This window comes from Streptomyces sp. NPDC057445, from assembly GCF_042802855.1.
Lineage (GTDB): Bacteria > Actinomycetota > Actinomycetes > Streptomycetales > Streptomycetaceae > Streptomyces.
This window is the reverse complement of sequence record NZ_JBHVDH010000021.1, coordinates 1-111,631: the sequence shown is the minus strand read 5'-3', so window position 1 is coordinate 111,631 and position 111,631 is coordinate 1. Positions and strand designations below refer to the sequence as shown.

Genomic DNA, 111,631 nt, shown 5'->3' with positions numbered 1-111,631 from the left:
AGGCGGTCAGTTCGGTCTGGGCTGTCGATGTGGCGACAGGGTTGTGGCGGATGTACCACTCGGTGGCGAGCAGCTGCTCCTGGTGAGGTGCCGAGAGACCGGCGATCAGACCCGGTACGGCTCCCCGGTCCACTTCGGTTCGGTGAGCCAGTACCGCGGCGACCTTCTGCTCCAGCCAGGGGCGCACGTCGACAGTCGCCGTGATCCGCTCGTCCGGGACGCTGCGCAGCGCCTTGCCCGTCGGGGCCAGGAATCCACCCAGCGCCCGCGCAGCCGAGTCCGGGTGCGTGGCCAGATAGAGCGCGCCGGGCTGCCAGGGATCTCCGGCGCCCGGGTAGAGCCGGTCGAGCCCGGCGGCCTGGACCGCGAGCATGGTCACCCGGTGGGTGTGCACATGGTCCTGATGGCCGGTCAGGCCGCCGTAGGCGTCGTGGGTGACCACGATCTCGGGGCGGAGCTCGCGGATGTGCTCGACCAACCGTCGCACCGCCTCGTCGAGCGGAGCATCGCAGAACCGCTCGCTGCCCGGGGCGGACTGCGGTGCACGGGCGTCGGCGTATCCGAGCATCCGGGGCTTGTCGACGCCGAGGATCCGGAGCGCCTCCGCCAGCTCCGCAGCGCGCGGGGTGTCCTCGGCCCAGGTTGCCGTGACGACCGCGGTGCGAGCGCCCGCGGCCGCGTGACGGGCAAGCACTCCGCCCGCACACAGAGACTCGTCGTCCGGGTGCGCGAAGACTCCGAGCAGACTCGGCACGGGCATCGTGGATCACCCTCCAGGTGCGGGGAAGTCGGCCATGGTCCCACGCGACGGTCAGAACACCACCGACGGGCGTCGGCCGAGGCGGCGGAAGCCGCTCAGCGGGCCATGGTGCGCTCGACCGCCCCGGCGATGCCGAGCGGGCTGCTCCGAGGATTCGACCAGGAGAGCTCGAGGGCCCGCTCGCCGTGAGGCGTCGGCGACCGTGCGGTCCGCTGCGCGAGTACGGGCGCACGTCCGTCACGACGACGGGATCGTGGTGATGCCCAAGTCCCGCCGCATGGCGATCTGCATCACCATGATCACATCCCAACTCTTGATCAGGCCCGTGTGGAGTTCCTGCCATTGGTCCGGGCTTTGCGCGGTGTCCTCCCGGAAGCTGTCGATCTGCTTCTTGGCGTCCGCCAGAGCCACACGCACGGACTGACTCGGTTTCAGGACGGAGTCGGGGACGAGCATTTGGGCCTGGGCATAGGTGTCCAGGAACTCGTTCCGAGCGGCTTCCGTGGCGCCGTTCGCGTCCGGAGTGGTTCCGAGGCGCAGGGCGTGCAGATCCTCCATCATCCGTATGCGCCACCGGCGGGCGCTGGCGTTGAGGGCGACATAGGTGTCACGCCTGCGCTCGAGCTCCTGCTGGGCGTCCTCGTCACGTCGTCTGGCCGTCTCCGCGCGCTGCTGGAGCTCGAACTCCTGTAACCGGCCTCGCGCGCCGACCCAGGCTGTTGTGATCGGTGCCAGCAGTGTTCCCATCACGCCCACCGCGGCGACCAGTATCGTGACCATTCCCGTGCTCATGGTTCCCCCCAGGAAGCCTCACCCGGCGGCTGCCGGAAGCCGTTGTCGCGCGTCGGCGGCGCCGCTCCATACCACGCCTGCCTCCATAGTGGAGCCGTCGACCGGGTGACGACCAGCCCGCGACCGCCTTGGCGCTGCCTGAGGACGGCAGGGCCCCTCGACGCGGTCCCCGCTGTCCGGCCGGCGCTCAGGGGCGGGAGGCCGGACTCGCCGCCGTGGATGTGCTGCCGCGGTCGCGCTGCCCAGCGGTCATGCCAGGCGGACATTCATGATAAGAAATTGAGGCGGCAACTACTTGCATCCGGCAACTCTTGCCGCTCTATCAGCCCACTGCTTTTGCGTCTTCATGTGTCACAGGCCGAGAGAGATGGCCAGGCGTGTGAGTTCCGCCGTGCTGTTGATGTTGAGCTTGGCCCGGATGCGGCGGAGATAGGCGTCGACCGTGTGCTTGGAAAGCCCCATGTGGCGAGCCGTTTGCAGGTAGGTGCAACCGGCGGCGATATGTCGCAGGGTCTCCCGCTCGCGGGGAGCCAGTGCAGGGGTGGGGGCTTCGGTGTACGGCGTGGCGAGTGTGAGGCTCATGGGAATTTCCTCCGACGGATCGGCTCGGTCATCACTGCTCACACCCTCGGAAGCAGGGGACATATGCCTGAAAGCTGCCATTTGTCCGCTTTTGAAAAGTCTGTCCGGGCGACTTCATGACGGCGTCCGCCGGCTGTCACAGACGTGTCACAGGCCACATCCTCAGGCGCGTCGCAGTGCCGCGGTGCGATCGCGCGGAAGAGCCGTGCGGCAAGGAACCAGGTGACGCGCTTCGGCGCGGGACTTTGACTGAGTGCACCGCTTGGTCACTGAGTGTGATGGGCGGCCGGATCCCTGCACCGTGGCGGCGGGTGGAGGGGACGGAGGGCTGTGCCCGCACGTCAACCGCATCAAGACGCTCAAGCGCCGCAAGCAAGTACTCGTGCGTTGATCACCGGACGGGTGCGGTGAACTCGATGGCGACGGCATCGATGGCTGTGCAGGTGTGCTGTGCCGCCGTCCGACCAGGTCTACCGTTCGGGGGCCGCAGCGCCGACCGATGCGGGTAACGAGGTGATCATGAGGATCAAGGCGGTGCGAGGAAAGGGCAACATGCGCCCTGGGGGCGAGGCCACGGGCGTCCCGGACAACTTCGTCATCTTCACCAGCTGCCCGAAGTAGGAGAGGGAAGCAAGCATGGCGCAGCCACACCGGCACCTCGGTGTCGACATAGGGCTCAGCGGGCTGATCAAATGGATCCGCTACCCCTTGGTCAACAGCGAGGCCGCGGGACTGAAGGTCGTCGGGAGCGTCGCGGACCGGTTCGAAGGGGTGTTCGCCCACCAGCTTCTGCGGGACTGTCTCGTGCTCCTGGACTCACCTCTGTCCAGCCGGGACGTCGAGATCCTGTGGCTGGCGGGGACGTTCCGGGAATTCGACCTGGAACGCCTCGGGATCGACGGCCGGTTGTGGCTGCGCCGGATCGCTGACATCTGCACCGGCAGGATCCGGCGTGACGACCCCTCCTTCTCGCCCGTCACTGCCACACCTGTGGTGGACGAGGCGACGAAGGAGGCGGTCCGAGCCGAAGTGAGATCGGTCGGACCTGCCCTCGAGCAGGCGACGGCGCACCACTCCTACCACCCGCTCGCCGGTGTCGTCCCGGCCCTGGAACAGGCGGTGGACATCGACACGGATCTCGCCTTCCGGCTGTTGCTCAGGGCGGTGAAAGCGTACTCCGTACCGATCAGCGAGGTCCGTTACGAGCGCTATCTGGCGCTCGGGGACGAGCTCGGCCTCGGTGAGGACGTCGTCGACGACACGGATTTCAACGTCTGGACGGACTTGGTGGACTGATGGCGCGCTGATAGAGCAGCGACGTCTGATTCAGGACGGACAAACACGGGCGCCCCTCGCGAAGAGGGGCGCCCGTCGTCATAGCCCGGCGAAGGTGCCGCCCGCGTGGACGAGGTCGTCATGGTGCCCCTGTTCGCCGATGTGCCCGTGCTCCATGACCACGATGTGATCGGCGACTTAGGCGTTCTCGAGCCGGTGCGTGACCACGATCGTGGTGCGCTCCCTCGAGATCGTCCTGCACGGCCAGGGCTTGGCAGGTCCTGTGGATCGATGAGCTGACGCACAGCCACCACAAGCCGCCTGGCGGCGAATCCCCTGCGGGCAGCGTGCGAGGGCGGACGGAACCGCGTCCCGTTCTTGGTCCACCCTTCATCGCATAGATGCCTCACCCCTCTTGGTATTCCGCCGAAACACCTGAAAGCTGTGGCGGGCATGTCAACGGTCGTGTACCCCACACGCGGTCTCCAGGAGGACTTGGTGCAGCAGAGCGCAAGAATCCGCAGAACTTCGCTCATCCTCGCCGGCGCGTTCGCGCTGGTGCTCGCCGTTCCGAACACTGCCCTCGCCGCGCCGCTGGCCGCCCTGCCGGCCAACGCGGACGCGCTGGATCAGACGTTCCAGCCGGCCTACGACTACGACACCGACGGCTGTTACTCGACGCCGGCCATCGGTCCCGACGGCATCATCAACCCCGGTCTGAAGCCCACCGGGGCCCTCAACGGCAACTGCCGGGACGCGTCGGACCTCGTCAACACCAACGGGTACTCGCGCGCCAAGTGCAACAACGGCTGGTGCGCCATCATCTACGGGCTCTACTTCGAGAAGGACCAGGCCATTCCCGGCATCAGTCTCGGCGGGCACCGCCACGACTGGGAGCACGTCGTGGTCTGGGTGCAGAACAACCAGGCGAAGTACGTTGCCACCTCGGCCCACGGAGATTTCAACATCTACCCGCGTGACCAGATCCGCTGGGACGGCACACACCCGAAGGTCGTGTACCACAAGGACGGTGTGAGCACCCACTGCTTCCGACCCGCCAACTCCAACGACGAACCGCCGGAGAACCACCAGCACACCTGGCAGTTCCCCAAGCTCGTTGGCTGGAACGGCTACCCGGCGGGCCTGCGCGACAAGCTCAGCCAGGCCGACTTCGGCAGCGCCCACTTCGGGCTCAAGGACGGCAGCTTCACGAGCCACCTCGCCGAGGCCAAGCCGGCCGGCATCCCGTTCGACCCCAATGCGTGACCGGTAGCCGTGCTCAGTCGTTCCTCGGCGTGACGAGGGCAGCGGCCCTCGCGCCGCCGCGGGGATGACCATGAACCGGCCTGGCGACGACCGTCAGACCGAGCTTGCCCGTTCCGGTCACCGGTACCGCCCCGTACTCCGCTGCCTGGAGTGCGGGGTGCCGCTGACCGACGCGGAGCGACGGCGCCGGGGCCGTCTTGTCTCCGCGTCGGCGCCCAGCCGGTTGAGACGTCGAGCAGGACGCCATGCCGGGCATCGGCTGAGGCAGACGCGGCGCGTACGGGGTGGTCGACGCTCCAAGTCTGCTTCTCGGGCCATTGGTTCGGCCTACGGCTTGTCCCGCAGACCTGGATGGCCTGTAGATCTGTGGCCCGAAGACTCGTGGGAGGGCCGGATGACGGTGAGGTTCGTGTACCAGGCAGGTCGGCTCCGTCTTCGAGCCGGACGCGTGGACCTCGCCGTCCCTCGGGACGTTCTTGTGGCGGAGATAGGACAGTTCGTGACTGCCTTCCGCAAGGGCGTGGTGGGGATCGGCGTCGACCCCGGCTTGATACCGATCCCTGAGGCATGGCCCCGGCAGTGCTCCGTTCGGCGGATGATCTCGCCGGCTGTTCGGGGCGTCCGACGGGTCATCGGCCACACGGTACGCAACCGGACCTTGACCGGCCTCTGAGAAGGGCCGGCCGGTAACCGGGACGGGACAGGACGTGTCAGTCGGTGAAGGAACCGTGCCGTCCGGCCCCGGACGCGAAGCGCGCAGCACCCGAGAGGGTCTCGCCGGCCGACAGCGGCACCATGCCGTGCCGGAGCTCGGCGGCCAGCGCCTCGGGCTCGGCCAGCCCGTGCTGCTCCCGTACGGAGAGCCGGTCGTGGCGCAGGCACAGCTGCGGGAACGCGGCGATCTCCCGGGCGAGTTCCTCCGCCGCGTGCCGGGCTTGCCCCGGCGGTACGAGCCGGTTGGCGAGCCCGATCGCGTACGCTTCGGCGGCTGGGACCGGCCGGCCGGTCAGGATCAGGTCCATGGCGCGGCTCTCGCCGATCAGCCGCGGCAGCCGGACCGTGCCGCCATCGATCAGCGGTACCCCCCACCGGCGGCAGAACACCCCGAGGACCGCGTCCTCCTCGACCACGCGCAAATCGCACCACAGGGCCAGTTCCAGCCCGCCGGCCACGGCGTGGCCGGCGACTGCCGCGATGACCGGCTTGGTCAGGCGCAATCGGGTCGGCCCCATCGGGCCGTCGCCGTCGGGCTCCACGCGGTTGCCGCGTTCGGAGCCGACGGCCTTGAGGTCGGCGCCCGCGCAGAATGTCCCGCCCTCGCCCCACAGCACCGCGACCGAGGACTCGTCGTCCGCTTCGAACGCCCTGAAGGCGTCGGCCAGTTGCCGGGCAGTCGGCCCGTCCACGGCGTTGCGGGCGGCGAGCCGGGACAACACCACGGTGGTCACGGGCCCGGCACGCTCGACGCGGACGGCGGGGGCAGGGACGGTGTCCTGCTCCGCCACTGTTGCCGGGGCAGCCGAGGTGGCCGGGGTATCTGGGGTATCGGTCATGGCGGCATTCTCACGTGGCCGCAGTCCGACGACCAGACCGACGATCACGACGGCGATCCCCAGCCACACCGACAGCCCCGGCGTGTTCTCGCGGGCAGGCGCCCCCGGGGGCCGCCGCGGCGAGCAATGCGATCACCTCTGTGGTCGGCCTGTGAATCGGATGTCAGCGTTCTGACCAGGGGAGAAGCGGGCGGACTGTTCAGGAACAGGATGTGCCCGGCGTATCGACGGCTGATCGCCTCCGACCGTGACCGGATGAAGCGACGGCGGCGCGGTGTGCGCTGTTGATCGCCGCCTCGCCGCGTCGCCGCGTCGTTGGTGGCCATCGTGTCCGCCTGGCCTGGCCGCCCGGTGGTGGCCGCCCGGTGGTGGCCGATCCGGTCGGACCGAGGGTGCCTCTGTCCGGACGCATCACGCCGTACGTCCATCGGCGGCTTCGACGGCTTCGGCGGCTTCGGCGGACACCCCGCGGGGCCGAGCCCCGACCCGAAACCCCGGTCCGTGCAAGGGAAGGGCCTGCCACTCGCTGCCGGCGCGCTAACGGCTGCGCGTGACGCCTGTTGCCACCGCCGTAGGCAGCGCGTGCAGACTGCCGTGCGAGGCCGCGGCGTAGACGGTGCGGCCGCCGGGCGCGTGGGCGATGGCGAGGATCTGGCCGCCGAGGTCGAAGCTCTGCAGCGAGGCTCCGTCCGCGGCGTCCAGTAGATGGAGCCGGCCGTGCCAACCGCCCGCGTACACCGTGGTCCCGTCGGCGCACAGTGAGAAGAACTCCTCGCCCTCGGCGTATTGGGCACGCCAGATCTCCTCGCCGGTCTTGGCGCTGTGGCAGTGGACGGTTCCGGCCGTGTCGCCGACGATCACGGTGTCGAGGACGCGCACGGGCGGCGCGACGACCGCGGCCCCGAGCCGTGCCTCCCACAGCGTGGAGCCGTCGGCCGCGGCCAGGCACCGCAGGCCGCCGTCGCCGTCGGCCACCACGAGTCCGTCGTCCAGCGGCAGCGGAGCCGCGAGGACGGTGACGGGCAGCCGCACCGGCCCGTCCCAGCAGACACTCCCGTCCTCGTCGTCGACGGCGAGGAGTTCGCGGCCCTGCCCGGCAGAGAGATAGACCTGCCGGGCACCCGCCGCGACCGGTGCGGCCGGATCGTCGAGGTCGTCCGTGAGGGGCTCGGTGCGCCACCAGACGCGGCGGGTGACGGCGTCGAAATGATGGATCCGGCCCGTCCCGTCGCCGAGGAACACGCTCTGCCCACGCAGCAGCACCCGGGCGCCGGTGAGGCTGCCCGCGGGGACGGACCACCAGGGCGTACGGGCACGGGTGTCCCAGGACTCCAGCCGGCCTGCGGCGTCGCAGACGAGCAGCAGGCTTCCCTCCGCGCACAGTTGCACCGGGGCTTCGAAGTCCCGGTGGTGGGCCTCCTCCCGGCCCGTGTCCGCGTCCAGCCAGCGGACTCCGCCGCTGCCGTCGGCGGTGACGACCGTGCCCTGTCCGGTGGAGACGACGCGATGTGGCCATTCGCCGACATCGGCGCTCCAGCTGCGCCGCCCGGGACGGAACGGCACGGTCAGATCTGCGGCGTTGCCGGCACCGACGAGGAAGTCCCTCAACTCCGACCGGTAGTCGGCGAGCGTACGGGCGACGCCGTCCGGCAGTCGCAGGGTGCCCGGCTCGCCGAAGCTGTGGGCGACCTCCTCCAGCGTGGGCCGGTCGGCCGGGTCCTCCGCCAGACAGGCGCGGATCAGCCGGCCGGTACGGTCGTCCGGCAGGCCCGACAGATCCGGGGCGACGCCGGCCACGCGCCGCATCAGCATGGCGCGGGAGTCGGCGGCGCCGGTGTAGGGCGGGTGCCCGGTCAGCCCGTACAGGACGATGGCGCCGATGCCGAAGACGTCGGTCGCGCTGACCGTTCTCGACAGGCCCATGAGCTGCTCGGGCGGGCAGAAGTGCGGGTGCCCGATGACGGTGTCCAGAGTGACGGTGACCCGCTGGCCGCGGATGCGCGTCAGACCGAAGTCGATCACCCAGGGGCCGTCCTGGGTCAGCAGGACGTTTCCGGGGTGCAGATCGCGGTGCAGCAGGCCTTTGCTGTGGGCGGTGTTCAGGGTGTCGACGAGCTCGGCGGCCACGGCGTGCACCGTGTCGGGGGGAAGCGCCCCGCCGTGCGCCTCCAGGATCCGGGAGAGCGACAGACCGGGGATGAAGCGGGTCGCCAGGACCGGCTGCCGGCCGCCTCCGAAGTCGAAGACGAGGAGTTCCGGGATGCGAGCGCCCTTGCAGCGGTCGAGCGCCTTGCTCTCCTGGTGGAAGCGCTGCAAGTGCTGGGCGTCCTCGCTGAATTCGGACTTGAGGAGTTTCACGGCCCCGAGGGTGTCGAGGCCGCGTTCCTCCCCCACCGGTCTGCCGAGGTAGACCGTGCCGAACCCGCCCGTGCCCAGCCTGCCCAGCAGCCGGAACCCCGCGGCCTCTGACGGGTCGACGGCCGGGTCCAACGGCATCACCATGTCGGTTCCTCTCTTCGGGCGGGCTGTGGCGGGCTGTGGCGGGCTGTGGCGGGTGGTGCGCAGGGCGCTGCGGTCGTCACTGCATGACGACCGAGCGGCTCTCGGTCTCGTGCGAGAAGCCGATCCCGCACAGCACCGTGGACTTGCCGAGTTCGCACGTGCCGCTGTCGCGCAGCCGGTCCCCGCCCGCCCGGGGCGCCTCGCGGTCGCAGCGGAGGGCGAGCACGAGTCGGCCCGCCTCCAGCCGTCCGCGTACGGTGATCTGGGCCCGTACGCTTCCCGCGTCCGTCTCCTGGGTGACCTCCCTGCCGCGCAGTGGAATGGTCTGGCGGCTGCCGGAGCGCAGGTCGGTCACGATCAGCACCCCGGTCAGCCGGGGGTTACGGCGCTTGTAGGAGCGCCACGCGGCCGCCGAGCCGAGCAGGGCCACGAGAAAGACCAGCGGGTAGAGCCAGCCGGGGGCCCGGCCGGGGACCGTGCCCACCAGGTCGACGTCGGTGACGGTGGGCCCGCCGGTGGCGAACGTCGGGTATCCGAGGGAGCCGCGGACGGCCGGGGTCCAGGGCGAGGAGACATCGGCCCGGATCTCCACCCCGGTACGGAAGTCCCGGGCGCCGGGAATCAGGCTGAACTCGGGGTCCTGGTCCCAGGCCAGCTTCAGTTCGACCGTGCGGCTCTGGCCGGGCATCAGTTTCACCGGCCCGTTCGGCCCGGTGATGCGCACCTTCGGACCGCCGGGCTTGGAGGCGGCCTTCAGATTCACGCTGAGCGGTACGTTCTTGGTGCGGGAGGCCAGGGTGACCCGCAGGGTGCTGGAGCGTGTGCCGGTCCGGGCACCCGCGGCCAGGGTGACCTTGCCGGGGCCCGGCGTGCGTACTCCCTCGCCGGCGACGGAGACGGTCACTCCCTTTCCCTGGTCGGTGCGGAGCAGGCTGGCGGCCTTCTCCGCCCGCACCTGCTCCTTGGCGTCGCCGAGCTGCGAGCCCAGTGCGGTGGGATCGACGGGCAGGATGCGCGGGACACCGAACGCCCCGCCGAGGACCTCGGCGACCCGGGTGCCCTCGGCGAGCGGTACTCCGTAACCGACGATCTTCCGGTTGGTGCCCATCGCGGTGTAGCGATCCTTGAGCCGCTTCCACGCGGGTGTTTCCTGGCTCGCGTAGGGGCTGCCCGGTGCGTTGACGGCGCCGTCGGTGAGCAGAAGCACCGCCCCGACCGGAGCCGTGCTGCCGTTGAGCTGGTCGGCCGCGGCCTCCAGGGCGGCGCCGTGGTCGCTCGCCGACTCGCCTGCGGTGGGCGGGAGTTCGTTGCTGAAAAGACCCCCGGTCCGGTTCGCGGGAGACATGCGGTGGACGATGCTGGTGGCCCGCCCGAAGGTGACGACGGACACCTGATCGGCGGGGGTGAGTGTCTTCAGGAAGTCGGCCAGACGCTTCTTGACGGTGGTGTAGAGCGGGACGCCGTCGGGGCCGCGGTCCTGCATCGAACTGGATGTGTCGACGAGCACGACGTAGGCCGCCGGGACGTCGTCGACCTTCAGCGACCGGTAGATGCCGTCGCGTGGGAGTGGCGTGTCGGCGGCCGCGGCGGGCGCCGCGCCGGAGGCGGCCAGTGCCGTGGCGAGGGTGAGCAGCAGGGCGCGGCGCGCCGGTGCCGGGACGGTGTGCATGAGGGGTCCCCCTGTGTGGTGCGTGGACGGGCCTCGGCCCCGGGCGTGACGCCGGGGCGGGAAGGCCGGTCGGGGCGATTGCCGGGAGCGGGTCCGGGACGGGTGCCGGGACCAGGCCCGGGGCGGTACGGAAGGCGGGTCTGGGGCGGGTAGGGGAGCGGATCCGGAAACGGAGACCGGGACCATGTCCGAGGGGTGCGTGGAGCGTGTCCGGAACGAAGGCCGGGCAGGGACGGAGTCGGGCGCGGGAAGTTCGACCAGGGCGAAGGGCGAAGGGCGAAGGGCGGCGGGCGAAGGGCGAAGGGCGGGCGCCGGGGCGGGTTCAGCGGCGGCCTTCGGAGGTCGCGGCGTCGAGTTTGCGGAGCCGGGCGATCTCGTCGTCCGCCCGCGACTGTCTGTGCCGTAGTTCCTGGATCTGGCGGCCCAGGTCGCCCCGCTGCCTGTCGAGCGCTTTCAGGGAGTGGTCGCAGTAGAGCCGCCAGATCCTGCGGTCCGGACCTCCTCGGGCGAACGCCATCTCCAGCTGCTCGCTTTCCTCCGCGGCTCGCCCTTCCCCTGCGTAGGACCGCCAGGTCGCGTGGTAGGCCTGGAGGATCGAGAAGACCCGGGCACCTCCGTTCGTCGTGTCCGCCCAGGGCTGCAGCGCCCGGCAGAGCTCGTCGTTGCCCGCTCCGGCCTGGCGGGCCGCGTACAGCTGGGCGGCCAGCTCTCGGCAGTCATCCGGGCTGCCGCCGACCCGCCGGGTGGTGCGGTGGACGCCGCGGAGCACGAGGGCAGGCGCCAGCTGCGGCAGCTGGTTCGCGATCCGGTTCAGCCACTGTTCGTCCCGCTCCGTCTCTTTCCAGAGCGGCTCCGCGGCCAGAAGCTGCAAGGCCTCCGTGACGAACAGGACGTGCGGGCCGCGCCGTTCCAGCAGACGCGTCGTCAGCTCCCGGCCGGCCTCGTCGGGCCCTTCGCCGTTCTCCGGGTTGACCGTGAGGACTCCCTCCAGCAGCTGCTGGACGACCAGGGCCGCGTGGTTCCGCACGGGTGTGCTCTCGAGCTCCGAGTGCAGGGTCGAGAGGTAGCCGTCGAGGCGTGTCGAGAGCCCCGCGGAGCCCCGCTGGACGGGCGCCGCGGTCAGGCCGAACAGGGCCAGGGGCGGCAGGTCCGTCAGCGCGCAGAGCACGTCCCAGCGGGCCGCGGTCTCCGGCCGCAGACCGGTCGGCAGGTGCTCCAGCACGTGGTTGAGCAGAACGTTGGGTGGCTCTTCGAACGGATCGGACGAGGTCGTCCGGTACGAGCAGGCGACGAGCCCGTGGAAGAAGCCGTTGAGGAGAACGGAGTCGGCGTACCCGCAGGCGGCCGCGGCACCGAGCAGCCGGACGGCCGCTTCGGGGTGGGCGTCGACCCATTTCTTCAGGGGTCCGGCAGTGCCGCTTCCGGAGTCCAGCAGTGCGTACAGCACCGGCAGTTCCGCGCTGCCGGGGACCTTGGGCCCAGAGCCGTCGCCGAGCCACTCCAGCCAGGCCATGACGTCCGCGGCCGGGTCGGGGCGCTTGCACAGGACCCTGACGAGCCGGCCGGCCAGTCCGGGGGTGCGCAGCAGAAGGGACTGGGTGAAGGCCATGGTGCCGACGGCGAACGGTTCGACGGTGGGCAGCAGTTGTTCGACGACCGGGTCCGGGGAGCCCGATCCGGACCCCCGTACCTCGTCGATCACGAGCGCCAGTACCTGGTCCAGGGGCTCCAGGTCCTCCTCGGAGCCGGAGGTGGCGTCGCGCACGCTCTGGAACCTGGCCCGGGCGCTGTCCGGCCGGCCGTGCAGCAGATCGTCCACGATCTGGGCGCGGAAGGCCTCGGAGACCTCGGGGTGCTTCAGGTGAAGTGCGAGTGAGGCCATGTCGGTGGAAGGTCCTGCCAGTTTCCGTTCGGAGAGAAGGGTGACGGACCGGGGGTCGGCCGCCGGGTGGCGCAGGGCCGCGTCGATCCGTTCGGCTCCCACCTCGCGCCCTTCGCGGACCTCCTGTGCGACGGCGAGCGCGGGGTCGAGACCGGCGAGCACCCGCAGGGCGTCCGTGTGGGCGCTCCCGCTGGTGATGTCCAACGGTTCGCGGGCACCCTCCAGATGCCTCACCACGGCTTCTCCGCCGTGCGCCGACCAGGCCGCAATGAGCAGATCGTGGTACGAGCGGGCCTCGGGGGACAGTCCACCGAGGCCCGGAAGTCCCCCGCCCCAGGCCAGGACGGCCAGACCCGGTTCCTCGTCGGCGACCCCCCAGTACAGCCGCATGCGTACCTCGGAGCCCGAGGAGGTCCCGGTGGCTGCGGACAAGGTGCTGCGCATGCCGAGGGGCAGCATGGCGGCGACGCAGTCGAGGACCGTCAGCAGTTGGAGCGGGTCGTAGTGCCGGGCCCCGGTGACGACCACGGTGCCGTCCAGCAGGTACGCCGCCGCGGCCGCGAGCCAGCGGCTGGCCTCGGTCATCGAGGAGGTGATGACGCTGCCCAGCTGGGTGAGAAGCCCGCCTTCCGCCACGGACAGTTCGGCCGGTGCGGTGCCGGCCGTCGCCAGCTGCGGTACGGCGTCGAGCGCGGCCCTGGCCAGTGCGCACCACCCGAGAGCGTGCGCGCCGACATGGGCGGCGGGTACGGCGAAGTGGTTGATCCGGCAGATCGGGCGGTTGGTCCGGTCGACGGCTTCCGTGCCTTCGAGGACGAAGACGCCCACCGTGTCGGTGCCGTCCGCAGCGGTACACGGCCCGATGGTGATCCAGGGCAGCTGGTCCCGTCGCGCCGGGGTGCCGGGCGACCAGTGGTGGATGGCGGTGTTGAAGTCGGCGCTCAGGTCGGGTGGGTACGCGGCCAGTACCTTGTAGCCGCTGTTGGTGTGCGGCTCTTTGCCCCACAGGGCCCAGTCGGCCGTCAGCCCCGGTGCCATGGCGGGTCTCCTTTCGTGCGGTGGTCGGATGCCGGATCAGGACTGCTGCGGGCCGACGCCCCGCAGGAAGAGGAAGGGCTCGAGAATGTTGACGGGCTGGGGCGACGCGACGAAGCGGACGTCGTCCTCGACGGGGTTCACCAGAGACGGGTTCTCGAAATCGAAGCCGCGCTCGGGGTCGACCCAGAAGCCCACGGCGGAACACACGAAGTACCCGACGCGTTCGGGGGCGAAGAACAGCTCGATCTGCTGCTTGATCTCGCGCAGGCTGCCGTGCGGAAAGGCCTGGCAGAGCCCGTCGAACAGGCGCTTGGCGTCCATCACTTCCGGCTGTCCGGTGCGCGGGTTCAGCCGGACGTTGCCCTGTTCGCAGGCGAAGCGGAACACCCGGTCGTCGTCGAACTTCGCCAGACAGACGGCGATGCTGTGCGGCAACTGGTTGCCCTGGCGCTCGCCGCGCATGTTGACCTCGGTGGCCACCCCGGCGAGGACATCGGTGAAGAAGTCCGCGTTCTGCCGGGCGTCGTCGCCGACCGGTCCGTCGTCACCGTTGACCTGCCATTCGCGGACGGGGTCCACGACATAGACCATCGCGCGGGACGTCCCCAGGTCCTTGATGAGCTTGCCGCCCAGGGCCGCACCGGTCTCCGAGTGCAGATCGAACGCCTCGCCGGGCAGATCCCGGAGCGTGACCTTGAACTCCATGACATCGCGGGCGGCGGTGGAGCCGCGCCACCAGCGCTTGCGGCCTCCACGGGAGAACCGGGTCCCGGCGAGATCCCCGGCCAGTGTGAAGCGGACCGGGCGCTGCTCGGTCAGCGTGGCCATGGGGAACGTACGGTCGCGGTAGAGGACGTGGGCCAGGTCGCTGAGGAACTTCTGCGACGCGTGGTCCTCCGGCCACATGCTCCACTTTCCGTACAGAGGATCCTGCACGGCTCGCGAAAGCGCGGCCAGCAGCGTGGACTTCCCGCTGCCCATCCCGCCCCACAGGGTGATCGTCGACTCGGGTGCGGACGCGGCCCCTTCGGGCTCCTGACGGGCCTCGTCCTGCCGCGCGGTCTTCTCCGCGGCGGCAGCGGCTCCCCGGGCGGGCTTCTCGGCCTTGTCGAGTTCGACGAGCTTCTCGGCGAAGGCCCGGGGCGAGGCCGCGGCCCGCCGCCCCGGATCCGCCGAAGGCGCCCCGGGTGCCCTTGTCTTGTCCTCGCGCGGGGCCACCGGCGGAGATACGGGCGCGGCGGGTACGGCGCCGTTCCGGTGCGGGGGCGCGGCGGTCGCGGACGGCACCGGCGCCGGTGGCAGGGCGGCCCGGCCGCCGACCAGTGTGGCCGGGTCCCAGACGTCGAACGGGCCCTCCACGGCCTTGTCGTCCTTCATCCGGTCCTGCTTGTCGTTCTTCCCTCGCTCGGGGCGCTTTTCGTCATCGGTCATGATGGGGTCCCCCTGTGTCGGCAGCGGCGATCGTCCGCCGCGGTTCCTGCCTGATCGCGGTCGCGCGCCCGGCGCGCGGCCTCGTCACGTATTCCTCAGCCGGCCGCTGCGTGCAGCCACTCCCCGTCACCGTCGGGAACGACGAGCCGGATCGGCACGCCGTCCTCGGGAAGGCAGAGCGCCGGTGCTGCCACGGCGGCGGCGATGCGCCGGGGATCGTGGCCCGCGGTGAAGCGGCCTTCGGCACCGAACAGGTCCCAGGCCCGGTCCGCCCATCGGGCGAGATGGGGCTCACCCTCCAGGTGGTCCATCCACGCCGGCTCGTCGACGACCGCCACACAAGCGACACCGTCGTGGTGGCGCACCGCTTCCAGGGCGGCCTCCCACTCCAGCCGGTCGGGGCAGATACGTACGGGGGCGCTGCGGCGCAGTACCTGGGGTGGCCGGCTGCGCGGGTGCGGGGGCCTCGAGCCGACCACCAGGAGCACCCGGTGGCTGTCCGGCCGCCACAGATGGCGCCAGCCGGTGAGTTCGTGGGGCACATGCTCGAGACCGGTGGCGAAGTCGTGTCGCAGTGTGCTGTGGTGCCAGCCCGACAGGGCCTGTTCGGCGACCTGCGCGGTCGACATGCCCACCCGGTGCACGATGGGGTCGCTGTCGTACGGCCGGTCGAGCGGTGCGTGGTCCCGGTAGCCGATGAGGCCCACCCGGAGTGTGTCGCCGCTGCCGACGGCTTCCCGTACGGCCGTCACCACGGCCGCCGCCTCCTGCAGGCGCTCCTCGACCGCCGTACCGCCGCCGGCCTGCGGACCGGCGATCTCCAGGGCGAGCACCAGATCGACAGGGCGGGGCCGCGAGAGCCGCCGCGGCGTGCCGTGCGCCAGGGAGGTCCAGGGCGAGGTCTCCGGCTCGTGGTGGCCGTCGTACCGGAGTTCCACCCGGCCTGGTCCGCGTAGCCGGTAGCGCAGTGTGGCCCGGGAGCCCGGCGGGAGTTCGAGCCGGTCGAGCCGGACCGGGCGCCACCGTGACGGCGGCTCGTCCCGTCCGGCGGAGACGACCGCGGCGACGCTTTCGCCGGTGGTGGCCCCGTCGGGCGGCGCCGTGACCGGGACCTGGACCGCGGGGCAGGTGTCGTGGGGGTCCCCCGTGCGGCTGCCGGCCGGGAACAGCGCCCGGCGGACCAGCCCGACCGTTCCCGACGCGCCGTCAACCCGGGCGCCGGTCAGCCAGACCGTGCGGCGCAGCGGCAGTCCGGTGGTCAAGTCGTCCGGCGTCCTCGGCCAGTGGGCGGGCAGGCGCAGCCGCAGCAGCGGGGCGACTTCCTCCTGCAACGTCTCGGCCGCCCGCTCGACGGGCCGCCAGCCCGCCGCCCTGACGACGACCACAAGGGGGCCGAAGTGGTGTGGTGTCTCCCGTACGAAGGAGCGCAGCGCCCGCCTCAGCGGTGCCGCGACATCCGCAGGGACGCTGCCCGCACCGCCCGCGAGGAGGAACAGCCTCGGGAGCCGCTCGGCGGGAAGGGCCGAGGCGGCGGGGGCGAGATCGCACCATGCGGCGTCGGCCAGTGGCTGTGCGTCGGGGCCGGCGACGGCGCCGTCGTAGGTGACGCGGCTCAGGCGCAGCCGCTCGCAGCCGATCTCCAGGAGGTCCAGGGCGGGGAGCCGCCCCCCGGCCAGGGAGGTCAGGACCCATCCCAGACCCGCTCGGGTGGTACGGGCGCTCTCCCCGGCGAGGACCTCGTGCCAGGCGCGACTCCATGCCTGCGGGCCGGGGGCCGGGTCCCTGTCCGCGACGAGGTGCGCCACCTTGTGGTGGTCGGGCCTCGCGGGTGCGGGCCCCGTTGCCGCTCCGGCGTGTGCGCCGCGTGCCCGTACGGCGGGCCCCCCGTAAAGCACATCCGCTGCGCGGAGCGCGGCACGGAGATCGCCGTCACGGCTGCGTCCCCCGATATTCGGCTGCACTGTTCCCCACCCCCGATGCGATCGCCGGTGCGCACACGGCGCTGCCGACCATCGATGTTGAACGTGATTCAGGCATGGATGTGCCCAGGTGAAGGTGCACAGATGACTGATCACCGGAACCCGGAGTCCCCACTCCGGTTGACGATTCACATTAATCGCCTCGCCGAGGGGATTGCAGCCTTTTTCGCAGGCTTTCTTCAAAAGTCGACCGGCGAGTTCTGCGACCGTTCCGGCAACCCGAAGAGAGTGACCGAGAAAGACCGGAGGAGATCAATTCCCCTTTCTTATTCTGAAATCACTGCGCCCATCACTGGCGGAAAATGACAGAAGTTGACGCCGCATGGCCGGGGGAGGGTCTGGTGCGACACGGTCAGGGACGCGTTCCAGCCCGTACGGCGTGCCTGGGTCGGGCGAGGAGCGGGCGTTTGGGCAGCCCGCCGGTCCATGGCACCAGCGAGGACGTACCGGTTCACTCGCGGCGAGGACGCGTCGGGGCGGGCAGAGAACCTCCCGGTCCTTCCAACCGGTTGAGGAGCACGGACGGGAGCACGGAGGGGAGCACGGACGGGAAGTCGGGCTGGACGCGGGTGTTCGAGTCGCTCATCCGGACCGAGATCCGGTGGACGACATGGTGAGGTCCACAGCCAACTACGTTGCGGAGCCTCCGTGTTCGTTCACGGGGTCAGCACACGATGGGTGCAGCGTGTCCACGCAGTGCGGTCCGGCGCATGGAAGGCTCCCAGAGTTCGAACAACCGTACTTCGCGTCCCGGACACGCCGTTGAGGGCACGGGGACGCCCGTCCAGGGAAAGGACACCCCCCACACCATGTCCACCCACCGCCTGCACCGCCGCAAACCCTGGCACATAGCCGCCGTCGCCGTGGCCGCCGCGGGTGTCGCCGCGCCCACTGCCGCGATCGCCACCGAGGCTTCCTCCACGCCCGTCCATGCCCGCCCGATCACCGCGGTGGGGGCGTATGACGACACCTACTACAAGGACGCACTGGGCAAGACCGGCCCGGAACTCAAGAAGGCGCTCCACACCATCGTCAGCGAGCAGACCAAACTCTCCTACGACGACGTCTGGGACGCCCTGAAGGCCACCGACGAAGACCCCGGCAACCCGGCGAACGTCATCCTCCTCTACACCGGCCGTTCACAGAGCAAGGACAGCAACGGCACCGGAGACGACGACTGGAACCGCGAGCACGTGTGGGCGAAGTCCCACGGCGACTTCGGCACGGACACCGGACCGGGCACGGACGTCCACCACCTGCGCCCGGCGGACGTCTCGGTGAACAGCATCCGTGGCAACAAGGACTTCGACGCCGGCGGCGACGAGGTCGCGGAAGCGCCGGGGAACCACACCGACAGCGACTCCTTCGAGCCCCGCGACGCGGTCAAGGGCGATGTCGCACGCATGATCTTCTATATGGCCGTCCGTTATGACGGCGAGGACGGTTTCGCGGACCTCGAACCCAACGACAAGGTCGACAACGGCTCCGCTCCACACATCGGCCGTCTGTCGGTCCTGAAGGAATGGAGCCGGCAGGACCCGCCGGACGCCTTCGAGCAGAAGCGCAACCAGATCATCTACGACAAGTTCCAGCACAACCGGAACCCGTTCATCGACCACCCTGAATGGGTCAACGAGGTCTGGAAGTAGAACAACGCGTCGATCTGACCAGCCCTCCTCCGAGGGTGGTGCACGCTGCAGCGCCGCGCCACCCTCGGAGGCTGCGTCACGTTGCCCGGCCACGCGCTGCGGCGGGTCAGGTTCAGGGACCTTTCACCAGCCGGATCGCGCATCGCGAAGGGGAGCGCTGCGCGGGGCTCGCCCTGCTCGCCGCGTCGTTGGTGGCCGTCGTGTCCGCCGCCGTGGCTGGATGGCCTATGCGGGCAGGTTCAGCTGCCAGGAGACGCCGAAGCGGTCGTTGACCCAGCCGAACTTCTGGCTGAAGCCGTAGGACCCCAGCGCCATCAGCTCCGAGCCCCGCTCGGCGAGGGCCGCGTACAGGCGGTCGATCTCGGCTTCGCTCTCGCACTGCACGTAGAGCGAGATCGCTGGAGTGAAACCGAAGTCGTGCTGAATGGGGCTGTCGATGCACATGAATCGCTGACCGGCGAGCGAGAAGGTGGCGTGCTGCACGGTGCCCTCCTTGCCGGGGGCGTCGGCCCCGTAGCGGGTGATGTCGACGATGTCGGCGTCGTCGAACAGCGAGGTGTAGAAATTCACCGCTGCCTCGGCGCTGCCCTCGAACATCAGGAACGTGGTGATCTTCTGCGGTGTCGCGGTCGCCATCCCGGCTCGCTCCTTGGGGTTGTTTGGTGGGTCCCATCGTGGCGTAGCGACAGCGCGGCCCATCGCAGGCTGCGCGTGCCTTTCGGAAAGCCCGAGGCAGGCTGCCGACGTGCTGCGGGGGATGGGCCCGGAAGGTGGACGGTGACGGCCTTCGGCGTGTGAGTTCGCGCCGACGGCGCAGCGCCCCGCAACCCCCGAGCACACCGGCGACTCCGGCCGGCAGACCTGCGGCGCGGGTACGCGGGCGAGCCCGGCTCGGCGACCGCCGCCCTCCCCGGCTGCGGTTCCAAGCGTTCAGCAGGCCGAAGTGCCCTGATGGAAGTACATCAGTTCACGCGACGCACTGAGTGACGGTTGGCTGCCGGACCGGGCCCCGGGAAGTTGCCCGGAACCCGCCGACCCTCCGCTCCGCCCTCACTGCTCTGCTCGACAACTGCACCGCTGACGCCGCTGACGCCGAACCGCGCGGCCAGGAAGAGGAACACCGTGCGCGGCGACTCCTTGAGCGCCTGGCGCCGGTTGTCGCGCCGGGCCACAGCGGCCCTTGTCGAGTGGCTGCGGATGGTCCAAGAAGAGACGCACCCCGGTGGCCGAAGCAGCGTCGAGCGCGATGCTCAGGCGGCGTTGCCGCCGTCGGACTTGTCGCCGGCGCCGCCGTAGCGGCGTTCGAACTGGGCGATACGGCCCTCCGAGTCCACCGTCCGTGCCTTGCCCGTGTAGAAGGGGTGGCTCTCCGAGGAGATCTCCACATCCACGACCGGGTAGGTCTCGCCGTCGTCCCACTCGATCACCTGGTCGCTCGTTGCGGTGGAACGAGTGAGGAAGGCGTAGCCTGCCGCGCGGTCGCGGAACACCACAGGGTGGTAGTCCGGGTGCGTGTCCTGCTGCATGAGCGCTCCTTCAAGGGTGCAGGACAGCCATCCAGCAGGCCTGCAGAGCTTTCACCATTCGGATCCAGCACTTCGGATCTGGTCGGACCGGGAGGACATCGCCCCGGCGGCAAACGCGCGCACATGCCCTGACCGGCCACGGCCTGCGAAACCGAGCGGACCGCGGGCGCCCATGCCGATGCGCCTCACTTCAGCTTTCCACCCCATTCCGGGCCCCCGCAACAGCGCCACCGTGCACGCCGACGAGCGTGGACCGGCGCCCGCAACCTCTTCCCGTGTATGACAGCGTTCTGCAGCCGCCACGACCACGACCGGCGCCGTTCGGCGTTCCTTCGACCCCGCCTGGACCTGCGCGGGCCCGAATCGCACCGTTGACGACTCGGTGCAGCGTTGAGGGCTTCTGGGCACGCCGCTTGACTCTCAAGCCGCGGGCGGCGTTCGTCGCTGGAATACCGTGTCGCCATGGTGCGCGCCGGTAGCCCCCAGGACGACGGACCGGACCGGCCTGCGGCTGCGGGCCGGCACCTGGCGCCGCTCCTCGCGGTCTGCGCGGGCTACTTCATGGTCATCCTGGACGTGACCGCCATCAACGTCGCCGTTCCGGTGGTGGGACGGGAGATGTCGGCCTCGCTCACCGGGATCCAGTGGATCACGGACGGTTACACCCTGATCTTCGCAGGCCTTCTGCTCACCGGCGGTGCGCTGGGGGATCGGCTGGGCAACCGCCGGATCTTCTGCACCGGGGCGGTGGTGTTCACCGTCGCCTCGGCCGGCTGCGGACTGGCCGAGAACACCGGGACCCTGGTCGCCGCCAGGCTGGTCGAAGGAGTCGGCGCAGCACTGATCGTGCCCGGCTCCCTCGCCCTCCTCCAACAGGCGTATCCCTCGCCTGCCGAGCGCTCCCGGGCCTTCGGCCTGTGGGGCTCCATGGCCGGCGTCGCTGCCGCCGCCGGACCCCTTCTGGGCGGCCTCCTGGTCACCACCGTGGGCTGGCGCTGGGTGTTCTTCATCAACCTGCCCGTCGGATGTGCCTGTCTGCTGCTGACGCTGCGCCATGTGCCCGCTTCCGCCCGGCGCACGGACCGGCCTGTGGACTGGCCGGCCCAGTGTGCGCTCGTCGCGATGGTGGCGCTGCTCATCGCCGTCCTCAACGAGGCCGGACGACGTGGCTGGGCGGACCCACTGATCCTTGCAGGGGCCGGCCTGTGCCTGCTGGCAGCCGCGGCGTTCGTCCTGCGTGAGCGCGCGGCGCGCACCCCCGTGCTGCCCCTGCGGCTTCTGCGCTCCCGCCCGATGGGCGGGGGAGCGGCCATCGGCCTGCTGTTCAACTTCGCCTTCTACGGCATGATCTTCACCGCCAGCCTGTACTTCCAGCACCATCGCGGGCTGACCGCGCTGCGCACCGGGATCGCCCTCTTCCCGGCGGTGGCCATGACCATGTTCGCCTCCGTCCTGTCCGGGCGACTGGCTCGCCGCACCGGGCACCGCCCACTTGTGGTCACCGGCATGCTCCTTGGAGCGGCAGGGCTGGCCGGCTGGGCCGCGGCCGGACCGGACCCGGACTATCTCCTGCTCGTGGCGCCGATGATGGCGGCGGGATTCGGCACGTCCTTCGCCCTGACCGGATCAACCACCACCGTGATGTCGGCCGCCCCGGACACGTACTCCGGCACCGCCTCCGCCCTGTTCAACACCACCCGCCAGATCGGCAGCGCCGCAGGCGTCGCGCTGGGAGGCTCGCTACTGGCCGCCACAGCCAGCTTCACCACCGGGCTGCGGACCAGCATGGCCGTCGGCGCGGCGGCGTACCTGACGGCCGCCGCCCTCGCGCTCTTCTGCATCCCGCCGAAGGCACCCCGCCACGGCGCGGACTGAGGCCTGCGGTACCCCACCAGGGCGACCGACTTCAGGCCGACGTTCCCGCGACGGACGTACCCGCACTGGTCCTCCACGCAACGGCCGACAAGTGTCTCCCCAACGACCCCACTGCCTGCCCGTCAGCGGCCGTTTGCGTCCGCGGCCGCTGCTGGGCCGGTCGGCGGCGCCGCCGGCGCAGGTTCACTCCCCGTCCGGCTGCCCGCCGACCTCATACGTTCGGCCAGGACGAACGTGACGCTGATGAGCAATGCCCAGGCGCCGAACTTGGTGAGCGCCACAGGCTGCCATCCCGAGAGCTGGTCGGGGTAGCTCCAGGCGCCGACATAGGTGGCGGCGTTCTCCGCGACCCACAGGAAGAAGCCGATCAGGACGAAGGAGACGGCCAGCGGCATCCGGTAGCGGCGCCGGCCCACGGTGAACCCGACCCGAACCCCCGCGGTGACGCCCACCATCGCGGCAGCCAGTGGCCAGCGCAGGTCGGGCAGGAAGTGATGGGTGAAGAAGTTGACGTAAACGGCCCCTGCGACCACTGCGGTGGCTGTGGCGCGGTAACCGGTGAAGCGCAGCTCGAACAGGTGCCATGCCCGGCACACATAGCTCGCGACCGCCGCGTACATGAATCCGCCGTACAGAGGCACTCCGGCGATCTTCGTCACCGCGTCCTCCGGATAGCTCCACGATCCCATGCGCACCTTGACCAGTTCGAACAGCAGCCCCACGACATGGCACAAGGCGATCACCATCGTGTCCCGCCCGCTTTCCCACCCCGTTCGGCGAGCCACGACGGTGAGCAGCAGGCCGTACACGAGCACGAGGTCGTACCGGGCGATCGGCGAATCCGGCAGCAGGCGGGACACAGCGATACCGCCGAGGAGCGCCACCGCGAACGCGCAGCACCGCATCTGCAGTATCGCGAACCTGACCAGCTGACTCATGGCGCCTACGACCTCGCCTACGACCTCGCCTACGACCTTGTGCATGCCTGGTAGGACGCGGCGCGGCCGCCGGCGGTTTTCCGACGGTGCCGAGGGCCGGTCCCGATCCGCGTCAGAGCCCGCCGGACACCGCAGCTGCTGGTCCGCCTTGGGCAGGCCGTCGGCCTCCACCTGCTGTCGCGGACCTCCTCGCCGCGACACGATCGCGCCAGAGGCGGCCCGCCGGCTTCTCAGAACGCGTTGTGAAGCCGCAGTCGCAGAGGGCGGCCGTCCGGATCGACGATCACGCGGTAGAGCGGCGTGGCGAGCAGCCGCTGCACTCGCGAGAGCTCCGGTGGCCGGTAGGCGCGCAGACGTCCGGGCGGCCGTGGACCCGAACGGCCGTTTTCGTGCCAGGAGTCCAGCGCGGCCGCTGCTGCCGCGAAAGCGTCGAAGGCACCTACCGGATCGCACAGGACGTCGGGGGTCTGCGGGTCCCCGGGTTCCTCCCGGTCCAGGTGCTCGCGCGCGAGCATCAGCCGGAGGTTCCTGGCGAAGCGGCGCGCGCCGTCGCCGAGACCACCGGGGTCCTGCGGTTCCCGGAGGTCCGTGGTCTCGTCCAGAACCGCGCAGCTGAGTTCGGAGTCGTGCGTCCAGGAGCGCAGGTTGATGTTGTCGGAGCCGGCCGCGGCCCACACGTCGTCGATCACGCACACTTTGGCGTGCACGTACACCGGTGTCCCGGCATGGTTCTCGATCCCGTACACCGCGACCCGCCCGCCGCCCGCCCTCCGCAGGGACTCCAGGGCGGTGATGCGGCCGATCAGGTTCATCGGCAGTGTGAGCGGGCCGTCCTGCTCGGGGACGGTGGGGATGACAGCGATGAGGCGTAGCCCGGGGTTGGCCCGGAGCGCCCGGGCGAAGTACTTCACCACGTTCGGGGACCACAGGTACTGGTCCTCCAGATAGATGAGTGCCCGGGCCCGCCGCAGTGCCTTCAGGTAGGCACGCGCGATGCTGCGTTCACCGTCGGGGGCGAAGTCGTAGCCCCGCAGCAGCCGGTTGGGGTACGTGCGCAGCACCTGCACCGTGTGCGTGCCGCAGGGCGGGGGATCGGGCAGCTGAGGGGGCAGTGGGTCCGCGTGGGTGTCCTCGCGGTGCAGCCGTTCGCGCAGCCGGGACAGCGGGCTGCGGCTGAGGGGCGCCGGGTCCGTCCAGCGTTCCCGGAAGACGGTCTCGATGTCGCCGACCGCCGGGCCCCGGATCGCGAGCTGGATGTCGTGCCAGGGCGGGTGCGGTCCGTACGCGTCGGCGATGGGCTGGGAGTGGTCGTCGCCGCCGTGGTCGATGTCGTCGTTGCGGTTGTGGGACAGGTCGATGCCACCGATGTACGCGATGTCGAGCTCGGGACGCCCGGGATGGCGCAGGAGGACGCACTTCTGGTGGTGCGAGCCGCCCGGACGGACCCGCATGTCCAGCAGGTACTCGCCGCCACCCGCCCGGACCTCCTTGCCAAGGTGGCGGTTCTCCTCCTCGCTGAACTGGAAACTGTCCAGGTGGGACCGCCAGACCAGACCCTTGACGACGACTCCGCGCCCGGCCGCCTCGCGCAGAACGGTGCCGATCTCGGTCCCGGGTCCCGCGAGCCGTTCGTCGGGATCGCCGCGCCAGTCGGTGAACAGCAGCAGGTCTCCGGCCCGCAGAGCGCGGACGGAGGCGAGCAGCTCGGCGAAGTACGTCGCGCCGTGGACCAAGGGGCGGGCTTCGTTGCCGACCGACCATGCGGTCCCGTCGGGGCGCCGACGGTCCAGGCAGGTGGCGGGATTGCCGCGTTCACTGGCCGTCAGCAGCCAGTCGGTGGGTTCCACGGAACGGCACCTCCGACCTACGACGCTGGGGACCACGTGCGCTTCCAGCGGTCTCTTGCGTACCGCTCTCGGGCCGATCCCGTGGACTGCGACATCAGCGCCGACGCGCGGGAGACCCTCGTGTCCCACCGTAGTGCCCCACCGACCCAGACCGGCAGACTGCGTCCGGCGCGGTGCGTCGTGGACGACGGCCGGTCGTCGCGGTGGGCCGCGGAACGCTTCCAGGCCGGCCACGCCACCGCCCACCGGATCCTGGCCCGTCACCGGGAGCGGGATTCGTCCCGCGGTCGACGTTCCTGACCGCGGGGCTGTCCGGAGGGGGCACGGTGGACACGGGGAGTCCGGCTTCAGAAATGCGCCCGGCTTCAGAAATGCGCGGTCACGCTTCAGCGGGACAGCTCACCCGCTGCCCGTGGACGGATGGCGGTCGTTCGCGGACGCATGGCCTCCGGGAACGGCCAACCTGCCGGCTGCATCCTTCGAGACCGACTTCGGTACGGCGTATGCGGACTGTCGTACCGAAGTCGGCGGCGGCCGACGGGGGTTGCGGCGGGACGCCGGTCGGTTCAGTAGGCGAAGCTGGACTTGCCGGTCCTGGAGGTCGCGACATGGTCGATGCCGCTGCCTGCGGGCAGGACGACCACGGGCTTGTCGGTGGAGTTGGTGGTGCCGTCGCCGAGCTGCGCATTGGCGTTGGCTCCCCAGGCGAGCACCGAGCCGTCGTCGAGGGCGGCGACGGTGTGGTCGAGCCCGCCGGCGATGTCCCGTACTCCCTGCAGCCGGTCGATCGGGACGGCGGTGGTGCGGTTGGTGGTGGTGCCGTCCCCGAGCTGGCTGTTGCTGTTCCTGCCCCAGGCGACGACGGATGCGTCGTCCAGGACGGCGAAACTGCTGTAGGCGGTGGCGGAGATCCGTGCGACGGCGCTGAGGTACTGAACGTCGACGGGGACGCTGCTGTCGGTCACCGTGTCGTTGCCGAGCTGGCCTTCGGTGTTGCGGCCCCATGCCTTGACGATGCCGTCGGCAGTCAGGGCGAGGACGAAGTCGCAGCCGACCGAGATGGCCGCGACGTCGGTGAGGTCATTGACCTTCTGCGGAGTGTTGCGGGCCGTGGTGTTGCCGGTGCCGAGCCTGCCGTTGTCACCCGCCCCCCAGGTCCAGACGGTGCCGTCCTCGCGCAGGGCGACGCTGAAGTCGCAGCCGGCTCCGACGTCCTTGACCTTGGCGAGGCTCTGCACGTCGACCGGGGTCTTCTGCACTCCACCGGGGTCGGCAGCGGTCACACCGGTGCCCAGCTGCCCCTTGGCGTTGCTGCCCCAGGCGAGGACACGGCCGCCCTTGACCGCGAGGACATGAGTGCTCCCCGCGGAGATCTCACTGACGCCGGAGAGCCCGGCGACAGTGGCGGGGAAACTCTGCGATGTGGTCGTGCCGTTGCCGAGCTGGCCGGTGAGGTTGGCGCCCCACGACTTGACAGTGCCGTCCTTGAGCACGGCGACGGCGAACGGGTTCGTGGTGGCGTCGCCGCCTCCGGACAACTCCCGTACGTGGTCACGGGCGATGCCCTGGACGTCGGACGGCGTCTGCTGATTGACGGTGCTGCCGTTGCCGAGCTGACCGAGACCGTTGGTTCCCCAGCCCCGTACCCAGGGGTCGGTGCCGACCGCGTGGGCCGGCAGACAGGGCGCCGCGAGGACGGCGAGAGACAGGGAGGCGGTGATCGCGGTGCGCAGGGTGATCGTCATGCCAGGGCCTTTCTGGGAGGGAGAGAGACTGGTGGGAGCAGGCCGGTTCAGTAGGCGTAGCTCGACTTCCACACGGTGGAGGTCGCGGCGCGGGTCGTGCCGCTGCCCGCGGGCAGGGAGCGGACCGGCGCGAGAGACGCCGTGGTGGTGCCGTCGCCGAGCTGACCGGCGCTGTTGTCACCCCAGGCGAGGACCGACTGGTCGTCGAGCACGGCCAGGGTGTGGTTGTATCCGCCGGCCATGGACTCGACACCGACCAGGTGGGGCAGGGGGACGGGCGTCGTTCTCAGGGTGGTGGTGCCGTCGCCGAGCTGGCCGGCCCAGTTCCCGCCCCAGGCGCTGACAGTTCCGTCGTCCAGGATCGCGAAGTTGTGGTAGCCGCCCGCGAAGACTGCGGAGACGCCCTCGAGCTTGTGTACATCGACAGGGATGCGGCTCTCGGAGGTGCTGTCGTTGCCGAGTTGGCCGTCGACGTTGCGGCCCCATGTCTTGACGGTGCCCGCGGCGGAGAGGGCGACCCCGTGGTAGCAGCCCGCGGAGACGGCCACGATGTCCTCAAGGCCCTGCACCTTCTTCGGCGTGTTCTGGTCGATGGTCGAGCCGATGCCGAGCTGACCCTGGGAGTTGGCGCCCCACGTCCAGACCGTGCCGTCCTCGCGCAGGGCGACGGCGTGGTAGCAGCCCGCCGCGACGTCCTTGACTCCGGCGAGGCTCTGCACGGCGACCGGGAGGCTCACGGGGCCGTCCGTTCCTGGTGCGGTGATGCCGTTGCCGAGTTGACCGCTGGTGTTCCTGCCCCAGGACAGCACCCGGCCGTTGCGCACGGCGAGCCCGAAGTTGACGCCGGCGGCGACATCGGAGGCCCCGGAGATCGCGGAGACCGCGGAGGGGAAACTCTGCGAGGTGGTCGTGCCGTTGCCGAGCTGCCCGTCGACGTTGGCGCCCCAGGACTTGACGGTGCCGTCCTCGAGCAGGACCAGTGCGAAGGGATTGTTGTCGTTGCCGCCCCCTGCCGCCAGTTCACGCACCTCGTTGCGCGCGATGCCGGCGACCGATCCGGGGGTCTGCTGGTTGAGGGTGGTGCCATTTCCGAGCTGCCCGACGCCGTTCAACCCCCAGGCCCGCACCCAGGGGTCTCCGGTTTCGGCACCGGCGGGCCGGGCGGTAGCGGCGAGCGAGGCCAGGGTGAGGGGAACGGCCAGCGCAACGGTGAGAGCGGTGCGCATGCGGCCCCGGGCGCCGGAACGCTCGGCGGAGGAGGAATACGTGAGTGTCATGAGCTTCTCCGGCTCAGTACGCGTACGTCGTGTTGCCGCCGAGCGAGGCAGACACATCCTTGATCGCGGATCCCTCGCTGAGGATCTTCACGGACTCGTAGCGGGCCACGGTGGTGCCGTTGCCGAGCTGGCCCTCGCCGTTGTGCCCCCACGTGAAGACGTCGTCGGCGGTGACGGCGACGCCGTGGCGCGCCCCGGCAGCCAGGTGCTGGACCCCTTCCAAGCGGGGGATCTCGACCGGAGCCGTGCGGTTGGTGCGCGAGACGTTGGCGTCGAACGCCTCATCGGCTTCAAGCAGCTGGCCGTACTGGTTGTTGCCCCAGCCCCAGACCTTGCTGTCGCTGGTGATCACATAGTTGTGGTGGGCGCCGGCCTCGATGGAGGCGACATCCTCGAGCCAGTCGACGTCGACCGGGGCGGTGGAGGACTTGGTGCTGGAGTTCCCGAGCTGACCGTAGAGGTTGTAGCCCCAGGACTTGACGGTGTTGTCGGCGGTGAGTGCGAGTGCGTGGTAGCAGCCGGCGTCGATCGCGACGATGTTCTCCAGACCGGTGACCTGCCGCGGTACGGCGCTGGTGGCGCGGTTCCCGGTGCCCAGCTGGCCGTGGATGCCGCGGCCCCAGGCGTAGACCTTGCCGTTCTCCAGCAGGGCCAGGCTGAAGTCGCAGCCGGCGGAGATCTGCTTGACCTTGGGCATTCCCTGGACGCGGTCCGGGACGGTACGGCTGTCGCCGGTGCGGTTGTTCCCGAGCTGCCCGTAGGTGTTGTCGCCCCAGGAGTACACCTGGCCGCTCGTGTCGAGAGCGAGGCCGTGCTGGCCGCCGGCGGCGATGTCCTTGATACCGGTCAGTCGTGGGACGGTGGTGGGCACGGTCTGGTTGGCACGTCCGCCGTTGCCCAGCTGGCCGGAGGAGTTGTGTCCCCAGGACTTGACGGTCCTGTCGGTGCGGGCCAGGGCGAACGAGTCGGAGGACGACGTACCGCCGCCGGAGAGCTGGTCGACGTCGCCACGGAAGAGGCTGGTCACAGAGGAGGGTGAAAGGCTGTCGGTCATGGTGCCGTTGCCGAGCTGGCCGGTGCGGCCGGCGCCCCAGCTCAGAACGGTCGGGTTGCCCTCGTTGGCGATGGCGGTGGGGGCGAGTCCGGACACGCCGGTCAGAGCGGCGGCCGTGGCGAGTGCGGCGACGGCGAGGCCTGTGCACCTGCGCAGGGGGCTGCGACGGGAAGGGGACATGGCTCTCCTTCGGAGGAAGGGCGGGCACACGCGCGGGCTGCGACGTGCTTCAGGGGGATATGCGTGCGGGGCACGACATGCTTCGGCCTCTGGGCTCGAAGGGCTCACGGCCGGGAGCCGGCAGCCGGGATGGGGCTACCGGTCATCGAGCAGACTGCCCTACGAAGATCGTCAAAGGCGAGTCAAAACCGCCGAAGTACCCGTATGGCGGAAGGTCGTTCGGATCGGCCGGGGCGGTGTCACCGATCCGCCGAAGCGGTGAGCCGGGACTTCCGGCGCGCCGCCCGTGTGTCCTGCCGTGACGTCGAGGGGGATCTGGGTACGTTCGGCGTGCGCTTGGTGATCTTGGTGGCAGGGCTCTGCCCCGTCCCGGCGCTCCCCTCGTCCCTCTCCCAATTTGTCTCCACCTGCCGGGAGTTCGCATGCACCCCCTCATGACCGTACGTCGCGCCCTGCTCACCTCCGCTCTCGCCTCAGCCCTGTCCGTCACCGGCGTTCTGCCCCTGGGCGGGTTCGTCTCCCTCGCCCGTGCCCACGCCCGTGCCCACGTCCCGGCGGCGGCCGAATGCCAGCCGGAGGACCAGGCGTGCAAGGACCGCGAAGCCAACGAGGAACAGGCGAAAGAGATCGACGAGCAGCAGAAGAAGACCCAGGCGGCGGCCGACAAGGCCGGCAAGGACATCGACGAGACCGGCAAGAAGATTCAGGAATGCCAGCCGGGTTCGAGCGACTGCATGGAGAAGTTGGCCGGCAAGGGCGAGCGTGAGGAAGGCGGGATCACAGACATGACCAACACCATCGACACCTACCGCCCGGAGCCCGCCGACAACGCGAAGGAAGCCGTCGAGTCGACCTGTGAGGGCTTCCCCGCTTCCCTGCCGGAAGGGTCCACGGACGCGGGCAGTTCCCCCTTCCCCGTCTCACAGCTGTGCGCGCTCCTCGGACCCTGAGTGGCGCGGGCGCGGTGAACACCGTGTCCCGTCCCGGACATCCGCGCACCACTCTTCCTCAATCCCCGAACAGAAGGGACTTCCCCATGAGCACGCGCCCACTGCGCCGCGCCACGCTCCTCGCCGTCCTCGCCCTCGGCATCGCCGTACCGCTCGCCCCACCTGCCGTCGCCGAACAGGACGCCGGGAAGGTGCCCACGGCCCGCGGCTTCACCGCCGACCGTCGCGAATCATCGATCGGCGACATCGTGGAGTACTGCGGGACCCAGCGGTCCGCCTGCACCTTCCAGATCGACCCCACCGCCGACCGTGAATACACCACGGCGGTGAAGTCGCTGGGCAACGCGGTGGTCAACTGCACCACCGATCCCATGCAGATCGACCGGACCGTGACCCTGCGCACGAGCAGCTCCGACAACATCGGCGGCGAGATCTCGGGCAAGGTCACCGCGGAAGGCACCGTCACCGCTTCCGGCGAGGTCACCACGACTCTCGGCAACGAGACCAGCAGCAACATCAAGACGCCCAACCTCAAGGACGGGCCGACCTCGGAGAACGGCACCAAGGTCAACGTCGGCGGCGGGGCCAAGGTCTCCGGCTCCCTGAGCGCGAAGCTGGCCTTCGAGGCCGCGTTCAAGGCGACGTACTCCAAGTCCTGGACGATCGAGAACACCGAGACCACCACCTACAGGACCACCGTCAAGCCCTACGACATGCTGGTGTTCGGAGCGAGCGCGGCGATGCGACGGGTCGTTGGCAAGCTCGTCACCGACAAGGGCCAGACAATCACCAACGTGGCCGTGGACAGCCCCTCCATGGTCAACAGCAGCACCTTCGTCGCCCAGACCTACGCCGTCCCCGACAAGCTCTGCGGCCGCAAGCGTCCCACCGGCGACACGGCCACCGACGGTGACACTTCTCCCTGATCCCCTGCGTACGAGCCCTGTCGCACACGCGCAGGGCCGGTCAGCCTCGTAGTTCCGCACAACAAAGGAGCACCCCCACCATGCGCCGCCCTGTCCGCCCGCCGCTTCACCTCCTGGCCGCCTTCGGTGTCGCCGGGCTGATGCTGCCGTCCGTCACGACACTCGACGCGGCCGGCGCCACGGCATCGCAACCCGTCCCCGTGCTCAACGGCGACTTCGCAGAACCCGCCATGAAGGGGGAGGGCCCCGTCACCGTCGCCATCGACTTCTGGACAGGCGCCAACCAGCGCTACTCGCCCTCTGCTTCAGGACGCGCCGACAACTCCCATGGCGTGGCGCTCCAGAAGGACGGCAACTCCCTCCAGCAGCGCCTGCGGGGAGTGCGCGCCGGAGCCAAGGTCACGGTCAGCTACGAAGACAGCCCGGCGGTGTCCAAGGAGTGCACCGGGGAACAGGTCGCCGACGGCCAGCCGTACACGGTGGAGGGTGTTGGCGGACAGATCCGGCAGGCCACCACGGCCGGCGATCCCGACCGTGCCAAGGGCAGACCCGGACCGGGACGTTGGACGCGGCGGACCTATGAGTTCACCGCCGGCGAGAACGAGCCGATGCTCACTTTCACCTCGAAGGTCACCGACACCCGAACCCATGTGACCTGCACTCCCATGATCGCCAGGATCCGTGCCGTCGAGGTGCCCCCGGCTCTGGACAAGACCGTCGACAAGACGACACTGCAGAGGTCCGAGGCCTACAAGGGCAATGAGCGCGAGAAGTGGCTGCACAACGCCGCCGCCGCCTGCAACGGTGAGAGCGCCTGCACCTTCCGGCCCGACCTCCGTACTTCCTTCCGCTACTACGACAGGGCAAGAGTGATCGGAGAGGCGTTCATCAACTGCACGCGCAATCCGCTGGAGCACACCCGCACACTCTCCTACGCCGAGCGCAGCCACGACAGCATCGCCCAGACGTACGCGGACGCACAGCTCGCCCTCGACGAGGTGGCGCGACTGCCCACGACCGGAGTGCGGCAGGAGGACGAGAAGCGGCTCAAGGAGCGCCCCATGGCTGCTCAGTTCGCGCTCGCCTACGAGAAGGGATGGCACCGGCCCTGGCAGTGGTTCAGCAGTGACCGGCGGGAGGTCGTGGAGAAGATCCAGCCCGGCGAGGTCAGTTGGGTGGAGATGCAGCCCAGCAGGGAGCGCGTCGAGGGCTGGTTCGTCAGCAAGAAGGACGACTACCGGCTGCACGCCGTCATCGACGGACCCTCGCGGGCGGTACCGGACCGCATCCTCCAGCGCACCGGTCCCATGACCGAGTCCGAGAAGCAACGCTGCGCTGCAGCCCGGCCCATGACCACCACACCCGTGGGCGCGGATGACCCGGCGAGCTCCGCCGACAAGGGGCTGCTGGACATTCCTGCACCCACGGCACCCGGCGACCGGACGGCTCGGAGCGTGCCAATGGGGTGAGGTTCGCCGAGGCGTTCGCCCGCGTGTTCGTCGACGTGGTCCACCAGGACGATCGCGACATCGCCGGTCTGTGTCCCCTGCCCCGGGTCGGCGTCAACCGGCGCCGCCTGGCCTCCAGTCACGCTGCGCGGAGGGAGGATCGCGCATGGGGCCGCCGGGTACGGCAGGCCGAGCGCCGCCGTCGCTCACCCCCGTCCGGGCGCTCCGAGTGCTCCGGACGGGGGCGGGCGGCGGCGTGTCGGTTTGAGACGCTGCACAGCCCCGGCTTCGCCGGGCCGCTGCGGCGCCGCGCTCGGTGTCGGTACCGCAGCAGATGACACACCCCCTCTACGGCGGAGTCGCCGGCCACCCTTCTTTCGGCGTCAGCTGACATCCCGGATGCGGCCGGGAAGCGGGCGCCGGAACGGCACTGTTCACCGGTCGGCATCATGGTGGACAAGACCGACGCGGTCAGAAGTCCGACAAGGGCTTCGGCTTTGTTCAGCGGGACGGCGCGGCCGAGGACGTTCTCGTACACTGCTCCGCCATCCAGGGGCGGCGGCTTCAAACCGCACCGTGAATGTGTCGACTCCCCGGCGTATGCGCTATCGCCAGGGGCAGGGAGATCGGCTGCTATACGCCGTTGGCTTCCTTGACCAGGCGGCGGGCTCGCAGCACGCGGGCCATGGTGTAGACGCGCATGGCGGTGAATACGAGGACTGCCGTGCCGATGGCGGCCATGACCGGTTTCTCGTCCCGGGCAGCCGCGTAGAAGAGAAAGCCGCTGAAGGGGACGCCCAAGGCGACGAGCAGGGGCTCGCGGACCCAGAACGGGAGGACGCGGAGAAGTATTCCGAGCATTCGGTTACCTCATCAGTTCCAGGCCGGCATCGGCTGTGGTGGAGCCCACAGTTCCGGGAGTGGTGTCCGCCTTCTCGACCACGGGTAGCGGGGAATGCTTTCTTGCACCAGTCATCGGTACTCGCCTATCCCGTGTTTGCGCGGGGCATCGGGGGGATCACGGCTCTCGTCGCGGTGGACGTGGCCGGGGCGTGGCACGGCGCTCCAGCGGCCGTTGGCTGCCACGTCAGCGGCCACACGGCCCGTCGGCACCCGTTGTCACACTTCGGGCTGCCACGTCGTCCACCTGATGCCACAGGCTCCACGCATCCATCAGGGAAGGACGAGCACGATGAACCAGACCATCTTGGTCACGGGCGGCAGCGGAAATCTGGGAAGCCATGTCATCGGTCAGCTGACCGGGCAGGGACGGCAGGTGAGAGTGCTGTCGCGCAGCGTCCGGAGCCGCCACGGCGCGCCGGCGGTCGAGTGGTGCGTGGGAGACCTGGCAACGGGCGAGGGCCTCGACCAGGCGCTCGAAGGCGTCGGCACCGTCGTCCACTGCGCCACCGACGGCCGCACACAGCACGGCGACGTCGCGGCCACGGAGAACCTGCTGAAGGCCGGGGCCCGCGCCGGCAGCTCCCATGTGGTGTACGTGTCGATCATCGGCGTCGACCGCCACCCGCTGCCGTACTACCAGGGCAAGTACCGGTGCGAGCAGGCGATCCAGGAGTCCGGACTGCCCTGGACCGTCCTGCGCGCGGCGCAGTTCCACGACTTGGTCCACTTCGCACTGCACCAGGCGGCCCGGCTACCGGTGATGCCCGCGCTCGCCGACACCCGGTTCCAGAGCATCGACACGGCCGAAGTCGCCCGCCGTACAACGGAGCTCGCCATCGGCGAAGCCCAGGGGCGGGTGGCGGACCTCCCCGGGCCGCAGACACTCGCGATGGCCGACATGGCCCGGATCTACCTCCGCGGCACCGGGAGGCGGCGCCCGGTCCTCCCGATCACACTGCCCGGGAAGGTCGCGAGGGCCTACCGCCAAGGACTCCATCTGGCGCCGGCACCTCTCCCCGGCGGCCGGACCTTCGAGGAGTTCCTCGCCGCCGGGCCCGAACTGAAGCCCCCCGCCGCGGCCCGCAGAGCGGCCCGGTAGGCCGTCGGCGAGCGGGCGCGCCCCAAGACCAGGCGTTCGGCGACCCATCTTGAACAGCAGCGAGCGGCCAGAGGCGGCCTGTGCTGCCCCGGAACGAAGGGAGCCGGTGGTGAGCGTGTCCGCTCCGCTGTGGGCCTTGGTCTGAGTGCGTCCCCGGCGGTGTCCGGTTCGGTGTCACCGCCAGCCGAAACGGCGGTCCACTACCGCCGCGAACTCCTCCAGGGTCAGTACCGCGTCCCCGTTCTGGTCGGCGGCGTCGAACAGTGCGGAAGAGGCATCGGCGTCCCCTACGCCCCAGAACGGCAGATCCCCCGACGCGGCTAGCTGTGGGCCTCTCGTCCGCAGGGCAGTGATCACCTCCTCGCGGGTCAGGGTCCCGTTCTGGTCGAGATCGAGCGCCTCGAACAGCCTGCGGGCCTTGTCACTGATCACGTCGTCCCCGTCCCTTTCGCTGATGGGCGGGCCGGCCCGCCCACTCACGGTCTCCAACGCCTCCGGCCCCGCCCCGGTTCCCCCGCAGGGTGCCACGCGCCGCGCCGTCTTCCGTCCCGCGGCCGCCCTTGCCGTCGCCCAGCGCTCACGCCCGTCTGTCCCGGCCTCATGGCTGTAAGGAGTGGAGCATGCCGAACCCGCCGGACGACTTCGAAGAAGCGCAACCAGATCATCTTTGACGAGTTCCGGCACGACCGGAACCCCATCGCGCTCGCCCCGGGGGAGTGCACGGCGGGGCCGGAGAGGGGGGACTGTGAGGTCCCACTGAGATGCTATCTTAGGTAAGCCTAACCTAAGGAGTGTTGATGGCGCTCGCAGACGTACGCGTGGACGAACCCACTGCCGCGGAACGGATTCGTTCGGTCCTGCTCGCTTCCGGTTCCCTGAGCCTGACAACCGGCGGAACCTGCTACGACCTGACAGCCATGCACACCGTCGACGACAAGGGACAATTGCGGGTTCACGCCCCGGCGGACAGTCCCCTCGCAGCTGAGGCCGTGTTCGCGCCGCGCGGACTGCTCGCCGGCCTCGCGCAGTTCACCGACATCGCGCCCACAGCGGTCCGCGACCGGGTCCGGGCCAAGGTCACCCTCTCCGGCTGGCTCACACCGGCCGACATCCAGGCGTCGCCGGACGTGCTCATGCTCCGTCTCGACGCCGCGCGCGTGACCATCGAGCGAGACGCCGGCGCCGAGGTGGTCGGCCTTGACGAACTGGTGCTTGCGCACGCCGACCCGTTGGCCGGACAGGAGGCAGCACTGCTGTGCCACCTCGACCACGATCACCACGACGTGGTCACTCAGCTCAGCCGTCTCGCCGACCTTCAGGTGCTGCGAGGAGCCCTGCGGATCCGCCCGCTGGCCCTGGATCGATATGGCTTGACCCTGCGCTGCGAGTACTCCAGCGGGCACCACGACTTCCGTATCTCCTTCCCCACTCCGGTGCGCGACCCGGCCGAGATCCGCGAGCAGCTCGAGCGGCTGCTCGTCCGGGTTCGCCGCGACCACGCGCACGGCCGCCGTGCCGGGCACTCGTGACCGGACCATCGAACGAGCGGCCACTCCCTCAGGGATGCGGCGTGCCGTACGACCAGGTGGCGGCCATCATTCGCGCGGCACCCCGCGCCGCGGCCCTCTACTCGGTGCCGTGTTCCCATGGCGGTGCCGCGAGGATCCCGGCTGAAAAGGCAGGTCCGGGGCGGCGGGCAGAACAGGCCCCGCTGACAAGCTCCCTCGTGACGGCGAGGGGAGGAGGTTGGTTCTGACTGCTTGCGAGTGAACGGCAGAGCTTTGCGCTCGCGTCGAACCCAAACGGGAGATCAGCGACGTTAGGGTACTCCCGTGCCGCTGAGCTGTGTCTTTGTGAACCTCAAGCCCGGAGTCGGCAAGACGACCAGTGCTGTATGGCTGGCACATGCCCTTCATGAGTCGGGCTACTCGCCGCTGCTGGTCGACGGCGACCCGGCCTCCTCCGCGCTGCGCTGGAGCGAACTGGCGGAAGGCTTTCCGTTTCCCGTCATCGCCTTGCCGGTGGGAGACGTGCACCGTCGTGTGAACGACTTCCTGGGCGATAGGCAGGCCGTGGTGCTCGACGCGCCGCAGCTGGAGGACCATCCTCGCATCGCCCGCAGCATCATGAGGTACGCGAGCGAGTGGATCATCCCCGTGACCCCCGCTCCCATCGAACTGGACCGGATGGGTCCCATCCGGTCCGAGATGGACGAGGTGAACTCCCTGCGTGCCGAGCCGGCCCGGGCCGCAGTCCTGCTCAATCGCACCAATCGTCCCGACGCCACGCGCACCGGCCCCGATGCTGACGCTCGTGAGGCGCTCACCGAGTGGGGCTTCGTGGTGTTGGACACCCAGATTGCACGGCTCGAGCTGTACGCCCAGTCGTTCGGAAGTCCGGTCCGGGCCAAGGGGTCGGCGTACATGGACCTCGCAGTGGAGCTCATCAAGCGTCAGGGAGAGGCATGAAGGAGCGGAAGGACAGGTACCGCGCGGCGCTGGAGCGCGTCGGTGACAGCGCTGCCCGGTCCTCGAAAGTCACCACGCTGGACAGCAGATATGTCCGCGTGACCATCGAAGTGGACCCGGACCTGCAGAGAAGCCTGACGCGATGGGTGGGTCCGCCACTCTCCGTGCTGGTGCTCGCCGGCACGACCGTCCTGCGCGTTGTCACCGATACTGCCGCCAGGGTGCCCCTGCCTGTCGGTGGTGCCCGTCGTTCGTAACGACTGCACCCTTCGTCCCGAGGCTGCTTGGGCGGATACCGCTACGGCGACCTGCGACCTGCGACCTGCGACCTGCGACCTGCCGAAGACGTTGCCGAAGTAGTCCACGTTTTTCGGCTGTTCGATCCGGTTGTGAAGCGGGTCGGCGTTCCGGGATCGGTACCTGCCGCCGGCACCCTGCACCTGCTCCGCAGGACAGCGCCGGAATTGTGGGGTCAGTGGCGCCCTCTGCCGTGGTCGTCCTGCAGGGTCGCCGTGAGTTCGGTTGCTGCCTGTTGCAGGAGCTCCCCGAGGTGGCGGATATCGGGGCGCCGGGACGTGCCGCTCCGGCTGACGGTGTAGACGGTGCGGGTCACCGGGTGGCGGAGGAGATGCAGACTGATCGGCCCCGGCGTCGCGGACGGGAGAGCCATGCGAGGCAGGAGGGCCGCTCCCGCCCCTGCGGCAACCAACGCCGCCAGCACGGAGAAGTCGCTGCTGCGGGAGCGGATGTCCGGAACGAATCCGGCCGCACCGCAGGCACGCTGGATCATCTCGTAGCAGGACGTCTCCGGGCCCGGCGTGAGCCAGGAGCTGCCGGAAAGGTGCGCCAGGTCCACGGTCTCGCCCGGCCCGATTCCCATGCGTGCGGCGTGATCGGGGTGGAGCGCGAGCAGCACGGGTTCCTCAAGGAGCTTGGTCTGCTCGCATCCGGTGGGGAAGTCCCGCGGCAGAACCGTGTACCCGTGGACGACGGCCAGATCGACGTCCCGGCGGCGCAACGCCTTCAAGGCCGCGTCGGGCTCCTGCTCAACGAGCTCCAGCAGCAACGAGACGTCGGCTTCTTCCCCCGCGTCGAGGATGCGCTTCCAGACCGGAGCTATCAAAGTGCGGGCCGCGGAGGCGAAGGCGGCGATGCGGACGATGCCGTGACCGCCACCCCGGATGGCCTCCAGATCGGACTCGGCTGCAGCCAGATTGCTCAGCACGATCTCGGCGTGGGACACCAGCAGCTCACCGACGGAGGTCAGGCGCAGGGTGCGCCCCTGCTTCTCCACGACGGGCAGCCCCACTTCCCGTTCCAGCGCGGCAAGCTGCTGGGAAATGGCGGGGGCGGTCAGATGCAGCGCCTGCGCCGCGGCCGCGACCGTGCCGTGGGTGGCCAGGTATTGCAGGATCCGGAGTCGTCGCACGTCAAGCATGAAGACTTCCTTATGTGTCGCGCCTGAACCATCAAGCATAGCCTTCTGTCGGTCAATGGGTCCGCTTGCTCCGCTCTCGCGACGCTCCCGGCCGCCCGTCGCCTCCAGAGCCCGCCGATCTCTCCGGGGGTCACCGGCCCGCGTCCCCAATTGGTTCAGCTGTTCTTTATGATCAAGCAAGAATAACTAACTGGACCTTTTGCTTTATTCGACGCATCGTAAGAGATGTGAACGCACGCATCAGCTCCCGCAGCTTCCTCGCCCTCGTGGGCGTCGTAGTGCTCTGGGCCTCGGCATTTCCGGCCATCCGCGTCGGGGTCGACGGCCTGGGTGTGGCGGCGCTGTCCTTCCTGCGGCTGGCCATCGCCGCCGTCGCCTTGGCGCTGGTCGCGCCGTTCCTCGGCGTCCGGCGCCCCCGGTCCCGGGATCTGCCGTTGATCGCGCTCGCCGGCGCAACCGGCATGACCGCCTACCAGGTACTGCTCAACTGGGGCGAGGTCCATGTCTCCGCGGGCACCGCGAGCATGCTGATCTCCATCGCTCCTGTCTTCAGCGTTCTGCTGGGCAGGGCGTTCCTGTCCGAACCTGTGACGCGCCATGTGGTCGTCGGCAGCGGCGTCGCCATCGGCGGTTCCGTGATCGTCGCGCTCGGAGGTGGTTCCACGGGTTTCTCCGCCGGTGCGCTCGTGATCCTCGCTGCCGCCGTCATGCAGGGCGTGTACCACTTCGTCTCCAAGCCCCTCCTACGCCGCTACAGCGGCGTGGAGGTCGCAACGTACGCGATGGTGGCGGGGACCGTCCTGGCGCTGCCATTGATACCGGCGACATTGCGCGCCGTCGCCGGCGCGCCGGCAGGGGCGCTCCTATCGGTGGCATATCTCGGTCTCCTGCCCTCCGCTCTGGGTTTCGTCATCTGGGGCTACGCCGTGGCCCGGCTGCCGCTGGCCGTCTCCACGGCCGCCTTGTACTTGGTGCCGCCGGTCGCGCTCATCGTCTCGTTCGTGTGGTTGTCCGAGGTTCCCCATCTCCTTGAGGTGGCGGGCGGCGTCGTCATCATCAGCGGCGTGGTGCTGATCAACCGCCGCTTCCCCGCGACCAGGCAAACCCCGGTTACCGCGGAGCGCCCCGTGGATCCCGCCACGGGGCCCGTCGCCCGGCTCTCCCAGCCGGTCGGTCCCGCAGCCGCTTTTGACCACCGGCGGCAACCGGGGCTCGACCAGCCTCGCCGACCACGCCACCCACGGGCCCGGCGCCGGAGCCGGTCTGCATCACGATGACCCGGCCCCGGGCGCGCAGCACGGCCAGGGACTCGCAGGTACGCACCGTCGCGCGTACGAAGAACAACAGGCTTCTCTCGTCCAGCGCGTGAGGCCGGGCGGCCGCCGGGCCGTCGACTCCAGGTAGTAGGGCTAGTGCAGCATCAGCGGGTCGACCCGGTCCGAGGACACGAAGGCCACGACTCCGACGGCGACCCCCTAATCAGCGACGTGAAACCGCGCGGGACTTGGACGAGCAGGGCACCGTGTGCGGTGGTTCGCAAAGCTCGGTGCCGCAGGCGGTGCGCGGATTTTCAAGGTGACGGTTCCAGGTGATGAGGGCGCCGGTCATGTCGAGCGGGGCCGTCGAATATTTCCGTGCGTTGCCGTCGGTGGCGGTGCAGACTCGCTCCATGGCGGAGATGCGGGCGTTCCGGGACGAGGTCAGTGGCTGGGCGGCCGGCGGTCCCGGCGGCCCGGCGAGTGATCTGGCCTTGCGACTGGGGGTGCGGACGGCGGTGCTGCTGGAAGGGCTGAGTGACCTCGCGGCCGTTGAGGCACTGGCCGCCCGGCGGGGCCGGGACCTGGCCGCCGAGGGGGTGTGCGTCGTGCCGATGGGCGGGGCGATGAACGTTGGTCGCTACGCCGGCCTCCTCGGGCAGCCCGGCCTTGGCCTGCGCCTGGCAGGACTGTGCGACGAGGGCGAGCAGCGCTTCTATGATCGCGGCCTGAAGCGGGCACGGGCGCCGCACCGGGACATCTTCGTGTGCGTGACGGACCTGGAGGACGAGCTCATCCGCGCGCTGGGCACGGCAGGGGTCGAGGAGGTCGTCCGGGCCGAGGGCGACTTCCGTGCCTTGCAGACCTTCCTGCGGCAGCCCGCACACCAGGGTCGCCCTCGGCAGCAGCAGTTGCGGCGCTTCCTCGGCACGAAGAAAGGCCGCAAGATCCGCTACGGCCGCCTCCTCGTCGAGGCTCTCGACCCCGAACAGGTACCGAGCCCGCTCGACGACCTCCTCACGAGCTTGTGACTTGGTGGACGAGGACGACTGTTGTGAGGACGGTGGTTGAGCACGGGTCGCCCTGTGGGGCGTCAACCGCTGCAGGAAGGGCGGCGGGACCACGCTGAGCCCACTGAAGTCGATCTGCGCCGCCCGACTCCTGTCAGCCCACAAAGGCGCCGACAGCCGCCACTGGGCAAAGACACACAGGGTCGAACTGTGCTTCACGCCGACCTGTGCCTCCTGGGCCAACCGATCGAAGCCCACTTCGGACCACTGCGGCAGTTCACCGTCGCCAACTCCCACCACCCCAACCGCACCGTGCAGACCCGGGCCTTGCACGCCTGCCTCCGGTGGCGGAACGCGAACGCCCGCCACCGCGGCATCCTGGCCGCCGAACGCAGGGAACGCGCCCGAGCAGAAGCGAGAAAGGCATCCGCTGGGGCGGACGCCCCCTCAAAGCCGCGGCCTGACTCAACCTGGCGAACCTACGCGGTCACAGCACTAGAGGTGGATGAGGATCTGTCGTACGGGATGTCCGAGTGCGTTCGTGAGGGAGGCCAGTTCCTCGTCGGTCAGCCATGCCCGGTTCGGATACAGGACCTCGATCCTGAACCGCGCGAACCCCATCGGCCAGTCGTACACCAGCTCGTTGAGCGACGTCTCGGCGTCACAACAGGGAACCGTCACCATGAGTGTCGAAAAGCCTTCGTTGTAACGCTCCGAGACAGCCTCCGCCCACCAGCCGGGTGTGAACTCCGCACCACAGCGCAGGCAGGAGATCTTTTGCAGGTTGGCGCCGCAGATGACCACCTCGACGCTGTCGTGCCACTTGGCTTCCAGGCCATGGCGGGCGTCGTCGTCGGGAAGCATCCCGGACAGCACGGCCGCAGCACGATCCGCCGCATCCTTACTGGGCCGCCAGTACGGATCAGTCGGAATCACCGTCAGGTAGTTGTCACTCATCGCCCGCCTCCCCCTGCCCGCCGGGGCCGCTCCTTGTCCACCGACCCGGCGAACCCATCCGGTCGCAGTACTAGGCCTTCTCTTCCGGATCTTGCCTGACCCGCGCCACCCGCACCACTCAGCGGAGCCGTGGAACCCGCCGCCCACCGCGTGCCAGCCGGCTCTCCCCAACCTGCCCGCACTCGGCCTGAACAGCCGAAGCAGCCCGCCGAACACCCGACGGACCGTCATGAAACGCCGAGGTCAACGCGCGCTTACGTAGTCGAACTAAGTGGTTTCACCGATGCGCTCGGCCGTTACTCTGCGAAAGGGTGAGGGCGTTCTGGGAGGCGGGACAATTCCGAGGCTCTCGTCGTGTGACGGCGGAGCCGGAGGCTTCGCGTTTCCCACGGAGGTTCATCTCACAAGGTGAGTCTTCCTCAACTAGCTTCGTGGAGACGAATTATGCGCTTACCTGCCCTGTCTGTCACCGTCGCGGTCGTGGCCGCGACGGTAGCGGGGGGAGCGGCTCCGGCCGCTGCCGACACCTTGGTCAGCACGGTCAACCTGGATGCCGGTGCCGGCCTCCACCACAGTTCCGCGACTGTGATCTATGAGCACGTCGACGGCGCGGTGAACTCGGTCAAGATCATCTCGCTGCAGGCCTTCTCCGGCGAGCGCGACTGCGTCTGGGTGGAGTGGAACGACCCGAAGGACGTGGGGGACGGTTGGGCCGCCCTCAACTCCGAGCCTCCGTGTGACGGCGGCAGCATGGGGGAGACGCTCAACCGGATCATCAAGGCACCCAAGGGCTATCAGCTCAAGGTGCGCCTGGCCGCCTACCACGACGGCGGGATCGAAGTGATCCACAAGGACATCGCAAAGCTCTAGGCCGCCTTTTCGGATCACCTCGCTGACCAGATGAAGATGGCTGCGATGTGGAGACCGGCGAGGTGGATGGTGGCGGTCTTGTCGTAGCGGGTGGCCAGGCCGCGCCACTGGTCGGGTAGCCGGGTCACGTTGCCGTGACCCGGCCCCCTCAAAACCGGACGTGCCTGTTTCCAGGCATCACGGCTCAAGCAAGCCCGGAGTCTTCACAGGTTCTGCCTTTCCTCGGCCGCTGTCGTCCGCATTGCGCTGACGATGGCATTCGGATTGGACGAGTCGAAGGTTGTTGCGTCGCTTGTATGCCGCAGCCGGTTGTGGACTCATTTCCACGACCCGAACTCGGCGGGCAGGTCCATCCAGGGCGAATCGGTCCGGTACTTCCACGCGATCGCGTCGATCACCTGTCGGTGATCCCGCCACCGCCCACCTCGCCGAGGTGTCCGGTCCGGCAGCAGCGGCTCGATCCGTGCGGGTGTCAGCCGACCGTGAGCACCATCCGGAAGCGCGCCTTGCCGGCGAGCATCTTCTGGTAGGCCTCGTCCACACGGTCCAGCGGCACGGTCTCGGTCATCGGTCGGATGCCGTGCAGGGCGCTGAACGCCATGGTGTCCTCCACGTCCTGCGAGGTCCCGGCCGGGTGGCCCCGGACGATGTAGGCGCTCATGAGCAGCTGGGCCGGGCTGACGCCCAGCGGCGCGGTGTCCACCCCGATAACCACGAGCTCCCCGCGGGGGGCCAGGCCGTCCACGACGGCCGTGATGGCCTCGGAGTCCCCGGCGGTGGCCAGGACGACCTTGGCGCCGCCGAGGGACTGCAGGGCCTCGGCGACCGGAGTGCCGGACGTGCTGTCGACGTAGTGATGGGCTCCCAGCTGTTTGGCGAAGTCGGCCTTCTCGGCTCCGCGGGCGACAGCCACTGTCTCGAAGCCCATCGCGACGGCGTACTGCACTCCGAGGTGCCCCAGGCCGCCGAGACCAAGCACCGCGATCAGATCGCCGGGCCGGGCGGAGCTGCGCCGCAGCCCGTTGAAGACGGTCACGCCCGCGCAGGCCATCGGACCCGCGTCGCTCGCCGACATCGCGTCGGGGATCCGGGCCGGCGCGTCGACGGGCGCGATCACCTTCTCGGCGAATCCTCCGTCGTACGCCCACCCAGGGACCTTCAGGTTCCGGCAGACGATGAAGTCGCCCTCCCGGCAGGGTTTGCACCGGCCGCAGCTGCCGCCGAACCAGCCGACCGCGACCCGGTCGCCGACCTGCCATCCACGGTCCTGAGCGCCTTCGCCCAGTTCCTCGATGTGCCCGGCGATCTCATGTCCGGGTACCTCGGGGAACGACACGCCTGGTAGTCCCGCGCTCACGAATGCTGCGTCGGAATGGCAGACGCCGCACGCCTCCACGGCGATCCTGACCTGGCCGGAACCCGGCTGCGGCACCTCTCGCTCGGCGAGTTCGAACGTGCCGTTGGGTTCGTTCACCTGCGCGACTCGATAGGTACTCATCGTCAGCGCTCCTCGGGGAAGTCGTCGCCGTACATGGGCAGACCGCTCAGGGACTGCTCCCGGGAGGCTTCTTCCTCGATCACATCCCAGTGCTCCGCCAGGATGCCGTCCTCGAGGCGGAGGAAGTCGGCGGCGATCCACGGGGCGGGTTGCCCGTGCCCCGAGAAGCGCCCACGCAGCATGACCATGTCCCCATCCGCCATGATCAGCTCGCATTCGTGCTTCAGCTCCGCCGGGAGGCTCTTGACCAGGTCGAAGAGCCCCTCCCGGCCGGGCGCGATATGGGCGCTGTGCTGGATGTAGCCGGGGGACCAGAACCGCTCGGCAGCAGCGTAGTCCCGCTTGTTGAACAGAGCGTCGAATGCTTCACGGACGATGGCCTTGTTCCTGTCTTCGACGGTGCTCACGGGATAGTCACCTTCCATCTGTCGCTTGCAGAAATGGGTGCAAGAACCCTGGAATTCATGTGGGCGAAGGCGGCGGTGTTATCGGTGAAGATGGGAATCGCCGGCACGTTCTCCCATCTCATGATTGTTCAGCGAGCTCCTTGGCCAGGGCGTGCTTGTCGCTGAGGGTCCCTTTCGGGGCATGCACGTCGAGCATCGGCACGGCAGCGGTCCGAATCTGTGAGGAGGTGCCGTTGCCATCGATCCTCGTCGGAGTAACGTCGATCAACGACGATGTTCAGTGCCATGACTCGTAATTTTCGGGACATCTGAGCCGCCACGATCGGGCGAGCTCACCTCGGTGTCCAGGTTCTTGGCTTTCACGTCCCGTGGGTCTGGGGCCCTGCCGTGGTTGTCGGCTGAAAGGTCCGCCGGTAGGCGGAGGGCGTGGTGCCGAGGGCGTCGCGGAATCGAGCACGGAGGTTGGTGCTGGTGCCGAGCCCGCTTTGGGCGGCGATCCGTTCGATGCCGAGGTCGGTGACTTCCAGGAGTTCGCGGGCGTGGTTGATACGGGCGGTGAGCAGCCACTGGTGCGGGGTGATACCGGTTTCCTGGCGCCACATGCGGACCAGGGTGCGGGCGGAGACGCGAGCGTGCCGGGCAAGAACCTCCAGCGTGAGGGCTTCGTCGAGGTGGCTCAAGGCCCAGTCGCGGGTGTCGGCGAGGGTGCGAGTGGTGGGCTCGGGCAAGGACTGGGCGATGTACTGGGCTTGACCGCCTTCGCGGTGCGGTGCGGCGACCAGTTCGCGGGCGATGTCGTTGGCAACGGCAGCACCGAGGTCCTTGCGGACGATGTAGAGACACAGGTCGATGCCCGCGGTCACGCCCGCCGAGGTCAGCAGGGGATCGTCGTCGATGTAGAGGACGCTGCGGTCCACCCGAATCTGGGGGTAGAGCTTCTCGACATCGTCGGCGCTGGCCCAATGCGTGGTCACCGTACGGCCGTTGAGCAGCCCGGCCGCGGCGAGTGCGAAGACGCCGGTGCAGATGGAGGCGATGCGGGCGCCTCGGCTGAAGGCAAGTTGCAAAGCCGCCGTGACCTCGGGCGCCGGTGGCCGCTGGTAGTCCCAGTAGCCAGGCACGATGATCGTGTCCGCCTGGGCCAGGGCCGGCAGCCCCGCTGTGCCTCCGACCGTGAACCCGGTGCTGGTCGTGACGCTGCCACGGGCTCCGCTGCACACCGTGAGTTCGTACGGCGTGTTGGGCCGCGCGTTGAAGATCTGCGTAGGGATGCCGAGATCGATGGGAAGTACGAGAGGCAGAACCAGGACCGCGACGCGATGGGGAGCCATGGCTCCAATGCTACGACCGTAACTATCTGGACAGGCTGAGCCCGGTACCGTACCGCAGGGATGTCTGGCGGCCCGTGGCAGGTGAGGACGTCGGCTGTGCGGAACCCGGACGCAAGGTGACGGTGTGCATGAGCGGTCCAACGCCCCGGCCACCCGAGCAGCCGTATCGGCGCAACAGCGGGCAACAGCGGGGAAGCCGTCATTGTGATCGCAGCCATCGGCCGTGGTGAACCGAGGGGCGGCGACGCGGCGGTGTTGGTCAGCGAGTGATCGTCCGCATGGACGTGTCCCGAAAATTGCGAAGCGTGGCATACGAGCTTGTGGTTGATCGAGAAAGGCTGGACGACGATCGAGTCACGAGCAGCATGGCCCACCGCCGGGGCTCACGCCGGTACCGGCCGCGGCAGAGCGGCTCCGCACCGGCCCAGGCAAGGACACCCGACTGTCGTGACCACGTACACCCCGATCGGCCGGTACTTCGACGTGAAGGACGGGCGGGTCTACGGCCACGTCCGCGAGGGCGACGGGCCGGCCCTGGTCTTCCTCCACTACTGGGGCGGTTCCCACCGCACTTGGCGGCCGATCATCGAACGCCTCAGCCCCGCACAGGCATTCGTCTCGTACGACCACCGCGGCTGGGGTGAGTCCCCCCAGGTTCCTGGCCCCTACGGCATCGAGCAGCTCGCCGACGATGCCGAGCGCGTCATCGACGCACTCGACTACGGCGAATACGTCGTGGTGGGCCACTCGATGGGCGGAAAGGTGGCCCAGGTGCTCGCCTCTCGCCGCCCTGCCGGACTGAAGGGCGTGGTGCTCGTTGCACCCGCCCCGCCGGCTCCGATCGGTGTGACACACGAGTTCCAGGAGGCGCTGGCGCACGCTTACGACAATGACGAGACCATCGACCACAGCATCGATCACGTACTGACCAATGGCGAGCTGTCCGCCGAGGTGCGCCGGCAGGTGCACGAGGACAGCTCCCGGGCAGGCGAGGCGGCCCGCATGGCGTGGCCACGACATGCGCTGGTCGAGGACTTCACGGACAGGGTCGGTGCGATCAACGTCCCCGTACTGGTGCTGGCCGGCAGCGACGACCAGGTGGACCCGCCGCAGATCCTGCGCGAACACCTGCTTCCTCTGATCACCACTGCCACCCTCACCGAGCTCGGCGGTACCGGCCACCTGTCGCCACTGGAGGTCCCCGATCAGGTCGCCTTTCACATCAGTGCGTTCGTCACCCGCCTCCAGGACCTCGGCCGGGCAGCATCACCCACCTCGCGGGATGCGAACGCGAGGCGGTAACCAGCCGGAAGGCAGCCCGTCCCGTGGATCGCCGCCGACTTCCTCCGTCTCGAGGACGGCATCCTGGCGGAGCACCTGGGATGTGATCGAGGAGGGAGCCTCCCGGGAGCAGTCCCTGAGCGGTCTGCCGATGTACGGCGACGACTTCCCCGAGGAGCGCTGAGACCTGTTCCGCGAGGTGGGGATCAGTGGGATCGGTTGCAGAGGTCATCGACGTATGTGCGCGCATCCACCTTGGGTAGCGTCCAGGGCAGGAAGATGGCCCTGTAGATGATGGAGGCCACCACCCGGTCGATGACCTCGTTGCCGCTGAAGGTGCTGCCGGGCCGGGAGGCGAAGCCGGCTGCTTCTGCCCGCCGGTCGCGCAGGCAGTCCGACTCGCTCTCGCCGGCTGCGGCGGCCCCGCCCCGCAGCAGGGCGGCGAAAGCGCGGGCTGCGGTCGAGCCCAGATATGCCCGGATCGACGGATGCGATCGGGTGATCTTCAGTGCGGTTGGTCTGTCTCGCCGGACGAGGGGTTACGCGTGGCGACATGAACGAATCGACTCATGCTCTGCGTCTGCGTCTCGCTCTGCCCGCATGTCTCTTCGCCTGCTCCGCCCTGTTGGTCACCTCCTGCGGCAGCGACGAGGGGACCGAGGTCTCGGCGGCAGCCGCGAGCCCCACACGCTCTCCGAGCCCTACGGGCACCGAGACCCGTCTCACCGACGACCAGGCCGAGCGCAAGGCGCTGATCCCGGCGGCCAAGGTCACCTGGGACCAGGCAGCCGGAACCGCGGTCGGCGAGGTCACCGGGAGCAAGCTGCTCGAGATCGACCTGACGCGCTACGACAGCGGCAGCACCGCCAGTCCCGCACCGAGCCCGGGCAGCCCCGCGTGGGCCGCCGAAGTCGCTACCCAGGACGGCACCGTCCACAGGGTCCTCGTGGACGCCGAGTCCGGCACGGTGCTCCTTTCCCAGCCGGAGAACGACCAGGACGCCGACGACAAGCGTGAGATCGCCGATCTCCTGAGCAAGACCCAGGTGACTCCGGAGCAGGCCGTGAAGACCGCGACCGGGAAGAAGCAAGGGACCGTCACCGACGTCCACCTGGAACGCGACGACGACACACTCATCTGGTCGGTCGACGTCGTCAGCCAGGAGGACTGGAGCAAGACGAACTTCGACATCGACGCCGCCAACGGCGAGATCCTGCGCGAGCAGGTCGACCAGGACTGAGTCTGCGCGCATGAATGCGCCCCTGCCCGCCAGTTCATGACCCGCGGGCAGGGGCATCTCCTCGCGCAGTTGCCGGGCGCGCTCGCCCGTACGCCGCGCCGAGCCGGCCTCGGACTGCAGTGGGCGGCGACGCGACGTCGCCTTGTGGCCGTGGGCCTCAGTCGTCGTACTGCGTCCGGTCACCGGGGAACCGGCGCCTACCGTTCGAGTAGGCGCGCCACCGTTGAGGTCCGGGCCGCTGCGCCTCGCCGACCTGCCGTGCGACCTCGCGTGGGCAGATCAGTCGCTGGAGGCCGGCGGCCCTCCTGTCTGCCTTCCGATCAGCCGTGTCAGTCCCGCGTGATCGGAGCCGACCTTGCGGTATATGTCCGACAGCAACCGGGTCACCACCGCGTCCTGGGTGCCAAGCTCCTCGGCGATGCGGGCGTTCGTCCAGCCGCCGGCGGCCCATTCGGCCACGGTCCGCTCCTGTGCGGTGAGCGGCTCCGTGGCAGCGGTGCGGAGCTGGAGCGGCCACATGCCGACCGCGTCCAGCTCGTCGCGGGCCCGCGACGCGAGGGCGTCCGCCCCGCACTGCACGGCGTCTTCCAGGCCGCGGTGAAGCTGCTCGACGGCTTGCTGCGGCAGCCCGGCGCGGCGCAGCGCCACACCGTGGTCCACCAGCGCACACGCCAGGTCGTAGCCGGCGGGGGAGCGCTCGAGGTGTTCAACGGCCTCGGCCAGCAGGGCGACCTGCTCCGTACCGTGCGCCACCGCTGCCTTTGCGAGCAGCGCCTGCCCGATGGCCGACTGAGTGCCGAACTGGTGGGCCCTTCTCACGCCTTCGGAGGCGAGCTCGAGGGCTCGCTCCGGATCGGACGCCTCCACGGCCTGGGACAGATGGAGCTGCCAGGGGCACCAGGCGGGGTTGCGCATGCCGCGCGGTTCGAGCCGTTCGCCGACCTGGATGAGCTGCCGTTCGGCCTCCCGGCGCATGCCGAGTGCGAGCAGCAGCTCGCTGTAAACGGTCTGTGAGTCCGGGTACACCACGGCGCTGGGCACGATGGTGCCGTAGCTGTACGTGGTGGCGAGTTCGTGCGCGTCCTGGATGCGTCCGCGGGCGAGCAGGATCTCGATGAGGATGCCGATGGCGAAGTACTGTGCGGGCACCTGGTGGCCGACCCTGTCCGCGATCCGGAGTCCGCCACGGACGAGGGACTCGGCTTCGTCAAGACGTCCGCGGCGATAGCGGATGTATCCCAGAAGGGTGAACCCGAACGACAGATGGGCGCCGCGCCAGCCCTTCTTCTCGCATTCCGCGATGCCCCTGTTGAAGAGCTCCTCCGCTCTCCCCGGCTGGTCGCAGTACATGAAGGTGAGAGCGACCAGCACCGGGACCTCGAAGCCCCACTGCTCGTCGGTCCAGCTGAGGCCCTCGCCGAGGGCTTCCTCGGCGTAGTGGAGCGCGGTGGTCGCGGGCTCGCCGCGCACCATGGCGTCCCAGGCGCGCAGCCCCAGGATGTACCGCTCGGCCATGCTCCGGCCGGTGAGGTGCTCGGCCAGCCGGGCCAGTCTGCGGGACCGGGCGGGAGAGTCCTGCTCATCGGCCCGGAAGGCGTTCCACATGAACTGTTCCGCCTGCATGCGCAGCCGCGTCCTGGCATCGGTGGCCCCTCGGGCGGCTTCGGCGACCGATTCTGCCGCCTCCGCCATCCGGTCCGAGTGCCCGAGGGCCTGTGCCAGCCGGTAGGTGATCGCCTCGCGCATGGCGGGATCGAGGACGGGCTCCTCCAAGGCCGCCCGCAGATGGTTCACCGTGGTCGCGGGTTCGGTCAGCAGCGCGGCGCAGCCGAGTTCGAACAGGACGTCGGCCCGCTCGTCCAGGGCGGGCGGCTCGCGGAGCGCCCGGGCGAGGCAACGCCGGGCGGCCTCGGGAGCACCGGCCCTGATGTATTCACGGGCGGCATGCCGGAGTTGCTGCACGGCCCAGGGGTCGCTCTCGGGGTGCATCTCCAGAAGATGGCGGGCCGTCGTGGTGGCGCCCAGGCCCGCACCGGCGACGACCGCGGCGGCCTGGCCGTGCATGGCGACCCGGAACGCCGCGGGAATCGCCCGGTAGACGGCGGTGGCGACCAGCGGATGGAAGAACTCCAACGCCTCGTTGTCAGAGGCGCCGGGAGCCGCGTCGGCGAGGATACGGGCCTCTCGCAGACCTGCGACGGCGTCGACGGACTCGGCCTCGCCCAGCCCGCCGACACTCGCGGCCAGGCGCCGGGACGCCTCGGCACCGAGCACTGCGGCGCTCCAGGCGAACCGGACGGTGGAGGTGCCGAGCCGTTCCAGCCGCTCGACGAGCCCGCTGCCCTTCACCGCGGAGGCCAGCTCTCGCAGTTCGGGCACATGGACGACCTGCGGCTTCAGCCCTCGATCGGCGACCTTGGCGGCGAGTTCGACCGCCTCGAACGGGTTTCCTCCGGTGACGGCCCAGGCCTCGCGACAGAAGGCCTCGTCCGCTTCCTCGCCCACGGTGTCGCGGACGATGCGGCTGACCGCGCCTGGGGTGAGCGGTACGAGGTCGAAGGGGCGCGATCCATGGCGCTCGGCCAGTCGGCCGAAACCGGCTGCGTCGACAGGGAGTTCGTCCGGGCGGTAGGCCACGACGAGCAGCATCGGAAGTTCGGTGACCCGCGGCGCGAACCCGGTGAGCCATGCCAGCGACTCGGCGTCGGCCCAGTGGGCGTCGTCCAGGACCACCACCAGCGGCGCGCGCTGCACGGCGAAGCGGGTGACGATCCAGTCCAGGCCGTCCCGCACGCCCTGGGGATCGGGCGAGGCGTCGCTGTTCTGCGCCACCAGGCCCACCGCAGGGGCGACGATGTCGTACCAACTGCCAAGTATCTCGCGGTGTTCCTTCTCCGTGCCCGCCGCCAGAGTGGGCTGGACCAGCTGGCGCACGACATGGAACGCCACGCCCTGCTCCTGCTCCCCTCCACGGGCGAAGAGCACCGTGCAGCCACGGGTCACGGCCCTCCTGCGCACCTCGGTGAGGAGGGAGGTCTTGCCGAGTCCGGCCGGCCCGGCGACGGCCAGCAGGCCGCCGGTGCCGGGTGTGGCCGAGCCGGTGGCGGCCCCGCTCAGTTCGGTCAACAGGGCATCCAGTGCCGCCAGTTCCACATCGCGTTCCAGTAACAGCCGACGCTGTCCCGGCCGGTCTCCTGTGTAGGCCACATCCGTTCCTTCGACCGTGTGTCGTCCTCAAGTACGCGAAGAGTACGCCCGTGAAGACGGTGGGGCGTCCCGCCTGCCGGAAACGATGAAATCTGATAACACCGGCGACCGTTGTCACTGCGTCCCTGGGGGCGCGCACGCGGTTGCGTGCGCCGGTCTCTCACCCCATGGCACCCGTCGGGCGCTGCCGTTCGACCGGAGTGCCACCTAGTGTCGTAGCGCGGCGATAACGCGTCACGCCCGAATCTCCGAGCCGGCGGGACGCGGACCACGATGCCCAAAAGGGGTGCGTATGTCGAGCGCAAGGGCTTCCCGCTTCCATCAGGTGCCGTCGGACCCGACGCGGCGCACCGCAGCCATCCGACTTCCGTTCCCCACCCGTTTCAGCCCACACGCCGAGCGCGCGCGGCGGCACACGCTGCAGTGGCTGCAGGAGACGGGCCTGCTGCGGGGAGAAGCCGAGGCGGCGGAGTACGACGCGCTGCGGCTCGAGCGGCTGATGGCGTATTTCTACCCCGACGCGACGGGGACCGACCTCGAGCTCGCAGCCGACTTCAACGCCTGGTTCTTCATCTTCGACGACCAGTTCGACGGTCTGCTGGGGACGCGGCCCGAGGCGATCGAGAGCGTCGTGGACACCCTCGTGCAGACCATGACGGCGGACGAACCGCCCCCCGGGCCGCCCGACTTCCACGACCCGCCGCTCGTCCGGGCGTTCCGGGACATCTGGCGCCGGGCCACCGCCGCCACTCCGGACAGCTGGCAGAACCGGTTCCGGGCCCACTGGCGGACCTACATGGCTGCCCATCAGGGCGAAGCGCACAACCGGACCGCGGACCGCCTGCCGTCCCTGGAGCAGTTCCTCGAAGTCCGTCGGCACTCCATAGGAGTACAGCCCTGCCTCGACTTCACCGAGCGCTGTGGTGGCTACAGCCTGCCGGACGAGCTGCTCGACTCCTCGCCGCTGCGGGAGATGCGTCGCATCACATGCGATGTGGTGATCTTCGTGAACGACATCGTCTCGCTCGTGAAGGAGATGGCAGCGGGGGATGTGAACAACAGTGTCGTCATCCTCCGCGAACAGGAGGGCTGCACGCTGGAGGAGTCCCTCGATCGCATCGCCGCGCTCGCCAACGCACGGACCGCCCACTTCGGCCGGCTTGCCGCTGCCCTGTCCAAGAGGATGAGCCAGCACGGCGTACTTCCCGAGGTGCGAGGGCACGTCGACCACTTCGTGCAGGGCATGGGCAATCTGATGGCGGGCAACCTTGCCTGGTCCCTCGCGACCTCCCGCTACGACGAGACCGGGGTCGCCGCCGTGAGCGGTGGACGGCTGCGTCCCTGGGCGCATCTCACCGCGTTGCCTGAGCCCTGCGTCGAAGGGCTCTGCCGCGCGCGGAACACGCCGCCGGAGGGTGCGTCGATCTAACGGCCCTGTTTTCCCCAACGCGGCCGGCCGCAAGGCGTTTTGCCGCCGGACGGGCGAAGCCGGATCCAGTCCACGCAGTCCGCGCGCCTGGAGGCAGCGCCTGAACGAGCGCGGCCGACAGCAGCACGGCCGACTTTCACCAGAGAACGAACCTGTGCACCCATTGGCGCATGCGGATGCGGCCGGGGCGGTTTGGAGAGACGCTCGGGGCATGGCTGATCCGCTTGTGATCGTCTATCCGACAGACGGGCAGCGGATCCGACGAGTGCGTGTCAACGGCATCATCATGGGCCGTGCATGTCGCCGAGTTCTAGAAGAGCGTTCTGTCCCGGTGCGGGTGTCTGGTATCGGGGGTACCGCCATGCGGCTACGGCTGCTCGGCAGGTTCAATGTGAGTATGGATGATGCGCTGTGGAGCAGGTTGGCGGTCGAGGTGCGAGCAGAGGTGGACGGTCTGATCGCCGGTGGCCGCCACATTCTAGATAGAGACGCGTGGTGCCGAGGTCGATCAGGTGTCGCGCCGATCCGGGGTGGATTCGCGAGTCGGTCGGCGGCTCATAAAGGTTGATCATCGCGACGTGGATTATGGCTTCGGGTCGGTGTGGGTATGTTTCGTCGTCGCGGGCGAGGCGTCGGTGGTGCAGGAGCCGGCCGACGGTCCGCTCGGCAGCCCAGCGGCGGGGGCCTTGAATCCTTTGACGCCGGGGCCGCGTTGGACAACTTCGACGTCGATGCCGAGGCGGGCACCGTGGTCGATGACCTTGGTGCGGTAGCCGGTGTCAGCCCACGCCCTGGTGACCCGGGGGTAGGCCTTGGCGATGTTCGAGAGCAGATGGATGCCGCCGGTGTTGTCGGATGCGCTGGCGGCGGTCACCCGGACGGCCAGCAGGAGACCGAGGGCATCGACGCCGAGGTGGCGTTTGCGGCCTGCGATTCTCTTGCCTGCGTCGATGCCTTGGCCGGCCGCGGGTACGTCGGCTGAGGTCTTGACGGCTCAGCGACGCTATGGCCTCCGCCTGTGACCAAGAACCGCAGGCAGAGCGAGACGCCTGACCCCGACGAGCTACCGCACTATCAAATGCTCCTGGACGGTACGGATTGGGCGTCTCTCGCCACTGCGTGTGGGACGGGCGAATCCCTGCCGGCGGCACTGACAAGCCTCCTCGACCCCGACCGCCGCCGTCTCGCATCAGGAGTCACTGCAGGTCCCGCGGAGATAGCCCTCGCTGCCCGCGGGCACGAGGTTCAGGTCCCGCCGGATGATGCTGATCTCGTCGCCCCAGCCTTGGCACGCCCGTTTCAGGCCCTGCTCGCTGTACTCGATCACGAGGACGTTGTCGCCGAACGCGTCGGTGAAGTCGCCGCATTCGTCGTACTGGCCGCACTCCTCCACCACGGCGAAGTCGAGGCCGACCTCTGCGCGGGCCGGAGCGAGGGCCGCGGTGTTCTTCTGGCCGATGGCCAAACCCTGCGCGTGTGCGTGGGTAGAGAGCAGTGAGAGGAACGCCTTCGCGTCGTCCGCGGTCAGCAGTCCGTCGGGCACGCGTGTGTAGCTGTCATAGTTGTCCGGCTCGACGGCCTGGTAGCCGTTGGCCGCGCATGCGTCGATCCAGGTGTTCACCTTCCGTGCGATCTGCTTGCGCTTGGCGTCGGTGCCAATGTCCAGAATCGCCTCCCCCCAGTCCTCGTCCATGACGACCTCGCCCCCCTTGTCGCGGAGCAGCAGACCGGCGTCCCATTCCTTCTCCGCGCCCGGCTGAGCCTGGAAGGCGTTGACGTAGCAGATGTTGTAGATCCCCTGTGCGGGCGGTGCCGTGTGGTCACGGGCGACGACGGTCACCCCCGTCGGCAGGGTGGAGGGACCACCGAGCTGATAGTCGAAGCCCGCATGCACGGGGGGAAGGGTGACCTTGGACGGGGACGCGGGAGGCTTCGCCTCGGGATGGCCGCCGCTCGAACAGGCGGTGGCCAGAAAGGAGACGACGACGGCCGACGCCACAAGTGCCGAAGGGACCCAGGGGGAACTACCGGGACGCATGGTCGACAGACTCCATATAGGGGCTTGCCGCCTCCTTGGGAAGCGGTCAGTTCGTCAGGGAGATCAACACGGCGGCGCCGAGGAAGGTTACCCCGCCGAGCAGCAGGAACCCCGCTGGCCCCGTTGTGTGCCGCCACATGTCCACCCGTCCCGTGTGGCTGTGCCGCTCCATGTACACCACCGGCACCTCACGCCCGGTGGCCAGGCCCATCCCGCTCCCTCGCATCCGATCCGGGGTAAGAACTCCACGCACCGGCCCCGCTGGTCCAGGAAGGCGATGACCGGTACCCAAATGTGCCCCTCGGAGTCCCCGCCTGGTCGCCGTCGGCCCCCCCCGACTCCGCCCCCGCCCTGCGTGCGGCGCCGGCCGCGATGCGGCTGCCGGGTGCGGAGCACGGCGGGGCCGTCCGCTGGTCCCTGCTCGGGATGATCGCCGCCGTCGAGATGTGGGACATCGACGCGCCCGGGGAATGCGGACGCCGCTACGCCGCCGCAGCCCGCCCCCACGGCGCGCTGCGCATGCTCCAGATCTCCGCGCACGCCAACGCCACCTCGGAGGTCCTCCGCGGCAACCTCACCACTGCCGCGGCGCACTTCGCCGAGTTCAAGGACTTCGCCGACGCCACCGGCGCCGACGCACGCTTCTCGCACCCCACCGACGCCATGTTGCACGGCTGGCGCGGGGACGAACCCGCCATCCTGGCCGCCGCCCACGCGACACAGGACCCGTACCCCGAACTCCCCGGCGGCGTACCGGCACAACTCGAGCTGACAGGGGTCCCTGATTGTCTGGTGACCGGTTGTCGGTCAGAACTTCCCGCTGTGCTGCGCGGTTCGGTGTCCCAGTTGCCCTGAGAACTCGGCGACGAAGTCGTCGGTGAGCGGCGGCCATCCCCAGAAGTCGAAGGCGAGCGCACCGAGGGCAAAATCGCTGTCCCACTGCCACTGGGTGATCGGGACAACGGCTTGGCAGGCGGTGCAGCGGGCGTGGCCTTCACCCGTCTCCTTCCAGTCGGTGATGGCGCCCCGGAACGGCTGCCAGACCTGCTCGTCGGGGTCGAAGGACTCGGGATAGTCGATGAACACCGTACGGGTGGCGCAGCGCGGGCAGAGCGCGTACTCCGCCGTGTCCATGCCCTGTCCACCGACATGGTGGTCACGCCCGACAATCACGGCTACCGGCGCCGGTATGTGGTCGTCGTCCCACTCTTCTGCGGCCCGTGCCCAGTTCGGTCCCGGTACGTAGCCTTCGTCGACCTGCAGGCTGTACATCGCGTCGCCGGACATCTCGCGCGTGATCAGGCCCTCGGTGACCATCCATTCGACCATCCGCTCGGCGAGCGGCCCCGCCTCCTCGTGGGACACCTCGACATCGACGATCCGCTCGTAGAAGTCGCCCATAGTCGCTCAACCCCTCCTCGATCAGTTCCGCCCACTGTGCCACCGCCCTCTGACAGCCGGGCAGTTGTCGATGCGGAGGCCCCACAGTTGACTTCCGTGCTGGAAGAGATCCGTGTTCTCGGCCGGGCGGCGCACACCCGCCCACTCGGCCCGATCACCTTGGGGCACGAAGCCTGTTCGTCGCGCCGCAAACGTCGTTACCTGCATCGACGCCAGATCAACCACACGATTCCGGAACCCAGGGACCAGCGGGCCAACCGCCGACGCCGCGGCAGTAAGGGTGCCGTCCGACCGGGTTCGACAGAGATATCTACAGGCGTCGCAATGAAGTGGAGCGGACGATCAACCGGCTCAAAAACTTCCGCGCGGTCGCGACCCGTACGACTGGCCGCCGCGAAGACACCACCGGCCAGACCACCGTGACGCTCGGCGGGAGGATCCTGTTCGGCAAGGACAGCGCCACACTGACCGCCGCCGTCCGCGCCCGTATCCGCGCCGTCGCCGGTGAGATCCGCAGCCGGCACGCCACGAAAGCCACCATCGCCGGCTACACCGACGGCCACGGATCGGCCGCCCACGGCCTGACACTCTCCCGCCGGCGCGCCGAGGCGTGCGCGACGTCCTCCGCGACGAACTCGGCACCGGCGTCACCTGCACCGTCAAAAGATTCGGCGAAGCCAACCCGGTCGCCGACAACAAGACCGAGCCCGGCAGGGAGAAGAACAGGCGCGTCGGACAGAGCGGCTAGCGTGGCGTGGTGTCGTCGGCCCTGAACGGGCCGCCGTGGCCGGGCACGATCAGGTCCGCGGCGGCCAGCACCCGTAGCCGGGAGGCGCGCAACACCTCACGGTCGGGGGCTACCGGGTCGTCCGCCGGGCCGTCCGCGTGCCACCACAGGTCACCGGCGAAGGCGACCACGCCCGAGTTCGTGCCCGCGAGCAGTGTGATGTCCTCGGCGCTGTGGCCCGGGGTGCGGATCAGCCGTAGCGACGGGGTGAGTTCGTAACCCTCCGCATCCCGGTTCCTCCACAGATCGCCGAGGTACTCCACCTTGTGGTCGTGCACCCGGGCCCGTCCGAACAGGCCCACGTTCATGGTGTTGTCCGGGTGGTGGTGGCTGAGCACCACGTCGGTGATGTCGTCGGGGCCGAGCCCCAACTCGTCGAGCGGGGCGAGGATACGGTCGCGACTCGCCACCATGCCCGGGTCGAAGATCACATGCCGGCCGGCGTCGAATACGTAGGAGACGGTGGCGGCGACTCCGGGGCCGGTGGAGCCGACGTATCCGGTGGTCAGGATCGTGTACACGGCGCTGCGGCCGAGCGGTGCGTCTGTCATGGCCTCAATCCTTCCGGGCAGACCGATCGTTCACGAGTGGCACAGATGCCGCTGATCGCAGGATTAGTGCCACACTGCACGTGTGCCTCCCTTCGTGACCGTCGCCGCGTACACCCCGCCCGGAGTCGGCATGCTCGCCGTCGGCATCGTCACCGAGGTGTTCGGCCCGCACGGCGAGACACTGCCCGGCTTCGACTTCGCCCTGTGCACCGACCGGCCCGGGCCGGTCCCCACTGACTTCGGCGTGCCGCTCACCATCACGCACGGCCTGGACCGGCTCGCCTCAGCCGATCTGGTGATCGCCCTGCCGTGGGCCGGCTTCCGCACACCACCCGCTCCCGCCGTGCTCGATGCACTGTCGGCCGCACACGAGCGCGGCTCACTGGTCGCGGCCCACTGCGTCGGCGCTTTCGCGCTCGCCGCCGCCGGACTGCTCGACGGTCGGCGGGCCACCACCCACTGGCGGTTCGCCGAACTGCTCGCCCGCCGCCACCCCGAAGTCACCGTCGAACCCGACGCCCTCTACATCGACGAAGGACGCATCATCACGGGCGCGGGAGCCGCCGCGGGCTTCGATCTCTGCCTGCACCTGCTGAGGCGGGAGTACGGAGCCGCGATGGCCAACGCTGTTGCCCGGGACGTGGTGCTGCCCTCCCACCGCGACGGCGGGCAGGCACAGTACCTGGCCGCCCCCGTCCCCGAAGACGGCCGCGACGAGCGTCTCGCCGAGGTACTCGCGTGGGCCCGCGAGAACCTCCACGAGCCGCTTCCCGTCGCGGAACTGGCCCGGCGTGCCTTGATGAGCAAACGCTCCTTCGCCCGCCGCTTCACCGCCGCGACCGGCACCACCCCCCACGCCTGGCTGCGGAGCCTGCGTCTGAGCAGCGCCGAGGAGCTCCTGGAGACCACGGACCTGCCGGTCGAGGAGATCGCCCACCGCGTCGGATACGGAAGCGCGGCCGTCCTGCGCGAACAGTTCGTGCGCCGCCGGGGAGTGCCGCCCCGCTCCTACCGCCGCTCCTTCACGAACACGCCGTAACGAACAAGGCAGCCTCCCACTCCCGCAGGCACCTGGCTACGGCATGAGCTGCGGAACTCCTCCCGGTCAAGGCTCGCTGTCACAGGACACCTGAGCCTGGCTTTGGTCACGAGCATGGACAGCACTTGTGCGCCAGTTTGGGAGGCACCTGGATGTCGCGAGTGATTCGAAATGGTCCCGGTGGGCATGCCGGCCAAGTCACAAGCCGAAGGCGCCGCCCTCGATGAGGATGGGCAGGCCGATGGCGATCAGAAGGGGCCAGCAGGATGTGGCCCCAGCGGGCTAGGTGTATTGAGCACGAGCGTTGTTGACAGTCGTAGGGCTTGATCATGGCGAAGGCCCCCGTGTGTGGTGGAGGTGTCGAATCTTCACCGCACGGAGGCCTTCGTGTCCCACCGTAATGCCCGGCTGGCCTTCTTCGGTAGGCGTCTGCTGGTTGATCGTGTCCGCTCCGGTCGTCCGGTGGCGCATGTCGCGGCCGAGATGGGCGTGTCCTGCACCACGGCCCACAAATGGGTGCGCCGGTTCGCGGCCGAAGGCGAGGCGGGGCTGCGGGACCGGTCCAGCAGTCCGCACACGACACCGCACCGCACCCCGGCCGACACCGAGGCCCGCGTATGCGCCGGCTTCGGCAGGAACGCAAGCCGGGGCCGGCGCGGATCGGCCCCATCCTGGGCCTGCCCTGCCTCGACCGTGCAACGGATCCTGACCCGGCACGGTCTCAACCGCCTCTGCTGTCTGGACCGGCCCACAGGGCAGGTCATCCGCCGCTACGAGCGTGCCCGCCCGGGCGAGCTGGTCCACGTCGACGTGAAGAAGCCCGGAAAGCCGCCGCACGACCGGCAGACCGAGGTAGGGGATGGCGGACTCGGGCAGGACGCGGCGGCTACCGCGACAGCGAGGATCGCAGCGAAGCCCAGGTACTGGCCAAGCACGATGCGGCGCGCCGAACCGCGGTGCCCGGCGCCCTGGGCGAAGAACAGCGCCAGGGTGCTGTCGGTCGACGTGAACGATGAGGCGGTTCTGATAGAGGCCCGGTGCACGATGGCCGGGGCCGACTGCGTTGGGTACAGAGGCTGGTCGGAGCGGGTTCACAGGCTGTGTCTGCCGGTCCGCCGGTTCATCTGCGGGAACGCGTTGTGCGAACGGCGTACGCCCGTCGAGCAGGTCGCCGGCTGAACCAACGGTACGGCCGGTGGGCCGAGCGGCTGCGGTCGACACTGGCCGCGGTCGGCCTCGCGCTCGCTGGCCGGGCCGGCGCCCGCATGGCCGGTGTCTTCGGAGTGCCCGTCAGTCGCAGCACTGTGCTTCGGCTGGTTGAGGCCCTGCCCGACCCCGAACCACCGGTGCCGCGGGTGGTCGGCGTCGATGAATACGCGACGCGCAAGGGCCGCTTCTACGGGACCGTTCTGGTCGGCGTCGAGCACCCCTGCGAGGACAATCAGGTGTCCGAGGTGTCAGTGGCGCGCTGTACGTTGCGGCCATGGGCATATATCTGGTCAGTGTTGGCGCGGAGGAATGGTTTGGTGAGGAAGAAGACGGGTGGGGGGAAATCGCCGCGGCGCTGAACCACGAGCTGCGGCAACAGGGGCTGCCACCCTATGAGTCCGTGCCCGAGGAGATGGACTTCGTTCGCGGTTCGGGGCAGGCTTTCGAGGAGAAGCTGATCCCCTCGATGGACGGGTTTGGGGTGCTATGCCAGACGCACCTGTCACGAGAGGAAGCGGAGACTGTCTGCGGCTGGACGGTGCTGGTGCCCTTCTCGCTCGACGAGGAGATCTGGTTGCCCATCGACTCCAGTTATACGGAGTCGTCGACCATGGTCGCCGGTGCTCCTCAGGTGCTGGCGATTGCGGAAAGACTGGCGACGGCCATCGACCTGCCGGCCGAGACCCCACAGATGTGCGACAACCTCGATCTGACCATGTGGTTCATGAACGGAGCAGCGAAGGAATTGGCCGCTGCCCGATCAGGCCCATGGAGCGATGACCTGGATACTGCCTTCTACGTCGCACTGTTTCTGCGCGCTGCTCAGCACTCGGTGCGGCGGGGCTGCCCCATCGTCTACTCCTGACACCTGCGTAGGGTCCTTGCTCCGAACCGGGCCGTAGTTCGCCTGCCCCCGACATGCGAGTGACTGACAGCAACGTGGTCACGGAAAGTGAGCCAGAACCCGAAACTGGTGAACGAATCAACCTCGTTGCCGGGAAGATGCGGACCGCATTGGCGGCCGGAGGAGTGAACGTCCTCAGTGCCGGCGGCCCGGGATCGGAGCAATCGGTACCCCATTTGCACTTCCACGTGGTTCCCCGCTGGTCAGATGACGGGTTCTCGACCTGGCCGTCGCAGCAGTCCCAGCACGAGATCGCCGGTGACCCTGTCACACAGCTTGCTGACGCCATGACGGCCAGTCACGCGACATGAGCATCACCACAGAAGATGAGCCAGAACGTTCTCATGGACATAACTACTGTGACGACACGCGGCCGGGCTGCGACGGATTTCATGGTGGCGGGGGCCGGGTCCGTGTAGCGTCACCATCAGCTGTCGTGGTTCCGAAGTCCCTTCCGCCCGTGAGCACATGCACGGGCGGTTTTGCTGTTGAGTGCCGCTGAGGACCCGGCGATCACCTCCGGGCCCCGCGCGGTGCGGGGACCGTACCTCGAGTCCCATGGAGGACGTACATGCCCAGCGGAACCGTGAAGTGGTTCAACTCCGAAAAGGGCTTCGGCTTCATCGAGCAGGACGGAGGAGGCCCGGACGTCTTCGCCCACTACTCCAACATCGCCGCCCAGGGCTTCCGTGAGCTGCAGGAGGGCCAGAAGGTGAACTTCGACATCACCCAGGGCCCCAAGGGCCCGCAGGCGGAGAACATCACCCCCGCGTAACCCCGTGCTACCCCTGCCCGTCCCCGCGCGTGGGGACGGGCAGGACCCACGCCCGCAACGGCGGTGCGCTTCACCACCTGGCGCCGCAGGCAGCCACGCCCTCTGCCAGTACGGATGCCCGGCTGGAGCGTCGCCGCAATCTCCTTCTCCGCCGCCTCGGGCTCGGCCGTCTCCCCGCCGGTGCCGGGTGCCGCCCCGCCTGCGGAGTCGTTCTCGACGGCCGTGCTAGTACACCGTCGTTGCCTGCTTCGTCCGCTCCGCCAGGCTCTTGGCAAGAGGGTATCCAGCGCGTTGCGCACGACCTGGGTGCTGATGCCCGCCCGCTCCGGGTGCGCCTGCTCCGGTTCCTTGACCACCTCGCTGACCGTGCGCGGCTCGCCGGTGAGAAGGTCCCTCACCGGCTCATGCAAGAAGTGCCCGCTCTTCTTGGGCATCGCCTTCTTGACGCTCCTCACCTTGCCCCTGGGGCTTGGGCTGCGCAGTCTTCTGCTGCTGGCGCCCGCGGGTAGCGCTGCCCGCCTTCTTCGCCCCCCGCGGCTGGGGAACAGCCTGCGGGGCAGCTTCCTCAGCCCGGTTGGAGGAGATCCGCGACAACCTTGTCGCCCTCACCGCCGAAGCCGAACACGAGGGCTGGCTCGGCGAGGTTGAAGGACTCCGGGTCAGCTTGGCCGGCGCCGAAGGACTGGGACGCCGAGACCAACGTCATGATCGAAGCCAGAGGCGAGCGAAGACGAAGATCAAAACGGAACCGACAGCCCGGCCTCGCGCAGCTGGGACAGGGCTGTGGACATGCATTGCTGCCCAGTCCTCCCGTTAGCACGCATGCCATGCTCCAAGGGACCCCCACTGGCGGCGAACGTCCACGCCGGCGCGTTGTCGGCCACCCTCTCGGCGTCCACTCTGATCATGGCGTTCACGCCCTGCTCACCCAGCCATTCCAGGATGAGGAGTGTCACGTCCTCGATGCCACCATCCTGGTCGATCTTTGGCCAGCGGCCCTGGTTTCCTGTCATTGCCCAGACTCTACGGAGGGGTCCGAAGCAGTCGGCGTCCAGCGGTCAGGTCGGGAGGCTCAGTGCCTGGTTTCCATTCTGGCAAAGAGTTCAGCGCACTCGCTGGCGAAGGAACAGAGCTGGTCCACGACCTGCCGGTACTCCTGCGGATCCCGCACCATGTTCGGCATGGCTCCGATCGAAACAGCACCACTCCCGATCGGCCAGAACACGCGGATGATCCACACCACCCCGTCCCAGGCCACGGGGCACGCTCTAGGGGCGGCGGGCCAGCAAGTGGGCGTCGAGGAAGCCCCGCTCGGAAGCCGGGTCGTGGAGCAGCCGAGCGACCGTGATGAACCCGGACCCGGCCAGCAACTCGGCGAACCGGTCCATCGGCCAGCTATAGGCGGGCGTCACCTTGTGATCGAAGCGGACCGGCTCCGGTCCCTCGGTCCCGAAGAACGAGACCAGGAGCAGGCCCCCTGGTGCCAGGACACGCATCTGCTCGGCGAGCAGCGCGGGCAATTCCCCAGGCGGGGTGTGGATCATCGAGTAGTGGGCCAGCACTCCGCCGAGCGCGCCGTCCTCGACCGGCAGGGCCTCCATTCGCGCTTCGTCGAACCGCAGCGCTGGATGGGCCCGCCGGGCGTGGTCGACCATGGCCGGGGAGAGGTCGAGCCCGAAGGCGTCCAGCCCCAAGTCGTGGAGCATGGCCGTCAGATGTCCGGGCCCGCACCCGACGTCGGCGGCCCGCAGGTTCCCCGTCCCACGCACGAGCTCGGCGAAGGTGCCGATCATGTTGCGCGCGAACGGCTGCGTCTCCAACCGATCAGCGAACATCGACGCATACAGCTCGACGACCCCGTCGTAGGCCGCCCTGGTCTCGTCCTGGTGTTCCAACACGGGAGGAAACTAACACCCGAGCCGTTCGCAGCCGTTCTCCGGCCACATCCCGACCACCCTTCCCCTCGGGACTGATCGCCCCGTCGCCTGATCACGGGCCACCTTCAGCAGTTCGGAGAATGCACCTGCCGGAGAAGTACGGAAACTGGCGGGGCGTCTACAACCGGATGCGAATGTGGGCGGCCGACGGCACCTGGGAGCGCGTGTTCACCGCGTTGACGGCCCAGGCCGATGAGGAGAAGAACCTCGACTGGGCGGTGTCCGTGGACTCCACGATCGTCCGCGCTCACCAGCACGCTGCTGGGGCCCGCAAGGAGGGGCCCGGCAGGCGAGCCGGCCGACCATGCCATCGGTCGGTCCCGCGGAGGGCTGACCACGAAGATGCACCTCGCGGCCGCCGGCCGGTGTTCGTCCTGACCGGCGGGCAGGCCAACGACGCGCCCACCTTCACCGGGGTGATGGCACGTCTACGTGTGCCCCGTCGACGGGGAAGGCCCCGCAACCGGCCGGATGTGGTCCTGGCGGACAAGGTCTATTCGTCGCGCGCGATTCGCTAGCACCTGCGCAGCCGTCGTATCCGGGCGGTCATCCCGATCCGGGCGGACCAGAGCACCCACTGCTTGCGGCCAGGCAGCCGAGCCGGGCGCCCTCCCGCTTTCGACCGTGAGGCGTACAAGCAGCGCAACACGGTCGAGAGGTGCGGCCTCCACGTCGCGGGCATCTTCCTCTGGTCAGCCCGCTGATGCAGGGGAAACGGCCTGGCGGTACGCGTCGCGATACCTGCGCAGCCGGGGGGCGCGTACGGCGGGTAGCCGGACCAGGGTGTCCTCGAAGGCGCGGTGGTGGGGCGTCAGTGGGCACCAGGGGCGCGGCGGCAGGGGGTAGTCGTCGCGCAGGACGCCCTCCGGGAGGACCCCGGTCGCGGGCATCGGCGAGGTCTCGCCCGGGTGGGCGAGGTACGCCCAGACCCCGCTGTCCAGCGGCACCACAGCCCCCTCATCGCCTGGCGGACGCCAGGGCGCCCCCGTGAGGGGGTGGCGGGGGACCAGGAGGACGTCGGGGCGGTGCCGGGGCAGGTGGATCCCCGGGCCGGCCAGCCCCACGGACCGGGCACCGGGCCCGGCGGGGAGGTACCGGCCGACGGCGTGGCCGAGCAACTCGGCGACGGGACCGACGGGGAGGTTCACCGGGCGGTCCTCGGTGACCGCCACGAGATGGGCCAGTGCGACTCCGACCGCCGCCTCCCAGCGACGGCTCCACGACCCGTCGGGTTCGACGGGTGGGACGCGGTGCTCAGCGCGTTCCAGATCGTTCCAGTCGGGAGGCGGACCGGCCGAGAGTCCCGAGGGGCGGCGTACGACCGCGTCGGGCTCAAGCCACACCGTCTGCCACATTCCGCAGTCGTCCATGCGGGTTGCCACGGCCCGCCCGCACCCCTCACACGCCAGGTTGGGACCGGCCCGGCCATCCACACCCTGGCAGTAGCCTTCGCACTTGTCGGGGATCAGGGTCATGGACCGGGAGTCGCCGGGGGCGATGACGATCCTGTTCCGTGCGCCGAAGGAGACGGAGTACACCGGCGCGAACACGCCTTGCCGAGCCGCCGCGTCCGCTCCGACCTCCTTCCACAGCCGCCAGGGCGGTCCGGTGGGCCGGGGGTCGACGGCGTACGTCGCGGGCTCCATCAGCGGAGGATGGAGTTCCTCCCACCCTCCGTGGTGGGCGTGGACGGGGAGGGCGACCCGGGACACCGGTCCCGTCAGCTCCGTGCCGCACCCGGCACACGCGAACACGTCCAAACAAGCGCCCCCTCGCCCCGATTCCTAGGGGATTGTGTCTCGCCCACAGCGGAGAATCCACCGGGATTCGGAACGACTCGTAGGGTGCTTCTTTCGGATCACCTCGTCATCGTCATCTGGTCAGCAAAGTGATCCGGAAGAAACGGCCCAGTCGCTGGTTGTTGCTGCCGGACGCTACTCACCACGAGGCGGCACACAATGCGCTCCCACGATCTGCACCTGTCAGAGTGAGAGGCAGCAGCGCCGCGCGGGTTGGTGCCGGCCGACGGTCCCCACCACTTACGAGTAGTTTGCCGCCCCTGCCGCGGCATAGGCTCGTGTGTGTTCCATAGTGGAGCCTCAAAGTGGGGGGAACGGAGGGGCAATGAGTGCGATGGCCCAGTGGTCTGAGAATGCAGCATGCGGGAGCACCGACCCGGAGGACCTCTTCACCGATTCGGCTGGACAAAAGCGCGCCAAGTCCCTGTGCATGAGCTGTGCGGTGCAGACCGAGTGCCTGGCCGAGGCACTGGACAACCACATCGAATTCGGCGTCTGGGGCGGCATGACCGAACGAGAGCGACGGGCCCTGCTGCGCCGCAGACCTGATGTCACCTCCTGGCGCACTGTCCTGGAAACCGCTCGCCGTGACCGTGAACAACAGCGGGCCAGCTGACAGCGAATGCCACCCGCCAGCGGCTTTCGTCATGGGGATGAGACGGTGCCCGCCACTGGCCGGGGCCGGGTATGCGCGACCACATCCGCCGGCCGATGCGCTGAGAACGGGCGGGCCGGGGCGGGCCGCCGACGGGGCGACTGACCGCCGACCGAGCCCTGGCGGCTGTGCAAGGCCATGGCTGCCCTTGTGATCAGAAGGGTTCTCGGGGTCTGTCCGACCTCTGAACGCCACTCCCGCGGGCAAACCGCATGGACAACTCGCCGTCTCTCCGCATAGGTTCCGCGAGCGTCCCCCGCCAGGTGGATGTCGCACACCTGGGGGGGGTTGTCTTTCATGTCCACTTTTCCCGTGTTCACGCCCAGACCCGAGTTCCGGGTGCCGGTGCCGACCGGGCTTGCCGCGGCGACCTGTGTGCTGCTCGGTCTGGCCATGTTGGCCGACGTGTTCGCGCTCGTCACGGGGCGCAGTACTACCGGCTTTGGAGCGGCTTGGGCGAGGAGGGGTTCCATACGGTCGGCCTCGAAGAGGTGGAGGGAGTCGAGCGCCTCTACAGCCTCGCGGGAGTGATCCAGACCATCACTCTCCTGACGTGCGCGATCGTGTTCATCCTCTGGTTCCGGCAGATGCGGGAGAACGCCGAGCTCTTCGCGCCCGACGCTCACAGCAAGGCTCGGCTCTGGGCGGTGTGGGGCTGGCTCCTGCCGGTCGTCTCTCTGTGGTTCCCGCGCCGCATCACCCTGGACATCGGGACGGCGAGCGAGTTGCGGCCCGGCGTGCCCGACGCGCCGCGTACGCCGGTCACCCTCGTCAATGCGTGGTGGACGGTGTGGATCTGCGACATCATGCTGAGCAATCTGGCCTCCCGCTACTACACCCGTGCCGAGGAGGCAGATCCGGTCAAGGAGGCAGTGGGACTGATGATGGCCGCCGACCTCCTCGACATCGCCGCCGGTGTGCTCGCCATCCTCGTCGTGCGCAGGCTCACCCGGATGCAACTGCGCAGGGCGACGTGGACCGGCCACGACAGCCCGGCAGAAGCTTCCGAACAGCCCGCGTGAGGTACTCACGTACTGGCAGCCCAGCGATCCGGAGAGCTCGGTCATGCTCGGTCATCCTCTGGGGAAGTCTCCAGACACCGGCTACACCCGCGCCCGCATCACACGCCGCCTGGTGGCCCAGAGCTGCTCCAGCCCTGCCATCACTGCTTTCGCGGGGGCTTCGTCATGGGCGGTGAGGTCTACGACGACCGAGCCGGGCTCGCTGGTCTGCGTGTCGCTTGATGCCGAGCTTGGGCAACAGGTGTTGATCAAGCAGGTCCAGAATGTTGTCGAATGCCAGGAACACCGCATCGGCGTGTCGGGGTGTGAAGAGGGTTGAAGGGTAGGACGGATATCGTCCCTGGCATGACACAAGAGTTCGATCTCGCTGCGTCTCTTGCCAGAGGCGTCGAAGGCCGCAGTGGTGCATGGAGCTTCATTCAGGGCTTCGCTGACCATTGGATCGGCGCTCTGGAGAACAGTGACGGCTGGCCGGATGCGGATCTTGACGCTGCCGAGGGCCGGCTGGGTCTCCGACTGCCGACGGCGTTGCGCGAGGCGTATCTGCTGTTCGGGCGGCGGCAGGATCTCACCAGCAACCACGATGTGCTGCTCAGCCCAGCCGAGCTGTATGTGGATGACGCCAAGGAGGCCTTGGTCTTCCGGCACGAGAACCAGGGAGCCGCATCCTGGGGCGTCCTCCTCGACAGCCTTCAAGATGACGACCCGGCGGTGTTCATCCGGTCCGACCTGGCAGACAAGAGCGCCGAGCAGTGGGAGGCGTGGCTGGATCGTGTTTCCCTCTGCTTCGTCGAGGTCGTTCTGTCCGAGTCACTGCAGGGAGATGAAGAGCTCTGCGACTTTCTTGACCCGGATGAAGACACAGTCGAGCTTCTGGAGACGAACGCAGTCCGGTTGCCTTTCCCGGTGTATCCCATCGGTGAGGAGGAACATGGGATCAGGTGGTACCTGGGCCAGGACGTCCTTCTGCGCGACGACGGCATGGCGATTCTGGCCCGTGGCCGCACGACAGAAGACCTCGACCGTGTTCGTGACCTGATCCCGGGCGACTGGCTCAACGACTACCGCTGACCACGTCCAAGGGCTTCTGTCGGTCAGGTTGCCCGCATTGGCGTCAACCCAGGGATTGCTGTTCGGCGCGTGCGTGGGTGGCGCCGAGGTGGCAGGCGTCGGTGCCAGTTTCGATGATGTTGCCGCCGAAGGTGAGGCTCCCAGTGAAGGGGGCCAGGTCTCACTTGGCCTGGCCACGTTCGGGTGCAGATCTCAGGCATGTGGCCGCGGGTCCCTTTTGGCGAGGCAACTGGTGGTAATTGAGTCGTTGTTCAGAGAACGGGTGGCACCCGTCCGGCCACCGTGCGCCCAGATGCGGATGACAGTTCTTCGACGGTGGTCTCGTCCTGACGTGATGGACTCACGTCATGACGACACTGGCACCCCGCGTCCTCCACGCACTTGACCGGTTCCACGCCGATCACCCCTGGGATCACAACGCCCACTATCACCGGTGGCTCCTGAGGCAGCTCCCCAGGCGCTTTGACAGCGCCCTGGACGTCGGATCCGGCAGCGGTGATCTGGCCAGGCTCTTGGCCACACGTGCCGGCGCAGTGCATGGAATCGACGCCGACCCCACAATCGTCGCTCGGGCGCGGGAGCTCACTGCTCCAGCTGCCCCCGTGACCTTCACCGTCGGCGACGCTCTCAGCGATATGCCATCTGGCTCCTACGACGTCATTACGTGCGTCGCCACCATCCACCATCTGCCGTTCAGTGACGCACTCACCCACTTCCGTCAGCACCTGGCGCCCGGCGGAACCCTGATCGTCGTGGGCGTCGCCCACGCGCAGTCTCTCTGCGATCATCTGCTCGGCGCTGCCGCCATTCCGTCGAACGTCGCCATGGCCTGGATCAAGAACAAGGGCTGCAAGGCTGCGCGGCCGGCCTCAATGACCGCCCCGACCCGACCTGCGACCATGAGCTTCCCCGACATCGTTCGCGACGCCCAACACGTACTGCCCGGCGCACGGCTACGCCGTCGACTGTTCTGGCGCTACACCCTGGTCTGGTACCAGCACTAACTGGCCACGCAGGTGGGATTTTCCATCCCCGCGCGCAGCGGCCAGCAGCAGTGAGACAACCCGAAGACCGGCGTCTGCCCAGTGCCAGGTAAGCGCCTGATCCCAGGCCACGGTCCCAGAGACAGGACACACCGGCATGCCACGGCCAGGTCCCGTGCAGCCTGCTGCCCACCCCTTCTCGGCCGGCTGCGCCGCCGCCCGCAGCAGCCGGCTCACGGCTCCGTCATCCAGTGGGTGGACGAGCACGAAGGCTGTCGCCGCGGGCGGGAGGACGCCGGGAAGCACACACCGCGAGAGCGCCGCCGCAGCTCCTCGCGAACCCGCGCCCAGGAGGACTCATCCAGGGTGGCTTTGTTCATGAGAACGTTCTGGCTCATCTTCTGTGGTGATGCTCATGTTGCGTGACTGGCCGTCATGGCGTCGGCAAGCTGTGTGACAGGGTCACCGGCGATCTCGTGCTGGGACTGCTGCGACGGCCAGGTCGAGAACCCGTCATCTGACCAGCGGGGAACCACGTGGAAGTGCAAATGGGGTACCGATTGCTCCGATCCCGGGCCGCTGGCACTGAGGACGTTCACTCCTCCGGCCGCCAATGCGGTCCGCATTTTCCCGGCAACGAGCTTGACCAGCGCCATGGTGTCGGCAAGGACCTCCGGCGGCGTATCGAAGATGTCCGCGTAGTGGGACGTTGGGACTACCAGGGTGTGCCCTGGCGCGAGTTGGTTCAGCGGAGCAAACGCGGAGGCCACAGATCCACGGATCACCCAACGAGCGGTGTCATCGCGGATCAGCCGGCAGAAAATGCAGTCCATACAGGCTGACCCTGCCAGGGCCGGCACGGCGCTCGCCAGCCGATTCATGCCCGGCCAGGACTCCCGGGAACTGAGTGTGACCGCTTCACAGAAGCTGAGCCAGAACCTGAGAACGGACAGCAGATGTCGACCACTTCGGGAGTCACCTTGGCTCAGCCCTGTTCGATGTTCATGACTTCGGCCGACACAGCTCCTGGAAGGGCCACGATCGGCTGTCAGCCCCTTCTGCCAGCATGCTGCCGTGACAGCCACACATGATCAGCGTCCAGCCGAAGCCACTCTCGACTTTCTGCGCTCCGCGTTCCCGCCGGAATGGCGCGAACCGGCGCTCGGCCATGAAGCCGTCGCAGCGTGGGAGGCAGAGAACATGGTTGTCCTTCCAGAGCCGTACAGGACCTTTATCGCCGAGATCAGCAACGGGTCGAGCCTCGGCCCCGCCGGCGACGGTGGCCTCCAGCCACTTGGCTGGTTGCCCGACAGCTGGCCCGACCTCGGCCCACGGCAGCCGGGGGAGCGGTTTCCTCTGCAGGCAGCCTGGCACTGGGAGGACGACGAGGACGTCGACCTCGAGGACCCGCGGATCGATGCCGCATTCAACAAGGGGTCAGTCGTTCTCGGCTCCGAGGACGGGCAGTCGTTCTGGCTCCTGCTGACCACGGGGCCTCGCCGTGGCGAGGTCTGGATGGTTGCCGACGTCGGTGCCGTTCCGGCGCCTGGTGACCACGCCTGGGGCTTCGAGGGGTGGGTGCGGCGCTGGCGCACCGGCGACGACTGGTGGGACTGAACGCTCCGTCCTGGGCAGTCGAAGCTCACCCGTCGTTCGAATCTCTACTGCCTCTGCTGCCTCCCGAAGTGGTGGACATCCTCTGTCCGTTCTCACGCAGCAGAGTCATCCAGGGTGTGGGAGTGCGTGATGTCGCGCAGTAGGGAGGCCAGCGGCCCAACTTCGATCCCGCGCAGCCACCCGCCGGTGTCCATGCCTCGTGTCCCTCCGCGTCACCTGAGCGGCCGGCCTGCCCATGCGGTGCCGTCGGCCCCGGGGTGGCACCGTAACGGCCCTTGCCGACGCTGTGCGGCGTCCTTTTGCCAGGCAGCCTGCTGCCCTACGGTGGACCCTCCAAGGGGAGATCACGGGAGGCAGGTGTGGACGCGTTACGGGCCAAACACCGCTCGCCGATCGGCGACGACGGCCATCAGCCCCACCGTCCCGTCCCCCCTCCGCCCCCGCCACCGGCCCCGGACAAGAAGTAGAGTCGCCGCTCTCGTGACCACGCCTCACGCCGCGCTCGCCGAGAGCCTGCTGCGCGACGTCACCGAGTTCACCGGCCCGCTGCCGCGCGCCTACGAGCAGGCGCTGCGCCAGGTCCCGCGACACCTGTTCCTGCCCGACCGGCTCTGGCTGCGCGACAGTGAGGGCGGCTACCGGCCCTGCGACCGGGCCAAGGACCCGCACGGCTGGATGACAGCGGCCTACGCCGACACCCCCCTGGTCACCCAGTTCACCGACGACGTACCGACCTCGTCGGCGTCCATGCCGTCCATGGTGCTGCGCACCCTGCTCCTGGCGGGCCTCGACGATTCCAGCGCACCACCTCCCGGACGGGTTCTGGAGCTGGGCGCCGGGACGGGATTCAACGCCGCGCTCCTGTGCGAACTCCTGGGCGAGCGGGCCGTCACCACCGTCGAGCTGGATCCGCTCCTGGCAGCACAGGCCGAGCGGAACGTGAAAGCCGCCGGCTACGACCCCGAGGTCGTCGTGGGGGACGCGGCCGACGGGTGGCCGCCTGGGGCGCCCTACGACCGGATCATCGCCACCTTCTCCGTCGACCGGCTTCCGCCGGCCTGGCTGCAGCAGACGGCACCCGGCGGGCGGATCGTCACGCCATGGACGTCCGCCTGGTGCCGCTACGGCACCCTCGCCCTGACAGCAGGGGCGGACGGCAGCGGGCGCGGCCGCTTCCACGCCTTCGCCTCCTTCATGCCCATGCGCAGCCCAGATGAGGCGCCTCCAACTCCGCACACCGGCCAGGGCGCTGCTCAACCGTGCCGGACGGGGACCACGCGCCTGTCGCCCTGGCAGGTCGCGGGCGGGGACCTCGATGCCGAGTTCCACATCGGGCTCGCTGTGCCCGGTGCGACGTTCGCGTGGGACACCAGCGGCGAACACGCGCCGACCCGCCTGCACATCACCGACACCACGAGCACGTCCTGGGCGAGCGTGGACCACGACGGCCGACAAGCGGACAGCTTCGCCCTCACCCAAGCCGGCCCGAGACGGCTGTGGGACGAGATCACCGCCGCCCACACAGCGTGGGAGAGCTTGGGGCGCCCCGGCATCGACCAGTACCGGCTGGAGGTGACCGCAAAGGGCACGCACCGCGTCGCCGTCCACGTTGCCGCCGGCGCGCACACCGTAAGCGAAGACTTCGCAGCGAAACGCTGACGGGGGTCGACCGACCAGTGCGAGGTGAGGGCCCTTGGCCTTGGCCCCGAGGGCTCTCAGGTACGGGCTGATGGGCGCGCGGCATCCTCGCCACCCTGCGTGGCCTCGGCGGCCTGTGCCGGGTGCGGCTCGAAAGCCGCGCCGCCCCGGGGTGGCCGTCCTCAGCTCGGTCCGTTGCGGGCCTGTGTCCGTGCCTGCTGCACCGGCGGGGGCGTTTGTCGCTCGACGACGGCAGTGGGGCGAGGTGTACTCACGGTTCTTCAGTGATCTTGCATGGGCGTGGTGGGGACTGTGAGTTGGCGGCAGAGACGTCTGTGGCGTCGTGGGGCGGCACTGGTGTGCGTGACAGTCGTGCTGTCCGTGGCAGGGTGTGCAGGTAAGAACGACAGACCCGCCGCGGATGAGGGCGAGGAGCGGTCGGCTGTCCCGGCTGTGGGCGGCAAGGTGCTGGGGCAGCAGGCTCTTCAGCGGGCGATGGTCACGCAGAGGGACCTTCCCGGGCATGCATTTAGTGCGCTGCCCAGTCCAGCCCGGGCGGACAGCGCGCCGGTCAGTCCGTCGGTATGCCGGCCAGTCGACGCCGCGGTGGGTCTGGCCAGCCCGGTTGCGCCCAAGGCCCGTGTCAAGCAGGTGATGAGTGCAGTCACGGGCGACTACGGAGGTTCCATGGCGCTGGCGTCGTACGCACCGAACCAGGCCACGGAAGTCATCGCCACGCTGCGGACCGCGCTGCGTTCCTGCACGGCATTCACCCCAGCGTACGGCTTCGCCTACGAGGACGTCACCGCGTTGCCGGATCCAGGGCTCGGCAGTGAGTCCGTGTCCTTCCGGCTGCTCCAGGTGGTCTCCTCGGAGCTGAGGAATCGGTGAAGGTGCCGGTGACCGTCATCGTGATACGGGCGGGCGCGACCATCGCCACGTTCCAGTCGGCGAACACCAACCGCGACGGTCAGGCCGTAGTGCCGTCCGACGTTGTCTCCAAGCAGCTCACCAAGCTCGCTGACGCGACCCCCTGACCAACCGTCGCCGTAGTCGTTGCCTCCTTCGCGTGCAGCGCACCACTCCCCAGCCGGTGTCGGCGCGCAGAGCAGCGACCCTGCCCTGCGCCACGGCGGTGGCCCGTACCGCGTCGTGCAGCGCGTCGACCGGTCCCGGCAACGCCGCCCCACCTGCGCTTCTGCTACGACATCTCACCGGAGGCGAACTCGGGAGAAACCGGCGCAGCAGATCCGGCTGGTCCGTCGATGAATGGCGCGAATGTTGCGACAGGTGTCACGCATGCACCTGCCGTGGTTGGACTCGGGACGCCTAGCCTGCACATATGGACTTCTCGCTTGAGCTTCCGACCGGCCCGTTGGCCGAGGCCATCGTCTCCGCGGTGCGTGACTCCGAAACCACTTCCGTCTTCAACCACAGCATGCGGAGTTTCCATTTCGCGCAGCTCCTGGCTGAGCGCGAGGGGTCTCTGGAAGATGCCGCCTACGATCGTGACCTGCTGTTCGCCGCAACCGTCCTGCACGATCTGGGTACCGGCAATCTCGCGAAGGGCGAAGCCCGCTTCGAGGTGGAGGGTGCCGACCTGGCGGCAGCTCTGCTGCAGGAACATGGCATTCCCGCAGCGGACATCGACCGCGTCTGGGAGGCTATCGCTCTGCATACCTCCCCTGGCATTGCTGAGCGCCGAGGGTTGCTGAGTTACCTCACTCGCGAAGGTGTGGGGATGGACTTTGGGCGCAATGCAGAGCTGGCCTCTGAACGGCAGGAGAAGATCCACGCCGCCTACCCCCGTCTCGACATGGTGCGTTCGTTGGTCGACGCCATCGTGGAACGAGCTGCTCGGTCAGACGCCGCGGCGCCTCGCTACTCCATTGGCGGCGAACTGCTGCGCGAGCGTCAGACCGACGGTGTGACGAGGATGGAGTTGGCGGCCGCCTCATCTCCTTGGGGAGAGTAACCACTCGGCCGGCCAGGGAGCCAACGTTCCCAGAGGCCGGCGCGCGGCGGATGCTCATCAGGCAAAGCGCATCGCCTCGCGATCGGCTTCGGAAGCGACTTCGTTGGGACGGCCTGCCCGACGGCACCGGCCGCCGTACCACCACCCGTGTCCCCGAACCCGCGGCCCGCAAGCGGTCAGCCACCCCGTCCGACAGCCCGCTGCAGGACCTGATCAACCGGACCTTGGCCGCCCAAATCACCGTCGGCAAAAGGCCGTTGTCGTTCTACGACGACATTGCCGGCACCCGGCCGAAGGCTCGTCCCGACATCGTCCCGGAGTCGAAGGACACCGCGTGAGTGAACTGGTAACCGCCGCCTGCGATCGACTGCCACCAAGCTAGGCCTGCCCCACACCGCCACCAGTCTGGAGCACCTGATCCAGCGGGCGGACGCCAGCAAGCAAGATGCGCCTCTACCAGCGGCCCGACGTCCTGGTGGTCGATGAGGTCGGCTACCAGCCGCTCGACCGCGACGAGGCCAACCTCGATGTCCAGCTGATCCCGAAGAGATACGAGAAGGGCTCCATCATCCTGACCTCGAACAAGACCTTCGGAGAGTGGGGGCAGGTGTTCGGTGACGAGGTCCTCGCGACCGCGAGCCTCGACAGGCTCCTGCACCACTGCGAGGTCGTCTCGATCAACGGCAACAGCTACCGGCTCAAGAACAAGCTCTTCGCCATCGACGGAGGTGCCACCTCCGCCTGACCCTTCATCCACAGGCGCCGGGTCGCGCAGTCACCCCACGTCCCGCAACAGCAGCTTGACCCGGCGCCTGTCCAGATTGATTTCAGCGACCTCGACCACCAGCACGTCACCGATAGCCAGAGGCAGGTCGCCGCCCTCCCGCTCAGGCAGCTCCGAGGCCGGCAGCAACTCTTCGACGTGATCGTGGACACGAACGAAGACTCCGATCGAAGCCACCTTGGTCACCCTGCCCGGAACCACGAGCCCAGGATGCGTCCGGGCGAACTCACGAAACGGATCATCCTGCAGAGACCTCAAGGACACCGTGAGCCAGTCCCGATCCACGTCCCCGTCCAGGACCGTGACGGTCACGTCCTGCCCCACTCTCAGAACCTGGTCCAGCGGCACCTCGCGACGATTCCAGGACACCTCAGGGGTCCGCAGCAGACCGTCGAACCCGCCAAGATCAACGAGGGCGTCGACATCACTGACTGATGAGACAGTTCCGCTGCAGACCTGTCCCTTCTCGAGCGTTCTCAAAAACGCTTGCGATCCTCACTCGCAGGAACGTCCGCCACACCACCACCCCTTCACCGCCGACCAGATTCGCATGTCCGCTCAACACCTGCCTACCTCTGCACGTGAGCCCGTACTTCGCTCTGCACATGAGCTAGTACGCCGACACTCGGACCAGATCGTCCTGCGGTTCTGGCCATGGCGGCAGCCCCAGGGCTCGGCGAGTTGGGCGACGAGGAACAAACCGCGTCCTCCCTCGTCGGTGGTGTGGTCGCGCCGTAGGCGAGGCTGGGGTGCTGCTGCAGTCGCTGACCTCGCACACCAGGACGTTGTGGCGGATGAGCCGCAGCTCCGCCGGTAGCGGATGGCGTTGGTGACCAGTTCGCTGACTGGCTTCGTTCACTTCAACCGACAGCGTTTGTTCGTGGGTTCCGGCGGCGCTCAGTGATCATCGGCACCCTGGATGTTCACGGGAAATAGCGACAGCGTCTCGGCCGTGCCGCTCGTCGACCTGCTTCGCAGATCGGCGTGATCGTTCAGCGGAAAAGGGGCCGTGCTGTCCGGGGCAGAGGTGGCAACATGCGGGGTCATGGCAGATGACAGCACCAGTGCGTTTCAGGCGGGCCAGACGGGGCTCATCGTCCGGATCCCGGAGGCAGAGCCGTCCGTCCGCGGGTGGCGTGAACGGCTCGACCCCTCAGCCCAGGCTGGGGTTCCAGCACACGTCACCGTGCTCTTCCCGTTCCTCGATGAGAGCCGAATAGACGCGCTCGTCTACTCCGCTCTCGCGGACGTTCTGGCCAGCCACCAGGCCTTTGAGCTGCGGTTCGAGCGGTGTGGACGTCTCCCGGAGGTGCTGTATCTCGTCCCCGAGCCTGACACGCAGTTGCGGCGGCTCACGGAGGCGATCGCTGATCGTTGGCCCGAGGCTCCGCCGTATGGCGGCCGATTTGCCGAAATCGTGCCGCACCTGACCATCGCTCAAGGTCAGGAAGACGCCGTCCTGGAGGAGATAGAGGCCGACCTCGCCAGCAGGCTCCCGTTCACGTCTCATGTCGCGTCGGTTGAACTCATGGTTCACGACGGCGTGAAGTGGCAAGAACGGGAGTCGTTCGCACTCGGAGGACGAGGCAGGTCATGAGGCTTGCCTGGTCCGCTGCCCCTTGGGCAGCGGACCGGCAGGGACTCCAGTTAGCATTGGCCGACGGCTTCGGCCCGTGGGAGGCAGCCACCTCCTATGAGCCTGATCGGATCCCGCGCCCCAACCGCGATCTGACAGCCATCGCTGAACAGTTCGCACCGGGCCAGCGTCGGTCAGCCGCTACCGTGATCGAGTTGGCCACCCAGGAGTTCCCTGAATTCGACGACACCATCATGGAGCTCTGCCGCTGATTCTGCGCCGGAGACCTCCCCGGCGCTGAGCTATCAGCGAGGGTATCGAGGCCGCTCATCATGAGGTGACGTCCGCTGCGTGTTCCTCGACCAGGCAGTGGAAGATCCGCGTGATCGTGTGCCGCTGCTTGCGTGGCGCGTCCAGATCCGCCTGGAGCATCCCGTCGATCACCGGCTTGTCCGGATCCAGAGCAGTCCGCCGCGGCGGAAGCTTCTTCCGCGGCTCGGGCCAGACCGAGTCGACGGTCTTGCGGACCGTCCGCCACGACACGTTGTACTTGCCGTGCAGCGTCGGATGACCGGGTCATGATTTCTCCTTATCCATCTCTGGATCCACTCTGGCTTCCTTTACGAGAGGCTGCGGCTCGAGAGATCGGCCTGCTGGGCGGCCGTCGGCCGCCTGGTCGGCAGCGCGTCACACCGCAACGGCTTTGGAGGGCAGGTCTTGTTCGGCCCAGACGACCTTGCCGTCCGTTGCGGAGCGGGAGCCCCACCTGCGGGACAACTGAGCGACGAGACGAAGACCGCGGCCGTTCTCGTCGATGATGTGGGGATGACGGGGGCGTGGGTGGCTGGTGTTGCTGTCGGAGACTTCGCAAGTCAAGACCTGGTGCTGGATGAGCCGTAGGCGGATCGGCCCGCCGCCGTAGCGGATGGCGTTGGTGACCAGTTCACTGACGATCAGCTCCACGCTGGTCACCAGATGCTCAAGCCCCCATTCGCTGAGCTGACGGGCGGCTGCCTGCCGGGCGTCGCGGACGGCGGACGGCTCGTGCGGCAGTTCCCAGGAGGCGACCTGGGCCGGTTCGAGTCCGCGCGTCCGCGCAAGGAGCAAGGTGACATCGTCGGCCGGGGCCTGAGTCGGCAAGGTCTCGATCACCTGCGAGCACAGGTCTTCCAGGGACGAGCCGGTCTCTGCCAGGACGGTTCCCAGGCGATCCAGGCCCACGTCGATGTCGTCGTTGCGGGACTCGACCAGACCGTCGGTGTAGAGCGCGAGCAGAGTTCCCTCGGGCAGTTCCAGTTCCATGGACTCGAAGGGGACCAGACCGAGGCCGAGGCCGAGCGGGGCCCCGGCGGGCATGTCGGGGAAAGTGATATGGCCCTGCGGGTCGATGATCGCGGGCGGGGGATGCCCGGCCCGCGCCATCGTGCACCGCCGGGTGACCGGGTCGTAGACGGCGTACAGACAGGTGGCACCCACCACCGCGGGGACCTGGTCCGGAGCGTCGGCGTCTTCCTCGCTCAGCCGTCTGACCGTGTCATCGAGGTGCGTCAGCAGTTCGTGGGGAGGCAATTCCATGTCCGCGAGCGTGCGGACGGCGGTACGCAATCGGCCCATCGTCGCCGCGGCGTTGATGCCGTGTCCGACCACATCTCCGACGACGAGGGCCACCCGGGCGCCAGACAGCTTGATCACGTCGAACCAGTCGCCCCCCACGCCGTGGTCCATGTCAGCCGGCACATAGCGCGAGGCCACATCGACGGCGGCGCCGCCTCCCACATGGTGGGGGAGCAGGTCGCGTTGGAGGGTCAGGGCCGCGGTGCGTTGGCGCGCGTACTGGAGTGCGTTGTCCAGGCTGAGCGCGGCCCGGGTGACGAGCTCCTCCGCGAGGAGGAGGTCGTCCTCCTGGAACGGTGTCGGCTCCTCGGAGCGGCCGAACACCGCCAGTCCCAGCACACAGCGCCGCGCACGGATGGGTACGACCATCAAAGAGTGCACGCCGCTGTCACGGACCTTCTGCGTCCGCACCGGGTCGTGAACGACCCAGGGGCCTGAATCGGTGTCCAGCGCCGATTCCAGATAGGACCTGCCCGTGCGCAGGGCGGTGGCGAACAGCGAGGTCGGGAAGGGGCGGATCACCTCTTCGCGCACCCATGGCAACTTGAGGCTACCCGGGTCGATGGAGGCCAGACCGGCACGGCGCAGCACAGGTGGGGGGCCGCTCGCCCTGCCGGTCGCCGCCGAGGGATCCCCGCCGAACGGAACCGACTCCACCAGGTCGACGAATGCGTGGTCGGCCAGCAGGGGCACGGCAAGGTCGGCCAGTTCCTGCCCGGTCTGCACGACCTCGAGGGTGCTGCCGATGCGCGTGCTGGCTTCACTGAGGATGGCAAGGCGCTCGCGCGCCCGCCGGTTGCCGGTGACATCCACGCTCATGGAGCACACTGCCAGTGCCGTGCCGTTCGCGTCCTGGAGGCAGAAGAACGAGGCCGAGAAGGCGTGCTCCCGGCGCCGGTCCGCCGACGACCACGTCCGGTACTCGTGGACCGTGGTGGTGCCGCTCTCCAGCACCTGCCGCATCACCACCTCGAGCGCTTCGGCCTCGACGGCGGGCAGTGAGTCCTGCAGGCGGCGTCCGAACCGTCGCTCACGAGGAGTGCCGTCGTGGCGCTCCATGACGTCGTTGACCCAGGTACAGCGCAGCTGCGGGTCATAGACGGTGATGCCGATCGGTGCGTGGGCCAGGAGCGACTCCCGCACAGCTCCGTTGGACGTCCCCGAAGACAGGGTGCCTACGTCGGTCACGGACACCAGCCACCGGGTGCCGGCGTCCTGCCCCCACAGCAGCGAGATCCGCAGCGTCATTTTGATGTCGTGGCCGTCGCGGTGGCGGACCGTCACGGTGCCGGACCAGCCATCCTGGGCACGGCACTGCTCGGCGAACGCTGAAGCACTCGGGGCGTCCTCTGCGGGCGGCACCAAGGGCGCGGCGGACCGGCCCACCACTTCTCCGGCCGAGTATCCGACAAGATGCTCGGCGGCGTGCGTCCAGCCCACCACGGTCCCCTCCGTATCGAGCATCGCTATTGCCGCATCGGGTATCTCTCGGGGGCTCACCGGCTCGGCGAGGGGCGTGTGGTCGGTCTTCGTCATCCGGTTCTTCCCATCGGTGCGCGGGTGTGAGAACAGCGTCGGCATGTGCGGCGTCGGCCCGATCCGTAGCCGTGGTGGAACCGCGATGGCCGGGGGCTGAGGATCGCCCCGGTGGGACCCCGGGCGTGCGATGCGGCGAACGCCCTCGCCGGCGGTTGAACGGTCACCGGCGCGACATCTGCCAACCTTGGACGACTTTGTCCACTTCTGATGAAATAGTCAGATACGATCGCCTTGTCGTCAAGCCCCACGAAACTGATGGAATGGTCAGATGTGATCGCGTGCTGCCACATCACGCAACCGCGGCGTCGGGATTGGTGGGCCAGGGTGGACAGTCGAGGCGCGCAGTGCAATGATGATTTCATCAGAACTGCTGCTCTTATGCACGGAGCATGCCGATGCCAGCTCCACGCAGGAACCGATTCGAACGCCGTCGTGCCGAGACCCGCCAGGCACTCGTCCGCGCCGCGCGGCAGATCCTGGCCGAGTCCGCTGGCACCAGCGCCAGCATCCATGCCATCGCGGAGCGCGCGGACGTGGGCCTCGGCTCCTTCTACAACCACTTCACGGGCAAGCCGGACCTGTTCGACGCAGCCGTGGCCGATGCACTGGAGGAGTACGCCCAGGCCGTCGACGAACGCCTGCACGGCGTCGATGATCCCGCCGAGCGCCTCGCTGGGGGCATGCGGCTCAGCGCGCGCATGGCCGAGTCATACCCGGAGATCATGCAGATCCTGTGCCACAGCGAGCTCGGTCGGATATGCGCCGGCGACGGACTGGCTCCGCGTGCGAAGCGCGATGTGGAGCAGGGCATGGCCGCAGGCCGGTTCACCGTGGTCGACCCCGTGATCGCCCTGACCGCGCTGAACGGCAGCCTGCTGGCGCTCCTGGAGCTGTGGTGCAACCAGCCCGAGGCCGACAATGGCCAGGCTGCAGGCACAATGGCTGAGATGATCCTGCATATGCTCGGCCTCTCCCCGGACGAGGCCCGTGACCTCGCCCGGCGGCCCCTTCCCGCCGCAGCGTGAAGAGGATCCCGTCGCGCACCGGCCGACTGGCGCCGACTGCGCACCGGCTCCCGCGGCCTGCGTGATGAACCGGGGTGGCTGGTCTCTCTCGCCTGCTGTCGCCGCCCCGGCCTCAGAATTGGATGGGCAGGTGGCGGGGGCCGCGGAGCATGGCGTTCTGCCGGTAGGGGGGCGGGTCCTGGACGAGGCGTGCCGTGCCGAGGTGGGGGAGCAGCGCGCCCAGTGCGGCCTGGGCTTCGATGCGGGCGAGGGGTGCGCCGTAGCAGACGTGGATGCCGCTGCCGAAGCCGAGGTGCTCGTTGTCCGGGCGGGTGGGGTCGAACCGGTCGGGATCGTGGAACCGCCTGGGGTCGCGGTTGCCCGAGGCCAGCACCAGAACGACGGGGGTACGTTGGGCGATCGGCGTACCGGCGACGTCGATGTCGGCGAGCGGGATGCGCTCACGTATGTGGACCGGGGGCTCGTAGCGCAGCAGTTCCTCCACCGCTCGCGGCAGTAGGTCGGGGTCACGGCCCAGCTGGTCCAGGTGCTCGGGTTGGCGCAACAGGGTGAGGACCCCGTTGGTGATCAGGTTGACGGTGGTCTCGTGTCCCGCGATGAGGAGCAGCACGGCGGTTTCCGCGAGTTCCTCCTGGGTGAGCCGCAGGGCCGGGTCCGGTTCGTTGACGAAGGCGGAGAGCATGTCGTCGCTCGGGTTGCCACGGCGCTGTTCGGCGAGGTTCACCAGGTACCCGCCCATCTCGATGCGCGCCCGGTCACCCGTCTTGTCCGTCTCGGTGGTGTCCTCTTCGGGCCTGACGTCGGCGGCTGCGACCAGAGCGTCGGACCAGGCCCGGAACAGGGGCTCGTCCTCGCGCGGTACGCCGAGCAGGCGGCAGATCACCGTGACGGGCAGTGGGTAGGCGAAATCGTCGACGACGTCGATCTGCCGGCCCGCCTCGAAGGACTCCATCAGTTCTTTGGTGATCCGGTCGATCTCGCCGCGCATGGCATCGACCCGGCCCGGGCTGTGCGGCGGGCCGAAGGGCCGCATGGCGAGGGTGCGCAGCCTGTGGTGCTCCGGGTCGTCGAGCCGCAGGAACGGCGGTTTGTGCGTCACTTCGCCACGGCTGCGGGGGTCGACACTCATCCGCGGGTCGTGGAGCAGAGCGGCGATCTCGTGGTAGGTGCCGACCAGGTAGCTGCCGTCTGCCTGCTGCACCACGGGACCGGCCTCGCGGAGTTCCGCGTACAGCGGGTAGGGGTTGGGGCGACTGGTGTAGTCGGTGATCCGTGCCAGCAAGGTCTCGGAGGCCATCGTGGCTCCTCGTGGTTGGGCGGGACGTGAGTCAGCCCGTGGGCTGCACCACGGTCAGTCGGCGGTCGGGCAGGTATCCGGTGAGCGCGACGGTGGGGCCGTGGGACAGCCCCTTCGGGTCCGGCACGTCGGACGGAATCGGGATGTCGGCCGCGATCGCACGGTCCTGGGCGCCGGGCGGAGGCGGGAACGGTGCAGCCGTCTCGATCAGGTGCCGGTAGTAGTCGAGCGACTTGGCCATGTCGACGGTGACGGCGGCGGTGACCCGTCCCTGGTAGCCGTAGACCATTGCCAGACGGCGCGCCTCGAGGGAGCCCTGGGCGATGACCACGTGGTCGGAGTAGGTGGGCACGCCCACCGATTTGATGTTGAGCCCGAACTGGGTCGACCAGAACGACGGGACGGCCAGGTGCGGGCGCTGCAAGGGCCCCGGATTGACCATGTTGTGTGCCGCCACCTCGGCCTGCTCGACCGCGTTTCCCCAGTGTTCCAGGGAGAGCATCTGGTAGCCGAACAGCGGGTGGGGGAAGCGGGAGACGTCACCGGCCACGAAGACGTCGTCGGTGACGATTCCGTACATGTTGAAGGCCCGGCATCCGGCGTCGCAGGCGATCCCGCGCGGGCCTGCCGCCAGCCCGGACTCCGCCAGCCATTCGACGTTGCGTATCGCACCCAGTGCCACGACGCAGACGTCGGCATCGACGCGGCTGCCGTCGGACAGCTCCGCACCGGTGAAGCTGCCGTTCCCGCGCAGGGCGGTGACTGTTACCCCGGTGCGCAGGTCCACGCCGTGGTTGCGCTGCATGACGGCCGCGAGCTTCGACAGGGTGCCGCCGAGCGCGCCCACCAGGGGTGCGGGGCCGCGTTCTGCGACCGTGACTTCCAGTCCCCGTTCCCGGCAGGCCGAGGCGATCTCCGAGCCGGTGAAGCCGCCGCCGATCACCAGCACCCGTCGCGGCCCGGCGGCCAGCCGCTGGGCCAGTGCCCCGGCGTCCTCGCGGGTGCGCAGGGTGAACACTCCGTCCAGGGCCGCTTCCTCCGGGTTGGGCCAGGGCCGCGCGCGGGTCCCGGTGGCGATCAGCAGCCGGTCGTACGGCAGTGACTCGCCGTCCTCCAGCAGCGCCTGTTTCGCGAGCAGGTCCACGCCGGTGGCGCGCACGCCCAGCCGCCAATCGGCGTTCGGGTCCTTGCGCATGGGCAGCCCGACGGTGTCCGCCGCCGCCTGGCCGAGCAGCACCTGCTTGGACAGCGGCGGCCGGTCGTAAGGCGGGTGGGGCTCATCCCCGACCACGGTCAGTGAGCCGGTGAAGCCCTCCTCGCGCAGTGCCTCCGCGGCCCTGAGCCCCGCCAGCGACGCGCCGACGATGACGATGCGGCCGTCCTTGAGGTCACCGGGCACCGGCGCTCACCTCCTCACCGAGGAGGATGGCCTGCACCGGGCACGCCGCCGCGGCCTGGCGAACGCGCTCGACCTGGTCGTCGGGGACGGCCGTGGCGTACAGCAACCCCTCCTCCCCGTGCAGCTGGAACACCTCCGGCGCGAGGAACACGCATTGCGCGTAGCCCTGGCAGCGCGTGAGATCCACAACGGTCTGCATCCCCACCACTCCCTCCGTTGTCTCACCCCCTCGTTCCAGCATGGGGCCGGGCCCGGGCGCCCGCACGCCACGGCTCCGAGACGGAAATCCCGGGCAGCTCGTCCGCCAGGGCGACGGCTCGGCCCAGGGCGTGGTCCAGTCCGAAGGCCATGCCGATAAGGGAAAGATGGGCGAATACCCGGAATTGTCTGCCCAGTTGCTCGCCGGCGTAGCTGATCTCCTCGGTGTAGAGCCCGAGATGGTCGATTCAGGTAAGCATCTTCTCGAACGGCAGGCGCGCTTCGTCCGGGCGGCCGACGCGGTCTCGGCGGACGTCGAGCTGATCTTGCCGCTGCCGGTCTTGCGGGCCGGTTTCGCCGCCTCGACATTTCCATACGTTGTATGGTAATTCTGGAAGAGCACTTCCATACGCTGTATGGAAAAGTTTGCTCGGACCACGCCAGGCGCCGTACATCGCCTGCATGCAGTCGATGGTGCAGGTCGCGCCGATCGGGAAGGAAAGATCATGAAGAAGCTCACAGGGCGCGTTGCCGTCACCGCTGCCTCCGTGGCGGTCGCGGGTGTCGCCGTTCTTGGTGCCGGGAGCGCCGCTTCGGCCGCGACTTCTGCATCCGCGCACGTCCAGCACCCGGCCGTCAGCGTCGACGCCGACGACTACCGCTGGGACCACGGTGTCGGCTACCTGCTCGAGCAGGGCTACTCCTGGGACGAGATCCATGGCTGGCACCACGACGGCCGGGACGAAACCGGCTGTCGCTGACCGCGGCCCAGGCAGGAGCGAAAGTCGATGGAGTCTTTGAAGACCGTCATGCAGGGGGTGGCCGTGCAGCTTGTCATCTCGCGCAGCTACTCGCTGTCCATGTGCTTGAGCCTCCGGTACGAGACCACTGATCCCTACGTCGTCCGTGCCGCCTTTTTCACCGACACCGACACCGACGAGCCGGTCGAATGGGTCCTGGGGCGTGATCTTCTGGCCGATGGCCTGAGAGGTTCCGCAGGCTGTGGGGACGTCCGGGTCTGGCCGGCCGTCAGCCGTGGTGACCAAGCGATGTACATCGTCCTCGGGCCTCCCGCGGGCACCGCCTTGCTCGAGGTTCCCGTGCAGGACGTCAAGGCCTTCCTGGAGAACACGGAGGCGCTTGTGCCACGGGGTACCGAGTCCGGACACATCGACTGGGACCTCGAACTGGCGAACCTGTTTGCAAAAGGTTGAGAGAAGCCTCCCAACCACCGTGCGGATGGGGATCTTTGTCCCGGTCACAGAAGAGAAGGAAAGAGAGTTCATGTCCCAGTACCAGCTTCGTGTCTACACACTGCGCAGCCCTGAGGCGCTCGTCGCCTACGAGGACATCTGGTCCGATCACATTCCCGGTATGGCCAAGCACAGGATCACCACACACGGTGTCTGGACGGGGCCCGCAGCCCCCGGGAGTGAGGTTCCCCAGCTGTACGCCCTCGTTTCCTACCGGGACGCCGACGACGTTCAGGAGCGGCTGGAGGCGTACCTGTCCAGCCCCGAATTCCGCGCGGACATGGAGGGCTTCGACATGGGCCAGATCGTTGGCGTCGCCGAGTCCGTGCTGACGCCCACCGCCGACTCGCCCTTGCGGTGACAGGTAGCGAGCCGCTCGAAGTCTGCGGTGACCTTCTCGTTCGTGCCGGAACGCCGCGCATCTCGGCCAAGGCTCGCCCGGCGGCAACGGGCATGGCCGAGATCGGCGCGATCGGGAGGTCGGGGGAGTTGCCGAAGCCCCGGTTGAGTGCCCGTCAGTACGGCGGCCGACGCCCGGTGACATGGAGGCCCAGCCGACCGGGAGTGAATGCGTACCGGCGACATCCAGGCACGCGCACCAGCGGCATGGGTGAGCGTGAGGTGGCGTAGGACAAGGTGTTCCCGTAGAGCGCGCACATGGATCCGCCGACGGTGTAACCCTCAGGTCCGCCACAGATCGGTCGCCCGGCCCAGCCGCAGCACACCGCGCATCTGCAGCGGCGCGTGGAGAAGGCCTTTTCGCTATGTGGTGGGCGCCTCCTCATGCGCGGCAGCCTGCGCCCGCAGGGCCACGGGCCGGCTTCAGGCCGCAACGCTTCAGGACTCTGAAATCAATGGCCGGTGCCCTGGCCGTCGCGATCGGCGGCGAGTCGGCTCTCCAGACCCGTGATGAGCGTGTCCAGTGCCAGGCGGAAGACGCGGTTCTCGTCACGGCCTGGATGGGTGAACCCGTCTTCGCCGACGGTGGGGGGTTTGAGGCTCGACCACTGGTGGAGTGCGCCATTGAGCTCGGCGGCGAGGACACCGGTGATGACGGCGCATACGAGAGCGGCGATCTGCGGGAGCTCGGAGTGCGGCACCCCAGCGGCGTCCAGGATCGCGGCGAGCGCGACCCAGAACGGGTCTTCGGGCTGGATGAAGTCCGCCTGGTGGCTGAACGAGTAGGCCATGAGCTTGGGGTGGCGGTGTGCCAGCGTCCGGAAATCCGTGGCGAGCAGGCGGATGCGCTCCTGCCAGGGAGCGTCCTCCAGCGCCACGGTGCGGAACTCGGTACCGACCATTCTCGCCACGCCGCGTAGGAGTGCGTCCTTGTTCGGAACGTGGTGGTACAGCGACATCGGGTTCGCATCGAGCGTGGTCGCGAGTTTGCGCATGGTGAGCGCCTCGACCCCGTCCGCGTCGATGAGCCGCAGGGCGGCGGCATGGATCCCGGCCTCGGTCAGAGGCACGTCTCTCTTCCTGGTGCCCCGCGGGGGACGCTTCGCCTTTTCCATACTTCGTACGGTATCAGTTTCGTACAGTGTATGGAAATTACCTCGCCTGCATGGCGACGCGACGCCCGCTTGCGTGACCTCAGGGGGTTGCAGTCGCTTTCCATACGTCGTATGGTACTACTTCCATACGGTGTATGGAACTGTGGTGCATCGCGGCATCGACCGGCGCCCTTGCCCCATTCCCTCCCCTGCCTGAAGGAGCAAGCCATGACCACCCAGTCCAAGAACGACCTGCGACCCATCCGGTCTCCGCGCGGGGTCCCCTTCCTCGGCCACACGCCGCAGATCCCCAGCACCAACCCAGTGGAGTACTTCGGCGAGCTGTCCAAGCAGTTCCCCGAGGGCATCTACGGCATGGAGATCGCCGGCATCGAGCAGGTCTTCGTCTCCGACCCGGACCTGGTGGCCGAGGTCTGCGACGAGACGCGGTTCTTCAAGCAGATCGAGAAGACGCCGCTGAACCATGTGCGGGACTTCACGGGTGCGGGCCTGTTCACGGCCCACCAGCACGAGGAGGAATGGGGCATGGCGCACCGGATCCTCCTGCCGGCGTTCAGCCAGCGGGCCATGAAGGCCTACTACGGGCAGATGCTGGAGATCGCCCAGAATTTGGTGGGCAAGTGGGAGCGCAAGGAGGGCCGGCCGGTCAACATCACCGACGACTACACCCGGCTCACCCTGGACACCATCGCCCTGTCGGGGTTCGGCTACCGGTTCGACTCCTTCGCCAAGGAGGAGTTGCACCCCTTCCTCAACGCGCTGCTGGAGGCGCTGGTGGAGTCGCTGCGGCGCTCGCAGGAGCTGCCGATGATGACCAAGCTCCGCAAGGGCGACGACAAGAAGTACCGCGAGAACGTCCAGCTGATGCGGGACCTGGTCGAAAGTGTGATCAAGGAGCGCCGTCAGGGGAAGGGCACGGCTGAGGAGGACCTGCTGGGCCTGATGCTGGAGGCCACCGATGCGGAGACCGGAAAGCAGCTGGACGACGACAACGTCCGTGACCAGGTGGTGACGTTCCTGATCGCCGGTCACGAGACCACCAGTGGTCTGCTGTCGTTCGCCACGTACTCGCTGATGCGCAACCCGCACATCCTGGCCCAGGCCTACGCCGAGGTGGACCGGCTCATGCCGGGCGACACGGTCCCGGACTACGACACCATCATGCAGATGGACGTGATCCCGCGGATCCTGGAGGAGACCCTGCGCCTGTGGGCTCCCATCCCGCTGATCGGCAAGTCCCCGCTGGAGGACACCGTCATAGGCGGCTGCTTCGAGCTGAAGAAGGGAGCGCAGGTCAACATCCTCGAGGGCCCGCTGCACACCCACCCCAAGGCGTGGGACCGGCCGGAGGAGTTCGACATCAACCGGTGGCTGCCGGAGAACCGGGTCAACCATCACCCGCACGCCTACAAGCCGTTCGGCAACGGCGTGCGTGCCTGCATCGGCCGGCAGTTCGCGCTCACCGAGGCCCGCCTGGCCCTCGCGCTGGTGCTGCAGAAGTTCAAGTTCTCCGACACGACCGACTACAAGATGGACGTCAGGGAGGCGCTGACGCGCAAGCCCGGCGGCTTCGAACTGACCGTGCGCACCCGTCAGGAGCACGAGCGCACCGTCTTCGGCGCCGCGGACCTGCACACCGACGACACGCAGCAGCAGACCGCGGTCAGCGGTGTCGGTGTGAACCTCACCGTCGCCTACGGCTCCAGCCTGGGCAGCAGCGAGGACCTCGCGCGCACCATCGCCGACCGCGGTGAGCGCTCCGGGTTCGGCACCACCCTGGTCGGCCTGGACGAGCTGGGCGACAACCTGCCCACCGAGGGCCTGCTCCTCGTCGTGGCCTCCAGCTACAACGGCAAGGCCCCGGACAACGCGCAGCGTTTCGACGACCTGCTCGCCGCCGGGCTCCCGGAGGGCTCGCTGTCCAACGTGCGGTTCGCGCTGCTGGGTGCCGGCAACACCCAGTGGGTGGCGACCTACCAGGCCTTCCCCAAGCGGATCGAGGAAGGCCTGCTGGCCGCCGGCGCCACCCCCGTCATCGAGCGCGGCATCGCGGATGCCGCCGGTGACTTCGACGGCATGGCCACCCGCTGGATGGACACCCTGTGGGCCACCCTGGCCGAGGAGTACGCCGCCGACACCTCAGAGGCGAGCGGACCGCGCTTCGAGGTGCAGATGCTCACCGAGGCCGACGTGCGCCCGGCGATCGTCTCCGAGCAGGCCTACCCGCTGACCGTGATCGCCAACGAGGAACTCGTGGCCGACGCCACCGGGCTGTGGGACTTCGCCATCGAGCCGCCGCGCCCGGCCGCGAAGTCCATCACCATCGAGCTCCCCGACGGTGTCACCTATGACACCGGCAACCACCTGGCCGTCTTCGCCAAGAACGACCCCGCGCTGGTCAACCGCGCCCTCGCGGGGCTCGGCGTCGACCGCGACCAGGCCCTGCGCCTGGACCAGCCCGCCGGCGGCCGCACCCACCTCCCGGTGGGCACCCCCGTCACCGCAGGCGTGCTGTTCACCGAGTTCCTGGAGCTGCAGGACGTGGCCACCCGCTCCCAGATACAGACGCTGGCCGAGCACACCCAGTGCCCGTGGACCCGGCCGCAGCTGCAGGCCTACACGGCCGACACCGCGGAAGCCGAGGAGCGCTACCGGACCGAGGTCCTGGGCAAGCGGGTCTCCGTGCTCAACCTGCTGGAGCGCTTCCCCGCGGTCGAACTGCCACTGGCGGTCTTCCTGGAGATGATGGGCCCGATCCGTCCCCGCTTCTACTCCATCTCCTCCTCCCCGCTGGCCGACCCACGCCACGTGCGCCTGACCGTCGGCCTGCTGGAAGGCCCGGCCCTGTCCGGCGACGGCCAGTACCGCGGCACCTGCTCCTCCTACATCGCAGGCCTGGAACCCGGTGACGTCGTCTACGGCTACGTGCGCGTGCCCTCCCCGACCTTCGCCCCGCCGGCCGACCCCGCCACGCCGCTGATCCTCATCGGCCCCGGCACCGGCATCGCACCCCTGCGCGGCTTCCTCGAGGAGCGGGCCCGCCAGCACGAGAACGGCACCCAGGTCGGCCTGTCCCAGGTCTTCGTCGGCTGCCGCCACCCGGAGCACGACTACTTCTACCGGCAGGAGATGCAGGACTGGGAGCAGGCCGGGATCGCCCAGGTGCACACCGCCTACTCCGCGGTGACCGGCCACCCGGCCCGGTTCGTCCAGGACGCCATCGCCAACGCCGCCGACACCGTGTGGCAGGCCCTGCAGGACGGCGCGTACGTCTACGTCTGCGGTGACGGCCGCCGCATGGCACCCGCTGTGCGCGAGGCGCTCGCCGCCATCCACCGCAAGCACACCGGCAGCGACGACGAGGCCGCCCAGCAGTGGCTCGCCCAGCTGGAAGCGGACGAGCGCTACCAGCAGGACGTCTTCGCCTGACCCTCCGGACGCCGGGAGGCGCGCGGCGGTTCTGACACCCGCGCGCCTCCCGGCCACCACTCACCCACGAGGCACCACACGGCACCCATAGGCCCGAACCGCCGGGAGTGCCGCTCACAGAAAGCAGAGCACCATGGACACCATGCTCGCCGGACGCTTCCACCTGGACAGCAAGAAGTTCGCCGTGGAGGAGGTCCCCGTCCCCGTGCCCGGTCCGGGCGAGGTTCTCATCGAGGTCAAGGCCGCGGGCGTCTGTCTGTCGGACGTCCACCTCATCGACGGCTCCCTCGTCCCGCTGTTCGCCACCTCCGACGTCGTCACCGTCGGCCACGAGGTCTCGGGCGTGATCCACACCCTCGGCCCCGACCTCAAGCGCGGCCTGACCGTCGGCACCCGCGTCACCCTGGAGGCCGGCAAAACCTGCGGCCAGTGCGCCGGCTGCGTGCGCCGTCGCCCCTGCACCCAGATGCTCACCGCCGGCATCGACTACGACGGCGGCTGGGCCCGGTACACCCTCGCCCGCGAGGACACCCTCATCCTCATCCCCGACAACCTCCCCTTCGATCAGGCCGCGATCATCCCCGACGCGGTCTCCACCCCCTACGCCGCCGTCGTCGCCACCGCGGGGGTGCGCCCCGCACAGTCCGTCGGCATCTGGGGCGTGGGCGGTGTCGGCGCCCACAACGTCCGCGTCGCCCGCCTGGCCGGCGCCGCGCCGATCATCGCCGTCGACCCGCTGCCCGGCGCCCGGGAGCGTGCCCTGGCCTTCGGTGCGGATTTCGCCCTGGACCCGGCCGCCCCCGACTTCGCCGACCAGGTCCGCGCGGCCACCGGCGGACGGGGCCTGGACTTCGCCTTCGACTGCGCCGGCGTGCCGGCGGTCCGTGAGCAGGCCGCCGCGGTGCTCGGCCTGAACGGAGTCCTCATCCTGGTCGGTATCAGCCCCAGGCCGATCACCATCAGCGAGGGCCTGACCTTCAACTACCTGGGCAAGCAGGTGCGCGGCCACTACGGCGGCACCCCCGAGTCCGTCACCGACCTGGTCCGGCTGGCCGAGGTCGGCCGTCTCGACCTGGCCCCCTCCATCACCGACCACATCCCGCTTGCCGAGGCCGCCGACGCGGTCAACCGGCTGGAGAACAAGATCGGCGACCCGATCCGCCTCATCCTCGTCCCCTGATTACTGAACAGAAAGTTCATCAAGACCACCCCGGGCAGGGGTGAGTGGGCGCCGGTGCCTGAGGGAGCACCGGCGCCCACGGTCTTGTGTGGACGGTCAGTTCGCACGGGGCGTGGTGAGCGCCGAGTCGACAAGGGTGTTGGCCGCGCCGATGAGGGTGCGGCGGGCGGCGTACCCGGAGCGGTGGCCCCTTCGCGACAGTGCTCTTCAAAGCCACCGGCCCGCTGGACGACATCGCCGACACACTTCTCGCCCGCGCCCGGACGGCAGGAGAGCGTGCCGACGACACCGCCTTCCTGCTGGTGAAGGTCCCATGAGGCGGGCGCGACGGCTGGACGTCACCGGAGGGCGACAGTCGGGCCGCTCGTCGGCGCGGGGGATCAGGCGTGGTTGAGCCCGTACCGGGGGCCGAGAACGGCGACTGCCTTCTTGAGCTCCTCGCCGAGGTCGTCGAGACGATCCGCTTCTGCGGGGTCGACGGCTGCGCTGATCGCCGCTACCGGACTGCCGTCGGATGCCAGCAGGGGCGTGGCCACGGCAAAGGCGTCCTTGAACGTGACTCCGCGGTTGAAGGCGAGTCGGCGGGAGCGGATCTCGGGGAGCTCGGCGAGGAACTGCCGGACCTCTTCTGCCTGTTCCGCGCCGGCCAGCTCCAGGAGCCGGTACATCTCCTCGTCGGGGACGCCGGCGAGCAGAGTCTTGCCGGCAGCGGTCGTGAAGAGGGGGCGACGGGCGTGGGTGCGCGCGACGAACGTCAGGCCGGGCGACTCCTGACCGGCATGGTCGGCGTAGACGAGGGCGTCGCCGACTCGCACCCCGACGAGGACGGTGCAGCGGAGGACCTCACTCAACTCGGCCAGGAACTCATGATCGAGTGACAGCGCGGCCAGCTTGTTCGCGCGAGCGGCGAGGATGAAGGGCCCTGGTCCGAGGTGGAACCGGCGGTCGTCCTCGATGAGGTAGCCGCGGGCGAGAAGTCCGTTGGTCAGCTCCTGAACGGAGCTCTTCGCCGCGTCCAGGGCGGCTGCTAGCTCAGCCAGCGTCACTCCCCGCGGACTCAGGGCCACGGCTTCGAGGATCCCGATCACTCGGTCGACCGTGCGATGCGGGCGGACGGGCATGCGGCTGATGCTAGCACCGCACTGCCCGCCAAAAGTCCGTGCACGTGTCTTGTCAGGGACGCGGGGGTCACCGTAACGTCCCCGGCATCCGGAAATCCGGTTGACCGTCCGTAAATACGTACGCCTCTTTCATGCACCGCTACGCACCACCTCGCATGTCGCATGTCCCGGAAGGCCAGCACTCGCAACGAAAGGCCCGAAAACATGACCGCATCTGTCTCTCCCGGCGTGGCCACCACCCGCAGCGGCGCCCCGCTGCCGCTCGTCGCTCTGCCGCAGGGTGAGCTTCTGACCGTCAACATCGACCAGATCCCGCTCTTCAAGGATCTTGTCGCCCCCGGCATTCACATCCAGACGCTGCGCCTGGACCCCGAGCGCGGAGATTGGGTTTTCCTTTCCACCTTGGCACCCGGTTGCGAGCTGCCGGTCCATTACCACACCGGTTCGGCTCAGGTGTGGACGATCCAGGGCCGCTGGCTGTACCACGAGTACCCCGACCAGCCGCAGACGGCGGGCTCTTACCTGTACGAGCCCGGCGGCTCGGTGCACACCTTCTACACCCCCGAGGACAACACCGAGGACACCGTTGCCCTGGCCTGGATCGAGGGTGCGCAGGTCAGCTTCAACGAGGACGGCACCTTCCACTCGATCATGGACGCGGTGACCCTCCAGCACCTGACCGAGACCGCGGCGGCGGCGCAGGGCACCGGACCGGTCGGCTACATCCACGGCGGCGCCGCCGGCGTGATCAAGTCCTGATCGGCAAGGGAGCAGCCATGCGACCGGCGTTCGACGGCATCCGGGTCCTGGAACTGGGCCAGATCTACAACGGCCCCTACTGCGGGCTCCTGCTCGCACAACTGGGCGCCGACGTCATCAAGGTCGAGCCACCCGGTGGTGAGCCACTGCGCTTTCGCTCGCACGAGCCGATCGAGTCCCACGAGTTCGTGATGCTCAACTCCCACAAGCGGAGTGTGGTGCTCGATCTGAAGACCGACGCCGGTCGCCAGGCGCTGCTCGACCTGGTCGAGACCGCCGACGTGCTCATCGAGAACTACGCGCCGGGCACTATGGAGCGCCTCCAGCTCAGCCCGGCGCGGCTCCTCGAGCACAACCCGCGCCTGGTCGTGGCCTCCGGCAAGGGCTACGGGTCCACCGGCCCCTACGCCCACATGTCGGCCATGGACATCACCGTGCAGGCGATGTCCGGCAGCGCCTCGGCCACCGGGGAGCCCGACGGGCCGCCCACCAAGGCCGGCGCCGCGTTCGTGGACTTCTCCGGCGGCATCCACCTGTTCGGGGCGATCAGCGCGGCCCTGTTCCAGCGCGAGCGCACGGGACGGGGGCAGATCGTCGAGGTCTCGATGCACGACACCATCTACCCGATGCTGGCATCCAGCCTGGGCGGCCTGCACAACAACCCCGGCCGAGAGCTTCCCGAGCGCACCGGGAACCGGCATTCGGGCATGGCGATCGCGCCGTACAACATCTACGAGGCGAGCGACGGATGGCTGGCGATCATCTGCATCGCCGAGCGGCACTGGCGCGGCGTGGCAACCGCACTGGGCCGGCCCGAGCTGATCGACGACCCCAGGTTCCGCACGCAGAAAGACCGGGTCGCCCACATCGACGCGGTCGACGAGCAGGTCTCTTCCCGCACCAGGACCCGGACGCGTGCCGAGCTGGTGCGGGACCTGCAGGCCGCCGGTGTGCCCTGCGCGCCGGTCAGGTCGATCCGCGAGGTCGACACGGACGAGCACCTGATCCAGCGCGGCATGATCCAGTACGTCGAGCACCCGGCCAGGGGCCGGGTGCCGGTTGCGGGATGCGCCCTGAGGCTCAGCGACTCGCCGGTGGGCCCGCTGCGGGCCGCCCCGCCGCTGGGCGAGTCGACGCGGGAGGTTCTCGCGGAGCTTGCCGGCCACGCGGATGCGGCCGGCGAAGCCGGCACCCAGATCAATGATGAGGATCCCAGGCATGTTCACACCTGAACCCGGTACTCCGCTGGCGGAGTACTACGACCAGACCCAGCCGCGGACCGGAGTCGTCCTCTCGCGCCGGAGCCTCGGCACGCTGGACGCGGTGAGCATCGGCCGCTACGCACTGACCATCGGCGCCGCGGACCCGGTCCACTACGACGCCGCAGTCGCACGTTCGGCCGGGTACGCGGATGTCGTGGCGCCACCGAACATGCTCGCCGCGATCGTGGAGTGGGGCATCGGCACCCCCGAGGCCCAGCTTCAGCCCGACGGAACCCCCCTCAGCGGTGACACACCCCTCGGTGACAGCGACCTCGGGCTGCGTGTCATGGGCGCCGGCGAGGAGATGGAGCTGGTCACTCCCGTGACCGCGGGGACGGAGGTGGTGATCGAAACCATCCTCGAGGCGATCACTCCCAAGCAGACCCGCGCCGGCACCTGCGTGTTCGTCACCACCCTCCACACGTTCACGTCCGCCCAGGGTGCCGTCCTCAACCGCAACCGGCGCACCGTCGTACTGCGCAACCCCTTGCAGGAGTCGTAGTGTCCATCAACTACCAGGTCGGGGACACGCTCCCACGGCTCAAGCACACGGTCACGACCTTTCAGCTGTTCCGCTACAGCGCGGTCACCTGGAACCCCCACCGCATCCACTTCGACGAGCCCTACGCACGCGAGGAGGGCCACGGCGGTCTCGTGGTGCACTCCCACCTGCGAGCGGCGCTTTCCCTGCGCTGTGTCACCGAGGCTCTCGGCCCCAAGTGGCGCGCGACGAAGGTCGCCTACCGCCTGCGCAAGCCCGTCTGTGCGCCCGCCAACCTGGCCTACACCGCCCGGGTGACCCACATCGAGGGCGACAGCATGACTCTCGAACTGGCCGAAGCACACCCCTCCGGCGAGGTGGGGTTCGAAGGGACGATACGGGTCAGCAGGGCCGAGGGAGACAACGCCGGCGGTCTTCGCTCCTCTACACCGGAAGAGTTGGCATGACGTCAGCATCAGAACGGGGCCGGCGCCCCCTCCGCGTCGGGAACTGCTCCGGCTTCTACGGCGACCGCGCCTCGGCCATGGCCGACATGGCCCGAGCGGGCGGTATCGACGTCCTCACCGGTGACTACCTCGCCGAGGTCACGATGCTGATCCTCGGCAAGGCGCTCGCCAAGGACAGCACGAAGGGCTTTGCGACCACCTTCCTGCAGCACCTCGACGCGGCGCTCGAGCATCTCGTCGCCAACCGGATCAGGCTCGTCGTCAACGCCGGAGGACTCAACCCCGCCGGGCTGGCCGCCGCGACGCGCGAACTGATCGCACGCCACGGTCACAACCTGCGGGTCTCCCACATCGAAGGCGACGACGTCTTCGCCGGCCTCGACGATCTGCGGCAAGCGGGCCACTGCCTACCGCACCTGACGATTGGTCAGCCGCTGTCGGACTGGCCGCACCAGCCGCTGACGGCCAACGCCTACCTCGGCGGCTTCGGCATCGCGCGCGCGCTCCACGAGGGCGCCGACATCGTCGTGACGGGCCGCGTCACCGACGCCTCCCTGGTCGTCGGTCCCGCCGCCTGGTGGTGGGGTTGGACGACTGACGACCACGACGCTCTCGCCGGCGCGGTCGCCGCCGGACACGTCATCGAGTGCGGGCCTCAGGCGACCGGCGGCAACTTCTCCGGGTTCCGTTCCGTCCCCGACCTCGTGGAGCCGGGGTTCCCGATCGCCGAGATCGCCGTCGACGGCTCCTCGGTGATCACCAAGAACCGGAGCACCGGCGGCGTGGTCACCCAGGACACGGTCACCGCCCAACTGCTCTACGAGATCGGTGAACCCGCGTATCTCAACCCCGACGTGACCGCCCACCTGGACACCGCCACGCTGACAGACCTCGGCGAGGACCGCGTCCGGATCAGCGGCGTACGAGGCACGGCGCCGTCCAGGACGACCAAGGTCGCGATCACAGGGGTGGGAGGCTGGACGAACAGCGCGATCCTCGCGCTCACCGGCACGGACCTCGACGCGAAGGCCGCCCTCGTGGAGCGATTCGTCCACCGCTACGCCGAGGCCGCCCGCGGGCTCGACGCGGTCGCCGTCGAACGCATCGGGCAGGCCCAGCCCGATCCCGACACCCAGAATGCGGGAACCGAGTTGCTCAGGATCACCGTGCAGGGGACGCAGCAGGCCGCCGGGCGCGCCTTCTCGTCGCGAGTGGTCGAGCTGGCCCTGTCCAGCTACCCCGGGCTGTACTCCCTCGGCCCTCCGCAACCGGGGTCTGCATTCGGTGTCTACTGGCCCGCACTGCTCGACCAGCGGATGCTCCAGCACACGGTCCACCACTACGACGGCACGACCGAGATCATGGCCCCCGGCAACCCGGACAGCGCCGGTGGCGAGGTAATGCCGCAGGCCGAGCCGGCGCTCGCGCCATCGGTGCCTGCGCCGCGGGCAGACGAACTCGTCGTCGCCCCACTCGGTGAAATCGTGCACGCCCGCTCCGGCGACAAGGGCGGCGACGCGAATCTCGGTGTCTGGGTACGCGACCGTGCGGCATGGGACTGGCTCAGGGCCACCCTCACCGTCGACGAACTGCGACGCCTTCTTCCCGAAACACGCGCACTGGAGATCTCGCGCCACGAACTCCCCAACCTGGGCGCGGTCAACTTCCTCGTCCGAGGACTGCTCGGGACCGGCGCCACCTCGACCCTGCGGCTGGACTCGCAAGCCAAAGCACTCGGGGAATGGCTGCGCTCACGGAGCGTCAAGGTGCCGCGATCTCTGGTGCGATCCTGACGACGTCATGACTCACGACAGGCCTCACAGTTGGACGGGCAGGTGGCGCGGCCTGCGGATGTGCGAGTGTGGGGGCCTGGATAGCCGGCGGTCCAACGGCCGACGACATCCGCGACCTCCCCCGGGATCGACGACACGACAAGTCATCACTCCCACGGAATCACCGAGCCCATGTCCCATCGGAGACAAGGCGCTCATCACGCCGGAAAGACAACAGCTCCTCAGGCATTCCAGTGCGCCTCAAGGGCTGCGGCGACCTCGGCCGGCTTCTGGATCAACGTCCAGTGGCTGCAGTCGAGCTTGACGACCCGGGACGCTCGCACAGCTTGGCCGAGTTCGTCGGCGAACGCGATCGGACAGGCCGGGTCGAGCGTCCCCCAGAGGACCAGGCACGGCGTGGACACGTTCGCCAGTCCCGGTTCCCACTCCGCGCCCACCGTCACGGCGGAGCGGTACAGCTTGAGGATGCTGTCCCCCATCGACCCGTCCACGCGACGGACCATTTCCTCGGCCACGTCAGCCGGGACATCGAGTTTGCTCAGGTCCTCGGCGAAGGACGCTGGGTCAAGCTCGTTCATGAACCGGTCCCCCTCGACCGGGTCCTGCCAGATCTTGGCCAGCGGATGCCAGTCGTACTGAGCACTGACCGGAGCGCTGCTGCCGGCCCACGTACGAACCAGGTCCGGCCGTATCGAAGCGACGCGCGCGGTGAGAATGCAGCCCCAGTCATGGCCGACCAGATCCACCGGCTCGCCGACTTGCTCCAGCCGATCGATGAGCCAATCGACGTACTCCTCTTTGGTGGAGCCGAAGCCTTGCGGTCGCGGTGCGCCGAAGCCGGGCAGGTCCCAGGCCTCGACGTCACTTCGGTTCAGGTGCTGGCGCACGCCGTCCCACACACGGTGGGTGTCGGGGACGCCGTGGATCAGAACTGCAGGCATGGACGAGCTCCTCCGTAGGACAAGAACCTCATACATGAGGCTTTTATCATTTTTGCGCCTTTGGTCTCGAAACGCGAATCTAAACCCTGGACCCTGGAGCCGGAGCAACGGCCCCGCGACCACGGCGGGTGATCACTCGGGTGTCGGCGTGAGCGCGAGTAGCGTGGGTTACGGACCAACCCACCTGGAAGGGTGTGACCATGGTCGAGCACCGCACCGTCACGGTTGGAGAGCGTCGGCTCCACATCGCGGAGGAGGGTGAAGGACCCCTGGTTCTCCTGCTCCACGGCTTTCCCGAATGCTGGTACAACTGGCGCCACCAGTTCACGCCCCTGGCCGGGGCCGGATACCACGTCGTCGCCGTTGACCAGCGCGGTTACGCCCGCAGCGACCGGCCCGCCGCGGTTGAGGAATACACCATCCTGCACCTCGTCGGCGACGTCATCGGCCTGATCCGCGAACTCGGCGCACAGCAGGCCGTGGTCATCGGCCACGACCTGGGCGGCATGGTCGCCTGGTCCACGGCGCTGATGCGGCCCGACGTCGTCCGGGGGGTCGTGGGCCTCAGCGTCCCGCCGCCGCAGCGCGGTCCGGTTCCTCCGCTGCAGGCGATGCGCGAGCTGTTCGGCGGCCAGTTCTACTGGAACTACTTCCAGACCTCCGGCGTCGCGGACGCCGAGCTCGCGAAGGACCCGCACGCCACCTTCCGTCGTGTGATGTACGGCCTCTGCGGCGACAACCCGCACAGCGACCCGCCGGTCGAGCCGCTCGTACCACCGGGCAAGGGATTCCTGGACCTCTTCGAGGCCCCCCAGGAACTTCCCGCCTGGATCACAGAGGCCGACATCGACTCACTCGCGACGGAGTTCACCGAAGCCGGGTTCACCAGCGCCCTCAACTGGTATCGCAACTTCGACCGCAATTGGCAGCTGACCGCCCCATGGGGCGGCGCGCAGTACCGGATGCCCGGCCGCTACATCACCGGCGATCGGGACCTGGTCTACGGGTTCCCGGGGATGGAGCAACTCCTCCCCGCCCTGCCCACGCTCCACCCGACCGTCGGAGCGGCGCACATCCTGCCCGGCTGCGGCCACTGGATCGCCGAGGAACGCCCCGGCGAGGTGAATGCGGCGCTCCTGGAATTCCTCGGCGCCCTGAACACCTGACGATCAGTCGGCTGCGGTCGAATCCAGCACGCCTTTTGGCAGCTGTCCACGGAAGCGGCGGGCGCCCACAGTGGTGCGGGCGCCGCCACAGCCTTGATCGCGGCCTGCGGTACAGCCCGCCACTTCGCCGCCGCCTACGGTCGCCGGGGCCGCATCGTCGCCGCCGTCGCCTCGATCACGGCAAGTGGCTGGAGTACTACGCAAAGCTGATCGAGCAATCGGGTCCGTTCCCGCCTCCGCCGCCGGGCTGGGACCATCCCCCCGATATGAAGCCGATCCCGGCCGAGTTCCCGCAACCCGGCGTCCCGACGGCGGTCCCCGACGTCGTCCTGACCGGCCACGACCCGAGCGAGCGGAGGACCGAGTTCCGGCCTCGCCCTCGTTGACGCGCCCGCCGGATGGGCGTCCAAGCGGACAGCATCGACAGGAAGAAGGAGGCTGCCTCCGAGGAGATCGCAGAGCCGACTGGCCGGGGGTCAACGGGCCGTGAAGGAGTTCGGGCAGTTCGCAGCTGAGCTGCTCGACCGGTACTCCCGGCAGCCCGGCCCGGGCATGCTCTGGGCGATGGAATGGCTGAGTACCTGCTGGTCCCGGTGGCGCGATTCCTGATTCCGCTGGGCACCTTCGACCCCCGCCAGGCCGCCCCGCTCAGCGACGCGGGACTGACTAGTTATCACGCCGTCAAGCGATCGCTGCATCTGCTGGGGCCGGGCTCGACCGCGGTCGTGATCGGAGTGGGCGGTCTGGGCCAGATGGCCATCCAGATGGTCCGAGCGCTCAGCGCGGCGACCACCGTCGTCGCCGTGGACACCGATGCCGGCAAGCTGGAAAGCGCCAAGCGCATGGGCTCGGACGAGGTGCTGCTCTCGGGCGAGGAGGCGGTCACGCGCATCAAGGACATGACGGGACAGCAGGGCGCTCAACTCGTGCTGGACATGGTCGGCATAGACCCGACTCTGCGCATGGCTGCTCAGGTGGCCAGGGTGCTGGGCCACCTGACCATCGTCGGTCTCGGCGGCGGAGCCCTGCCCGTCAACTTCTCGAGCCCGCGGCACGAGTGCTCGGTCGCCTCCCCCTACTGGGGCTCCCTTCCCGAACTGATGGAGGTGATCACCCTCGCCCAGCAGCAAAAGATCAAGATGCTGGTCGAGCACTTCCCCTTGGAACGCGCCAACGAGGCATACCAGCTCCTGCACGACGGCAGGATCCAAGGACGCGCCGTCATCACCCCCCACCCGTGAGTACCGTCATCAAGGCGACCGGACAGCCGGTCGAAGCCCCCCGAGGAACCTCGCGATCGCCTCGGCAGGCCGGGCGGGACGGTGCTCATACGACCCCAGGAATACCCTCCACGTCCAGCGCTGCCGCGTCCCAGTAGAGCTCCGGCGCACCCAGGGCGCATTCTGCCCAGACCGTCTTGCCACTTCGGGCATGGCGCGTTCCCCAATGCTCGGCGAGTTGGGCGACGAGGAACAGACCTCGCCCGCCCTCGTCGAAGACACGGGCCCGGCGCAGGTGCGGAGTCGTGCTGCCGGCATCCGCGACCTCGCACATGAGGGTGCGATCGTGGATGAGACGCAGCTGGATGGGAGGCCGGCCGTAGCGGATGGCGTTGGTGACCAGTTCGCTGACGACCAGTTCGGTGGTGAACGCGAGTTCCTCAAGTCCCCAGCTGGTCAGCTGCTCGGAGACGCTCGCTCTGGCCCGGGCGACCGCGGCCGGGTCGGCATCCACGTCCCAAGTGGCCACCTGACGGTCCCCGAGGGCGTGGGTGCGGGCCAGGAGGAGTGCCACGTCGTCGTGCGGTCGGTCTGCGGGCAGCAGCGCTTCGAGGACGGTGTCGCAGGTCGCCTCCAGAGAGGCGGAGGACTGCGCGAGAGCGTTGCACAGTCGGGTGACGCCGGTCTCGATGTCGTGGTCGAGGGCCTCGATCAGGCCGTCGGTGTAGAGGGCGATAAGGCTGCCCTCGGGCAGGTCGATCTCCACCGCCTCGAACGGCAGGCCACCCAGGCCGAGTGGCGGGCCGGCGGGCAGCTCGAGGATGTCGGCGGTTCCGTCCCGGGTTATCACGACTGGCAGCACGTGGCCCGCGCGGGCGAGGGTGCAGCAGCCGGCGACAGGGTCGTACACGGCGTACAGGCAGGTGGCCCCGATGTCCCCCGCGGCTTCGGTGTCCGCTTGGGCAGACATTTCGGAAGAGACTTCGGCGGCCAGGCGGATGACGACGTCGTCCAGGTGGGTGAGGAGTTCGTCGGGTGGCAGGTCGATGTCGGCGAGGGTGCGCACAGCGGTCCGCAGCCGGCCCATGGTGGCGGCGGCGTGGATGCCGTGGCCGACCACGTCGCCCACCACGAGTGCGACCCGGGCACCGGACAGCGGGATGACGTCGTACCAGTCGCCGCCCACGCCGAGCTGGGCGGCGGCAGGCAGGTAGCGGCAGGCGACCTCCACGGCGGACTGCGCGGGTGTGCTGTGCGGGAGCAGACTGCGCTGGAGGGTGAGGGCGGTGGTGCGCGCGTGCGTGTATCGGCGGGCGTTGTCGATGGCCACCGCCGCCCTGGCTGCGATCTCCTGGGCGAGGAGCAGGTCCTCGTCCCCGTACGCGTCGGGCTTGTGGTGACGGAAGAACTGAGCGACACCCAGCGTGGTGCCACGGGCGCACAGCGGTACCAGCAGCATTGATGCGGTCGGGCCGAGGTGGTGCCGTGAGGACCGGCCGGTGACCAGGGCGCGAGCCGGTGGTGATCCGTCCGGATACCTGTGGAGCTGCTGCGGCGGCACGGACGATTTCCCGTAGATCGCTTCCAGGCGGGTCGTCTCGGGGTAACCGTCCATCACCGACCGCTGGGCGACCCGGCGGATCACGAGTGTGCCCTTCGCAGGAGGCTCGTCTCCGGAAGACGTGTCGAGGAGGTCGACGGTGACGGCGTCGGCGAAGTGCTCGATGGCCAGGTCCGCCAACTCCTGGGCGGTGCGGGCGATGTCCAAGGTCGTTCCGACGCGTACGCTCGCCTCGTTGACCACCGACAGCCGCCACTGCACCTGGCGATCCCGCTCCTCCTGGAAGGCCAGGACGCCCGTTTCCGCTGTGCGGTCCGTGTACTCGGTCATCAATGCGATCAGCTTGCGTGTCGCCGCGTTGATCGGCTCGGCATCGCTGGTGAGCCGGGGCAGCACTTCGAGCAGCCGGTCGAGGAGACGGCCTTGCGCGAGCCGGAAGGCGCGCAGCATCGCTGTGACCGGCTTTCCGCGCTGAGCCAGCCGACGCGCGCGCTCTGCGTCGGCGGCTGGCGGATCGATCCGCCTTGGCTCGATGTCGTGCTCGATGCCGAAAAGTATGGCGGCCACGTGCTCGGCGACGTTCACCCCCGTCATCCGTGCGATGTCCGGTTCGTCCCACAGCTCGGGGACCTCGCGCCGCAGGCATTGCTCTATGTCGTGGATCAGCTCGTCCGCTCGCGGGCTGAGTTCATGCGCGGCACGGGACAGAAGACTGTCCGCGGTGAAGTCCACACTGACGACGTTACGCCGTCGTGGTGGACCAGGAAGCCTGCTGACCATCGGGTTACGCGTTGTCCGGGAGGAGCCCGGTCTCACAGGCTGGTAGTGGTCGTGGTCGTGGTCGTGGTCGAGGATCAGGGTCCGCGTGGACACCGGCGGATGGGCCGGCGCCCACGGCCGGTGTCCACGGGCCTGGCGCAGCCCCAGGTGTTCCGGGTCAACTGAGCTGGGGCAGCGCCCGCCGGGTCACCTCGCGGGCCTCGTCCGGTGGGACGCCGAGCATGCGCAGGACCATCTCGGCCAGGTCCGAGGCGGCCTCGTCGCCGTCGAGGTCGGGGCGGGCCAGCCGCAGCGCCACGAGGGACAGCAGGGTCCCGCCGAGGGCGGACAGGGCGGTGGTCGGGTGGGTGCAGGTGAAGCGGCCCGAGGCGATGCCGATCTCCAGGTCGCGCAGGGCTCGAGGGGCGAGGCCCCGGTCGGTGTGGATCTGGGCCAGACCGCGGTCACGCAGGATCCGCATGAGCTCAGGGTGGGAGTCGGCCATCCGGGCGGTGAGCCGGAAGCCGGCCGCGACGAGCTCGGCCGGGTCGTCGATTCCTTGTACGCACTGGTCTATGACCTGCCCGAACTCCTCCAGGGCGTCTGTCACCGCGGCGTCGAACAGCTCCGTCTTGGACTCGAAGTGGTTGTAGAAGGAGCCGAAACCGACGTCCGCGAGTTCGGCGATGGCCTGGATGCTGGCGCTGGTGTCCCCGGTCTCCGCGAGGATCTGCCGGGCCGCACGGACGAGCGCCTGACGGGTCTCGGCGCGGCGCCGCTCGAAGCGATTCTTTGGCAGGGCTGACGTCGGCATACGGCGAGTGTAACAACCGTCGCGATGAGTCTGCCATTAGTGATGAGATCATCAACTATTTTCCCCGACCCTATTGACGATGGTTTCCGCAAAGTTGATGATTTCCTCATTACAGCAGTGTTGCTTGGAGGACACCATGTCCCACACCCCCGTTAACAGGGCCGCTCCCCAGACGCCCCACCAAGACCTCCACAGTGAGCAGGGCGCCCTGCGCGGAGAGCACCCCGGACGTTCCCGGAACCCCGTGATCAAGGTGGCGGATCTGGCCTGGCTGGAGTTCGAGAAGCCGGACCTGGACCGAGCCGAGGTCTTCGCGCGTGACTTCGGGTTCGCGATCGCCGCCCGCACCGAGGATGAGCTGTGGCTGCGCGGCACCTTCGCGGGCTCTCCCTGCATGGTCATCCGGCGGGGGCATGCGTCCCGGTTCATCGGGCCGGCGTTCCGCGCGGCCGAACGGGCCGACCTGGACCGGCTGGCCCGCGCCACCGGCAGTACCGTCCGGGACATTGGCGTACCGGGCGGTGGGCAGTCGGTCGCCCTGCTCGACCCCTCGGGCCTGCCGGTCCGGGTCGTACAGGGCACCGAGCAGCTGCCCGCGCTGCCCGAGCAGCAGCCGCTGATCCTCAACTTCGGTACCGATCACCGTCGTACGAACGCCACCCAGCGTCCGCCCCGTGAGCCGTCCCGTATCCAGCGGCTGGGCCATGTGGTGCTGGAGACACGGGTGTTCGCCCGCACCCTCGACTGGTACCTGGACACCCTCGGGATGATCGTGTCCGACTTCCTGTTCCTGGACGGGCAGCGCGGGCGCGGGCCGACGATGGCGTTCATCCGGTGCGACCAGGGGAGCGTGGCCGTCGATCACCACACGCTGGCCCTGCACCTGGGGCCCGGAACCGGCTACGTCCACTCCGCCTACCAGGTCACCGACCTCGACGCGATCGGCGCCGGCGGGGAGTACCTGACAGAGCGCGGTTACCAGCGCAGCTGGGGCATCGGCCGGCACATCCAGGGCAGCCAGCTGTTCGACTACTGGCGCGACCCCGACCACTTCATGCTGGAGCACTTCGCCGACGGCGACCTGTTCTCCTGCGACCTGGAGCCCGGCTGGGCGCCGATGTCGGCGAGCGGCCTGGCCCAGTGGGGCCCGCCGGTCACCCGCGACTTCCTGGGCGCCAATCCGTCCCCCGCCAAGCTGCGCGAGGTCATCACGGCCCTGCGTGGCGACAACGAACTCGACCCCGCACGCCTGCTGGGCCTGATGAAAGCGATGAGCTCATGAGTACCAACGTTCTGCGCACCACAGACGGCTGGTGGGTCGTCCGGGGCGAGCGCGCCGTACGCGTCGAGACCAAGGCGGTCACCACCGCCGAGCTGCTCGCCGACCGGGAGGCGGTCCGCGATGCCGCTGCCTCCGCCGAGAGCGGCACGCCCGTCGCCGACCTGGTGGCGCTGCCTCCGGTCACCACCCCCTGCCGGGTGGTCGCCCAGATGGTCAACTACCGCAGCCACGCCAAGGATTCGGGCTTCACCGGCGACATTCCGCCCGCCTTCTTCCGCAAGGCGTCCGGCTCCGTCAGCGGACCGCACGAGAAGATCGTCCGCCCCGCGCACGTGAAGTTCCTGGACTACGAGGTGGAACTCGGCCTCGTCATGGGCGCACCTCTGCCCGTGGGCACCGTCGTCGAGGAGCAGGACCTGCCGCGCTACGTCGCCGCGCTTGTCCTGACCAACGACGTCAGCGCCCGCGACGTCCAGCTGACCAAGACCCAGTTCTACGAGAGCAAGTCCTATCCGACCTTCACGCCGACGGGGCCGTACCTGGCCCTGCTGGAGCCCGAGGACTTCGCCCACCTGCTCAACCTGCGGCTGCGGCTGTCGGTCAACGGCGTACCGCGCCAGGACCGCACGCTCGCCGACATGATCGTACGGCCCGCACAGGCGCTCACCCTGCTCGCCCGCTTCCAGACCCTCGACCCGGGCGACCTGCTGCTGACCGGCACTCCCGGCGGCACCGCCCTGAAGGCCCCGCCCAAGCCGATCGCGAAGATCAGTGCGTTGCTGCCGCCCGCGGTGAGGTGGAAGGCGTTCTTCAAGGGCCAGGCCAAGAACCCCCTTTACCTGCGCGACGGTGACCGCATCACCGCCACGATCGCCACCCCCGACGGGCGGATCGACCTCGGCGAGCAGCGGACCCCTGTTACGGACGCACCATGAAGGCCGCGTCCCGGATGCCGGTGGTGATCATCGGCGCCGGACCTGTCGGCGTCACTGCCGCCCTTCTGCTCGCCCGGCAGGGAGTGCGCAGCTTGCTCCTCGAACGCCACCGGGGCATTTACCACCTGCCACGTGCCGTCGTCGTGGACGACGAGGTCCGCCGGATCCTGCAGAGTGTCGGTGTCCACGAGGAGTTCGCCGCCCTCGCACGCCCGGCGCTCGGGCTGCGGCTGCTCGACGCCCGGCGCCGCGTGATCACCGAGTTCCCGCGGTCCCTGCACGGACACCACGGCTTCCCGCAGACCAGCATGTTCGACCAGCCCGAGCTGGAACGCCTGCTGCGCGACGCCCTGGCGCGCCGCCCGGAGTGCGAGCTGCGGAGCGGGGTGGAGGTCGTGTCCGTCACCCAGGACACCGACGGACCGAACGACCCCACAGGTCCGGTCCGGGTCACCTTCCGCAGCGACGGCAGCGACGAGGAGGAGCACCTGTGGGCCGATGCCGTCCTCGGCTGCGACGGCGCGGGCAGCCTCACCCGTGACTCCATCGGCGCCGTGTGGGAGGACCTGCACTTCCAGGAGAGCTGGAAAGTCATCGACGTGCGCACCACCCGCCAGGTGCGCAGCTGGGAAGGCGCCGAGCAGATCTGCTGCCCCACCCGGCCGGCCACCTTCATGCGCGTCGGCGAGGACCGCTACCGCTGGGAGTTCCGGCTGCCCGAGGACGAGAACCTGGACGGCCCGGACGGGCAGCAGCGCCTGCGCGAGCTGGTCGCCCCCTGGGTAAACCTGCCGTCCGATGCCTCGTCGAGCGACGACTTCGAGGTGATCCGGCAGGCGCAGTACACCTTCCGTGCCCGCATCGCCGACCGGTGGCGTCGGGGGCGCGTCTTCCTGCTGGGCGACGCCGCCCACCTCACCCCGCCTTTCGTCGGGCAGGGTCTGTGCGCGGGCCTGCGGGACGCCCGCAACCTCACCTGGAAACTCGCCCGCGTGCTCCAACAGGGCGCACACGAGGGGCTGCTGGACACCTACGAATGGGAGCGCAAGCCGCACGCCCGCCATGTGATCCGCGTCGCGGTCGCCGTCGGCTGGGCCATGACCGGCGGACAGGACCGCGGTGCGGCGCTCCGCCGGGCCGTCGTGGGCACGGTCTGTCGCATCCCCGGCGTGACCGCGGCGGTGAGCCGTGACCTCAGCCCCGCCCTGACCGCCGGTCCACTCGTACGGCGCCGCCCCAGGCTGACCGGCCGAGTGCTGGCCGGCACCTTCTGCCCGCAGCCCTGGGTACGGCACGACGGCAGGCGAGTGCGCCTCGATGACGTCCTCGGGGACTCCCTCGCCGTCCTGACCGCTGTGCCGCCCACGGCGCAGATGACGGCCGTGGCCACGGCACTGGGCGCCCCGACGATCCACGTCGACGACCTGGGCGACGACGGCACCCTGGCCGCCTGGCTGGCACGCGGCCGGTCGGACGCCGTCCTGCTGCGCCCCGACCGCGTCGTGATGGACACCGTCCCGGCCGGCACCGGCGACTTCACGGACGCCGCCGCCTGGGCTCCCCTGCTGCACACGGCCCGCCGTACCGCCGACGCCCGGCCCGCCCCCTGACGAGGAACACCACACCATGACGAGCCCGCACCTCGCGCCGAACCCGGAACCGTTCTTCACTCCCGACCCGCACGTGGCCGCCCGCAGCCGCATGGCGGACTTCGCCGGATGGGCCGCTCGGCACAAGAGCGCCGACGGCGTTCCCGACCCCACCGACTACCAGGCCCTGCACCGCTGGTCCGTCACCGACCTGGAAGGGTTCTGGGAGGCGGTGTGGGAATACTTCGCCATCGACGCGACGACCGAGTACGAGCGGGTGCTGGCCGAGGAGACCATGCCCGGCGCCCGCTGGTTCCCCGGGGCCACCCTCAACTACGCCCACCACGCGCTGCGCAACCTGCAGCCGGACGCTCCCGCCATCACTGCGCTGGACGAGACCGGAGCCAGCTACGAGATCACGGGCCGGGAACTGCGCGCCCGGGTCGCCTCCGTCGCAGCCACCTTGCGCGACCTGGGTGTCGGACAGGGCGACCGGGTGGTGGGTTACCTGCCCAACACCCCCCACGCCGTCATCGCCTTCCTCGCCACCGCCAGCCTGGGCGCGGTGTGGTCGGTGTGCGGCCAGGACTACGCACCCCAGGCCGCCGCCGACCGCTTCGCCCAGCTCGAACCCACGGTGCTGATCACCGCGGACGGCTACCTCTTCAACGGCACCACACACGACCGCCGCGCCGCCTCGCTCGAACTCGCCGCCGCCCTGCCGACGCTGAACGCCATGGTGCGCGTGGACCACGTGGGCCTTGCCTGGCCCGAGGGCGGGGACTCGGGGCTGACGGTTCCCTGGGAGGAAGCGGCCACCCGCGTCGAGTACCTCACCATCGCCCCGGTGCCGTTCGACCACCCTCTGTGGGTCGTCTTCTCCTCCGGCACCACCGGACTGCCCAAGGGCATCGTCCACGGGCACGGCGGGGTCCTGCTCGAGCACCTCAAGACCCTCGGCCTGCACACCGATCTGGGCACCGGGGACCGCCTGCTGTGGTACACCACCACCCACTGGATGATGTGGAACCTGGTCGTCTCCACCCTGCTGACCGGTGCCACCACCTGCACCTACGACGGCAGTCCGGCACCGCAGGCGCGTCCCGACGTCCTGTGGGAGCTGGCGGCCCGTCACAAGGTCACCGTCTTCGGCACCAGCCCCCAGTACCTGCTGACCATGGCCAAGCTCGGCATCGAACCCTCCGTGCACGACCTGTCGGCCATCCGCGTCGTCGGCTGCACCGGCTCCGCTCTGCCCGCCTCCGCCTACCCTTGGGTCCGCGACCACGTGGGTGCCGGCGTCCAGCTGGCCTCCACCAGCGGTGGCACGGACGTCGTCTCCGGCTTCGCGGGCAGCGCCTCCACGACCCCCGTCTGGGCGGGGGAGCTGTCCGCCCCCAGCCTGGGCGTGGCGCTGGCCGCCTACGACGCGACGGGCACCCCCGTCCTCGACCAGGTCGGCGAACTGGTCGTGACCCGCCCCATGCCGTCCATGCCGCTGTACTTCTGGAACGACCCCGACGGCAACCGCTACCGCGACGCCTACTTCGGTGCCCACCCCGGTGTCTGGCGGCACGGCGACTGGATCACGCTCACCTCGCACGGCTCGGTGATCGTCCACGGCCGCTCCGACGCCACTCTCAACCGCAACGGCGTGCGCCTGGGCAGTGCCGACATCCACGACGTCGTCGAACGCCTCCCCGAGATCACCGAGGCCCTCGTCATCGGCGCGGAGGAACCCGACGGCGGCTACTGGATGCCGCTCTTCGTGGTCCTCGCCGACGGGGTCGGCCTGGACGACTCGCTGCGCGACCGCATCCGCGACGCGATCCGCGCCGGCGCCTCACCCCGCCACGTCCCCGACGAGATCCTCGCCGTACCGGCCCTCCCGCACACGAAGACCGGCAAGAAGCTCGAGGTTCCCGTCAAGCGCCTGCTCCAGGGTGCCCCCGCCGAGCAGGTCCTGAACCCCGCGGCGGTCGACAACCCCGAGCTGATCGCCTACTTCGCCCGCCTGGGCGCGGAGCGGAACAAGCAGCCGACCCACCACACATGACGTCGGCGGGGCCACAAGCCCACGTGACAGCAACGGTCCTTGTGCCCTGCCCGGCTCCGTAAACCCCGTCCCGCCGTGTGGTCCCGGGGCGGTCAACCCGCCCCGGGACCACACCATCCGCACAACCGAAGTAAGAGAGAAACCATGACCATGACCGACCGCGAACCGCAGGCCCTCGATGTCCTTGACGACGCCGGGCGAAAGGTGCTGTTCACCGAGGCCCGCACCGCGAACACCTTTGCCGCAACGGCCGTTGCCGACGACGAACTCGCCATGATCTGGGAACTCGCCCGCTGGTCACCGAGTGCCGCCAACGGTCAGCCTCTGCGTGTGCTCTTCGTGCGCACCCGCGAGGGCAAGGAGCAACTGGCCCGGCATCTCGACAAGGGCAACAGGGCCAAGACGCTCAGTGCGCCGGCCGTGGCCATCCTGGCGTACGACGTCGACTTCCACGAGCAGATGCCGACCGTCTTCCCGGCTCGCGGCGAGATGCTGCGAGCCGCGTTCGCCGACCTGACGGAGAAGCGCGAGAGCCTCGCGGCCTACAACTCGGCATTGCAGACCGGAGTCTTCCTGCTCGCGGTGCGCGCAGCGGGGCTGGCGGCCGGTCCCATGGCGGGCTTCGACCGGGCCGGCGTGGACGAGGAGTTCTTCGCCGGTACCAGCTGGCGTTCGCATCTGGTGGTCAACATCGGTCACCCCGGTGCCGACCCGTGGTTCCCGCGGCTGCCCCGCGTACCCGTCGGGGACGCCGTCGCCTGGGCCTGACGGCACTGCCGCCGCCCGGTTGCGCGGGACCGGGATCCGAAGTCCGAGCACCCGAGCGCGGTCGGCGTAGATGGTGAGAGGTGTCATGCCGTGGGCGCCGGTGCTCTCCTGAGTACCGGCGCCCACTTCTCACCCGACCGACACCGGTTTCGCCGAAGCCGTGCTGCGGGCCACCGGCGGAGAGGCGCTTGACCATGCATTCGACTTCGCGGGCGTTCCCGCGGTCCGGGAACAGGCATCGCCCCTGAAGAACAAGAAGGTGCTCGGACACTACGGATCCTCGTTCGACCACGTCTACGAACTGATCCGGCTGGCCTCCAGCGGCTGTCTCGACCTGGCCCGTCTCCATCACCGACCACATCCCCCTGGCCGACGCCCGAGGCGATCCACCACTTTCCATGCGGCGTATGGTGCTACTGGAACAAAGGTTCCGTACGATGTACGGAACCTTGGGGCGCCACCGCATCGGCAACCTCTCTCGCGCCCGGTGGGGCAGCACAGAGACGACCGACGTGCAGGAAGCAGAGCGGCCCACGCCGCTGTCCCGGCCGTCAGGGCTGGCTTCGCCTGCTCCTGCCGGCCAGCCCGCCCTTTGCGGCGGCACGGATGTAGCTCCGACGGGCGTTCTCGTGCCGCCCGCCATGGCCCCCGTAGTACCCGCTTCACTGTTCGAGGCCTCTTTGATTCCGGCGGCAGCCCTTCCGGCGGCCCCGTATGACTCGAGGCACCAGGAGTGACAGTCCGCCTTGCTGGCGCACTTCTCGCTGAAGGATGAAGGTGGCCCGGCTACCACTCATCGAGAGGCCGGGCCGCTCAAGGGCCCTACGTCACCGAATCCTGTTAGCGTGCCCACCCTGAGGCTGGCACACTGAATTTGTGCTTCCGCTGATGGCCGCTGCTGATCAGAACGCGCTCTCATCGCTTTCTGCCGCCAGTGTTGTGTCGGTCAGTGCATTGGTCTTCACCGTTGCCTCATTCTGGTGGCTCAATGCCAGACAGGGGCGCCTGGAGTCGTGGGAGCCGCATTCCTTTGCAGCGATTGTCCGCGGCTCCATGGTTCGCCTGCGGCTTCCGCTCGTCCTTCACAACACCGGTGCCAAGCCGATAGTCGTGCAGGATCTCAGGCTGACCTTCCCCGATGAGCCCGCCTCTCATCTGCCACTCCTGTGGGCGGCTTCACGATCTCGTCTCCAACCCGGGCCGGACGAGGAACTGGAGTTGCCGACCGGATTCGTTGTGGCCGGCAGAGAGGCGCAACAACTCTTCATCGAGTTCGAGGCACCGTTTTCCGGGTTGGTTCCGGAGGCCCGTGACTACAAGGTCCGAATCCAAGTGAGGGTTGGCCACCGCAAGGGGTGGCACTCGCTTTTGACGTTCACCTTGAGGACCACCAACATCGTCCATCCCGACCGGTACACCGTCTGCAACAACGCCCTTCTCGAACTGACGAAGGAAGACCAGAAGAAGGCGGACGCTGCGCTCCTGGAGCTGTTGGAGGGGCAGGAGAAGGGCAGTTCCGCCAAGGGCGAGACCAAGCGGCGAGACCCTTCGAACGACGAGGGCGACACCGGCACGAATATCCAGGACGGGTGAAGATCGAGGGCTTCGCCGTGGCGAATGTGTCGGTGCCCCGCCCGCTGGCGTCGGAGCCGGTCAGGCCGACCGGCAGGAGAATGCTGGGCCGGTGTGGGAGGCGGCTGGGGGTGGGGTGTGATCACCGCGCTGACCCACGAGGTGCACGTCGTGCCTGGTCCCGGCGGCGGGAAGACCGTCTGCGCACGTCTGCGCTGGTAGACGGGCAGAGGGCGACGACTGGCCGACTGCGCAGGCGGGACAGGAGGCAGGCTGGCCGGGCAGGGGAGGGGTGTGCCACGCTGAAGGAGTCACCCGCCTGGTCTGGTGGGGTACCC

102 protein-coding genes and 9 pseudogenes (1 of these 111 cut by a window edge) are annotated in these 111,631 nt (G+C 69.1%); 62 read left to right on the top strand and 49 right to left on the bottom strand.

The window, feature by feature from the left end:
* From ACFU5O_RS30795 to ACFU5O_RS30785, 3 genes are all read right to left on the bottom strand, one after another.
* Positions 1-760, bottom strand: the 5' portion of a protein-coding gene (locus ACFU5O_RS30795; protein ID WP_384245453.1) for a PIG-L deacetylase family protein. Its footprint begins 2 nt before the window's first position; the window shows 760 of its 762 coding nt (coding positions 1-760); its start codon is at positions 758-760; its stop codon straddles the left edge of the window (only 1 of its three bases is visible, at position 1).
* Positions 761-997: 237 nt separating this feature from the next.
* Entirely contained in the window at positions 998-1,552 is a 555-nt protein-coding gene (locus ACFU5O_RS30790; protein WP_384245451.1) for a hypothetical protein, read from the bottom strand.
* Positions 1,553-1,903: 351 nt separating this feature from the next.
* Entirely contained in the window at positions 1,904-2,134 is a 231-nt protein-coding gene (locus ACFU5O_RS30785; protein WP_384245450.1) for a response regulator transcription factor, read from the bottom strand.
* 636 nt (positions 2,135-2,770) lie between these two features.
* On the opposite strand from ACFU5O_RS30785, the gene ACFU5O_RS30780 reads away from it, so the two are divergent.
* Together ACFU5O_RS30780 and ACFU5O_RS30775 are read left to right on the top strand one after the other, a co-directional pair.
* On the top strand, positions 2,771-3,430 hold the full coding sequence (locus tag ACFU5O_RS30780) for a hypothetical protein (protein ID WP_384245449.1): 660 nt from the start codon (positions 2,771-2,773) through the stop codon (positions 3,428-3,430).
* A 477-nt stretch (positions 3,431-3,907) separates the two neighbouring features.
* A complete protein-coding gene (locus ACFU5O_RS30775) occupies positions 3,908-4,675 on the top strand; it encodes an NPP1 family protein (RefSeq protein WP_384245448.1) in 768 nt (255 codons plus the stop codon).
* A gap of 710 nt (positions 4,676-5,385) precedes the next feature.
* On the opposite strand, the gene ACFU5O_RS30770 is transcribed toward ACFU5O_RS30775, so the two are convergent.
* The 6 genes from ACFU5O_RS30770 to ACFU5O_RS30745 all read right to left on the bottom strand — a co-directional run bounded on the left by ACFU5O_RS30770 (position 5,386) and on the right by ACFU5O_RS30745 (position 16,555).
* Positions 5,386-6,228, bottom strand: a complete 843-nt coding sequence (locus ACFU5O_RS30770) for a crotonase/enoyl-CoA hydratase family protein (protein ID WP_384245447.1) — start codon at positions 6,226-6,228, stop codon at positions 5,386-5,388.
* 537 nt (positions 6,229-6,765) lie between these two features.
* Entirely contained in the window at positions 6,766-8,730 is a 1,965-nt protein-coding gene (locus tag ACFU5O_RS30765; RefSeq protein ID WP_384245446.1) for a PQQ-binding-like beta-propeller repeat protein, read from the bottom strand.
* Positions 8,731-8,806: 76 nt separating this feature from the next.
* Positions 8,807-10,399, bottom strand: coding sequence for a VWA domain-containing protein (locus ACFU5O_RS30760; protein ID WP_384245444.1), 1,593 nt, complete (start codon positions 10,397-10,399; stop codon positions 8,807-8,809).
* A gap of 322 nt (positions 10,400-10,721) precedes the next feature.
* Complete coding sequence (locus ACFU5O_RS30755) at positions 10,722-13,319, bottom strand: hypothetical protein (protein WP_384245443.1); 2,598 nt, start codon at positions 13,317-13,319, stop codon at positions 10,722-10,724.
* Positions 13,320-13,355: 36 nt separating this feature from the next.
* Positions 13,356-14,750 carry a hypothetical protein gene (locus ACFU5O_RS30750; RefSeq protein WP_384245442.1) on the bottom strand — a complete coding sequence of 465 codons (1,395 nt, stop codon included), beginning with the start codon at positions 14,748-14,750 and terminating at the stop codon, positions 13,356-13,358.
* A gap of 95 nt (positions 14,751-14,845) precedes the next feature.
* Positions 14,846-16,555: a hypothetical protein gene (locus tag ACFU5O_RS30745; protein WP_384245441.1), complete on the bottom strand. Its 1,710-nt coding sequence runs from the start codon at positions 16,553-16,555 to the stop codon at positions 14,846-14,848.
* Between the two features lie 983 nt (positions 16,556-17,538).
* Between ACFU5O_RS30745 and ACFU5O_RS30740 the strand changes: the two genes are divergently transcribed.
* Positions 17,539-18,378 carry an endonuclease I family protein gene (locus ACFU5O_RS30740; RefSeq protein ID WP_384245439.1) on the top strand — a complete coding sequence of 280 codons (840 nt, stop codon included), beginning with the start codon at positions 17,539-17,541 and terminating at the stop codon, positions 18,376-18,378.
* A 225-nt stretch (positions 18,379-18,603) separates the two neighbouring features.
* On the opposite strand, the gene ACFU5O_RS30735 is transcribed toward ACFU5O_RS30740, so the two are convergent.
* Together ACFU5O_RS30735 and ACFU5O_RS30730 are read right to left on the bottom strand one after the other, a co-directional pair.
* Positions 18,604-19,014, bottom strand: coding sequence for a VOC family protein (locus ACFU5O_RS30735; RefSeq protein ID WP_384245438.1), 411 nt, complete (start codon positions 19,012-19,014; stop codon positions 18,604-18,606).
* Between the two features lie 614 nt (positions 19,015-19,628).
* On the bottom strand, positions 19,629-19,904 hold the full coding sequence (locus tag ACFU5O_RS30730; protein WP_384245437.1) for a type B 50S ribosomal protein L31: 276 nt from the start codon (positions 19,902-19,904) through the stop codon (positions 19,629-19,631).
* A 561-nt stretch (positions 19,905-20,465) separates the two neighbouring features.
* On the opposite strand from ACFU5O_RS30730, the gene ACFU5O_RS30725 reads away from it, so the two are divergent.
* Positions 20,466-21,779, top strand: a complete 1,314-nt coding sequence (locus tag ACFU5O_RS30725; RefSeq protein ID WP_384245486.1) for an MFS transporter — start codon at positions 20,466-20,468, stop codon at positions 21,777-21,779.
* Between the two features lie 122 nt (positions 21,780-21,901).
* Here ACFU5O_RS30725 and ACFU5O_RS30720 read toward each other — a convergent pair whose 3' ends face one another.
* Both ACFU5O_RS30720 and ACFU5O_RS30715 read right to left on the bottom strand, forming a co-directional pair.
* The gene (locus tag ACFU5O_RS30720) at positions 21,902-22,762 is read right to left on the bottom strand and encodes a DUF817 domain-containing protein (protein ID WP_384245435.1); all 861 of its coding nucleotides are present in this window, start codon (positions 22,760-22,762) and stop codon (positions 21,902-21,904) included.
* Between the two features lie 185 nt (positions 22,763-22,947).
* Positions 22,948-24,564, bottom strand: a complete 1,617-nt coding sequence (locus tag ACFU5O_RS30715) for a phospholipase D family protein (protein WP_384245434.1) — start codon at positions 24,562-24,564, stop codon at positions 22,948-22,950.
* Between the two features lie 120 nt (positions 24,565-24,684).
* On the opposite strand from ACFU5O_RS30715, the pseudogene ACFU5O_RS30710 reads away from it, so the two are divergent.
* Positions 24,685-24,834 (top strand): annotated as a pseudogene (locus ACFU5O_RS30710) (IS481 family transposase); the annotation flags it as partial.
* Between the two features lie 296 nt (positions 24,835-25,130).
* Here ACFU5O_RS30710 and ACFU5O_RS30705 read toward each other — a convergent pair.
* The 3 genes from ACFU5O_RS30705 to ACFU5O_RS30695 are packed head-to-tail and all read right to left on the bottom strand — an operon-like array spanning position 25,131 to position 28,820.
* Positions 25,131-26,309 (bottom strand): RCC1 domain-containing protein, encoded by a 1,179-nt coding sequence (locus tag ACFU5O_RS30705; RefSeq protein WP_384245433.1) that lies wholly within the window; start codon positions 26,307-26,309, stop codon positions 25,131-25,133.
* A 47-nt stretch (positions 26,310-26,356) separates the two neighbouring features.
* Positions 26,357-27,586, bottom strand: a complete 1,230-nt coding sequence (locus tag ACFU5O_RS30700; RefSeq protein WP_384245432.1) for an RCC1 domain-containing protein — start codon at positions 27,584-27,586, stop codon at positions 26,357-26,359.
* A 13-nt stretch (positions 27,587-27,599) separates the two neighbouring features.
* Positions 27,600-28,820: an RCC1-like domain-containing protein gene (locus ACFU5O_RS30695; protein WP_384245430.1), complete on the bottom strand. Its 1,221-nt coding sequence runs from the start codon at positions 28,818-28,820 to the stop codon at positions 27,600-27,602.
* Between the two features lie 434 nt (positions 28,821-29,254).
* On the opposite strand from ACFU5O_RS30695, the gene ACFU5O_RS30690 reads away from it, so the two are divergent.
* The 4 genes from ACFU5O_RS30690 (at position 29,255) to ACFU5O_RS30675 (ending at position 32,724) form a co-directional block, all read left to right on the top strand.
* Entirely contained in the window at positions 29,255-29,770 is a 516-nt protein-coding gene (locus tag ACFU5O_RS30690; protein ID WP_384245429.1) for a hypothetical protein, read from the top strand.
* A gap of 86 nt (positions 29,771-29,856) precedes the next feature.
* Complete coding sequence (locus ACFU5O_RS30685) at positions 29,857-30,696, top strand: hypothetical protein (protein ID WP_384245428.1); 840 nt, start codon at positions 29,857-29,859, stop codon at positions 30,694-30,696.
* An 80-nt stretch (positions 30,697-30,776) separates the two neighbouring features.
* Positions 30,777-32,165 (top strand): hypothetical protein, encoded by a 1,389-nt coding sequence (locus ACFU5O_RS30680; protein ID WP_384245427.1) that lies wholly within the window; start codon positions 30,777-30,779, stop codon positions 32,163-32,165.
* 409 nt (positions 32,166-32,574) lie between these two features.
* Positions 32,575-32,724: a cold shock domain-containing protein gene (locus ACFU5O_RS30675; RefSeq protein ID WP_384245484.1), complete on the top strand. Its 150-nt coding sequence runs from the start codon at positions 32,575-32,577 to the stop codon at positions 32,722-32,724.
* A 53-nt stretch (positions 32,725-32,777) separates the two neighbouring features.
* On the opposite strand, the gene ACFU5O_RS30670 is transcribed toward ACFU5O_RS30675, so the two are convergent.
* Positions 32,778-33,005 (bottom strand): hypothetical protein, encoded by a 228-nt coding sequence (locus ACFU5O_RS30670; RefSeq protein WP_384245426.1) that lies wholly within the window; start codon positions 33,003-33,005, stop codon positions 32,778-32,780.
* 331 nt (positions 33,006-33,336) lie between these two features.
* Here ACFU5O_RS30670 and ACFU5O_RS30665 point away from each other — a divergent pair, with 331 nt between their 5' ends.
* Entirely contained in the window at positions 33,337-34,146 is an 810-nt protein-coding gene (locus tag ACFU5O_RS30665; protein ID WP_384245425.1) for an SDR family oxidoreductase, read from the top strand.
* Between the two features lie 174 nt (positions 34,147-34,320).
* Here ACFU5O_RS30665 and ACFU5O_RS30660 read toward each other — a convergent pair whose 3' ends face one another.
* Positions 34,321-34,575 carry an EF-hand domain-containing protein gene (locus ACFU5O_RS30660; protein WP_384245482.1) on the bottom strand — a complete coding sequence of 85 codons (255 nt, stop codon included), beginning with the start codon at positions 34,573-34,575 and terminating at the stop codon, positions 34,321-34,323.
* A 368-nt stretch (positions 34,576-34,943) separates the two neighbouring features.
* Here ACFU5O_RS30660 and ACFU5O_RS30655 point away from each other — a divergent pair, with 368 nt between their 5' ends.
* The 3 genes from ACFU5O_RS30655 (at position 34,944) to ACFU5O_RS30645 (ending at position 36,871) form a co-directional block, all read left to right on the top strand.
* On the top strand, positions 34,944-35,675 hold the full coding sequence (locus ACFU5O_RS30655) for a DUF2470 domain-containing protein (RefSeq protein WP_384245424.1): 732 nt from the start codon (positions 34,944-34,946) through the stop codon (positions 35,673-35,675).
* A 303-nt stretch (positions 35,676-35,978) separates the two neighbouring features.
* Complete coding sequence (locus tag ACFU5O_RS30650; protein WP_384245422.1) at positions 35,979-36,614, top strand: AAA family ATPase; 636 nt, start codon at positions 35,979-35,981, stop codon at positions 36,612-36,614.
* Positions 36,611-36,871, top strand: coding sequence for a hypothetical protein (locus tag ACFU5O_RS30645; protein ID WP_384245421.1), 261 nt, complete (start codon positions 36,611-36,613; stop codon positions 36,869-36,871). Before ACFU5O_RS30650 ends, ACFU5O_RS30645 begins: the two co-directional genes overlap by 4 nt.
* A gap of 215 nt (positions 36,872-37,086) precedes the next feature.
* Here ACFU5O_RS30645 and ACFU5O_RS30640 read toward each other — a convergent pair whose 3' ends face one another.
* On the bottom strand, positions 37,087-38,052 hold the full coding sequence (locus ACFU5O_RS30640; RefSeq protein WP_384245420.1) for a LysR family transcriptional regulator: 966 nt from the start codon (positions 38,050-38,052) through the stop codon (positions 37,087-37,089).
* A 227-nt stretch (positions 38,053-38,279) separates the two neighbouring features.
* Here ACFU5O_RS30640 and ACFU5O_RS30635 point away from each other — a divergent pair, with 227 nt between their 5' ends.
* From ACFU5O_RS30635 to ACFU5O_RS30625, 3 genes and pseudogenes are all read left to right on the top strand, one after another.
* A complete protein-coding gene (locus tag ACFU5O_RS30635; RefSeq protein WP_384245419.1) occupies positions 38,280-39,329 on the top strand; it encodes a DMT family transporter in 1,050 nt (349 codons plus the stop codon).
* 392 nt (positions 39,330-39,721) lie between these two features.
* Entirely contained in the window at positions 39,722-40,339 is a 618-nt protein-coding gene (locus tag ACFU5O_RS30630) for a TOPRIM nucleotidyl transferase/hydrolase domain-containing protein (RefSeq protein WP_384245481.1), read from the top strand.
* Positions 40,340-40,388: 49 nt separating this feature from the next.
* Positions 40,389-40,782 (top strand): annotated as a pseudogene (locus tag ACFU5O_RS30625) (IS630 family transposase); the annotation flags it as partial.
* A gap of 31 nt (positions 40,783-40,813) precedes the next feature.
* On the opposite strand, the gene ACFU5O_RS30620 reads toward ACFU5O_RS30625, so the two are convergent.
* Positions 40,814-41,275 carry a hypothetical protein gene (locus tag ACFU5O_RS30620; protein WP_384245417.1) on the bottom strand — a complete coding sequence of 154 codons (462 nt, stop codon included), beginning with the start codon at positions 41,273-41,275 and terminating at the stop codon, positions 40,814-40,816.
* A 480-nt stretch (positions 41,276-41,755) separates the two neighbouring features.
* Between ACFU5O_RS30620 and ACFU5O_RS30615 the strand changes: the two genes are divergently transcribed.
* Positions 41,756-42,145 (top strand): hypothetical protein, encoded by a 390-nt coding sequence (locus ACFU5O_RS30615; RefSeq protein ID WP_384245416.1) that lies wholly within the window; start codon positions 41,756-41,758, stop codon positions 42,143-42,145.
* Between the two features lie 317 nt (positions 42,146-42,462).
* Here ACFU5O_RS30615 and ACFU5O_RS30610 read toward each other — a convergent pair whose 3' ends face one another.
* The 4 genes from ACFU5O_RS30610 to ACFU5O_RS30595 form a co-directional block, all read right to left on the bottom strand.
* Entirely contained in the window at positions 42,463-42,606 is a 144-nt protein-coding gene (locus ACFU5O_RS30610) for a transposase (RefSeq protein WP_384245479.1), read from the bottom strand.
* A gap of 11 nt (positions 42,607-42,617) precedes the next feature.
* Positions 42,618-43,643, bottom strand: coding sequence for an alcohol dehydrogenase (locus ACFU5O_RS30605; RefSeq protein ID WP_384245415.1), 1,026 nt, complete (start codon positions 43,641-43,643; stop codon positions 42,618-42,620).
* Positions 43,644-43,645: 2 nt separating this feature from the next.
* Positions 43,646-44,050, bottom strand: coding sequence for an ester cyclase (locus tag ACFU5O_RS30600; RefSeq protein WP_384245414.1), 405 nt, complete (start codon positions 44,048-44,050; stop codon positions 43,646-43,648).
* Between the two features lie 359 nt (positions 44,051-44,409).
* Positions 44,410-45,381 carry a GlxA family transcriptional regulator gene (locus ACFU5O_RS30595; RefSeq protein ID WP_384245413.1) on the bottom strand — a complete coding sequence of 324 codons (972 nt, stop codon included), beginning with the start codon at positions 45,379-45,381 and terminating at the stop codon, positions 44,410-44,412.
* A 447-nt stretch (positions 45,382-45,828) separates the two neighbouring features.
* Here ACFU5O_RS30595 and ACFU5O_RS30590 point away from each other — a divergent pair, with 447 nt between their 5' ends.
* Together ACFU5O_RS30590 and ACFU5O_RS30585 are read left to right on the top strand one after the other, a co-directional pair.
* Complete coding sequence (locus ACFU5O_RS30590) at positions 45,829-46,683, top strand: alpha/beta fold hydrolase (protein WP_384245412.1); 855 nt, start codon at positions 45,829-45,831, stop codon at positions 46,681-46,683.
* A gap of 532 nt (positions 46,684-47,215) precedes the next feature.
* Positions 47,216-47,902 carry a PepSY domain-containing protein gene (locus ACFU5O_RS30585; RefSeq protein ID WP_384245411.1) on the top strand — a complete coding sequence of 229 codons (687 nt, stop codon included), beginning with the start codon at positions 47,216-47,218 and terminating at the stop codon, positions 47,900-47,902.
* Positions 47,903-48,181: 279 nt separating this feature from the next.
* Here the strand turns inward: ACFU5O_RS30585 and ACFU5O_RS30580 are convergent, their stop codons facing one another.
* On the bottom strand, positions 48,182-51,109 hold the full coding sequence (locus ACFU5O_RS30580) for an ATP-binding protein (protein WP_384245409.1): 2,928 nt from the start codon (positions 51,107-51,109) through the stop codon (positions 48,182-48,184).
* A gap of 292 nt (positions 51,110-51,401) precedes the next feature.
* Here ACFU5O_RS30580 and ACFU5O_RS30575 point away from each other — a divergent pair, with 292 nt between their 5' ends.
* Positions 51,402-52,538: an isoafricanol synthase gene (locus tag ACFU5O_RS30575; RefSeq protein ID WP_384245408.1), complete on the top strand. Its 1,137-nt coding sequence runs from the start codon at positions 51,402-51,404 to the stop codon at positions 52,536-52,538.
* Between the two features lie 508 nt (positions 52,539-53,046).
* On the opposite strand, the pseudogene ACFU5O_RS30570 reads toward ACFU5O_RS30575, so the two are convergent.
* The 3 genes and pseudogenes from ACFU5O_RS30570 to ACFU5O_RS30560 all read right to left on the bottom strand — a co-directional run.
* Positions 53,047-53,532: pseudogene (locus tag ACFU5O_RS30570) on the bottom strand (transposase); the annotation flags it as partial.
* 195 nt (positions 53,533-53,727) lie between these two features.
* Entirely contained in the window at positions 53,728-54,576 is an 849-nt protein-coding gene (locus tag ACFU5O_RS30565) for an endo alpha-1,4 polygalactosaminidase (RefSeq protein ID WP_384245407.1), read from the bottom strand.
* Positions 54,577-54,622: 46 nt separating this feature from the next.
* The gene (locus ACFU5O_RS30560) at positions 54,623-54,787 is read right to left on the bottom strand and encodes a hypothetical protein (protein ID WP_384245405.1); all 165 of its coding nucleotides are present in this window, start codon (positions 54,785-54,787) and stop codon (positions 54,623-54,625) included.
* Between the two features lie 83 nt (positions 54,788-54,870).
* On the opposite strand from ACFU5O_RS30560, the gene ACFU5O_RS30555 reads away from it, so the two are divergent.
* Positions 54,871-55,431 (top strand): hypothetical protein, encoded by a 561-nt coding sequence (locus ACFU5O_RS30555; RefSeq protein WP_384245404.1) that lies wholly within the window; start codon positions 54,871-54,873, stop codon positions 55,429-55,431.
* Here ACFU5O_RS30555 and ACFU5O_RS30550 read toward each other — a convergent pair.
* Positions 55,384-55,977, bottom strand: coding sequence for a hypothetical protein (locus ACFU5O_RS30550; RefSeq protein WP_384245403.1), 594 nt, complete (start codon positions 55,975-55,977; stop codon positions 55,384-55,386). The genes ACFU5O_RS30555 and ACFU5O_RS30550 overlap by 48 nt on opposite strands.
* A 75-nt stretch (positions 55,978-56,052) precedes the next feature.
* Here ACFU5O_RS30550 and ACFU5O_RS30545 point away from each other — a divergent pair.
* The 3 genes and pseudogenes from ACFU5O_RS30545 to ACFU5O_RS30535 form a co-directional block, all read left to right on the top strand.
* A pseudogene (locus ACFU5O_RS30545) lies at positions 56,053-56,357 on the top strand (IS5/IS1182 family transposase); the annotation flags it as partial.
* Positions 56,358-56,396: 39 nt separating this feature from the next.
* A pseudogene (locus ACFU5O_RS30540) lies at positions 56,397-56,534 on the top strand (OmpA family protein); the annotation flags it as partial.
* A 53-nt stretch (positions 56,535-56,587) separates the two neighbouring features.
* Positions 56,588-56,725: a hypothetical protein gene (locus ACFU5O_RS30535; protein ID WP_384245488.1), complete on the top strand. Its 138-nt coding sequence runs from the start codon at positions 56,588-56,590 to the stop codon at positions 56,723-56,725.
* Here the strand turns inward: ACFU5O_RS30535 and ACFU5O_RS30530 are convergent.
* A complete protein-coding gene (locus ACFU5O_RS30530; RefSeq protein WP_384245402.1) occupies positions 56,722-57,315 on the bottom strand; it encodes an MBL fold metallo-hydrolase in 594 nt (197 codons plus the stop codon). The genes ACFU5O_RS30535 and ACFU5O_RS30530 overlap by 4 nt on opposite strands.
* A gap of 130 nt (positions 57,316-57,445) precedes the next feature.
* Here ACFU5O_RS30530 and ACFU5O_RS30525 point away from each other — a divergent pair, with 130 nt between their 5' ends.
* The 5 genes and pseudogenes from ACFU5O_RS30525 to ACFU5O_RS30505 all read left to right on the top strand — a co-directional run bounded on the left by ACFU5O_RS30525 (position 57,446) and on the right by ACFU5O_RS30505 (position 61,242).
* Positions 57,446-58,354, top strand: coding sequence for a GlxA family transcriptional regulator (locus ACFU5O_RS30525; protein ID WP_384245477.1), 909 nt, complete (start codon positions 57,446-57,448; stop codon positions 58,352-58,354).
* Positions 58,355-58,741: 387 nt separating this feature from the next.
* Positions 58,742-59,188: pseudogene (locus ACFU5O_RS30520) on the top strand (leucine zipper domain-containing protein); the annotation flags it as partial.
* A gap of 649 nt (positions 59,189-59,837) precedes the next feature.
* On the top strand, positions 59,838-60,428 hold the full coding sequence (locus tag ACFU5O_RS30515) for a hypothetical protein (RefSeq protein WP_384245401.1): 591 nt from the start codon (positions 59,838-59,840) through the stop codon (positions 60,426-60,428).
* A gap of 53 nt (positions 60,429-60,481) precedes the next feature.
* Positions 60,482-60,778, top strand: a complete 297-nt coding sequence (locus ACFU5O_RS30510; protein ID WP_384245400.1) for an HIT family protein — start codon at positions 60,482-60,484, stop codon at positions 60,776-60,778.
* Positions 60,779-61,038: 260 nt separating this feature from the next.
* Positions 61,039-61,242, top strand: a complete 204-nt coding sequence (locus ACFU5O_RS30505) for a cold-shock protein (protein ID WP_384245399.1) — start codon at positions 61,039-61,041, stop codon at positions 61,240-61,242.
* Between the two features lie 565 nt (positions 61,243-61,807).
* On the opposite strand, the gene ACFU5O_RS30500 is transcribed toward ACFU5O_RS30505, so the two are convergent.
* Genes ACFU5O_RS30500 through ACFU5O_RS30485 form a run of 4 tightly spaced genes read right to left on the bottom strand, consistent with a single transcriptional unit; the run spans position 61,808 to position 63,140 of the window.
* A complete protein-coding gene (locus ACFU5O_RS30500) occupies positions 61,808-61,948 on the bottom strand; it encodes a hypothetical protein (protein ID WP_384245397.1) in 141 nt (46 codons plus the stop codon).
* Between the two features lie 31 nt (positions 61,949-61,979).
* On the bottom strand, positions 61,980-62,255 hold the full coding sequence (locus tag ACFU5O_RS30495) for a hypothetical protein (protein ID WP_384245396.1): 276 nt from the start codon (positions 62,253-62,255) through the stop codon (positions 61,980-61,982).
* Between the two features lie 59 nt (positions 62,256-62,314).
* Positions 62,315-62,500: a hypothetical protein gene (locus ACFU5O_RS30490; protein ID WP_384245394.1), complete on the bottom strand. Its 186-nt coding sequence runs from the start codon at positions 62,498-62,500 to the stop codon at positions 62,315-62,317.
* A 10-nt stretch (positions 62,501-62,510) separates the two neighbouring features.
* Entirely contained in the window at positions 62,511-63,140 is a 630-nt protein-coding gene (locus ACFU5O_RS30485) for a class I SAM-dependent methyltransferase (protein WP_384245393.1), read from the bottom strand.
* Between the two features lie 125 nt (positions 63,141-63,265).
* Here ACFU5O_RS30485 and ACFU5O_RS30480 point away from each other — a divergent pair.
* Positions 63,266-63,883: pseudogene (locus tag ACFU5O_RS30480) on the top strand (IS5 family transposase); the annotation flags it as partial.
* Here ACFU5O_RS30480 and ACFU5O_RS30475 read toward each other — a convergent pair.
* Entirely contained in the window at positions 63,872-64,939 is a 1,068-nt protein-coding gene (locus ACFU5O_RS30475) for a hypothetical protein (protein ID WP_384245392.1), read from the bottom strand. The pseudogene ACFU5O_RS30480 and the gene ACFU5O_RS30475 sit on opposite strands and share 12 nt — an antisense overlap.
* Positions 64,940-65,303: 364 nt before the next feature.
* On the opposite strand from ACFU5O_RS30475, the gene ACFU5O_RS30470 reads away from it, so the two are divergent.
* Positions 65,304-65,594, top strand: coding sequence for a WhiB family transcriptional regulator (locus tag ACFU5O_RS30470; RefSeq protein WP_384245390.1), 291 nt, complete (start codon positions 65,304-65,306; stop codon positions 65,592-65,594).
* A gap of 491 nt (positions 65,595-66,085) precedes the next feature.
* Positions 66,086-66,655, top strand: a complete 570-nt coding sequence (locus tag ACFU5O_RS30465; RefSeq protein WP_384245389.1) for a DUF4328 domain-containing protein — start codon at positions 66,086-66,088, stop codon at positions 66,653-66,655.
* Between the two features lie 81 nt (positions 66,656-66,736).
* On the opposite strand, the gene ACFU5O_RS30460 is transcribed toward ACFU5O_RS30465, so the two are convergent.
* Entirely contained in the window at positions 66,737-66,946 is a 210-nt protein-coding gene (locus ACFU5O_RS30460; RefSeq protein WP_384245388.1) for a DUF6207 family protein, read from the bottom strand.
* Positions 66,947-67,000: 54 nt separating this feature from the next.
* Here ACFU5O_RS30460 and ACFU5O_RS30455 point away from each other — a divergent pair, with 54 nt between their 5' ends.
* Together ACFU5O_RS30455 and ACFU5O_RS30450 are read left to right on the top strand one after the other, a co-directional pair.
* On the top strand, positions 67,001-67,726 hold the full coding sequence (locus tag ACFU5O_RS30455) for an SMI1/KNR4 family protein (RefSeq protein ID WP_384245387.1): 726 nt from the start codon (positions 67,001-67,003) through the stop codon (positions 67,724-67,726).
* Between the two features lie 347 nt (positions 67,727-68,073).
* Positions 68,074-68,730 carry a class I SAM-dependent methyltransferase gene (locus ACFU5O_RS30450; RefSeq protein ID WP_384245386.1) on the top strand — a complete coding sequence of 219 codons (657 nt, stop codon included), beginning with the start codon at positions 68,074-68,076 and terminating at the stop codon, positions 68,728-68,730.
* A gap of 392 nt (positions 68,731-69,122) precedes the next feature.
* Here the strand turns inward: ACFU5O_RS30450 and ACFU5O_RS30445 are convergent, their stop codons facing one another.
* Positions 69,123-69,542, bottom strand: a complete 420-nt coding sequence (locus ACFU5O_RS30445; protein WP_384245385.1) for an HIT family protein — start codon at positions 69,540-69,542, stop codon at positions 69,123-69,125.
* A gap of 241 nt (positions 69,543-69,783) precedes the next feature.
* Here ACFU5O_RS30445 and ACFU5O_RS30440 point away from each other — a divergent pair, with 241 nt between their 5' ends.
* The 6 genes and pseudogenes from ACFU5O_RS30440 to ACFU5O_RS30415 form a co-directional block, all read left to right on the top strand.
* On the top strand, positions 69,784-70,326 hold the full coding sequence (locus ACFU5O_RS30440) for an SMI1/KNR4 family protein (RefSeq protein WP_384245383.1): 543 nt from the start codon (positions 69,784-69,786) through the stop codon (positions 70,324-70,326).
* 480 nt (positions 70,327-70,806) lie between these two features.
* Positions 70,807-71,985, top strand: a complete 1,179-nt coding sequence (locus ACFU5O_RS30435) for a methyltransferase domain-containing protein (protein WP_384245382.1) — start codon at positions 70,807-70,809, stop codon at positions 71,983-71,985.
* A gap of 633 nt (positions 71,986-72,618) precedes the next feature.
* Entirely contained in the window at positions 72,619-72,855 is a 237-nt protein-coding gene (locus ACFU5O_RS30430) for a hypothetical protein (RefSeq protein WP_384245381.1), read from the top strand.
* An 8-nt stretch (positions 72,856-72,863) separates the two neighbouring features.
* Positions 72,864-73,001 carry a hypothetical protein gene (locus ACFU5O_RS30425; RefSeq protein WP_384245380.1) on the top strand — a complete coding sequence of 46 codons (138 nt, stop codon included), beginning with the start codon at positions 72,864-72,866 and terminating at the stop codon, positions 72,999-73,001.
* A 305-nt stretch (positions 73,002-73,306) separates the two neighbouring features.
* On the top strand, positions 73,307-73,939 hold the full coding sequence (locus ACFU5O_RS30420; protein WP_384245378.1) for an HD domain-containing protein: 633 nt from the start codon (positions 73,307-73,309) through the stop codon (positions 73,937-73,939).
* Positions 73,940-74,390: 451 nt separating this feature from the next.
* A pseudogene (locus ACFU5O_RS30415) lies at positions 74,391-74,684 on the top strand (ATP-binding protein); the annotation flags it as partial.
* 30 nt (positions 74,685-74,714) lie between these two features.
* Here ACFU5O_RS30415 and ACFU5O_RS30410 read toward each other — a convergent pair.
* Positions 74,715-75,203: a S1 RNA-binding domain-containing protein gene (locus tag ACFU5O_RS30410; protein WP_384245377.1), complete on the bottom strand. Its 489-nt coding sequence runs from the start codon at positions 75,201-75,203 to the stop codon at positions 74,715-74,717.
* Positions 75,204-75,281: 78 nt separating this feature from the next.
* A pseudogene (locus tag ACFU5O_RS30405) lies at positions 75,282-75,569 on the bottom strand (ATP-binding protein); the annotation flags it as partial.
* Positions 75,570-75,768: 199 nt separating this feature from the next.
* Here ACFU5O_RS30405 and ACFU5O_RS30400 point away from each other — a divergent pair.
* Both ACFU5O_RS30400 and ACFU5O_RS30395 read left to right on the top strand, forming a co-directional pair.
* Positions 75,769-76,320 (top strand): 2'-5' RNA ligase family protein, encoded by a 552-nt coding sequence (locus tag ACFU5O_RS30400; protein ID WP_384245376.1) that lies wholly within the window; start codon positions 75,769-75,771, stop codon positions 76,318-76,320.
* 56 nt (positions 76,321-76,376) lie between these two features.
* On the top strand, positions 76,377-76,571 hold the full coding sequence (locus ACFU5O_RS30395; protein ID WP_384245375.1) for a hypothetical protein: 195 nt from the start codon (positions 76,377-76,379) through the stop codon (positions 76,569-76,571).
* Between the two features lie 58 nt (positions 76,572-76,629).
* Here ACFU5O_RS30395 and ACFU5O_RS30390 read toward each other — a convergent pair whose 3' ends face one another.
* Together ACFU5O_RS30390 and ACFU5O_RS30385 are read right to left on the bottom strand one after the other, a co-directional pair.
* A complete protein-coding gene (locus ACFU5O_RS30390; protein ID WP_384245373.1) occupies positions 76,630-76,842 on the bottom strand; it encodes a hypothetical protein in 213 nt (70 codons plus the stop codon).
* 144 nt (positions 76,843-76,986) lie between these two features.
* The gene (locus ACFU5O_RS30385) at positions 76,987-79,449 is read right to left on the bottom strand and encodes a SpoIIE family protein phosphatase (RefSeq protein ID WP_384245372.1); all 2,463 of its coding nucleotides are present in this window, start codon (positions 79,447-79,449) and stop codon (positions 76,987-76,989) included.
* A 392-nt stretch (positions 79,450-79,841) separates the two neighbouring features.
* Here ACFU5O_RS30385 and ACFU5O_RS30380 point away from each other — a divergent pair, with 392 nt between their 5' ends.
* Entirely contained in the window at positions 79,842-80,477 is a 636-nt protein-coding gene (locus ACFU5O_RS30380) for a TetR/AcrR family transcriptional regulator (RefSeq protein ID WP_384245371.1), read from the top strand.
* Between the two features lie 112 nt (positions 80,478-80,589).
* On the opposite strand, the gene ACFU5O_RS30375 is transcribed toward ACFU5O_RS30380, so the two are convergent.
* Genes ACFU5O_RS30375 through ACFU5O_RS30365 form a run of 3 tightly spaced genes read right to left on the bottom strand, consistent with a single transcriptional unit; the run spans position 80,590 to position 83,372 of the window.
* Positions 80,590-81,774: a cytochrome P450 gene (locus tag ACFU5O_RS30375; protein WP_384245370.1), complete on the bottom strand. Its 1,185-nt coding sequence runs from the start codon at positions 81,772-81,774 to the stop codon at positions 80,590-80,592.
* A gap of 31 nt (positions 81,775-81,805) precedes the next feature.
* Positions 81,806-83,173: an NAD(P)/FAD-dependent oxidoreductase gene (locus tag ACFU5O_RS30370; protein ID WP_384245369.1), complete on the bottom strand. Its 1,368-nt coding sequence runs from the start codon at positions 83,171-83,173 to the stop codon at positions 81,806-81,808.
* Entirely contained in the window at positions 83,163-83,372 is a 210-nt protein-coding gene (locus ACFU5O_RS30365) for a ferredoxin (protein WP_010982020.1), read from the bottom strand. Before ACFU5O_RS30365 ends, ACFU5O_RS30370 begins: the two co-directional genes overlap by 11 nt.
* A gap of 130 nt (positions 83,373-83,502) precedes the next feature.
* Here ACFU5O_RS30365 and ACFU5O_RS30360 point away from each other — a divergent pair, with 130 nt between their 5' ends.
* From ACFU5O_RS30360 to ACFU5O_RS30345, 4 genes are all read left to right on the top strand, one after another.
* Positions 83,503-83,760 (top strand): hypothetical protein, encoded by a 258-nt coding sequence (locus ACFU5O_RS30360; RefSeq protein WP_384245368.1) that lies wholly within the window; start codon positions 83,503-83,505, stop codon positions 83,758-83,760.
* Positions 83,761-83,877: 117 nt separating this feature from the next.
* Complete coding sequence (locus ACFU5O_RS30355; protein WP_384245367.1) at positions 83,878-84,132, top strand: hypothetical protein; 255 nt, start codon at positions 83,878-83,880, stop codon at positions 84,130-84,132.
* Positions 84,133-84,159: 27 nt separating this feature from the next.
* Complete coding sequence (locus ACFU5O_RS30350; protein WP_384245366.1) at positions 84,160-84,585, top strand: SsgA family sporulation/cell division regulator; 426 nt, start codon at positions 84,160-84,162, stop codon at positions 84,583-84,585.
* A gap of 70 nt (positions 84,586-84,655) precedes the next feature.
* Entirely contained in the window at positions 84,656-84,985 is a 330-nt protein-coding gene (locus tag ACFU5O_RS30345; RefSeq protein ID WP_384245365.1) for an NIPSNAP family protein, read from the top strand.
* A gap of 490 nt (positions 84,986-85,475) precedes the next feature.
* Here ACFU5O_RS30345 and ACFU5O_RS30340 read toward each other — a convergent pair whose 3' ends face one another.
* Positions 85,476-86,093: a TetR/AcrR family transcriptional regulator gene (locus ACFU5O_RS30340; RefSeq protein ID WP_384245363.1), complete on the bottom strand. Its 618-nt coding sequence runs from the start codon at positions 86,091-86,093 to the stop codon at positions 85,476-85,478.
* A 252-nt stretch (positions 86,094-86,345) separates the two neighbouring features.
* Here ACFU5O_RS30340 and ACFU5O_RS30335 point away from each other — a divergent pair, with 252 nt between their 5' ends.
* Together ACFU5O_RS30335 and ACFU5O_RS30330 are read left to right on the top strand one after the other, a co-directional pair.
* Positions 86,346-89,567: a bifunctional cytochrome P450/NADPH--P450 reductase gene (locus ACFU5O_RS30335; protein ID WP_384245362.1), complete on the top strand. Its 3,222-nt coding sequence runs from the start codon at positions 86,346-86,348 to the stop codon at positions 89,565-89,567.
* A 133-nt stretch (positions 89,568-89,700) separates the two neighbouring features.
* On the top strand, positions 89,701-90,747 hold the full coding sequence (locus tag ACFU5O_RS30330) for a zinc-binding dehydrogenase (protein ID WP_384245361.1): 1,047 nt from the start codon (positions 89,701-89,703) through the stop codon (positions 90,745-90,747).
* A 380-nt stretch (positions 90,748-91,127) separates the two neighbouring features.
* On the opposite strand, the gene ACFU5O_RS30325 is transcribed toward ACFU5O_RS30330, so the two are convergent.
* Complete coding sequence (locus ACFU5O_RS30325; protein ID WP_384245359.1) at positions 91,128-91,868, bottom strand: IclR family transcriptional regulator; 741 nt, start codon at positions 91,866-91,868, stop codon at positions 91,128-91,130.
* 204 nt (positions 91,869-92,072) lie between these two features.
* Between ACFU5O_RS30325 and ACFU5O_RS30320 the strand changes: the two genes are divergently transcribed.
* The 5 genes from ACFU5O_RS30320 to ACFU5O_RS30300 are packed head-to-tail and all read left to right on the top strand — an operon-like array spanning position 92,073 to position 96,630.
* Positions 92,073-92,627 (top strand): 2,4'-dihydroxyacetophenone dioxygenase family protein, encoded by a 555-nt coding sequence (locus ACFU5O_RS30320; RefSeq protein WP_384245358.1) that lies wholly within the window; start codon positions 92,073-92,075, stop codon positions 92,625-92,627.
* Positions 92,628-92,644: 17 nt separating this feature from the next.
* Positions 92,645-93,859, top strand: a complete 1,215-nt coding sequence (locus ACFU5O_RS30315; protein WP_384245357.1) for a CaiB/BaiF CoA transferase family protein — start codon at positions 92,645-92,647, stop codon at positions 93,857-93,859.
* On the top strand, positions 93,846-94,391 hold the full coding sequence (locus ACFU5O_RS30310; RefSeq protein WP_384245356.1) for a MaoC family dehydratase N-terminal domain-containing protein: 546 nt from the start codon (positions 93,846-93,848) through the stop codon (positions 94,389-94,391). Before ACFU5O_RS30315 ends, ACFU5O_RS30310 begins: the two co-directional genes overlap by 14 nt.
* Complete coding sequence (locus ACFU5O_RS30305; protein ID WP_384245354.1) at positions 94,391-94,837, top strand: MaoC/PaaZ C-terminal domain-containing protein; 447 nt, start codon at positions 94,391-94,393, stop codon at positions 94,835-94,837. The genes ACFU5O_RS30310 and ACFU5O_RS30305 overlap by 1 nt, the downstream gene beginning before the upstream one ends.
* Positions 94,834-96,630, top strand: coding sequence for an acyclic terpene utilization AtuA family protein (locus ACFU5O_RS30300; protein WP_384245352.1), 1,797 nt, complete (start codon positions 94,834-94,836; stop codon positions 96,628-96,630). Before ACFU5O_RS30305 ends, ACFU5O_RS30300 begins: the two co-directional genes overlap by 4 nt.
* Before the next feature lie 221 nt (positions 96,631-96,851).
* On the opposite strand, the gene ACFU5O_RS30295 is transcribed toward ACFU5O_RS30300, so the two are convergent.
* Positions 96,852-97,571: an alpha/beta fold hydrolase gene (locus tag ACFU5O_RS30295; protein ID WP_384245351.1), complete on the bottom strand. Its 720-nt coding sequence runs from the start codon at positions 97,569-97,571 to the stop codon at positions 96,852-96,854.
* Between the two features lie 200 nt (positions 97,572-97,771).
* Between ACFU5O_RS30295 and ACFU5O_RS30290 the strand changes: the two genes are divergently transcribed.
* On the top strand, positions 97,772-98,737 hold the full coding sequence (locus ACFU5O_RS30290; RefSeq protein WP_384245350.1) for an alpha/beta fold hydrolase: 966 nt from the start codon (positions 97,772-97,774) through the stop codon (positions 98,735-98,737).
* A 569-nt stretch (positions 98,738-99,306) separates the two neighbouring features.
* Positions 99,307-99,978 (top strand): zinc-binding dehydrogenase, encoded by a 672-nt coding sequence (locus ACFU5O_RS30285; RefSeq protein WP_384245349.1) that lies wholly within the window; start codon positions 99,307-99,309, stop codon positions 99,976-99,978.
* Positions 99,979-100,063: 85 nt separating this feature from the next.
* On the opposite strand, the gene ACFU5O_RS30280 is transcribed toward ACFU5O_RS30285, so the two are convergent.
* On the bottom strand, positions 100,064-102,250 hold the full coding sequence (locus ACFU5O_RS30280; RefSeq protein ID WP_384245347.1) for a SpoIIE family protein phosphatase: 2,187 nt from the start codon (positions 102,248-102,250) through the stop codon (positions 100,064-100,066).
* A gap of 205 nt (positions 102,251-102,455) precedes the next feature.
* A complete protein-coding gene (locus ACFU5O_RS30275) occupies positions 102,456-103,091 on the bottom strand; it encodes a TetR/AcrR family transcriptional regulator (RefSeq protein ID WP_384245346.1) in 636 nt (211 codons plus the stop codon).
* Between the two features lie 136 nt (positions 103,092-103,227).
* Between ACFU5O_RS30275 and ACFU5O_RS30270 the strand changes: the two genes are divergently transcribed.
* The 6 genes from ACFU5O_RS30270 (at position 103,228) to ACFU5O_RS30245 (ending at position 111,314) form a co-directional block, all read left to right on the top strand.
* On the top strand, positions 103,228-104,373 hold the full coding sequence (locus ACFU5O_RS30270) for a VOC family protein (RefSeq protein ID WP_384245345.1): 1,146 nt from the start codon (positions 103,228-103,230) through the stop codon (positions 104,371-104,373).
* A complete protein-coding gene (locus ACFU5O_RS30265) occupies positions 104,370-105,308 on the top strand; it encodes a fumarylacetoacetate hydrolase family protein (protein ID WP_384245344.1) in 939 nt (312 codons plus the stop codon). The genes ACFU5O_RS30270 and ACFU5O_RS30265 overlap by 4 nt, the downstream gene beginning before the upstream one ends.
* Entirely contained in the window at positions 105,305-106,918 is a 1,614-nt protein-coding gene (locus ACFU5O_RS30260) for a bifunctional 3-(3-hydroxy-phenyl)propionate/3-hydroxycinnamic acid hydroxylase (RefSeq protein ID WP_384245343.1), read from the top strand. The genes ACFU5O_RS30265 and ACFU5O_RS30260 overlap by 4 nt, the downstream gene beginning before the upstream one ends.
* Positions 106,919-106,934: 16 nt before the next feature.
* Positions 106,935-108,953: an acetoacetate--CoA ligase gene (locus ACFU5O_RS30255; protein ID WP_384245342.1), complete on the top strand. Its 2,019-nt coding sequence runs from the start codon at positions 106,935-106,937 to the stop codon at positions 108,951-108,953.
* Positions 108,954-109,097: 144 nt separating this feature from the next.
* A complete protein-coding gene (locus tag ACFU5O_RS30250; protein WP_384245341.1) occupies positions 109,098-109,721 on the top strand; it encodes a malonic semialdehyde reductase in 624 nt (207 codons plus the stop codon).
* A gap of 876 nt (positions 109,722-110,597) precedes the next feature.
* Positions 110,598-111,314, top strand: a complete 717-nt coding sequence (locus ACFU5O_RS30245; RefSeq protein WP_384245339.1) for a hypothetical protein — start codon at positions 110,598-110,600, stop codon at positions 111,312-111,314.
* The last annotated feature ends 317 nt before the right edge of the window (positions 111,315-111,631 follow it).

What these genes read in the sequence shown, in the direction of transcription:
- ACFU5O_RS30790 (WP_384245451.1), bottom strand. Translation starts at nt 1,552, where the DNA reads ATGAGCACGGGAATGGTCACGATACTGGTCGCCGCGGTGGGCGTGATG.
- ACFU5O_RS30785 (WP_384245450.1), bottom strand. Translation starts at nt 2,134, where the DNA reads ATGAGCCTCACACTCGCCACGCCGTACACCGAAGCCCCCACCCCTGCA.
- ACFU5O_RS30780 (WP_384245449.1), top strand. Translation starts at nt 2,771, where the DNA reads ATGGCGCAGCCACACCGGCACCTCGGTGTCGACATAGGGCTCAGCGGG.
- ACFU5O_RS30770 (WP_384245447.1), bottom strand. Translation starts at nt 6,228, where the DNA reads ATGACCGATACCCCAGATACCCCGGCCACCTCGGCTGCCCCGGCAACA.
- ACFU5O_RS30765 (WP_384245446.1), bottom strand. Translation starts at nt 8,730, where the DNA reads ATGGTGATGCCGTTGGACCCGGCCGTCGACCCGTCAGAGGCCGCGGGG.
- ACFU5O_RS30760 (WP_384245444.1), bottom strand. Translation starts at nt 10,399, where the DNA reads ATGCACACCGTCCCGGCACCGGCGCGCCGCGCCCTGCTGCTCACCCTC.
- ACFU5O_RS30755 (WP_384245443.1), bottom strand. Translation starts at nt 13,319, where the DNA reads ATGGCACCGGGGCTGACGGCCGACTGGGCCCTGTGGGGCAAAGAGCCG.
- ACFU5O_RS30750 (WP_384245442.1), bottom strand. Translation starts at nt 14,750, where the DNA reads ATGACCGATGACGAAAAGCGCCCCGAGCGAGGGAAGAACGACAAGCAG.
- ACFU5O_RS30740 (WP_384245439.1), top strand. Translation starts at nt 17,539, where the DNA reads ATGTCCACCCACCGCCTGCACCGCCGCAAACCCTGGCACATAGCCGCC.
- ACFU5O_RS30735 (WP_384245438.1), bottom strand. Translation starts at nt 19,014, where the DNA reads ATGGCGACCGCGACACCGCAGAAGATCACCACGTTCCTGATGTTCGAG.
- ACFU5O_RS30730 (WP_384245437.1), bottom strand. Translation starts at nt 19,904, where the DNA reads ATGCAGCAGGACACGCACCCGGACTACCACCCTGTGGTGTTCCGCGAC.
- ACFU5O_RS30725 (WP_384245486.1), top strand. Translation starts at nt 20,466, where the DNA reads ATGGTCATCCTGGACGTGACCGCCATCAACGTCGCCGTTCCGGTGGTG.
- ACFU5O_RS30720 (WP_384245435.1), bottom strand. Translation starts at nt 22,762, where the DNA reads ATGCACAAGGTCGTAGGCGAGGTCGTAGGCGAGGTCGTAGGCGCCATG.
- ACFU5O_RS30705 (WP_384245433.1), bottom strand. Translation starts at nt 26,309, where the DNA reads ATGACGATCACCCTGCGCACCGCGATCACCGCCTCCCTGTCTCTCGCC.
- ACFU5O_RS30700 (WP_384245432.1), bottom strand. Translation starts at nt 27,586, where the DNA reads ATGACACTCACGTATTCCTCCTCCGCCGAGCGTTCCGGCGCCCGGGGC.
- ACFU5O_RS30695 (WP_384245430.1), bottom strand. Translation starts at nt 28,820, where the DNA reads ATGTCCCCTTCCCGTCGCAGCCCCCTGCGCAGGTGCACAGGCCTCGCC.
- ACFU5O_RS30690 (WP_384245429.1), top strand. Translation starts at nt 29,255, where the DNA reads ATGACCGTACGTCGCGCCCTGCTCACCTCCGCTCTCGCCTCAGCCCTG.
- ACFU5O_RS30685 (WP_384245428.1), top strand. Translation starts at nt 29,857, where the DNA reads ATGAGCACGCGCCCACTGCGCCGCGCCACGCTCCTCGCCGTCCTCGCC.
- ACFU5O_RS30680 (WP_384245427.1), top strand. Translation starts at nt 30,777, where the DNA reads ATGCGCCGCCCTGTCCGCCCGCCGCTTCACCTCCTGGCCGCCTTCGGT.
- ACFU5O_RS30670 (WP_384245426.1), bottom strand. Translation starts at nt 33,005, where the DNA reads ATGCTCGGAATACTTCTCCGCGTCCTCCCGTTCTGGGTCCGCGAGCCC.
- ACFU5O_RS30665 (WP_384245425.1), top strand. Translation starts at nt 33,337, where the DNA reads ATGAACCAGACCATCTTGGTCACGGGCGGCAGCGGAAATCTGGGAAGC.
- ACFU5O_RS30655 (WP_384245424.1), top strand. Translation starts at nt 34,944, where the DNA reads ATGGCGCTCGCAGACGTACGCGTGGACGAACCCACTGCCGCGGAACGG.
- ACFU5O_RS30645 (WP_384245421.1), top strand. Translation starts at nt 36,611, where the DNA reads ATGAAGGAGCGGAAGGACAGGTACCGCGCGGCGCTGGAGCGCGTCGGT.
- ACFU5O_RS30640 (WP_384245420.1), bottom strand. Translation starts at nt 38,052, where the DNA reads ATGCTTGACGTGCGACGACTCCGGATCCTGCAATACCTGGCCACCCAC.
- ACFU5O_RS30630 (WP_384245481.1), top strand. Translation starts at nt 39,722, where the DNA reads ATGGCGGAGATGCGGGCGTTCCGGGACGAGGTCAGTGGCTGGGCGGCC.
- ACFU5O_RS30620 (WP_384245417.1), bottom strand. Translation starts at nt 41,275, where the DNA reads ATGAGTGACAACTACCTGACGGTGATTCCGACTGATCCGTACTGGCGG.
- ACFU5O_RS30605 (WP_384245415.1), bottom strand. Translation starts at nt 43,643, where the DNA reads ATGAGTACCTATCGAGTCGCGCAGGTGAACGAACCCAACGGCACGTTC.
- ACFU5O_RS30595 (WP_384245413.1), bottom strand. Translation starts at nt 45,381, where the DNA reads ATGGCTCCCCATCGCGTCGCGGTCCTGGTTCTGCCTCTCGTACTTCCC.
- ACFU5O_RS30585 (WP_384245411.1), top strand. Translation starts at nt 47,216, where the DNA reads ATGAACGAATCGACTCATGCTCTGCGTCTGCGTCTCGCTCTGCCCGCA.
- ACFU5O_RS30575 (WP_384245408.1), top strand. Translation starts at nt 51,402, where the DNA reads ATGTCGAGCGCAAGGGCTTCCCGCTTCCATCAGGTGCCGTCGGACCCG.
- ACFU5O_RS30565 (WP_384245407.1), bottom strand. Translation starts at nt 54,576, where the DNA reads ATGCGTCCCGGTAGTTCCCCCTGGGTCCCTTCGGCACTTGTGGCGTCG.
- ACFU5O_RS30560 (WP_384245405.1), bottom strand. Translation starts at nt 54,787, where the DNA reads ATGGGCCTGGCCACCGGGCGTGAGGTGCCGGTGGTGTACATGGAGCGG.
- ACFU5O_RS30550 (WP_384245403.1), bottom strand. Translation starts at nt 55,977, where the DNA reads ATGGGCGACTTCTACGAGCGGATCGTCGATGTCGAGGTGTCCCACGAG.
- ACFU5O_RS30530 (WP_384245402.1), bottom strand. Translation starts at nt 57,315, where the DNA reads ATGACAGACGCACCGCTCGGCCGCAGCGCCGTGTACACGATCCTGACC.
- ACFU5O_RS30525 (WP_384245477.1), top strand. Translation starts at nt 57,446, where the DNA reads ATGCTCGCCGTCGGCATCGTCACCGAGGTGTTCGGCCCGCACGGCGAG.
- ACFU5O_RS30515 (WP_384245401.1), top strand. Translation starts at nt 59,838, where the DNA reads ATGGGCATATATCTGGTCAGTGTTGGCGCGGAGGAATGGTTTGGTGAG.
- ACFU5O_RS30510 (WP_384245400.1), top strand. Translation starts at nt 60,482, where the DNA reads ATGCGAGTGACTGACAGCAACGTGGTCACGGAAAGTGAGCCAGAACCC.
- ACFU5O_RS30505 (WP_384245399.1), top strand. Translation starts at nt 61,039, where the DNA reads ATGCCCAGCGGAACCGTGAAGTGGTTCAACTCCGAAAAGGGCTTCGGC.
- ACFU5O_RS30500 (WP_384245397.1), bottom strand. Translation starts at nt 61,948, where the DNA reads ATGACGTTGGTCTCGGCGTCCCAGTCCTTCGGCGCCGGCCAAGCTGAC.
- ACFU5O_RS30495 (WP_384245396.1), bottom strand. Translation starts at nt 62,255, where the DNA reads ATGACAGGAAACCAGGGCCGCTGGCCAAAGATCGACCAGGATGGTGGC.
- ACFU5O_RS30470 (WP_384245390.1), top strand. Translation starts at nt 65,304, where the DNA reads ATGAGTGCGATGGCCCAGTGGTCTGAGAATGCAGCATGCGGGAGCACC.
- ACFU5O_RS30460 (WP_384245388.1), bottom strand. Translation starts at nt 66,946, where the DNA reads ATGCGGTGTTCCTGGCATTCGACAACATTCTGGACCTGCTTGATCAAC.
- ACFU5O_RS30455 (WP_384245387.1), top strand. Translation starts at nt 67,001, where the DNA reads ATGACACAAGAGTTCGATCTCGCTGCGTCTCTTGCCAGAGGCGTCGAA.
- ACFU5O_RS30450 (WP_384245386.1), top strand. Translation starts at nt 68,074, where the DNA reads ATGACGACACTGGCACCCCGCGTCCTCCACGCACTTGACCGGTTCCAC.
- ACFU5O_RS30445 (WP_384245385.1), bottom strand. Translation starts at nt 69,542, where the DNA reads ATGGACTGCATTTTCTGCCGGCTGATCCGCGATGACACCGCTCGTTGG.
- ACFU5O_RS30430 (WP_384245381.1), top strand. Translation starts at nt 72,619, where the DNA reads ATGAGTGCAGTCACGGGCGACTACGGAGGTTCCATGGCGCTGGCGTCG.
- ACFU5O_RS30420 (WP_384245378.1), top strand. Translation starts at nt 73,307, where the DNA reads ATGGACTTCTCGCTTGAGCTTCCGACCGGCCCGTTGGCCGAGGCCATC.
- ACFU5O_RS30400 (WP_384245376.1), top strand. Translation starts at nt 75,769, where the DNA reads ATGGCAGATGACAGCACCAGTGCGTTTCAGGCGGGCCAGACGGGGCTC.
- ACFU5O_RS30385 (WP_384245372.1), bottom strand. Translation starts at nt 79,449, where the DNA reads ATGACGAAGACCGACCACACGCCCCTCGCCGAGCCGGTGAGCCCCCGA.
- ACFU5O_RS30380 (WP_384245371.1), top strand. Translation starts at nt 79,842, where the DNA reads ATGCCGATGCCAGCTCCACGCAGGAACCGATTCGAACGCCGTCGTGCC.
- ACFU5O_RS30375 (WP_384245370.1), bottom strand. Translation starts at nt 81,774, where the DNA reads ATGGCCTCCGAGACCTTGCTGGCACGGATCACCGACTACACCAGTCGC.
- ACFU5O_RS30365 (WP_010982020.1), bottom strand. Translation starts at nt 83,372, where the DNA reads ATGCAGACCGTTGTGGATCTCACGCGCTGCCAGGGCTACGCGCAATGC.
- ACFU5O_RS30355 (WP_384245367.1), top strand. Translation starts at nt 83,878, where the DNA reads ATGAAGAAGCTCACAGGGCGCGTTGCCGTCACCGCTGCCTCCGTGGCG.
- ACFU5O_RS30350 (WP_384245366.1), top strand. Translation starts at nt 84,160, where the DNA reads ATGGAGTCTTTGAAGACCGTCATGCAGGGGGTGGCCGTGCAGCTTGTC.
- ACFU5O_RS30345 (WP_384245365.1), top strand. Translation starts at nt 84,656, where the DNA reads ATGTCCCAGTACCAGCTTCGTGTCTACACACTGCGCAGCCCTGAGGCG.
- ACFU5O_RS30335 (WP_384245362.1), top strand. Translation starts at nt 86,346, where the DNA reads ATGACCACCCAGTCCAAGAACGACCTGCGACCCATCCGGTCTCCGCGC.
- ACFU5O_RS30330 (WP_384245361.1), top strand. Translation starts at nt 89,701, where the DNA reads ATGGACACCATGCTCGCCGGACGCTTCCACCTGGACAGCAAGAAGTTC.
- ACFU5O_RS30325 (WP_384245359.1), bottom strand. Translation starts at nt 91,868, where the DNA reads ATGCCCGTCCGCCCGCATCGCACGGTCGACCGAGTGATCGGGATCCTC.
- ACFU5O_RS30320 (WP_384245358.1), top strand. Translation starts at nt 92,073, where the DNA reads ATGACCGCATCTGTCTCTCCCGGCGTGGCCACCACCCGCAGCGGCGCC.
- ACFU5O_RS30315 (WP_384245357.1), top strand. Translation starts at nt 92,645, where the DNA reads ATGCGACCGGCGTTCGACGGCATCCGGGTCCTGGAACTGGGCCAGATC.
- ACFU5O_RS30310 (WP_384245356.1), top strand. Translation starts at nt 93,846, where the DNA reads ATGTTCACACCTGAACCCGGTACTCCGCTGGCGGAGTACTACGACCAG.
- ACFU5O_RS30300 (WP_384245352.1), top strand. Translation starts at nt 94,834, where the DNA reads ATGACGTCAGCATCAGAACGGGGCCGGCGCCCCCTCCGCGTCGGGAAC.
- ACFU5O_RS30295 (WP_384245351.1), bottom strand. Translation starts at nt 97,571, where the DNA reads ATGCCTGCAGTTCTGATCCACGGCGTCCCCGACACCCACCGTGTGTGG.
- ACFU5O_RS30290 (WP_384245350.1), top strand. Translation starts at nt 97,772, where the DNA reads ATGGTCGAGCACCGCACCGTCACGGTTGGAGAGCGTCGGCTCCACATC.
- ACFU5O_RS30285 (WP_384245349.1), top strand. Translation starts at nt 99,307, where the DNA reads ATGGCTGAGTACCTGCTGGTCCCGGTGGCGCGATTCCTGATTCCGCTG.
- ACFU5O_RS30275 (WP_384245346.1), bottom strand. Translation starts at nt 103,091, where the DNA reads ATGCCGACGTCAGCCCTGCCAAAGAATCGCTTCGAGCGGCGCCGCGCC.
- ACFU5O_RS30270 (WP_384245345.1), top strand. Translation starts at nt 103,228, where the DNA reads ATGTCCCACACCCCCGTTAACAGGGCCGCTCCCCAGACGCCCCACCAA.
- ACFU5O_RS30265 (WP_384245344.1), top strand. Translation starts at nt 104,370, where the DNA reads ATGAGTACCAACGTTCTGCGCACCACAGACGGCTGGTGGGTCGTCCGG.
- ACFU5O_RS30260 (WP_384245343.1), top strand. Translation starts at nt 105,305, where the DNA reads ATGAAGGCCGCGTCCCGGATGCCGGTGGTGATCATCGGCGCCGGACCT.
- ACFU5O_RS30255 (WP_384245342.1), top strand. Translation starts at nt 106,935, where the DNA reads ATGACGAGCCCGCACCTCGCGCCGAACCCGGAACCGTTCTTCACTCCC.
- ACFU5O_RS30250 (WP_384245341.1), top strand. Translation starts at nt 109,098, where the DNA reads ATGACCATGACCGACCGCGAACCGCAGGCCCTCGATGTCCTTGACGAC.